Origin of the sequence: Nocardia transvalensis NBRC 15921 (assembly GCF_000308875.1) — a bacterium.
GTDB classification, from domain to species: domain Bacteria; phylum Actinomycetota; class Actinomycetes; order Mycobacteriales; family Mycobacteriaceae; genus Nocardia; species Nocardia transvalensis.
The window spans coordinates 170,420-256,907 of sequence record NZ_BAGL01000052.1; the positions used below are offsets into that span (position 1 = coordinate 170,420).

General features: G+C 70.7%; 78 protein-coding genes and 1 pseudogene. 36 read left to right on the top strand and 43 right to left on the bottom strand.

The window, feature by feature from the left end:
• Positions 1-10: 10 nt before the first annotated feature.
• From ON41_RS16045 to ON41_RS43080, 3 genes are read left to right on the top strand one after another with little or no spacing between them, the layout of a single operon-like run.
• Positions 11-259, top strand: a complete 249-nt coding sequence (locus ON41_RS16045; protein WP_157185489.1) for a hypothetical protein — start codon at positions 11-13, stop codon at positions 257-259.
• 3 nt (positions 260-262) lie between these two features.
• Positions 263-583 (top strand): hypothetical protein, encoded by a 321-nt coding sequence (locus ON41_RS39060; RefSeq protein WP_051161611.1) that lies wholly within the window; start codon positions 263-265, stop codon positions 581-583.
• 36 nt (positions 584-619) lie between these two features.
• Positions 620-1,987 carry a ferredoxin-like domain-containing protein gene (locus tag ON41_RS43080; RefSeq protein WP_040748402.1) on the top strand — a complete coding sequence of 456 codons (1,368 nt, stop codon included), beginning with the start codon at positions 620-622 and terminating at the stop codon, positions 1,985-1,987.
• Positions 1,988-2,170: 183 nt separating this feature from the next.
• On the opposite strand, the gene ddaH is transcribed toward ON41_RS43080, so the two are convergent.
• The gene (ddaH, locus tag ON41_RS16060) at positions 2,171-3,031 is read right to left on the bottom strand and encodes a dimethylargininase (protein ID WP_040748403.1); all 861 of its coding nucleotides are present in this window, start codon (positions 3,029-3,031) and stop codon (positions 2,171-2,173) included.
• A 133-nt stretch (positions 3,032-3,164) separates the two neighbouring features.
• Here ddaH and ON41_RS16065 point away from each other — a divergent pair, with 133 nt between their 5' ends.
• From ON41_RS16065 to ON41_RS16080, 4 genes are all read left to right on the top strand, one after another.
• Positions 3,165-3,629, top strand: a complete 465-nt coding sequence (locus ON41_RS16065; RefSeq protein ID WP_040748404.1) for an Lrp/AsnC family transcriptional regulator — start codon at positions 3,165-3,167, stop codon at positions 3,627-3,629.
• Between the two features lie 84 nt (positions 3,630-3,713).
• Entirely contained in the window at positions 3,714-4,349 is a 636-nt protein-coding gene (locus ON41_RS16070) for a precorrin-8X methylmutase (protein ID WP_040748405.1), read from the top strand.
• The gene (locus ON41_RS16075) at positions 4,346-5,944 is read left to right on the top strand and encodes a precorrin-2 C(20)-methyltransferase (protein ID WP_040748406.1); all 1,599 of its coding nucleotides are present in this window, start codon (positions 4,346-4,348) and stop codon (positions 5,942-5,944) included. Before ON41_RS16070 ends, ON41_RS16075 begins: the two co-directional genes overlap by 4 nt.
• Positions 5,945-6,046: 102 nt before the next feature.
• Positions 6,047-6,592 (top strand): PadR family transcriptional regulator, encoded by a 546-nt coding sequence (locus ON41_RS16080; protein ID WP_040748407.1) that lies wholly within the window; start codon positions 6,047-6,049, stop codon positions 6,590-6,592.
• Here the strand turns inward: ON41_RS16080 and ON41_RS16085 are convergent.
• The 3 genes from ON41_RS16085 to dprE2 are packed head-to-tail and all read right to left on the bottom strand — an operon-like array spanning position 6,583 to position 9,322.
• On the bottom strand, positions 6,583-7,380 hold the full coding sequence (locus ON41_RS16085; RefSeq protein ID WP_083905387.1) for a cobalt-precorrin-6A reductase: 798 nt from the start codon (positions 7,378-7,380) through the stop codon (positions 6,583-6,585). The genes ON41_RS16080 and ON41_RS16085 overlap by 10 nt on opposite strands.
• Positions 7,323-8,564, bottom strand: coding sequence for a bifunctional cobalt-precorrin-7 (C(5))-methyltransferase/cobalt-precorrin-6B (C(15))-methyltransferase (locus tag ON41_RS16090; protein ID WP_040748409.1), 1,242 nt, complete (start codon positions 8,562-8,564; stop codon positions 7,323-7,325). Before ON41_RS16090 ends, ON41_RS16085 begins: the two co-directional genes overlap by 58 nt.
• Positions 8,561-9,322, bottom strand: a complete 762-nt coding sequence (gene dprE2 / locus ON41_RS16095; RefSeq protein WP_040748410.1) for a decaprenylphospho-beta-D-erythro-pentofuranosid-2-ulose 2-reductase — start codon at positions 9,320-9,322, stop codon at positions 8,561-8,563. Before dprE2 ends, ON41_RS16090 begins: the two co-directional genes overlap by 4 nt.
• A gap of 70 nt (positions 9,323-9,392) precedes the next feature.
• On the opposite strand from dprE2, the gene ON41_RS16100 reads away from it, so the two are divergent.
• On the top strand, positions 9,393-9,800 hold the full coding sequence (locus ON41_RS16100) for a PPOX class F420-dependent oxidoreductase (protein ID WP_040748411.1): 408 nt from the start codon (positions 9,393-9,395) through the stop codon (positions 9,798-9,800).
• Positions 9,801-9,861: 61 nt separating this feature from the next.
• Here ON41_RS16100 and ON41_RS16105 read toward each other — a convergent pair whose 3' ends face one another.
• Entirely contained in the window at positions 9,862-10,989 is a 1,128-nt protein-coding gene (locus ON41_RS16105; RefSeq protein WP_040748412.1) for a M24 family metallopeptidase, read from the bottom strand.
• A gap of 131 nt (positions 10,990-11,120) precedes the next feature.
• Here ON41_RS16105 and ON41_RS16110 point away from each other — a divergent pair, with 131 nt between their 5' ends.
• From ON41_RS16110 to ON41_RS16120, 3 genes are all read left to right on the top strand, one after another.
• Entirely contained in the window at positions 11,121-12,086 is a 966-nt protein-coding gene (locus ON41_RS16110) for a 5'-3' exonuclease (RefSeq protein ID WP_040748413.1), read from the top strand.
• Between the two features lie 259 nt (positions 12,087-12,345).
• On the top strand, positions 12,346-13,161 hold the full coding sequence (locus tag ON41_RS16115; RefSeq protein ID WP_157185490.1) for a hypothetical protein: 816 nt from the start codon (positions 12,346-12,348) through the stop codon (positions 13,159-13,161).
• Positions 13,158-13,793 carry a hypothetical protein gene (locus ON41_RS16120; protein ID WP_157185491.1) on the top strand — a complete coding sequence of 212 codons (636 nt, stop codon included), beginning with the start codon at positions 13,158-13,160 and terminating at the stop codon, positions 13,791-13,793. Before ON41_RS16115 ends, ON41_RS16120 begins: the two co-directional genes overlap by 4 nt.
• On the opposite strand, the gene ON41_RS16125 is transcribed toward ON41_RS16120, so the two are convergent.
• From ON41_RS16125 to dop, 12 genes and pseudogenes are all read right to left on the bottom strand, one after another.
• A complete protein-coding gene (locus ON41_RS16125) occupies positions 13,769-14,533 on the bottom strand; it encodes a DUF4333 domain-containing protein (RefSeq protein ID WP_040748416.1) in 765 nt (254 codons plus the stop codon). The two genes, ON41_RS16120 and ON41_RS16125, sit on opposite strands and share 25 nt — an antisense overlap.
• Before the next feature lie 140 nt (positions 14,534-14,673).
• A complete protein-coding gene (locus ON41_RS16130) occupies positions 14,674-17,367 on the bottom strand; it encodes a DEAD/DEAH box helicase (protein ID WP_085995689.1) in 2,694 nt (897 codons plus the stop codon).
• Positions 17,368-17,369: 2 nt separating this feature from the next.
• On the bottom strand, positions 17,370-18,356 hold the full coding sequence (gene tatC, locus ON41_RS16135) for a twin-arginine translocase subunit TatC (RefSeq protein ID WP_040748417.1): 987 nt from the start codon (positions 18,354-18,356) through the stop codon (positions 17,370-17,372).
• A gap of 89 nt (positions 18,357-18,445) precedes the next feature.
• Positions 18,446-18,700, bottom strand: coding sequence for a Sec-independent protein translocase subunit TatA (gene tatA, locus ON41_RS16140; RefSeq protein ID WP_040748418.1), 255 nt, complete (start codon positions 18,698-18,700; stop codon positions 18,446-18,448).
• Between the two features lie 72 nt (positions 18,701-18,772).
• On the bottom strand, positions 18,773-19,819 hold the full coding sequence (locus ON41_RS16145; protein WP_040748419.1) for a 2-dehydropantoate 2-reductase: 1,047 nt from the start codon (positions 19,817-19,819) through the stop codon (positions 18,773-18,775).
• Positions 19,816-20,786, bottom strand: a pseudogene (locus tag ON41_RS16150) (helix-turn-helix transcriptional regulator). The gene ON41_RS16145 and the pseudogene ON41_RS16150 overlap by 4 nt, the downstream one beginning before the upstream one ends.
• A 38-nt stretch (positions 20,787-20,824) precedes the next feature.
• Positions 20,825-21,823 carry a helix-turn-helix transcriptional regulator gene (locus ON41_RS16155; protein WP_040748420.1) on the bottom strand — a complete coding sequence of 333 codons (999 nt, stop codon included), beginning with the start codon at positions 21,821-21,823 and terminating at the stop codon, positions 20,825-20,827.
• Between the two features lie 144 nt (positions 21,824-21,967).
• The gene (gene pafA, locus ON41_RS16160) at positions 21,968-23,326 is read right to left on the bottom strand and encodes a Pup--protein ligase (protein WP_184782294.1); all 1,359 of its coding nucleotides are present in this window, start codon (positions 23,324-23,326) and stop codon (positions 21,968-21,970) included.
• A 192-nt stretch (positions 23,327-23,518) separates the two neighbouring features.
• A complete protein-coding gene (prcA, locus tag ON41_RS16165) occupies positions 23,519-24,319 on the bottom strand; it encodes a proteasome subunit alpha (protein WP_040748422.1) in 801 nt (266 codons plus the stop codon).
• A complete protein-coding gene (gene prcB, locus ON41_RS16170) occupies positions 24,316-25,146 on the bottom strand; it encodes a proteasome subunit beta (RefSeq protein ID WP_051161613.1) in 831 nt (276 codons plus the stop codon). Before prcB ends, prcA begins: the two co-directional genes overlap by 4 nt.
• Before the next feature lie 26 nt (positions 25,147-25,172).
• Positions 25,173-25,367: a ubiquitin-like protein Pup gene (locus ON41_RS16175; RefSeq protein ID WP_040748424.1), complete on the bottom strand. Its 195-nt coding sequence runs from the start codon at positions 25,365-25,367 to the stop codon at positions 25,173-25,175.
• A gap of 285 nt (positions 25,368-25,652) precedes the next feature.
• The gene (gene dop, locus ON41_RS16180; RefSeq protein ID WP_040748425.1) at positions 25,653-27,152 is read right to left on the bottom strand and encodes a depupylase/deamidase Dop; all 1,500 of its coding nucleotides are present in this window, start codon (positions 27,150-27,152) and stop codon (positions 25,653-25,655) included.
• 139 nt (positions 27,153-27,291) lie between these two features.
• Between dop and ON41_RS16185 the strand changes: the two genes are divergently transcribed.
• The 3 genes from ON41_RS16185 to ON41_RS16195 all read left to right on the top strand — a co-directional run bounded on the left by ON41_RS16185 (position 27,292) and on the right by ON41_RS16195 (position 30,392).
• Entirely contained in the window at positions 27,292-28,509 is a 1,218-nt protein-coding gene (locus ON41_RS16185; protein ID WP_051161615.1) for a DUF418 domain-containing protein, read from the top strand.
• Positions 28,510-28,632: 123 nt separating this feature from the next.
• On the top strand, positions 28,633-29,646 hold the full coding sequence (locus ON41_RS16190) for a permease (RefSeq protein ID WP_246829540.1): 1,014 nt from the start codon (positions 28,633-28,635) through the stop codon (positions 29,644-29,646).
• A complete protein-coding gene (locus ON41_RS16195) occupies positions 29,643-30,392 on the top strand; it encodes a TIGR03943 family putative permease subunit (protein WP_040748426.1) in 750 nt (249 codons plus the stop codon). Before ON41_RS16190 ends, ON41_RS16195 begins: the two co-directional genes overlap by 4 nt.
• Positions 30,393-30,513: 121 nt before the next feature.
• Here ON41_RS16195 and ON41_RS16200 read toward each other — a convergent pair whose 3' ends face one another.
• Together ON41_RS16200 and ON41_RS16205 are read right to left on the bottom strand one after the other, a co-directional pair.
• Positions 30,514-31,224: a DUF6882 domain-containing protein gene (locus ON41_RS16200; RefSeq protein WP_040748427.1), complete on the bottom strand. Its 711-nt coding sequence runs from the start codon at positions 31,222-31,224 to the stop codon at positions 30,514-30,516.
• Between the two features lie 46 nt (positions 31,225-31,270).
• Positions 31,271-32,005: a TetR/AcrR family transcriptional regulator gene (locus ON41_RS16205; protein WP_040748428.1), complete on the bottom strand. Its 735-nt coding sequence runs from the start codon at positions 32,003-32,005 to the stop codon at positions 31,271-31,273.
• A gap of 98 nt (positions 32,006-32,103) precedes the next feature.
• On the opposite strand from ON41_RS16205, the gene ON41_RS16210 reads away from it, so the two are divergent.
• Entirely contained in the window at positions 32,104-33,003 is a 900-nt protein-coding gene (locus ON41_RS16210; RefSeq protein ID WP_040748429.1) for an AurF N-oxygenase family protein, read from the top strand.
• On the top strand, positions 33,000-33,971 hold the full coding sequence (locus ON41_RS40290) for a DUF4873 domain-containing protein (protein WP_083905400.1): 972 nt from the start codon (positions 33,000-33,002) through the stop codon (positions 33,969-33,971). The genes ON41_RS16210 and ON41_RS40290 overlap by 4 nt, the downstream gene beginning before the upstream one ends.
• A 78-nt stretch (positions 33,972-34,049) precedes the next feature.
• Here ON41_RS40290 and ON41_RS16220 read toward each other — a convergent pair whose 3' ends face one another.
• The 4 genes from ON41_RS16220 to glnA all read right to left on the bottom strand — a co-directional run bounded on the left by ON41_RS16220 (position 34,050) and on the right by glnA (position 38,290).
• A complete protein-coding gene (locus tag ON41_RS16220) occupies positions 34,050-34,409 on the bottom strand; it encodes a nuclear transport factor 2 family protein (protein ID WP_040748430.1) in 360 nt (119 codons plus the stop codon).
• 94 nt (positions 34,410-34,503) lie between these two features.
• Positions 34,504-34,872, bottom strand: a complete 369-nt coding sequence (locus tag ON41_RS16225) for an arsenate reductase family protein (RefSeq protein WP_083905388.1) — start codon at positions 34,870-34,872, stop codon at positions 34,504-34,506.
• A gap of 29 nt (positions 34,873-34,901) precedes the next feature.
• Positions 34,902-36,623 (bottom strand): DEAD/DEAH box helicase, encoded by a 1,722-nt coding sequence (locus ON41_RS16230; protein WP_169336488.1) that lies wholly within the window; start codon positions 36,621-36,623, stop codon positions 34,902-34,904.
• A 257-nt stretch (positions 36,624-36,880) separates the two neighbouring features.
• Positions 36,881-38,290, bottom strand: coding sequence for a type I glutamate--ammonia ligase (gene glnA, locus ON41_RS16235; RefSeq protein WP_040748516.1), 1,410 nt, complete (start codon positions 38,288-38,290; stop codon positions 36,881-36,883).
• A 483-nt stretch (positions 38,291-38,773) separates the two neighbouring features.
• On the opposite strand from glnA, the gene ON41_RS16240 reads away from it, so the two are divergent.
• The 7 genes from ON41_RS16240 to ON41_RS16270 all read left to right on the top strand — a co-directional run bounded on the left by ON41_RS16240 (position 38,774) and on the right by ON41_RS16270 (position 48,783).
• Positions 38,774-40,555 (top strand): AMP-dependent synthetase/ligase, encoded by a 1,782-nt coding sequence (locus tag ON41_RS16240; protein ID WP_040748517.1) that lies wholly within the window; start codon positions 38,774-38,776, stop codon positions 40,553-40,555.
• A 19-nt stretch (positions 40,556-40,574) separates the two neighbouring features.
• On the top strand, positions 40,575-41,756 hold the full coding sequence (locus ON41_RS39065; protein WP_157185492.1) for a PucR family transcriptional regulator: 1,182 nt from the start codon (positions 40,575-40,577) through the stop codon (positions 41,754-41,756).
• Between the two features lie 379 nt (positions 41,757-42,135).
• Positions 42,136-43,647, top strand: coding sequence for a condensation domain-containing protein (locus ON41_RS16250; RefSeq protein ID WP_157185493.1), 1,512 nt, complete (start codon positions 42,136-42,138; stop codon positions 43,645-43,647).
• Entirely contained in the window at positions 43,638-45,092 is a 1,455-nt protein-coding gene (locus ON41_RS16255) for a condensation domain-containing protein (RefSeq protein ID WP_040748431.1), read from the top strand. Before ON41_RS16250 ends, ON41_RS16255 begins: the two co-directional genes overlap by 10 nt.
• Positions 45,092-46,459, top strand: a complete 1,368-nt coding sequence (locus ON41_RS16260; RefSeq protein ID WP_040748432.1) for a condensation domain-containing protein — start codon at positions 45,092-45,094, stop codon at positions 46,457-46,459. The genes ON41_RS16255 and ON41_RS16260 overlap by 1 nt, the downstream gene beginning before the upstream one ends.
• Before the next feature lie 103 nt (positions 46,460-46,562).
• Positions 46,563-47,171, top strand: coding sequence for a TetR/AcrR family transcriptional regulator (locus tag ON41_RS16265; RefSeq protein WP_040748433.1), 609 nt, complete (start codon positions 46,563-46,565; stop codon positions 47,169-47,171).
• A 49-nt stretch (positions 47,172-47,220) separates the two neighbouring features.
• Entirely contained in the window at positions 47,221-48,783 is a 1,563-nt protein-coding gene (locus tag ON41_RS16270) for an FAD-dependent monooxygenase (RefSeq protein ID WP_040748434.1), read from the top strand.
• 66 nt (positions 48,784-48,849) lie between these two features.
• Here the strand turns inward: ON41_RS16270 and ON41_RS16275 are convergent, their stop codons facing one another.
• Positions 48,850-50,361, bottom strand: a complete 1,512-nt coding sequence (locus tag ON41_RS16275; protein WP_040748435.1) for an ArnT family glycosyltransferase — start codon at positions 50,359-50,361, stop codon at positions 48,850-48,852.
• A 186-nt stretch (positions 50,362-50,547) separates the two neighbouring features.
• On the opposite strand from ON41_RS16275, the gene ON41_RS16280 reads away from it, so the two are divergent.
• Positions 50,548-52,044, top strand: a complete 1,497-nt coding sequence (locus tag ON41_RS16280; protein WP_218003471.1) for an alpha/beta hydrolase — start codon at positions 50,548-50,550, stop codon at positions 52,042-52,044.
• A 12-nt stretch (positions 52,045-52,056) separates the two neighbouring features.
• Here the strand turns inward: ON41_RS16280 and ON41_RS16285 are convergent, their stop codons facing one another.
• The 5 genes from ON41_RS16285 to ON41_RS16305 form a co-directional block, all read right to left on the bottom strand.
• Complete coding sequence (locus ON41_RS16285) at positions 52,057-52,434, bottom strand: nitroreductase family deazaflavin-dependent oxidoreductase (protein ID WP_040748436.1); 378 nt, start codon at positions 52,432-52,434, stop codon at positions 52,057-52,059.
• A 446-nt stretch (positions 52,435-52,880) separates the two neighbouring features.
• Positions 52,881-53,798: a 5-oxoprolinase subunit C family protein gene (locus ON41_RS16290; RefSeq protein ID WP_083905390.1), complete on the bottom strand. Its 918-nt coding sequence runs from the start codon at positions 53,796-53,798 to the stop codon at positions 52,881-52,883.
• Positions 53,795-54,430: a 5-oxoprolinase subunit B family protein gene (locus ON41_RS16295; protein WP_040748438.1), complete on the bottom strand. Its 636-nt coding sequence runs from the start codon at positions 54,428-54,430 to the stop codon at positions 53,795-53,797. The genes ON41_RS16290 and ON41_RS16295 overlap by 4 nt, the downstream gene beginning before the upstream one ends.
• Positions 54,427-55,173 (bottom strand): LamB/YcsF family protein, encoded by a 747-nt coding sequence (locus ON41_RS16300; RefSeq protein WP_040748439.1) that lies wholly within the window; start codon positions 55,171-55,173, stop codon positions 54,427-54,429. The genes ON41_RS16295 and ON41_RS16300 overlap by 4 nt, the downstream gene beginning before the upstream one ends.
• A 30-nt stretch (positions 55,174-55,203) precedes the next feature.
• Positions 55,204-56,529: an MFS transporter gene (locus tag ON41_RS16305; protein WP_169336489.1), complete on the bottom strand. Its 1,326-nt coding sequence runs from the start codon at positions 56,527-56,529 to the stop codon at positions 55,204-55,206.
• Positions 56,530-56,694: 165 nt separating this feature from the next.
• On the opposite strand from ON41_RS16305, the gene ON41_RS16310 reads away from it, so the two are divergent.
• Positions 56,695-57,399 (top strand): GntR family transcriptional regulator, encoded by a 705-nt coding sequence (locus ON41_RS16310; protein ID WP_040748441.1) that lies wholly within the window; start codon positions 56,695-56,697, stop codon positions 57,397-57,399.
• A 6-nt stretch (positions 57,400-57,405) separates the two neighbouring features.
• Positions 57,406-57,924, top strand: coding sequence for an NUDIX hydrolase (locus ON41_RS16315; RefSeq protein WP_040748442.1), 519 nt, complete (start codon positions 57,406-57,408; stop codon positions 57,922-57,924).
• Between the two features lie 12 nt (positions 57,925-57,936).
• On the opposite strand, the gene ON41_RS16320 is transcribed toward ON41_RS16315, so the two are convergent.
• Positions 57,937-58,212 carry a hypothetical protein gene (locus ON41_RS16320; RefSeq protein WP_040748443.1) on the bottom strand — a complete coding sequence of 92 codons (276 nt, stop codon included), beginning with the start codon at positions 58,210-58,212 and terminating at the stop codon, positions 57,937-57,939.
• A 214-nt stretch (positions 58,213-58,426) separates the two neighbouring features.
• Between ON41_RS16320 and ON41_RS16325 the strand changes: the two genes are divergently transcribed.
• Positions 58,427-59,155 (top strand): peptidylprolyl isomerase, encoded by a 729-nt coding sequence (locus tag ON41_RS16325; protein ID WP_040748444.1) that lies wholly within the window; start codon positions 58,427-58,429, stop codon positions 59,153-59,155.
• A gap of 58 nt (positions 59,156-59,213) precedes the next feature.
• Here the strand turns inward: ON41_RS16325 and ON41_RS16330 are convergent, their stop codons facing one another.
• Together ON41_RS16330 and arc are read right to left on the bottom strand one after the other, a co-directional pair.
• Positions 59,214-60,740 (bottom strand): glycosyltransferase family 39 protein, encoded by a 1,527-nt coding sequence (locus ON41_RS16330; protein ID WP_051161621.1) that lies wholly within the window; start codon positions 60,738-60,740, stop codon positions 59,214-59,216.
• 81 nt (positions 60,741-60,821) lie between these two features.
• Positions 60,822-62,582: a proteasome ATPase gene (gene arc / locus ON41_RS16335; RefSeq protein ID WP_040748445.1), complete on the bottom strand. Its 1,761-nt coding sequence runs from the start codon at positions 62,580-62,582 to the stop codon at positions 60,822-60,824.
• 260 nt (positions 62,583-62,842) lie between these two features.
• Here arc and ON41_RS16340 point away from each other — a divergent pair, with 260 nt between their 5' ends.
• Positions 62,843-63,325, top strand: a complete 483-nt coding sequence (locus ON41_RS16340) for a WKL family lipoprotein (protein ID WP_221333404.1) — start codon at positions 62,843-62,845, stop codon at positions 63,323-63,325.
• Between the two features lie 57 nt (positions 63,326-63,382).
• On the opposite strand, the gene ON41_RS16345 is transcribed toward ON41_RS16340, so the two are convergent.
• Positions 63,383-64,216: a tRNA (adenine-N1)-methyltransferase gene (locus tag ON41_RS16345; RefSeq protein ID WP_040748446.1), complete on the bottom strand. Its 834-nt coding sequence runs from the start codon at positions 64,214-64,216 to the stop codon at positions 63,383-63,385.
• A 72-nt stretch (positions 64,217-64,288) separates the two neighbouring features.
• Here ON41_RS16345 and ON41_RS16350 point away from each other — a divergent pair, with 72 nt between their 5' ends.
• Entirely contained in the window at positions 64,289-65,143 is an 855-nt protein-coding gene (locus ON41_RS16350) for a RecB family exonuclease (RefSeq protein WP_083905392.1), read from the top strand.
• Positions 65,144-65,174: 31 nt separating this feature from the next.
• On the opposite strand, the gene hisG is transcribed toward ON41_RS16350, so the two are convergent.
• Positions 65,175-66,026 (bottom strand): ATP phosphoribosyltransferase, encoded by an 852-nt coding sequence (gene hisG / locus ON41_RS16355; RefSeq protein WP_040748523.1) that lies wholly within the window; start codon positions 66,024-66,026, stop codon positions 65,175-65,177.
• A gap of 66 nt (positions 66,027-66,092) precedes the next feature.
• On the bottom strand, positions 66,093-66,374 hold the full coding sequence (locus tag ON41_RS16360) for a phosphoribosyl-ATP diphosphatase (protein WP_174411330.1): 282 nt from the start codon (positions 66,372-66,374) through the stop codon (positions 66,093-66,095).
• Between the two features lie 186 nt (positions 66,375-66,560).
• On the opposite strand from ON41_RS16360, the gene ON41_RS39070 reads away from it, so the two are divergent.
• Positions 66,561-67,172 (top strand): hypothetical protein, encoded by a 612-nt coding sequence (locus ON41_RS39070; RefSeq protein ID WP_051161623.1) that lies wholly within the window; start codon positions 66,561-66,563, stop codon positions 67,170-67,172.
• 56 nt (positions 67,173-67,228) lie between these two features.
• Here the strand turns inward: ON41_RS39070 and ON41_RS16370 are convergent, their stop codons facing one another.
• From ON41_RS16370 to metH, 7 genes are all read right to left on the bottom strand, one after another.
• Positions 67,229-69,046, bottom strand: coding sequence for a choline/carnitine O-acyltransferase (locus tag ON41_RS16370; protein WP_040748448.1), 1,818 nt, complete (start codon positions 69,044-69,046; stop codon positions 67,229-67,231).
• Complete coding sequence (locus ON41_RS16375; protein ID WP_040748449.1) at positions 69,043-69,867, bottom strand: class I SAM-dependent methyltransferase; 825 nt, start codon at positions 69,865-69,867, stop codon at positions 69,043-69,045. The genes ON41_RS16370 and ON41_RS16375 overlap by 4 nt, the downstream gene beginning before the upstream one ends.
• A gap of 12 nt (positions 69,868-69,879) precedes the next feature.
• The gene (locus ON41_RS16380) at positions 69,880-70,812 is read right to left on the bottom strand and encodes a HalD/BesD family halogenase (RefSeq protein ID WP_246461661.1); all 933 of its coding nucleotides are present in this window, start codon (positions 70,810-70,812) and stop codon (positions 69,880-69,882) included.
• A 322-nt stretch (positions 70,813-71,134) separates the two neighbouring features.
• Complete coding sequence (locus ON41_RS16385) at positions 71,135-71,806, bottom strand: HAD family hydrolase (RefSeq protein WP_276325736.1); 672 nt, start codon at positions 71,804-71,806, stop codon at positions 71,135-71,137.
• A 170-nt stretch (positions 71,807-71,976) separates the two neighbouring features.
• Complete coding sequence (locus tag ON41_RS40295) at positions 71,977-72,273, bottom strand: hypothetical protein (RefSeq protein WP_157185494.1); 297 nt, start codon at positions 72,271-72,273, stop codon at positions 71,977-71,979.
• Positions 72,270-73,637 carry a serine/threonine-protein kinase gene (locus ON41_RS16395; protein ID WP_083905393.1) on the bottom strand — a complete coding sequence of 456 codons (1,368 nt, stop codon included), beginning with the start codon at positions 73,635-73,637 and terminating at the stop codon, positions 72,270-72,272. The genes ON41_RS40295 and ON41_RS16395 overlap by 4 nt, the downstream gene beginning before the upstream one ends.
• A 111-nt stretch (positions 73,638-73,748) precedes the next feature.
• Positions 73,749-77,327: a methionine synthase gene (gene metH, locus ON41_RS16400; protein WP_040748451.1), complete on the bottom strand. Its 3,579-nt coding sequence runs from the start codon at positions 77,325-77,327 to the stop codon at positions 73,749-73,751.
• Positions 77,328-77,550: 223 nt separating this feature from the next.
• Here metH and ON41_RS16405 point away from each other — a divergent pair, with 223 nt between their 5' ends.
• Entirely contained in the window at positions 77,551-78,435 is an 885-nt protein-coding gene (locus ON41_RS16405) for a PAC2 family protein (protein WP_040748452.1), read from the top strand.
• 18 nt (positions 78,436-78,453) lie between these two features.
• Here the strand turns inward: ON41_RS16405 and ON41_RS16410 are convergent, their stop codons facing one another.
• Positions 78,454-78,759 (bottom strand): hypothetical protein, encoded by a 306-nt coding sequence (locus tag ON41_RS16410; protein ID WP_040748453.1) that lies wholly within the window; start codon positions 78,757-78,759, stop codon positions 78,454-78,456.
• 258 nt (positions 78,760-79,017) lie between these two features.
• Here ON41_RS16410 and ON41_RS16415 point away from each other — a divergent pair, with 258 nt between their 5' ends.
• The 5 genes from ON41_RS16415 to ON41_RS16435 form a co-directional block, all read left to right on the top strand.
• The gene (locus tag ON41_RS16415) at positions 79,018-80,208 is read left to right on the top strand and encodes an XRE family transcriptional regulator (RefSeq protein ID WP_218003473.1); all 1,191 of its coding nucleotides are present in this window, start codon (positions 79,018-79,020) and stop codon (positions 80,206-80,208) included.
• Between the two features lie 28 nt (positions 80,209-80,236).
• Entirely contained in the window at positions 80,237-81,007 is a 771-nt protein-coding gene (locus ON41_RS16420) for a DUF2127 domain-containing protein (protein ID WP_040748455.1), read from the top strand.
• 218 nt (positions 81,008-81,225) lie between these two features.
• On the top strand, positions 81,226-82,755 hold the full coding sequence (locus ON41_RS16425; protein ID WP_040748529.1) for a TIGR02677 family protein: 1,530 nt from the start codon (positions 81,226-81,228) through the stop codon (positions 82,753-82,755).
• Positions 82,755-84,161, top strand: coding sequence for a DUF2398 family protein (locus tag ON41_RS16430; RefSeq protein ID WP_040748456.1), 1,407 nt, complete (start codon positions 82,755-82,757; stop codon positions 84,159-84,161). Before ON41_RS16425 ends, ON41_RS16430 begins: the two co-directional genes overlap by 1 nt.
• Before the next feature lie 61 nt (positions 84,162-84,222).
• Positions 84,223-86,488: TIGR02680 family protein (locus ON41_RS16435; RefSeq protein ID WP_506339397.1), on the top strand; the 2,266-nt coding region annotated here is incomplete at its 3' end.

Consider the following 86,488-nt stretch of genomic DNA (forward strand, 5'->3'; position numbering starts at 1 on the left):
AATTGTTTGCATGTTGATTGCCGTTGGATTGCTGGCGATGGCACTCGCGGCAGCGGCCGGGAATCGGGGCGACCTGTTGCTGATCGCCGCGGGCGTGTGCGCGGCGGTGGCGATCTTCGGGCTACTGGCCTTCCAGACCACCTCGCGCCGGGACCGCCTCGAGCATCACGAGCGGCCACATCTGCTGGACGACAGTTACGTTCCCACCCCGCCGTGGCGGAGCGGTACCCGCGGGGAGGCCGATCCGAGAGGACGCTGAACGATGCCGGCGACTCCGAACTGGGTGCGGCGCAATCGTGCCGTCGCCTGGTCCACCTACTTCTGCGTGCTGATTGCCTTCGCGACGCTGGCCATGGCGCTGACCGCCGCCGGCTCCGGACACACCGATCTCGCGGTGCTGGCGGGCGGTGTCTGTGCCGCCACGGTGATCGTGGGCCTCACCCTCGTCGCGACCACGGTGCACCGCGATCACGAGGACCATCACGCGGTGCCGAATCTGCTCAACGATCACTGGCGGCCGATGCCGTCGGAGCGGCGCGAGGGCCGTCCCGCACCGATCGCGGCCCGGCGGATGCGGTCGTAGATCCGCTCCGGCCACGAGTCGTAGGCTGAGGGGACCATGACTCGTTCCGTCCCCGACTCCTGCCCCGGCGTACTGCGGCTGCACGAGGCCGCCGACGGCCCACTGGCCAGGATCCGGATCCCCGCCGGGATGCTGCGGCCCGACCAGTTGCAAGTCCTGGCAGCGGCGGCGCACGACCTCGGCGACGACCACATCGAACTCACCTCCCGCGGCAATGTGCAGCTGCGGCGGATGCACGACGCCGCCGCCCTCGCCGAACGCTTGGACGCGGTCGGCCTCCTGCCCAGCGCCACCCACGAACGCGTCCGCAATATCGTCGCCTCCCCGCTGTCGGGCCGGGTGGGCGGTCCGGCCGACGTGCGCGCCTTGGTCCCCGCGCTCGACGACGGCCTGCGATCGAGCCCAGATCTCGCCGAACTGCCCGGGCGGGTGCTGTTCACCCTGGACGACGGACGGGGCGACGTCAGCGGCCTCGGCGGCGATATCGGGGTGCACGCGGTCGGCGAGAACGAGTACGCGCTATTGCTGGGCGGCACCGACACCGGCATCCGGCTCCCGGGTGACGCGGCCGTCGGCACGCTGCTCGCGGCAGCACATGCGTTCCAGGACCTGCGGGGCGAGCATTGGCGACTGCACGAGATTCCCGGCGGCCCCGCCCTCGTCGCCGAACAGCTCGGCCTGAACGGTTCCACAGCCCGGCTCGGACTCGGCGACAGCGCCGCACAACCCGGACCGAACGACAGCGCCACACGGCCCGGACCGGACGGCAGCGCGGCGCAACCCGGGATTAAGGGCAGCGCCGCGCGGCCTCGGACAGGCTCCGGCGCGCCGCTCGAAATCGGTGCGCGGCACGCTATTCCGATCGGCTGGTTTACCCAGGCCGACGGGAGGGTTGCCCTCGGTGCGGGGGTTCCGCTGGGCAGCTTGCCCGCGCGCACGGCCGAATTCGTTGCCGCCGTGGACCGCCCGGTGATCGTGACACCGTGGCGCAGCCTGGTGCTCGCCGACCTCGACGAGTGGGCCGCCGAGCAGGTGGTCCGTGTCCTCGCGCCGATGGGCCTGCTCTTCGACGCGGACTCGCCGTGGCTACAGGTGACCGCCTGCGCCGGAAAACCCGGATGCGCCAAGTCCCGCACCGACGTTCGCGCCGACCTGGCCGAGGCGATCGCCCAGGGCCGTATCCGCCCCGGCGCCCCGCCACCCTCCGTCGCCGACGGCTCCAGTCTCCCGGCCAACCAACCGCCGCCCGCCACCGGCCTAGCCGCCGCAGACGTCTCTGTCGCGGGCCGTCAGCACTGGTCCGGCTGCGACCGCCGCTGCGGCCGCCCCAAAGGGCCGGTCACCGATGTCGTCGCCGAGCCCGGCGGCTACCGGATCGCCCCTCCCGCCGAGTCGGCCCGCTGATCGGCAACGAACCCTCTGGTCGACCAACCACGCCCATCTCGTTTCCGGCACGCTTTTGGCCGGAATCCTCTTGGCCACGGCGGTTTCCGGCCAAAAGCACGCCGGAAACAAGGGCGGGTCGGCGACGTGGGCCTGGCGCGCCTATCCATCGCAGGGCCCTTGCATGTCCGCGCCGCCTGGCGGTTACCCGGCCGTGCGGGCCGAATGTAGTTCCAGCGTGCAGCATTTCACGCTGCCGCCGGACTTCAGGAGTTCGGAGAGGTCGATGCCGATCGGGGCGTAGCCGTGTGCGGCGAGGCGGTCGGCGAGGGCGGTGGCGCGGTCGCTGAGGAAGACGTGGTAGCCGTCGCAGACGCCGTTGAGGCCCAGGACGTTCGCGTCGGCGGCGGTGGCTCGGATCGCGTCGGGGTAGAGGCGTTCCAGCAGGTCGGCGCTCGCGGGGTCGAAGGCGTCCGGGTAGTAGGCGATGGTGCCGTCGAGGACCATCAGGGCGGTGTCGAGGTGGTAGAAGCGGGGATCGACCAGCCGCAGCGAGAGCACCGGCAGGCCGAAGAACGCCTCCACCTCGCGATGGGCCGCCGCGGAGCTGCGGAATCCGGTCCCGGCCAGGATCCGGTCCCCGGCGACCGCGAAATCACCCTCGCCCTCGTTGATCTCGGCCGCGGCCGACACCGCGGCGAATCCCTGCGCCCCCAGCCACCGATGGAACGCCGGGCCCTCCGCGACCCGCTCGGGATGGGCGAACCGGGCGGACAGCGCGCGCTCCCCGATCACCAGTCCCCCGTTGGCGGCGAACACCATATCCGGCAGATCCGGTTCCCCGGCGATCACATCGACGCGATGGCCGCACCCCTCGAACGCGGCCCGCAGCGTCTCCCACTGCGCGAGCGCGCGGGCGCGGTCCACCGGGGCCGCGAGATTCATCCACGGATTGATCGCGTAGCGGACGTCGAAATGGTCCGGCCGGCACATCAGGAACCGGCGGGGCGTCGGGCGGCGAGCGCCGGCCGGTTCGGGGGCACGCACGGTGGCGACGGAGGTCAACGGATCTCCTCGGGCTCGACGGATACGCGACGTATTTCGACGATAAGGGGCGTACCGTTGCGCTCGGAATATCGATTCGTTGCGCCATTTCGGACAATGGCGGCGATTCATTGCGCAGGGCGGAGGGAACGGCATGGACGAGCTGGACCGCACCATCCTCGCCCACCTGCTGCGGCAGGCGCGGGCGTCGTTCCAGGAGATCGGCGCGGCGGTCGGCCTGTCGGCCCCGGCGGTCAAGCGCCGCGTCGACCGGATGGTGAGCGGCGGGCAGATCACCGGATTCACCGCCCTGGTCAACCCGGCCGCGCTGGGCTGGCGCACCGAGGCCTACGTCGAGGTCTACTACCGCGACAACATCTCCCCCGCCGAACTGCGCCGCAGCCTGGAACCCATCCCGCAGGTCGTCGGCGTCTGGACCATCGCGGGCGAGGCCGACGCCCTGGTCCACGTCATGGCCACCGATATGGCCGATATCGAGTCGACCGTCGAACGCATCCGCGAGAACGCCCGAGTCGGCCGCACCCGCAGCAGCATCGTCATGTCGCGACTCCTGGAACGCCCCCGCACCGACCGCCCTCTGGACCACCCCGGCGCCTGACCGCCCTGCCCTGCACCGCACACGCCCCCGCTCCGGCTCAGGGTGGCGAGGGGCGGTCGGGGCGCGCGGCTTAGGGTGGACGCCATGTCCGATGTACGTACCGGCTATATCACCGACGGGGCCGAGATCTACCGGCGCTCGTTCGCGACCATCCGGGCCGAGGCCGAGCTGGATCGTTTCCCGGCCGATGTCGCGCAGGTGGTGGTGCGGATGATCCACGCGTGCGGGCAGGTCGATCTCGCCGCCGCCGTGGCGTACAGCCCGGATGTGGTCGCGCGGGCGCGCGCCGCGCTGCGGGCCGGTGCGCCGATCCTGTGCGATGCCACCATGGTGGCGTCAGGGGTGACCCGCACGCGGCTGCCCGCGGACAACGACGTGCTGTGCCTGCTCGGCGATCCCCGGGTGCCGGAGCTGGCGCGCACCATGGACAACACGAGATCGGCTGCGGCACTGGAGCTGTGGCGCGACCGGCTGGCGGGCGCGGTGGTGGCGGTGGGCAATGCGCCGACCGCCCTGTTCCATCTGCTCGACATGCTGGACGCGGGCGCGCCCCGCCCGGCGGCGATCCTCGGCATCCCCGTCGGATTCGTCGGCGCCGTCGAATCCAAACAGGCTCTCACCGCCTATGACGGCGTCGAATACCTCACCGTCCACGGCCGGCGCGGCGGCAGCGCCATCACCGCGGCGGCGCTGAATGCGATTGCGAGCGAACAGGAATGAGCGGGAAGCTGTGGGGTATCGGGCTGGGGCCCGGTGATCCGGAGTTGGTGACGGTCAAGGCCGCGCGCGTGATCGGCGCGGCCGATGTCATCGCCTTCCACAGCGCCCGGCACGGACGCAGCATCTCGCGAGGCATCGCCGCGCCGTATATGCGAGAGGGGCAGCTCGAGGAGCATCTCGTCTATCCGGTGACCACGGAGACCACCGATCATCCCGGGGGCTATCAGGGCGCGATCGACGAGTTCTACGAGCACGCCGCCGCCACCCTCGCCGCACATCTCGAGGCGGGCCGCACGGTGGCGCTGCTGGCCGCCGGGGACCCGCTGTTCTACAGCTCCTACATGCATATGCACCGCCGGTTGGCGGACCGGTTCGAGGCCGAGATCGTGCCGGGCATCACCTCGGTGAGCGCCGCCTCGGCCGCCCTGGGCACGCCGCTGGTGGAGGGCGAGCAGGTGCTGACCGTCCTGCCCGGCACCCTGCCCGCCGACGAGCTGACCCGCCGCCTCGCCGGTGCCGACGCCGCCGTCGTCATGAAACTCGGCCGCACGTATCCCGGTGTCCGCCAGGCACTCTCGGACTCCGGTCGCCTCGACGACGCCTACTACGTCGAACGCGCCAGCACCGGACGCCAGCGCGTCCTGCGCGCCGCGGACGTGAACGACGCCGACGTCCCGTACTTCGCGATCACCGTCGTCCCGGGACCGGAACCGACCACCGAGATTCCCCTCGACCCTGCGGCGGGCGGCCGGACCACCACCGAGATTCCCCTCGACCCCGCGGCGGGCGGCCGGACCACGACCGCGTCTTCTCGTCTCCCGGCCGGCGGGCTCGCCGCCGCGGGAGTTCCGGGCGAGGTGACCGTCGTCGGCCTCGGCCCCGGCGCCGCCGAGTGGACGACTCCCGAGGTCACCCGGGCGCTCGCGGAGGCCACCGATCTGGTGGGATACACGACATACGTCGACCGGGTCCCCGTCCGCCCCGGCCTGCGGCGGCACGCCAGCGACAACAAGGTCGAATCCGAACGCGCCGCCATGGCACTGGATCTCGCCGCGCGCGGCGGGCGGGTGGTCGTCGTCTCCTCCGGCGATCCGGGCGTCTTCGCCATGGCCGCGGCGGTGATCGAGGAATCGGCGGATCCGCAGTGGCGCGACGTCCCGGTCCGGGTGCTGCCCGGTATGACCGCGGCCAGCGCCGTCGCCTCCCGCGCGGGCGCGCCCCTGGGCCACGACTTCGCCATGCTCTCGCTGTCGGATCGGCTGAAGCCGTGGGAGGTGGTGGCGCGGCGCATCGCGGCCGTCGCCGCGGCCGATATGGCCCTCGCCGTCTACAACCCGGCCTCCTCGCAGCGCACCTGGCAGGTGGCCGCCATGCGCGACCTCCTGCTCGAGCACCGCAAGCCGGACACCCCGGTCGTCCTGGGCCGCGACGTCGGCGGACCGTCCGAATCGGTGCGCGTGACCACCCTCGCCGACCTCGACCCCGCCGATGTCGACATGCGCACCCTCCTCATCATCGGCGCCTCCACCACGACCGCGTTCGACACGCCCACCGGGACCCGGGTGTACACCTCGCGGCGCTACACCGCACACTGAATCCTCGAGTTCCGGCACCGCGGCCGGAGGCATCGGGCGCGCGGTGTCGCCGACAGCGCGCTAATATTCCACTGTAGAGGGTTGTCGTGGGAAGGGGCTGGTGTGGCCGAGAGTTCGTCGAAACGGGGGCTGAACTCGACCGCGGCGTCACTGCTGGGGTTTCTGCACGAGGGGCCGATGTCGGGCTGGGATCTGGTGAACATGGCCCAGGACCGGATCGGGGACTTCTGGACGATCACCCAGAGCCAGGTCTATCGGGAGCTGGGAACGATGGACAAGTCCGGGCTGGTCGAGAAGGGCGCGACCGGCGCGCGGGAGCGCACGCCCTATCACCTCACCGAGGCCGGACGGGACGCGTTCGCCGAGTGGATCGCCCGCGATCCCGGCGCCGAGACCATCCGGGTGCCGCTGCTGCTGACGCTGTCGTTCGGCGAGTTCGTCGATCCCGACCGGCTGGACCGGATCATCGCCGCCAATCGCGAGATCCACGAGGAGCGCCTGGCCGAGTATCTGGAGAGCCGTGACGAGCCGATGTCACGGTGCGAGCGGGCCACCCTGGATTTCGGCATCGGATACGAGCGATCGGTGCTGGACTGGTTCGACCGGCTGCCGGAACTGCTGGAGCGGCCGGTCCACGGTCACGCCTGAGCGCGCAGCCACTCCCTGACCGCCGAGGCGGTCTCCACGGCCGCCGCGCCCGCGGGCAGGGGCGGGCGGTCGACCATGACCACGGGCACCCCGCGGGTGCGGGCGGCGGTCAGTTTGGCGGCGGTGAGGTCACCCCCGCTGTCCTTGGTGACCAGTACGTCTATTCGGCGGTCGGTGAGCAGCCGTTGCTCGTCCGCGACGGTGAACGGTCCACGCGCCAGCAACACTTCGTGCGACTCGGGCACCTCGCCGGTCGGCGGATCGATGGCGCGGATCAGGAACCACTGCCCGGTCAGGTGCGCGAACGCGGCGACGCCTTGGCGTCCGATCGTGAGGAACACTCGATCGCCCCGTGTCGCAACGGTTTCCGCCGCACCGCGCAGGTCGGGAACTCGGATCCAGCGATCGCCGGGGACTTCCCGCCAGCCCGGCCGGCGCAGATGCAGTACCGGGATGCCCAGGCTCGCCCCGGCGGCGGCCGCGTGGTCCGACATGGTGCCCGCGAAGGGATGCGTCGCGTCCACGAGCGCGTCGATGTCGTTGTCCGCCAGCCAGGTTCGCAGCCCCTCCACTCCCCCGAAGCCGCCCACCCGCACCGGCCCGGCGGGCAGGACGGGCGCGCGCACGCGACCCGCCAGCGACGACACGATCTCCACACCCCGCTCACCGGTAGCGATCTCGGCCAGTTCCCGGGCCTCCCGGGTACCGCCGAGCAGCAGGACGCGCACCGCTACCGCTCCGCGCTCTTGGTGACCGACCACTGCGTAACCGGCAGATGAGGTCGCCATGCCGTGAATCCCCCGAGCGGTTCGGCGCGGGAGATCTGGATCCTGCGCAGCGCGCCGCCGTGCGCCGCCGCCCAGCCGACCACCGCGGACTCCGATTCCATGGTGACCGCGTCGGCAACGAGACGACCGCCGGGACGTAAACGCGCCCAGCAGGTTTCGAAGACGCCGGGCTGGGTCAGACCGCCACCGAGGAAGATCGCGTCGGGCGCTGGGAGCGCGGCGTCGGCGTCGGCGAGCAGTTCGCCGCGGATGTCGATGCCGGGGACGCCCAGGGCCACGGCGTTGTCGGCGATCTGCTGTCGCCGCGGCGCGGACCGCTCGAAGGTGACCGCGCGGCAGGCCGGATGGGTGCGGCACCATTCGATGGCGATGGTTCCGGAGCCGCCGCCGACGTCCCACAGCAGCTCCCCGGGCGCGGGGGCCAGGGCGGACAGGGCCAGGGCCCGCACCTCCGCCTTGGTGAGCTGGCCGTCGCCGCCGAAGACGGTGTCGGGCAGTCCGGGCAGCCGGGTCAGCCGCGGCGCGGCCGGGTCGGCGGCGCAGTCGACGGCGACGACGGCGAGCGGATCACCCGGCGGTTCCGACCATTCCGCGGCGGTTCCGGTCACGATCCGTTCGGCCGGTCCGCCCAGCTGTTCCAGTACTGTGAGCGAGGAACCGCCGAACCCGTTGCGCGCCAGCAGGTCCGCGAGCAGCGCCGGGGACGAGTCGTCGGGGACGAGGACCAGGATCCGCCGCCCGTCCGCGAGTTCGGGCAGGACCGTCTCCGGCGGGCGTCCCACGATGCTGACCACCGCGACGTCCGCGAGACCCCAGCCCAGGCGCGCACAGGCCAGCGCGGCCGACGACGGCTGCGGCAGCACCCGCAGCGCCTGCGCGCCAACGAGTTTCGCGAGGGTGACCCCGATCCCGTAGAACATCGGGTCACCGCTGGCCAGTACGCAGATCTTCGAATCACGGTGCGCCGCCAGCAGATCCGGCAGGGCGGGCAGCAGCGGCGACGGCCAGGTCACCGGCCGCGCCGTCACCTCCTCGGGCAGCAGGGCCAGCTGCCGCGCCGACCCGAAGACCGTCTCCGCGCCGAGGATCGCGGCACGGCCGGTCTCGCCCAGACCGCACCATCCGTCGGCCCCGATTCCCACCACGGCGATCGGCCTCTCCGGGGGCCAGGTCGAGGACGTCATCGGGGCAGGCGACGCCACACGGCCTGCGGGACGAAGCGCGATACGAAGTAGAGCAGCCGCATGACCCCCGGGGCCCAGGTCACCCGTGCGCGGCGGCGCAGTCCGGTGACCACGGCGTCGGCGACCTGGCCCGGGGTCGCGGGGAACGGGGCCGGGCTCATGCCCTCGGTCATCTTCCCGATGACGAAACCGGAGCGCACCAGCAGCAGGTGAACTCCGCTGCCGTGCAGGGCGTCCGCGAGCCCGCTCGCGAAGCCGTCGAGCCCGGCCTTCGCCGAGCCGTACACGTAGTTGGCGCGCCGCACCCGGAACCCGGCGACCGAGCTGAACACCACGAGCTGTCCGCCGCCCTGGCCGCGCAGCGTATTCGCCAGCACGGTGAGGACGTTGACCTGGGCGACGAAGTCGGTCCGCAGCACCGCGACGGCCGCCTCCGGATCCCGCTCCGCGACGGCCTGGTCGCCGAGGACACCGAAGGCCAGCACCGCCACGCCGATGCGGCCGTACTCGGCCGTGACCTTCTCCAGGAGCGGCTGGTGGCTCGCGAGGTCGTCGGCGTCGAATTCGATCGCGTGGACCGCGGTCGCGCCCGCGGCCTCCACACGGCGCCGAGGTTCGGCCAGGTCGCCGCTGCGGCGCGCGGCCAGGATCACCGCGCGGCCGGGCGCCAAGCGCTCGGCGATCTCGAGCCCTATCTCACTGCGCCCGCCCAGCAGCAGGATCACACCCTCGTCGACGTCGCGTCCGCGCACACCCATGGCGCCCAGTCTGCCAAACCGCCGGGTACGGCCGGACGCGCCCGGTCCCCGGCTTGCTAGCGTCGCGGTCATGACGACCGCCGAGACCCGCATCGAACTGTCCCCCGCCGCACTCGAGTTCGTGACCGAGCGGCACCTGGCCACGATCTCCACGCTGCGCGCCAAAGGCACCCCGCACGTGGTCGCGGTCGGGTTCACGTGGGATCCGGAGGCGGGCATCGCGCGGGTCATCTGCGACGGCGGGTCGGCGAAGGTGCGCAATGTGCGCCGGAGCGGGTGCGCCGCCGTCAGCCAGGTCGACGGCGCGCGCTGGCTGACCCTCGAGGGCCCGGCCGAGGTCCTCACCGAGCCCGCGGAGGTCGCCGACGCCGAGCAGCGCTACACCCGGCGGTACCGCGTCCCGCGCGAGAATCCGCGCCGCGTCGTCATCGCCATCCACGCCGACCGCGTCATGAGCAGCAGCTCCCTGCGCGGCTGACCGAGGGTAGGCACCCGCCGCCGGGAACTGCGGGCGGGGGCCTCGACCACGATCCGGCGGGTCAGACGACGGTCAGGCCGTGCGGCCGGTGGTTCACGGATTCGCAGCCGTCGTCGGTGACCACCACGATGTCCTCGATGCGCGCGCCCCATTCGCCGCGGAAGTAGATGCCGGGCTCGACGCTGAAGGCCATCCCGGATTCCAAGGTGATGCCGTTGCCCGCCACGATGTAGGGCTCCTCGTGCACCGACAGGCCGATGCCGTGCCCGGTGCGGTGGATGAAGTTCTCCCCGAAGCCCGCCTCGGACAGCGGGTTTCGCGCGGCGGCGTCGATCGACTCGGCGGTCGCGCCCGGGCGCACGGCGGCCACGGCGGCGGCCTGGGCCTGTTCGAGGACGGCGTACCGGGCAGCGATCTCGAGGTCCGGCTCGCCCACGGCGTAGGTGCGGGTGGAGTCGGAGTAGTAGCCGGGTTCCACGGGCCCGCCGATATCGACGACCACGATATCGCCGGATTCGATGCGCCGGTCCGAGACCTCGTGGTGCGGGTCGGCGCCGTTCGGGCCGCTGCCGACGATCACGAAGGCGGCCTCGGTATGGCCCTCCTCGACGATGGCGGCGGTGATATCGTCGGCCACCTCGGCCTCGGTGCGGCCGGCGCGCAGCCACTCGCCCACCCGGGCGTGCACGCGGTCGATGGCCGCGCCGGCCCGGCGCAACGCCTCGATCTCGCTGGCGTCCTTGCTCATTCGCAGTTCCCGCAGCACCGGCGTCGCCGAGACCGGCAGCGCGGTGAGCGTATCGGCGATCGGCAGCAGGTGCAGGGCGGGCATGGTGTCGTCCACCGCCACCCGCGCGCCCGCGTTGAGCGCCGACTTCACGATCCGGTAGGGATCGATACCGTCGGTCCAGTCGAGCAGTCGCAGGCCCAGTTCGCCCGCGGCCGATCCGGACAGTGACGCCAGCTCCAGCTTCGGGATCACCACCGACGGCGTCTCGCCGCTGGCGGGCACGACCAGGCAGGTCAGCCGCTCGAACGACTGCGCCCGCGAGCCGATCAGATACCGCAGATCCGGGCCCGGCGTGATGAGCAGGGCATCGAGTTTCGCCGCGCGAGTCAGCTCCGCCGCCCGCTCCAGCCGCTTCCCGTAGACGTCCGCCGAAAACCGTGCCTCCGTGTGCGCGCTCATAGCTCCGACGTTACCCGGCCCGCGCCCGCTGTTCCCGCGATACATCCGATCACCACACGCGGCAGGGATACCCACCCGCTCCGGTGCGGGTATGCGGTTGATTGTCGGCGGGATCGGCTAGCGTCTGGGGAATGAGCTCACCTGCCGCCGGTCCGCTGCTGTTGCTCGACGGGGCCAGCCTGTGGTTCCGGGCCTTCCACGCGATCCCGGAGAAGATCACCGCGCCCGGCGGTCAGCCGGTGAACGCGCTGCGCGGGTTCACCGACATGGTGGCGGCGCTGATCAAACAGCATGCGCCGGGGCGGCTGGTGGTCTGCCTGGACCTGGACTGGCGGCCGGCGTTCCGGGTGGAGCTGATTCCCTCGTACAAGGCACACCGTCTCGACGATGCGGCGGACGCCGAACCGGGCGCGGAACAGGTACCCGACACGCTGACCCCGCAGGTCGACATGATTCTCGCGGTCCTGGCCGCGGCGGGTATCGCGACCGCGGGAGCCGAGGGGCTGGAGGCCGACGACGTGATCGGCACCCTCGCCACCCGCGAGGCCACCGACGAGACCATCGTCGTGAGCGGCGACCGCGACCTGCTGCAACTGGTCCGCGACGACCCGGCCCCGCCGGTGCGGGTGTTCTACGTCGGGCGTGGGCTGGCCAAGGCCGAGCTGTGGGGGCCCGCCGAGGTCTCCGCGAAATACGGTGTGCCGCAACGCAATGCCGGGCCCGCCTACGCCGATATGGCCACCCTGCGCGGCGACGCCTCCGACGGCCTGCCGGGCGTCGCGGGCATCGGCGACAAATCCGCCGCCACCCTCATCTCCCGCTTCGGCGACCTCGACGCCCTGGTCGCCGCGGTGCACGACCCGTCCGCCGACCTGGCCCAGGGCGTCCGCGCCAAACTCCGCGCCGCCGACGACTACCTGAAGGCCGCCGCCCCGGTGGTCCGCGTCGTCCGCGACGCCGAGGTGCACCTGTCCCGCCCCGACCTCCTGCCCACCACGCCCGCCGACCGCACCGCCCTCCAGGACCTCGCGGCCGCCTACAACGCCGAGAGCCCGGTGAAACGTCTGATCGCGGCGATGGAATCCCGCTCGGCCTGATCCGTACCTCCTCCTTCCGGCAAGCTCACGACCGGCCGCCGCCGGAGCCGTGGCGGCAATGGCCGACCGACTCCGAGAAAACGCGGGAATCTGTGCGCACCACAGTTTTCCGGGCTGCCCACCATGAATAAGGTAGTGGGATACTCGTGTTCGAGGGGTCGGAGGGGAGCACTCTGATTCCAAGGCGCGGACCGGTTCTCGGCGGTCGCGCTTCGGAGAGGCAGCCATGTGGTGCGGGGTACGGGCATTCCTTGTCGCGGTGACGACGACGGCACTGCTCGGCGCGGCTCCGCTCCCCCTCGCCGTGCCCGCGCCCACCACGACCACGACGCCTCCTCCGACTACGACATCCTCTCCGACCGGAGGGACGAGGTCGTGCCCGACGACTCCCACCGTCATCGGCGAATTCTGCCCGGGGCCGGACCCGACTCTGAACGTCCCGTCCACCGCCGAACGCGGCACGCGAATCACCGTGTCCGGCAACTATTGGCGCTGCGCCACGGTCCGGGTCACGCCGAGCTGGACCGGCACGGCGGAGCCCGCGACGGTCTACGGAGAAGGTTCGTTCGAAATATCGTTCACTGCCACCGAACGGGTAGCCCCCGGGCAGTATTCGATTCGCGCCACCTGCGGTGAGGCGTCGAAAACCGAGCCGATCACGATCACCGTGCGCTCGGTTCCGTCTTCTTCCACGACCACCCGGCCGAAACCCCCGCCGGCCGAGACCACCACGCAGCCGGTCCCGGAAACGTCCGAGACGGAAGTGCCGATCACCACGCGATCGGACGATGATCCGCAGCGGGACAACACCTTCGGCACCGTACTCGCTGTCGTCGCTTTCCTCCTGGCCGCCGGCGTGGCCGCACTGGTTCTGCGGCGGCGGCGCGGGCGCACGCCCACAACCGTGCGGGCGCACCACCAGAGCTCGCATCCGCCCCAGGTGCACGTCCAGGTGGTCGCCGATACGAACCCGTCCATCCGGGTCCGCGAGTTCATCCGGCCCACCGGCCCGGTCGTCCGGGTCCGGATGACCGGCGGTGAGCCCCACATCCGCGTGCGGGAGGTTCCGCGATGACGAATCCACCCTCGATCACGGCCCGGGCCGTGCTGTTCGGGCACGCCGCACGCGAGGTCGTCGAGAACGAGCTGGCCGAACGCCTCGCCGAGAGCGGCATCGAGGATCTGGCATTACGGCACGCGCGGGCCGTCACCCCGATCGTCCGATCGGCGGCCCTGCGCGAGATCGCCGGGGCGGTCGACGGTCTGCTCGCGGTCGATATCGGCGGCGTCGCGGTCGCGGGGTGGCGGCGCTACGAGCGGCTGCGTGCCTCGGCCGCGCGCACCGGAGCGGGCGGAACCGAGCGGGTCGAGCTGATCGAACACGAGATCACCCAGACCTGCCGCCCCCGCCTCGAGATCACCCTCGACGGCGATCGCGTCGGCGAGTTCGAACTCGAACTCGGTGGGGCCGTGATGATTCGGCCGCTCACCGCGACGGTCCGCGACGGCATGCTGGTGGCGCTGGGCCCCGGCGACTGCACGGTGACGATCTCGATCCGCGTACCGGAACTCGGGCCGATCCTGGAGCGCGAGCGCGTATTTCCCGTGGGGCTCATGGTCGATCTGCGGCGGCCGATCCCGATTCTCGGGCACCGGCCACCGCCCGCCGCCTCACCTCCGGATCAGTTCGGGCGGCCGACCTCGTAGGTGCCGTCGTCCTTGGTGATCTTGACGGTGACCTTCTTCTGCTCGCCACCGACCTTCAGGGTGCAGTCGAAGGTCTTGCCGACGTCGACCTTCTGGCCGGACGGGCAGGTGACCTCCTGGACATCATCGATGCCGTAGGAGTCCTTGAGGACCTTCTGGATACCGTCCTGGACGGCCTTGTTGTCGAGCTTGTCACTGGAGAGGAAGACGAAACCCAGCACGACCGCGACCACGACGATGACCAGGACCGCGCCACCGACGAGCAGCGGGCCCTTCTTCGACTTCTTCGCCTTGGTGACCTGGAGGTCGGGCTGCTGCGGCCACTGCTGACCCGGCGGCTGCTGGGCGCCCCACTGCTGGGGCGGCTGGCCCCACTGCTGCTGTGTGGGCTCCCAGGCCTGTTGCTGCGGGGGCTGCTGCTGCGGCCACGACGGCGAACTCTGCTGACCCCACTGCGGCTGCGGCGGCTGATTCCACTGTTGACCGGCCTGCGGCTGGCCGGGCTGAGGCTGGCCGGGCTGAGGCTGGCCGGGCTGAGACTGCGCCCACGGCTGACCGCCGCCCTGCTGGCCTCCCCACTGCTGGGTGGGCTGGGCGGCGCCTTGCTGCTGACCGCCCCACTGCTGCGTGGGTCCCGCCGGCCCGGAGGGCTGCTGCTGTCCGCCCCACTGCTGGGTCGGATCGTTCGGGCGTCCCTCCCCTGGACCAGGGGTGTCGCTCGGTCCGTACGGGCCGCTCATCTGCCTGCCTCCACTCGCACTCGTCGTACTCACACTTGCCCCCCGCGTGAGGTCACCATTCACTCACCACGGCCGGTACACGCAAGCATCCAATCACAATCGAATCCACCGTGTCCGCATTGGCGGCACCGCGCCCGCAATCAGGCCGCGTCCACCGCCACCACGCCCCGGCGGATCGCCCGGACGGCCTTGGCCGCCGTCCCGGCCACCTCGGTGTCGTCGGCGGTCTGGTGGATCTGGTCCAGCAGGTCGATCACCTGGCGGCACCAGCGCACGAAATCGCCTGCCGACAGGGGAGTTCCGCCCTCTCCGCTGGCGAGCAGCGAATCCGCGAGGCTCTCACCGCGCGCCCACTTGTACACGCCGCCGACGAAGCCGAGATCCGGCTCGCGGGTGGGCAGCAACTTGTGCCGTGCCTCGTCGGTGCGCAGGGTGCTCCAGACCCCGATGGTCGCCCCGACCGCCCGGCGGATCGGCGCGGTGGGCCCGGCCGGGCCGAGGAAACCGCCGGTCTCCTGCCGGGATTCGTACACCAGGATCGATACCACCGCCGCCAGCTCCGCGGGGCCGAGCCCGCGCCACAGTCCCTCCCGAAGGCATTCGGCGACAACGAGATCCGCCTCGGTGTAGATGCGCGCGAGACGCCGCCCGTCGGCCGTCACCTCGCCCTCGTCGACGTAGCCGCGCTCCTCGAGCAGCCCGACGATGCGGTCGAACGTGCGCGCCAGCGAATTGGTCGTGGCGGCCACCTTCTGCCGCATCGACTCGGTCTCGCGCTGTAGCCGGTTGTAGCGTTCACCGATGCGCGCCAGCTGTTCTCGGTCCGGGCGGGTGTGCGCCGGATGCGAGCGCAGCGCCCGCCGCAGGGTCTGCAGGTCGTGGTCGTCGGCGGCCTTGGCCCGCGCGCCGCGCCGCTGCCGGCCCGGTGCGCTGATCCCGGTGCTGCGCAGCGCCGAGGCCAGGTCGCGGCGGGTGCGCGCGGTGCGATGGTCGATGTGGCGCGGCAGCCGCATGCGGCCCAGCGGCTGCGCCGGGGTCGGGAAGTCGGCCGCCGAGACGCGACCGGCCCACTTGTCCTCCGTGAGCACCAGCGGACGCGGATCCCCCGGCGACGCATCGGGTTCCAGGATCACCGCCAGGCCCTGGCGACGCCCGGAAGGGATGGCGACCACATCGCCGCGGCGCAGCGAGGTCAGCGACGCGACCGCCGCGCCCCGGCGGTCGGCCCGGCCCTGACGCTCCAGATCCTTCTCCCGCTGCTTCACCCGCTCGCGCAGCGTCAGGTATTCGAGAAAGCTCTCGTCGCCGATCTGCGAGCGCAGCTTGCGCAACTGGCCCTCGTTGCGTTCGATGCCCCGCACCAGCCCCACCACCGACCGGTCGGCCTGGAACTGCGCGAACGACCGCTCCAGCAGCGACCGGGACTCGGCCGAGCCCATCCGGTCGATCAGGTTGATCGACATGTTGTAGCCGGGCCGGAACGAGCTGCGCAGCGGGTAGGTGCGGGTGGAGGCCAGGCCCGCCACCGCGCTGGTGTCGACGTCCGGATGCCACACCACCACCGCGTGACCCTCGATATCGATACCGCGCCGCCCCGCCCGGCCGGTGAGCTGCGTGTACTCGCCCGGGGTGAGTTCGGCGTGCGTCTCGCCGTTGAATTTGACCAGCCGCTCCAGCACCACCGTGCGGGCGGGCATGTTGATGCCCAGAGCCAGTGTCTCCGTGGCGAAGACGGCCCGCACCAGGCCGCGCACGAACAACTCCTCCACGGTGTGGCGGAAGGCGGGCAGCATGCCGGCGTGGTGGGCCGCCAGGCCGCGGTGCAGCGCCTCGCGCCACTCCCAGTAGCCGAGCACCTCGAGATCGGCGCGCGGCAGATCGCCGGTGTGCTTCTCGACGATCTCGTCGATCACCTCGTGGTCGTCCTCGCGGCTCAGGTCCAGCCGCGACCGCACGCATTGGGCCAGCGCGCCGTCGCAGCCCGCCCGGCTGAAGATGAAGGTGATCGCCGGGAGCAGGCCCTCGTGATCGAGGACCGCGAGCATCTCCGGGCGCGGCAGCGGCCGGTAGAACCGCCTGCCCCCGCCGCGGCCGCGCGGGCCGCCCCAGCTCTCCATCCGGTCGGCCTGCTCGCGGTGCTTGATGTAGCGCACCAGATCCTCGTCCACGAGGACCTTCTGATCGCTGGACTCCTGGTCGAACAGGTCGAACATCCGCCGCCCGACCAGGACGTGCTGCCACAGCGGCACCGGCCGGGTCTCGTCGACGACGACGGCCGTATCGCCGCGCACGGTCTCCATCCAGGCGCCGAACTCCTCGGCGTTGCTCACCGTCGCCGACAGGCTGACCAGCCGCACGTCCGGCGGGAGGTGCAGGATGACCTCCTCCCACACCGCGCCGCGGAACCGGTCGGCCAGGTAGTGCACCTCGTCCATGACGACGTACGAAAGACCTTGCAGCGCATCCGAACTCGCGTACAGCATATTGCGCAGCACCTCGGTCGTCATGACCACGACCGGGGCGGTCGGATTCAGCGACTGGTCGCCGGTGAGCAACCCCACCGCATCGCGGCCGTAGCGCTCGACGAGGTCGGCGTACTTCTGGTTGGACAGCGCCTTGATCGGCGTGGTGTAGAAGCATTTGCCGCCCGCGGCGCGCGCGAGATGCACCGCGAACTCGCCGACCACGGTCTTACCCGCACCGGTCGGCGCGCAGACGAGCACGCTGTGCCCGCCCTGGAGCGCGGCACAGGACTCCTGCTGGAAGGGATCGAGGGAGAACTCGAGCTCCGCGGCGAATGCCGCGAGTTCGCCAGTCAGCGACCGAAGTGTCACCGTCAGAGGGTATCGGAGTAGTCCGACACCGGGCGCGGTGATTTCTCCGGCGGTGTCCCGACCGGATCGGCCGACGCCACCGGATCGGGCCGGTCCACGGGAGTCGCGGCCTCGACGTCGTCCGGCCGGTCGTCCAGCGGGGACGCCTGGTCGTCGGAGAGCTTGCTCCAGTCCTCGCGCCGGGCGCGCCGCCGGTCGTTCACCCGCGCGACCTGCACCGCGATCTCGAACAGCAGCGTCAGCGCGCAGGCCAGCGCCAGCATCGAGAAGGGGTCCTGCGGGGTGACGATCGCGGCGAAGACGAACAGGCCGAAGATCAGGCCGCGCCGCCACTTCTTCAGCTTCTCGTAGCTGAGCACGCCGATCATATTGAGGCCGATGATCAGCAGCGGCGTCTCGAAACTGACGCCGAAGATGATCAGCAGCTTGATGATGAAGCTGAAGTACTGCGAACCGCTCAGCGCGGTGATCTGCACATTGCTGCCGATGCCCATGAGGAAGCTCAGCGCGTGGGCCACCACCCAGTAGGCCAGCACCGCGCCCGCCACGAACAGCGTCGCGCCCGCGCCCACGAAGGCCAGCGCGTACTTGCGCTCCTTCGCGTACAGGCCGGGCGTGATGAACGCCCACAGCTGATACAGCCACACCGGGCAGGCCATGACCACGCCGGCGGTCAAGCCGACCTGGAACCGCAGCATGAACTGCTCGAACGGCGCGGTCGCCAGCAGGCGGCAGGCCCCGTCGGGGCTCAGCGCCGCGCGATGCGAGGCGGGCAGCTCACAGTACGGGCCACGCAGGATGTCACCCAGGCTCTCGACGCCCAGGAACCCGTACTGGTACCACAGGAATCCCAGCACCGTGGTGACGGCGACGGCCGCCAGCGACTTCAGCAGCCGCGAGCGCAGCTCGTGCAGGTGCTCGACCAACGACATGGTGCCGTCGGGATTCGTCCTGCGCCGACTCTGCCTGGGGTCGAACGGTATGCGCATGGATGTGGCTGCCTCGCTGGTCGCCTGTCACCGGATCCGGACACAACGCGACCCGGGATGATCGTCTCATCCCGGGATTCGCGAATCGGTTACGCCTTGTGCGTCTCCGGATTCGACTGGGGGGCCGGAGCCGACGGCTGGGCCGGGGGCAGCTCCTGCGTGGGCGCCTTGGCGGGCTGCTCCGTCTTCTGCGAGCTGTCGGATTGCATCTCGCTCATCTCGCTCTTGAAGATGCGCAGCGAACGCCCCACGCCCCGGGCCGCATCCGGCAGCCGCTTGGCGCCGAACAGGACCAGCACCAGCAATGCGATGATCAGCCAGTGCGTCGGGCTGAGTGAACCCATCGAAAACCTCCAAAGACTGTGGTATGTCGGTATGTCCGATGCTACCGGACCCCGCCGACGCGAACTCGCGCGTCAGCCGTCGTTCGCCGGATGCCGGGCGGTGTGCTCCCGCGCCGCCTGCAACTGTGCCAGCAGCTCGGGGCCCGACCAGGTCCGGGGGTCGCCCTCCTCGGCGGCCTCGACGAGTTCGGCCAGCCGGGCGTTCACCGGCGTGGGCGCCGACACCATCGCCCCGAGGTTCACGATCTCGCCGCACAGCCACCGGATCTCGGTCCGGCGGCCGCGGGCCAGGTCGTCGGCCATCGAGGAGCGGGCCATCGGATCGACCGCCAGCACGCTGCCCGCGGCCCGGGTGAACAGGGCGTCCGGCACGGTCAGCAACCGGGCCATCAGCGCGGGCGGCAGCACGGTCAGCCGGGCGGGGCGGATGCGGGCGCGCCGCATGACCGCCAGGGCCTCGGTCTGGGCCAGCGCGAGGCAGCGGCGGTAGTCGCGGTCGGCCAGTTCCTCGCGCAGCGGGCGGCCGGACAGGGCGTTGACCGCGTTGTTCAGGTTCAGCAGCAGTTTGGCCCACTGCACCGGCCGCAGGTCGGCGTGGCGGCCCAGTTCGAGGCCGCCGCGGCGGAACAGCGGCGCGAACCGCTCGAGCGCCGGATCGTCGGAGACGGCCAGCCCGCCCTCGGTGCCGCGGTGGAAGCGGCCGCCGTCGTGGTGCACGACATTGAACATCACCATTCCGGCCAGGACCGCGCACGACGGCAGCACCTCGCGGATCACGCTGTCGTTGCCGATCCCGTTCTGCAGGCTCAGCACCAGCGTGCCGGGGCGGATCCGGTCGGCGAGTTGCGCCGCCGCCTCGGCGGTCTGCGCGGACTTCACCGTCACCAGCACCAGATCGGCGGCGTCGACGTCGTCGGGCGCGGTGGCAGTGCGGAACGCCGACGGCGCGACCCGGTCGTCACCGCCGTCGAGGTCGGTCAGGCGCAGCCCGGACGCGCGGATCTCCTCGAGCAGGCGCGGGCGGCCGACGAAGGTGACATCCGCGCCGGCGGCGGCCAGTTTCCCGCCGACGAAGATCCCGATGCTGCCGGCGCCCAGCACCGTCACGCGAAACGTCAAGCGGGACCGACCTCCTCGATCACGGTCTGTTCGTAACCCGCGCCGCCGGCCTCGGCGAGCGCGGCATAGGCGGACAGCGCGGCGCTCGACCGGTCCCGCACGGCCGTCACCAGATCGGCGGGGCCCAGCACCGTCACGCCCGAGCCGAAGCCCAGCAGCAGCCGCGCCATCCAGTCCAGGGTCGCGAAGCGCATGGTCGCCTCCACGCTACCGTCGGGATGCACCGCGACCCGGTGCATCGGGTACTGGTCCAGCACCCAGCCGTAGTCGGAGTGCACCAGCAGGCGCGCCAGCGGGATGGCGGGATCGTCGGAGAACAGGTCCAGCGCAGCGGACTCGTCGGTGGCGTGGCTGGGCGGGCGGGCCGGTTCGTCGAGCTGGGTGGCCTCCTCGATGCGGTCGAACCGGAACAGGCGCACCCCCTCGGCCTGCCGGCACCACGCCTGCAGGTAGGAGTTGTTGTCCACCAGCACGATTCGGATCGGGTCGACCACCCGCTCCGACACCACGTCGCGGCTGGCCGAGTAGTACACCAGCCGCAGCGCGCGGTTGCGGGCCAGGGCGGAGCGCACCGTCGTCACCGCCGGGGCCTCCACGGGGCCGCCGGTTCGGGCCCGGCCGCGCGGCCGGGATCACCCGCGATGGCAGATTCGATCTTGGCCATGGCGGCGCGCGCGGCGGTCGGGTCGACCATGCCGGGCAGATCCGCGATCGAGCGCAGCGCCACCAGGACCGCGGTCGCCTCGGTGGAGGTCAGCCGCAGCGGGCGATCGATGCCCGCGGAGAAGGTGACCTCGATGCTCTCCTCGGAGAACGACAGGTCGATCAGATCGCCCGGGCCGTAGCCGGGCAGGCCGCACATCCACAGCTGGTTCAGGTCGTTCATCAGCTGTTTGGTGGTGACGCCGAGTTCGGACGCCGCCTCCGCCGCGCTGATGCCGGGATTGGCGAGGAAGTACGGCACCATGTTGAGCAATCTCGACAGCCGCGTCGAGAGCCGACCACTCACGAAGCCCCCACTTCCGTCCGCTCCAGCACCGACCGCAGCCGGGCGATCACGTCCTCCCGCAGCTCGGCCGGGGCCAGCACCAGCGCGTCCGGGCCCAGCCCGGCGATCAGGCGCGCCAGCCAGTCCCGCGACCGCACCGGCACCTCGATGATCTCGCCCGGACGGCCGCCGACCTCGCGTTCCTCCACCGCCGCGCCGAGCCGGCGCACGTCCTGGCCGCGGCCCTCGGCCACCCATACCGTCGCCGTGCCGGTCACCGCCGCGGCGCCCGTCACCCGCGCGACGATCGCGCGCAGATCGATGCCGTCCGGTTTGTGCACGGCGTTCTCGGGGCCGTAGGCGGTGACGTCGTCGCCGATGCGGGACAGGCGGAAGGTGCGAGTCGCGTCGCGGTCGCGATCGTGCCCGACCAGGTACCAGCGCCCGTGGTGGGTCACCACGCCCCACGGCTCCACATTCCGCATCAGATACGGGGCGTTGTGCGACATGCGGTGCTCGAACCGGACGGCCCGGCCCGCGTCGACCGCCGCGAGCAGCCGGCCCAGGGCTGCCTCCGATCCGCGGGTGCGGGCGGGGATCGCGGGGACCGTGGACAGCGCGGCATCGGATTCGACGTGAATGCCCGCCGCGCGCAGCTTGAGCAGCGCGCCCTCCGCGGCGGTCGCGAGTTCGGGTGACTCCCACAGCTGCACGGCCACCGCCACCGCGGCGGCCTCCTCGCTGGTCAGGTCGATATCGGGGAGTTCGTAGGCGTCGCGATTGATCCGGTAGCCCTCCTGCGAGGAATAGCGGCCGACCGGTCCGACCTCCAGCGGGATGCCGAGATCGCGCAACTCGTTCTTGTCGCGCTCGAACATGCGGCTGAACGCCTCGTCACTGGCGGAGTCCTCGTATCCGGCCACACTGTCGCGGATCCGCTCCGCGGTCAGGAACTGCCGGGTCGACAACAGCGCGATGACCAGATTCATCAGCCGCTCGACCTTGGATATCGCCACGCGGTAAAGAGTAATGCGGAACCCCGCATCCGTCCGCAGGGGTGCCGAGTTTCGCCTACATCGACGCGATCAGCCGATCCACTCGCTCGTCGACCGAGCGGCATCGAACACCGCTTGCAGAGGGCCGTGCGCTGGGCAGACCACTCACATGGAGGCGATCAGCCGGTCCACTCGCTCGTCGACGGAGCGGAACGGATCCTTGCAGAGGACCGTGCGCTGGGCCTGGTCGTTGAGCTTGAGGTGGACCCAGTCGACGGTGAAGTCGCGGCCGGCCTCCTGGGCGGCGGTGATGAAATCGCCGCGCAGTTTGGCGCGGGTGGTCTGCGGGGGCGTGGTGACCGCGGCGTCGACCAGCTCGTCCTCGGTGATCCGCTTGGCCAGGCCCTTGCGCTGCAGCAGGTCGAAGACGCCGCGGCCGCGCTTGATGTCGTGATAGGCCAGGTCCAGCTGGGCGATCTTGGGATCGGACAGGTCCATGCCGTAACGGTCCTGGTAGCGCTGGAACAGCTTGCGCTTGATCACCCAGTCGATCTCGGTGTCGACCTTGGCGAAGTCCTGCGCCTCGACCGCGTCGAGTGTGCGGCCCCACAGGTCGACCACGGCGTCCACCTGCGGATCGCGGTCGCGGTTGCGCAGGTGCTCGACCGCGCGGGCGTAGTACTCGCGCTGGATGTCCAGGGCGCTGGCCTGCCGGCCGCCCGCCAGCCGGACCGGACGGCGGCCGGTCAGGTCGTGGCTCACCTCGCGGATCGCGCGGATCGGGTTGTCCAGGGCGAAGTCGCGGAACGAGACGCCGGCCTCGATCATCTCCAGCACCAGGGCGGCCGTGCCGACCTTCAGCATGGTGGTGGTCTCGGCCATATTCGAATCGCCGACGATGACGTGCAGGCGCCGGTACTTCTCGGCGTCGGCGTGCGGCTCGTCGCGAGTGTTGATTATCGGGCGCGAGCGGGTGGTCGCCGAGGAGACGCCCTCCCAGATGTGCTCGGCGCGCTGCGACAGGCAGAACGTGGCCGCCTTCGGGGTCTGCAGTACCTTGCCCGCGCCGCAGATCAGCTGCCTGGTCACCAGGAACGGCAGCAGCACGTCGGAGATGCGGGAGAATTCGCCGGCGCGCACGACCAGGAAGTTCTCGTGGCAGCCGTAGGAGTTGCCGGCCGAGTCGGTGTTGTTCTTGAACAGGTAGATGTCGCCGCCGATGCCCTCCTCCGCCAGGCGCTGCTCGGCGTCGATCAGCAGCTCCTCGAGCACGCGCTCCCCCGCGCGGTCGTGGGTCACCAGCTGCACCAGGCTGTCGCACTCGGCCGTGGCGTACTCCGGGTGGGAGCCGACATCGAGGTAGAGCCGGGCACCGTTGCGGAGAAATACGTTCGAGCTCCGCCCCCAGGAAACCACCCGGCGGAACAGGTACCGGGCCACCTCGTCAGGGCTCAACCGGCGGTGGCCGTGGAACGTGCACGTCACCCCGAACTCGGTCTCGATCCCCATGATTCGTCGCTGCACACCATCGACATTACAGCCATGCCCTGTCCGAAATGGGCTGTGCGAACAAGCCGATGCATACGGGTTCACAACGATTTCACGGTCGACGCAACCCGCACAGCCTGCGAACTCGGCAAACGGCAAGGCCCCTTGCACTCGGTGGCATCGAGTGCAAGGGGCCCATTCGTCGATCGGAAGCCCGCCGGAACGCGGTCAGGGGCCGGAAGGATCGCCCGCAGAAGGCGTTTCGGGCTTCGAGTCCTCCCCGTCCTTCTTCGCCGCGGCCTTGGTGCCCGCGGCGCCCTTGTCGTCGGCGAGCAGGGTCTGTAGCTGCGGGCCGGCGATGCGGCGGAACGACCGCCGCGGCCGCGCCTGCTCCAGGGTCGCCACCTCGAGCGTGCCGACGCCGAGGACCCGCTTGTCCTTGTCACCCTCGGGGGTGCCCTTCTGCAGCACCTCCAGCGCGAGCTTGACCGCCGCGCCGAGTTCCAGGCCGGGCTCGTAGGTCTCCTTGAGCGCGGCGACGATCGGCTCGGTATTGCCGCCCATCACCACGTAGTCGCGCTCGTCCACTATCGAGCCGTCGAAGTTGATCCGGTACAGGACGCTGTTGGCGGCCTGCTCCGGGTAGCCCACCTCGCCGATGCAGATCTCCACCTCGTAGGGCTTGAGCTGATCGGTGAAGATGCTGCCCAGCGCCGAGGCGTACATATTCGCCAGCGCCCGGCCCGTCACATCGCGCCGGTCGTACTGGTAGCCGCGGAGGTCGGCCTGCAAGATGCCGCCGCGGCGCAGGCTCTCGAACTCGTTGTACTTGCCGACCGCGGCGAACCCCGCGCGGTCGTAGAGCTCACTCACCTTGTGCAGCGTCGCCGAGGGGTTCTCGGCGACGAACAGCACACCCTTGTCGTACACCATCACCACGACACTGCGGCCCCGTGCGATGCCCTTGCGCGCAAGTTCGGTCTTGTCGCGCATGATCTGTTCGGCCGACGCGTAGTACGGCAGTGTCATGCTGTCGCGCTCCCTTCTTCCGCCGCCGCACGAGCATCGACGATCGCCCGGCCGATCTCCGCCAGCCGGTCGTCCGAAACCTCTTCGGACCCTTCGGCGCCGATCGTGACGGCCGTCGGGAAGATGCCGCGCATCAGGTCCGGGCCGCCGGTGGCGGTGTCGTCGTCGGAGGCGTCCAGCAGGGACTCCACCGCGATGCGCAGCGCGCGGTCCTCATCGATGTCGCGGTGGTAGGTCTTCTTGAGCGACGACTTGGCGAAGACCGAACCCGAGCCGACGGCGGTGTAGCCGAAGCGCTCCTCGCTGCGGCCGCCCACCACGTCGTAGGACACGATGCGACCGGCCCGCTCGGGATCGGTGGCCTCCAGGTCGTACCCGACCAGCAGCGGCACGACCGCGAGGCCCTGCAGGGCGGCGGGGAGGTTGTCGCGCACCATCTTCGACAGCTTGTTGGCCTTACCGTCGAAGGTCAGCGGGACGCCCTCGATCTTCTCGTAGTGCTCCAATTCCACGGCGAACAGCCGGATCATCTCCACCGCCACGCCCGCGGTGCCGGCGATGCCGGCCGCGGAGAACGTATCGGTGATGTACACCTTCTCCATATCGCGGCTGGCCAGCAGGTTGCCCTGGGTGGCACGCCGGTCGCCCGCGATCAGCACGCCGCCGCGGTAGCTCACCGCGACGATCGTGGTGCCGTGCGGGGCGATGTCCTGCGACGGCGTCCCGTGCGGGGCGCCGCCGGAGATACGGCCGAAACCGTTGCCCGGCAACAGTTCCGGCGCGTGATCCCGCAGATATTCGGAGAAGGACGACAGGGCGTACCCCATGTGGAGCCGCGTGGGGTCACCTGATGTCACTGGCCGCCTTTCTGAACGTATGCGCGCACGAAGTCCTCCGCGTTCTCCTCGAGCACATCGTCGATCTCGTCGAGCAGGTCGTCGGTGTCCTCCGCCAGCTTCTCGCGACGCTCCTGCCCCGCGGCCTCGGGACCAGCCGCGTCATCATCCTCGTCGCCGCCACCGGCGCGCTTGGTCTGCTCTTGTGCCATAGCAGCCGACCTCCTCTGTACTGATATCGGCGAGCATCGGAGAAGATCCGATGCTCGTACGTCAACACTACCCAGCGTCAGGGACAACTTGCCGGATTACCTCGCAATGTGCCCCGGCCGCGACCTCGCGCACCACCCTATTTCCCGCGCTCCCCCACCCAATTTCCCGCGCTCCCCCACCTAATTTCCCGCACTCCCCCACCCAATTTCCCGGGATGCTTTTGGCCGGGACCTCGCGAGGTCCCGGCCAAAAGCATGCCGGGAAACGAGGGGATGGGGCGGACGCTATGTCGTCAGCTGCTCCACCAGCTCAGCGGCCGTGTCCACGCCGTCGAGGAGCTTGCCCACGTGGGACTTGGTCCCGCGGCGCGGCTCCAGGGTCGGGATGCGGACCAGCGAGTCGCCGCCGAGGTCGAAGATCACCGAATCCCAGCTCGCGGCCGCGATATCGGCGCCGAAGCGGCGCAGGCACTCGCCGCGGAAGTAGGCGCGGGTATCGGTCGGCGGCGCGGTCATCGCGTCCATGACCTGCTGCTCGGTGACCAGCCGCTCCATGGATCCGCGGGCGACGAGGCGGTTGTAGAGGCCCTTGTCCAGCCGCACGTCGGAGTACTGGAGATCCATCAGGTGCAGTTTCGGCGCGGCCCAGCCCAGGCCCTCCCGGCTGCGCATCCCCTCGAGCAGCCGCAGCTTCGCCGTCCAGTCCAGCAGGTGGGAGGTCTCCAGCGGATCGCGTTCGAGCAGGTCCAGCACGTGCGCCCACTTCTCCAGGACGTCGGTGACGCGCGCGTCGTCCGTGCCCTCGCGGCCGTGGAACTTCTCCACCCGGTCGAGGTAGATCCGTTGCAGCGCAAGGCCGGTCAGCTCGCGGCCGTCGGCCAGCGCCACCGCCGCGCGCAGCGTCGGGTCGTGGCTGATGGAGTGCACGGCGGTGACCGGGCGCGCCAGCTGCAGATCCGACAGGTCCTCCCCCGCCTCGATCAGGTCCAGCACCAGCGCGGTGGTGCCGACCTTGAGGTAGGTGGACCATTCGGCGAGATTCGCGTCGCCGATGATGACGTGCAGGCGGCGGTACTTGTCGGCGTCGGCGTGCGGCTCGTCGCGGGTGTTGATGATGCCGCGCTTGAGCGTGGTCTCCAGGCCGACCTCGACCTCGATGTAGTCCGAGCGCTGCGAGAGCTGGAAGCCGGTCTGGTCACCGGACTGCCCCAGCCCGACCCGCCCCGATCCGCACACCACCTGGCGCGAGACGAAGAACGGGGTCAGGCCGACGATGATCTGATTGAACGGCGTGTCCCGGTTCATCAGGTAGTTCTCGTGGGTGCCGTAGGAGGCGCCCTTGCCGTCGACGTTGTTCTTGTACAGCTGCATGCGCGGGGCGCCGGGCACGCTCGAGGCGTAGCGCGCGGCGGCCTCCATCACGCGCTCGCCGGCCTTGTCCCAGATCACCGCGTCGAGCGGGTCGGTGACCTCCGGTGCGGAGTACTCCGGGTGGGCGTGGTCGACGTAGAGGCGGGCGCCGTTGGTGAGGATCATGTTCGCCGCGCCGACCTCGTCCGCGTCGATCACGGGGGCGGGCCCGTTGAGCCGTCCCAGATCGAAGCCGCGGGCGTCGCGCAGCGGCGACTCCACCTCGTAGTCCCAGCGGGTGCGCTTGGCGCGGGGCACGCCCTCCGCCGCCGCGTACGCCAGCACCGCCTGGGTGGACGTGAGAATCGGGTTGGCCGACGGCTCGGTAGGCGTGGAGATGCCGTACTCGACCTCGATTCCGATGATGCGCTGCATTACTCGAGCCTATGCGACGACGCGCCGCGCGGGGCCATCCCGGGTCGGGCGTGGCCCGGCGAATCGCCCGCAGGAAGGACCCGAATGTCCTCCTGATGACGGACGACCATACCTATACGATCGTATGAGAATTATTCGCATGTCCAAATCGCTCGCACCGGCTCCCGCGGTCGCCTCGCCACCGTCCGATCGCCGTCCCGCCCGGCTACCCGCCCTGGATGTGCTGCGCGGTATCGCGATTCTCGGCACCCTGGGCACCAATATCTGGATCCTCACCGATCCGCAGGGCCTGATCGGCTACCTCGAGGACTTCGGCGCCCCGGCCGACGCCTGGCAGTGGACCGAGCGCGTCCTGCAACAGCTGGCCCAGGGTAAATTCCTGGGGCTGCTCACCCTCATGTTCGGCATCGGGCTCGCCATCCAGCAGCGGTCGGCCGTGCGCGGCGGGCGTCCCTGGCCGGGCACGTACCCGTGGCGGGCCGGGCTGCTGTTCCTCGACGGTCTGCTGAACTTCCTGTTCGTCGCCGAATTCGACGTGCTGATGGGCTATGCCGTCACCGGGGCCGTCGTCGCGTACATCCTCGCGACGAGCGAGCGGGCGCAACGGCGCTGGCTGCTGATCGCCGCCGGGGTACACACGGCGATGCTGACACTGATCGCCGTGGGGATGACTCTCGCGGCGGCACAGGGCGATTCGAGCGCGTCGACCGGTTCGCCGACCCTCGACCCCAATCCCTACGCCGACGGGTCGTTCTGGGATCTGGTGGTCTTCCGCGCGACACACGCCGGAATCTTCCGGCTGGAGCCGATATTCGTCTTCCCGATGTCGATCGCGCTGTTCCTGCTGGGCGTCCGGCTGTTCCGGGCCGGGCTGTTCGAACCGGCGGGACGCCGCCTGCGCCGGCGGCTGATGGCGCTCGGTTTCGCGGTGGGCGCGCCCCTGGATCTCGCGCTCGGCCTCGCGAACGGGAATCTCGTCCTGATCACCCGGTACGGCACCGCGCCGCTGGTCGCGCTCGGCATCCTCGCGCTGGTCGCCGAGTTCTACGTGGGGCGGACCCGGGCCGGGTTCGTCGGCCGCCGCTTCGCCGAGATCGGCCGGATGGCGCTGAGCTGCTACATCCTCCAGAACCTGGTCGCGTCCGCGCTCTGTTACGGCTGGGGGCTCGGACTGGCCGCGCAGGTCGAGCCGGACGCCCGGGTGCCGTTCACCGCGGCCGTCTACCTCGTGGTGTGCGTGACCATGCTGATCTTCGCCCACCTCTGGCTGCGGATCTTCGACCGGGGACCGGTGGAGTGGTTGTGGCACACCAGCTATCGCGCGATCACCCGGGAGCGGACGGCGTCACCCGCGTGATCCCCGCATCGCCGCCGCAATGTGCAATGATTTCCATGTTCGTTCCCGGCGCGGGTCACAGGTCGCCGGGCTGTACAGGTCCAGCGAGCGAAGCGTCGGAACGTAGCAACGGGGGTATACGCGGTGTCCACACCGATCGTGGAGTCGACTCGTTCAACCCCGCGTGGCCCTCGCCTGTCGTCGACCTACGTCCTCGCCGGACTGCTGGCGCTGGGACTGGTGTTCGCCGGGCCGCTCGCGCACTGGTTCGAGTCGGACGCGCGACTGCAAACGGCCGCAACGGTTTTCACCGGCGTCTTCATGCAGGCCGTGCCGTTTCTGGTCCTCGGCGTGGTGATCAGCGGGGGCATCGCGGCATTCGTCTCGCCCGATCTGCTGCGAAAACTGCTGCCGCGCAACGAATCCGCCGCCATCGGGGTGGCCGGTCTGGCGGGCATCGCGCTGCCCGGCTGTGAATGCGGTGCGGTGCCGGTGTCGCGCCGGCTCATGGATCAGGGCGCGCCCGGCGCGGCGGCCTTCGCCTTCCTGCTGTCGGCCCCCGCGGTAAATCCGGTCGTGCTGATCGCGACCGCGGTGGCGTTTCCCGGGGAGCCCGGCATGGTGGCGGCGCGGTTCGCCGGATCCCTGGCCACCGCCCTGCTGATGGGCGCCCTGTGGTCGCGGTTCGGGCGGCCGGAATGGTTCACCGCGCGGCCCCACGGGCACGAGCACTGGGCGCCGGGGCGCTCGCGGTGGCAGGTGTTCACCGAGGCCGCCCGGCACGACTTCCTGCAGGCCGCGGCGTTTCTCGTGGTCGGCGCCGCCGCCGCGGCCGCGCTGCACGTGCTGGTCCCGGCCGGCTGGTATCGCGGCCTCGCCGGGCAGATGCTGGTGTCGATCGTGGTGCTGGCGCTGCTGGCGGTCGTCCTCGCCCTGTGCTCGGAGGCGGACGCGTTCGTCGCGGCGAGCATGTCGAGCCTGCCGCTGCTGCCGCGGCTGGTCTTCCTCGTGGTCGGCCCGGCGGTGGACGTGAAACTGTTCGCCATGCAGGCCGGGACGTTCGGCCGCCGGTTCGCGCTGCGGTTCGCGCCCGCCACCTTCGCGGTGGCCACCTGCTGCGGCGCGCTGGCCGGGGTGATCTTCGTGGGGGTCCGATGAACCGGGTGACACAGAACTTCGTCCTGCTGCTGATCGGCGGGGCCGTCCTGCGGATCGCGCTGGACGGCACCTATCTGCGCTACGTCAAGCCCGGCCTGCAGCCGTACCTGATCGTCAGCGGTGCGGCCCTCACGCTGCTGGCGCTCCTCGCGATCGCCCGGGACATCCGGACCGGCTGGGCCGCCGCCGATTCCGGGCATCACCACAGCGGGCGCTCGCAGTGGCTGCTGCTCGCCCCGATCGCCGCGCTGCTGATCGTGGTGCCGCCCGCGCTGGGCGCGGGGGCGGTGCAGAACGGCAGCACCGCACAGGCGAGCGTGGGCGCGCCCGCCGCCACCGACGACGGCAAATTCCCCTTCCCGCCGCTCCCCGCCGGCGCGGCGCCGACCATCCGCATGTACGACGTGATCGACCGCGCCTCCTACGATTCGAGCGGCGCGCTGGATCACCGGGAGATCACAGTCCTCGGCTTCGTGGTGCGCACCGATAACGACGGCGCGCCCCGCACCGACGGCACCCGCAGCGGCGTCGATCTCGCCCGCCTCGTCATCACCTGCTGTGTCGCCGACGCCCAGCTCCTGCGCATCCACCTGTCGGGCCCCTTCGATCCCCCGCCGGACGACACCTGGGTCTCCGTGCGCGGCACCGTCGAACCGAACAGCTCCCGCCCGGAGACACAGATGACCCCCACCCTGCACGTGACGGAATTGCACCCGATACGTACTCCCGCCAGGGTCTACGGGTAGCTCGGCGTTCGTCCGACGGAACGAGATCCCGGCCAAAAGCGTGCCGGGAAACGAATATCGCGTTCGGGCAGGGAAACGGATACCGCGTTCGGGCGGGAAACGAATACCGTGCCGGCGAGAGTCAGGAGGCGGCGGCCGCCACGTCCGAGATCCGGCCGTCCTCGTCGAAGTCGACCGTGCCGTGGATGTCCGGGCCGGAGAAGCTCACCCGGTCCGGCGTGGGGGTCACCGCGAAGCCGCGGCGTTGGAGGTAGCTCCGCACGGCGCGGCGCTGATCGGACAGGCCGAGGTGGCTGACGGCCCGCTCGAGTACCGCGACGACGCCGTCCGGATCCGGGTCGGGCAGCCGGAATTCGGGATGTTCCACCAGGAATGCCGCGCGGGCGCCGTCCTCGCCGAGCACCGCGTCGTAGCCGGTCCAGCGGCCCGTGATGATCTTCGCGACCTCCGTCAGGAACCCCACCACGTGCGGCGGCTCCGGCGGGATGCCGGTCAGTGTCGCGAAAGGGAGTTCCGCGGTGGCCAGCGCGGTGATCTCGTGCTGAACCCCGAAGTAGCGCACGGCCTCCGCGACCTCGATGACCGGCGCCGGGAAGCCGCGCGGATTCGCCCAGGACCACAGCCACGACCCCGCCGCCGGCGCCACGGTGCCCAGCAGATGGAATTCGGTGCACACGAATGTGGCGTCGGCGCCGACGAATTCGAGCCGGCCCCCGGCCAGGTCGCAGCGCCACGAGTGCTCCCCGAGCAGGCTGGTCAGACGCATCTGGTGTTCCAGTGACAACAGGGCGGCGTCGTCGAGCAGATCGATCAGGGTCGCGGGTCCGGGCACCGGAGCGAGACTAACGAAACCGACCGCCCAGCACCACACCTGGCGACTAGGAAACCTGCTGCACCCGACCCGTTTCCGACCGCGCCAGCAGATCGGACACCATGGTGTCGCGTTCCAGCGGGACGCCGAGACTGCGCGCGTTGCCCTCGAACAGGGCCAGGACCGACGCCGAGGCGATGCCCTCGATCTGCTCCGAGGTCAGCGTGGTGGCCGGATCCGCGCGCCAGCCGTTGACCACGCCGTCGACGAAGCCGATGATGCCGAACGCCATCGGCCGGGCCCGGTTCGGATCGATCCCGAAGCGCGACAGCGAGGCCGCGAACAGGTCGGCCAGCTGCCCGCCGATGCGGTCGCGGGCCCCGGCGAGGGCCTGCGACGAATCGCCCTGCGGCGCACCGCCGGCCAGGAACCGGTGCAGATGCGGATGCCGGTCCACCCAGCCGACGTAGGTTCCCACCGCGCCGCGCACCGCGTCCTTGAGTGTGCCGTCGGCCCGCAGCGTCGGCATCAGTTCCGCCAGCAGCGATTCCAGGATGCGGCGGCGGATCTGCTCGTCGAGATCGGCGCGGCCGTCGAAATGCCGGTACACCACCGGGCGGGGCAGCCGCAGCCGGTCGGCGATCTGCTGCACCGAGACCTCGACGCCGTTCTCCTCGATCACCTCGACGGCGGCGTCCAGCACCTCGGCCCGGCGCTGCCGCTTGTGGCCGTTCCACCGCGTACTGCGGCCGTCGACCGACGGCTGATGCCGCGATCCGGACGTTCCGCTGGTTTCGGCCACACGCTTACGATACCCGCCCCGCTATTGACCGTTACAGCATGTCTCACTAATCTGACTGTTACAGCCTGTATCGGTAATCAAGCATTGGGAGAGCTGTCATGGGCAACGACGCCACTCTGCTCCCGCGCGAATCCTTCGCGCAGCGCCTGCTGACCGGGTCGGTGCGGAAGTCCTACGACCCGGTGGTGGACCTGGACTGGGACGCGCCGCTGGATCCGGAGAAACTGTTCCTGCCGCCGGAGGTGGTCTCGCTCTACGGCACCGAGCTGTGGGAGTCGATGACGCCGGAGCAGCGCCGCGAGCTGTCACGGCAGGAGCTCGCGAATGTGCTGTCGACCGGCATCTGGTTCGAGAACCTCCTCAACCGGCTGCTGCTGCGCGAGCTGATGAACGACGATCCCACCACCCGCCACTCGCACTACACGCTCACCGAGATGGGCGACGAATGCCGGCACATGATGATGTTCGGCAAGCTCATCGATCGGATCGAGGCCCGCCCGTACTGGCCGACACCCGCTGGGCGCCTGGTGATCTCGTCGCTGCAGCTGTTCCTGCGCGGATCGATGACATGGGTGGGCGCACTGGTCGGCGAGGAGATCTTCGACGCGCTGCAACGGCGCACGCTCGACGATCCGCAGTTGCAGCCGCTGGTGTCGCGGGCGATGCGCATCCACGTCACCGAGGAGGCGCGGCACATCGGATTCGCCCGGGACGCGCTGGCGCGGCAGGTTCCGGCCATGTCGCGGGCCGAGCTGGCCTACACGCGGCTGTGTGTCGCGGTGGCGGCGCCGCTGTTCGTCCATCTGATGACCAACCGGCACATGTACGACCGCGCGGGGCTGGACGGGCGGGCGGCCCGGCGGATCGCGCGGAACAATCCGCACGCGCAGCGCACGCTGGGCACGGGGGCGGCGAATCTGGGTGCGTTCCTGGACAAGCAGGGGCTCATCGGGCCCGTCGGCAAGTGGATCTGGCGGCGGCGAGGGCTGTGGGCATGAGCGGCGATCCCGCGATCGTCGTCGTGGGCGCGGGGACCGGGGGCATTGCCGCCGCGAACGAGCTGCGGAGTGCGGGAATCGAGGACTTCGTCGTGCTGGAGAAGGGCGTGGAGGCCCGCGACGCGGCCGCGCGCAAGTCTCGGCCATGGCCGTTCGGCCGCCGGCCCGGATTCCGAGATCCCTTGCGCCGCACCACTGATCGACACGAATCGACCTCCCACGTCCGGCCGAGGTCGGAAGTGACCGACCTGGACTTCGACGACGAGGCCGACCGATGGGAGGTCCGCACCACCGACGGGCGGCTGCGCCCGCGCGTGGTGGTTCTGACGTCGGGTGCGCTACGCGACGTCCCGCGCATCGCCGGTGTGGGCCGGCGGACGATCCAGGACGTCCGGGGAGAGGCTTTCCTTGGGGTGGCCTTGCACGGATTCCCGAACCTGTTTCTGATCACCGGTGGCGGACAAGGCATCTCGGTGGTCTCGGCGCAAGCTCGCTACATCCGGCAGTGCGTGGAGCGGATGCGGAGCACCGCGAGCACGAGGATCGAGGTCCGCGCCGCCACCCAGCACGAGTTCACCCGGCGCGTGCGGGCGGGCGCGGCGCCCTCCCGGCGCGCCCTGCGCCGGCCCGGCCCACACCACTTCGATCTGACGGTGCCCGCGGAACGTGAACCGGCGCACGAGTATTCGGGCCCCGCACTCTTGGACGCCCCCGGCGCCGAGATGCCGGTGACGGTCGCGCTGACCGGCCACCCGGACCCGATCGACGGCCGCTACCACTGGTACGGCCGGGTCAGCGCGGCGAACGGCGACGATCTCCCCGATCCGCGCCGCGGGCAGGTCCACCTCACGCTCCCGGGCGGCACACCCGCCGCCGGGACCTTGCAGGAACGCGACCCGTGGGGCAACCTCCGGATCGTGGGCCTCGGCACTCCCCCGTTCCCGACGGCGGCCGCCGAGACATACTGACCGCGCATGTCGGCGCGCACGAAGAGCGGCGAACCGCTGAGGGATCCCCGTGCGCGCCGGGCTTCCACCTCCCTCCGGTCAGCCGGGGACCTTGTCCAGGAAGCCGTGCACGGTCGCGATGCGGCCGTCCTCGAGGGCGATCACGTCGAAGCCGACGACCAGGGGCTCGGCGCCGGGCGCGCCGAGATTCCAGGTGAACCGCGCGATGTCGTGGTGACCGTCGACCCGGTCGCCGAGGGTGAAGCGCAGGCCCGCGAACTGCTCCTGCGCCCCGGCGATCACCTGGTCGATCGCCGCCGGCCCCACGACGGAGGCCAAGGGGTCGGTGTAGGTGGCGCCGGGCGTGTAGACCTCGGCGAGGAGGGCCTGGCGCTTCCCCGGATCCTGCTCGTTCCAGGAGTCGATGTACCGCTGTGCAATGGTGTCGTATTCGCTCATGACACCAGCATCTGCGACGCGCGGACCGGAGTCGATTACGCGTCAGGTAATGATCCGGCCCGCGAATCCCACTGGGGCGCAGCCGTGATCGCGATTACAGGACCGACTTCAGCGACTGCTCGTCGCGCGCGACGACCGCCTGCCCGTCGCCGGTGGCGATGATCGGGCGCTGGATCAGCTTCGGATGCAGAGCCAGCGCCTCGATCCAGTGCTCGCGGTCGGCGGGCGTGCGCGCCCAGCCGGAGATGCCGAGTTCCTTCGCCTCGTCCTCCGCCGTGCGGGTGATATCCCACGGCTCCAGGCCGAGTTTGGCCAGCACCGCGCGGATCTCCTCCACGCCCGGCGGATCCTCCAGGTAGCGCCGCTCGGTGTAGGCGACGCCGGCCTCGTCCAGCGCCGCCTTCGCCGCCCGGCTCTTGGAGCACCGCGGGTTGTGCCAGATCTCCATCTGATCGGAAGTCATGAGCGAACGATACCGACCGGCCTATCGGGCTAGCCGCGCCGACGGCCACCGCCCGCCCGCGAGAACCCCGCCACGCCGCCGGTGCTGCCCGCGGGGGCCGCGCCACGGCCCGTGCCGCGATTCCCGCCCCGGTGACCGCCGCCGTCCTGGGTACCCGCTCCGGCGGACGCGTTGCGCCTGCCGCCCGCGGGGCTGCCGCCACCGGCCTTCTCACCGCGACCGCGCCCGGCGGGCGCGTTGCCGCCACGACCCCGCACCGGAGCATCGGCGGCGCGGCGACCACGGCCACCCTTCGCCCCCGATCCGGCGAAATCACCCGCGTGGTCCGAGCGACCGGAACCACCCTGCGAGGCCGCACCGCGACCACTCTTGACCGCCGAACCGCCGCGACCGTTCTCGCCGGGCGCACGCCCACGACCGCTGTCGGCTACGGCGTGTCCGCGACCGTTTCCGGCGGCCGCACGGCCGCGGCCGTTCCGCGGCGTGCCCGAGGCGCGTCCGCGGCCGGAGGCGTTGTCCCCGGCCCGCTGCCTGCCGGACGGCTGCTGCGGGGCCGGCGGGGCGGCGGTAACCAGCGGGGCGATCTCGCCCACCAGGTCGCTGACGGCCGCCGAATCCGCGGTGACCCGTTGCGGCCGCACCGAGATCGCGGCCCGGCGCATCAGGGCGGCCATATCCTTGCGCTGGTCGGGCAGGACGAGGGTGACCACGTCACCGGTGCTGCCCGCCCGCGCGGTGCGGCCCGAGCGGTGCAGGTACGCCTTGTGCTCGGCCGGCGGGTCCACGTGGACGACGAGTTCCACATCGTCCACGTGCACTCCGCGCGCGGCGACGTCGGTGGCGACCAGGACCCGCGCCGCGCCGGACGCGAAGGCCGCCAGATTGCGGTCCCGGGCGGGCTGGGCGAGGTTCCCGTGCAGGTCGACGGCCGGAATGCCGGCGGTGGTCAGGGTCTTCGCGAGCCGCCGGGCCTGATGCTTGGTGCGCATGAACAGGATGCGCCGGCCCGTGCCGGCGGCGAGCTTGTGCACGAGGTCGTTCTTGACCGACGGGCTGCCGACCTCGAAGACGTGGTGGGTCATGGCGGCGACCGGCGAGGTGGCCTCGTCGACCGAGTGCAGCACAGCGTCCGGCAGAAAGCGGCGGACCAGTTTGTCGACCCCGTTGTCGAGGGTCGCCGAGAACAGCAGGCGCTGGCCGTCCGCGGGCGTCGCCGCGAGGATACGGGTGACGCCGGGGAGGAAGCCGAGGTCGGCCATGTGGTCGGCCTCGTCGATCACGGTGATCTCCACGGCGTCGAGGCTCACCAGCCCCTGCCCCATGAGATCCTCGAGCCGTCCCGGGCAGGCGACGACGATATCGACGCCCTCCCGCAGCGCCCGCACCTGGCGATGCTGGGTGACGCCGCCGAAGATCGTGGTGACCTTCATCGAGTACGCCGCGGTCAGCGGTTCCAGCGCGGTGGCGATCTGCGTGGCCAGTTCCCTGGTCGGGGCCAGGATCAGGCCGAGCGGCCGGTTGGGGCGGCGGCGGCCCGCGAGTTCGCCGGACAGCCGCGCCACGGTGGGAATCGAGAAGGCCAGCGTCTTGCCGCTGCCGGTCCGGCCGCGGCCGAGCACGTCGCGCCCGGCGAGCGTATCGGGCAGGGTGTCGGCCTGGATCGGGAACGGCGCGGTGATACCGGCCCGATCGAGAGCCCGCACCAGCGGTTCACGGACGCCGAGGGCGGCGAAGGTCGTGGTCGTATTCACAGAGATGTCAATGTCTTTCGGGCATGGGTGCCCAAGTCGCACGTCGGATATCGGATCCGAGCCGAGGGCACACGGTGGCGAGATTGCCGATGGGCAATTTCGATCGCCGCAAGAAGAGCCGGTGCCGCCCAGCTGGACGCTGGTGCGTAGCAATCTACGACGCTGGGTGCGCGTCGCACCCGGACACCAGCGTAGCTCGAGTGGTGCCGGAACACGACTCGGTGTAGTAGCCGTCACCCTCCGGGCGCGAGCGACGGTCACACGTCGTAGTACAGCTCGAACTCGAAAGGATGTGGGCGAACGTTGATCTCGGCGATCTCGGCCTCACGCTTCAGCCGGATCCAGGTCTCGATGAGGTCGTCGGTGAACACGCCACCCTGGGTGAGGTAGTCGTTGTCGGCCTCCAGCCGGTCGATCACGGCGGCCAGGCTGGGCGGCGTCTGGATCACCTCGGCGGATTCCTCGGGGGTCAGCTCGTAGAGGTCCTTGTCGATCGGGACCGCCGGTTCCATCTTGTTCATGATGCCGTCCAGCCCGGCCATCATCATCGCCGCGAAGGACAGGTACGGATTGCCGGACGAATCGGGACACCGGAATTCCAGGCGCTTGGCGGCGGCGCTCGCGCCCGTGACCGGAATGCGCACGGCGGCCGAGCGGTTGCGCTGGCTGTAGACCAGATTCACCGGCGCCTCGAACCCGGGGACGAGCCGCTTGTAGGAATTGACCGTCGGATTGGTGAACGCCAGCAGGGACGGCGCGTGGTGCAGCAGCCCGCCGATATAGTGCCGCGCCAGATCCGACAGCCCGGCGTATCCGGCCTCGTCGTAGAACAGCGGCGAGCCGTCCTTCCACAGCGATTGGTGCACATGCATTCCGGACCCGTTGTCGCCGAACAGCGGTTTGGGCATGAACGTGACGGACTTGCCGTGCTCCCACGCCGTATTCTTCACGATGTACTTGTAGAGCTGGAGGTCGTCGGCGGCGGCCAGCAGCGTACTGAACCGGTAGTTGATCTCGGCCTGCCCGGCGGTGCCGACCTCGTGGTGCCCCTTCTCCAGCTCCAGCCCCGCACGCTGCAGGTTCGTGCACATGGCGTCGCGCAGGTCGACGTCGTGGTCGTAGGGGGCGACCGGGAAGTACCCGCCCTTGGCACGGATCTTGTAGCCGCGGTTGATACTGCCGTCGGGATTGTATTTCTCGCCGGTGTTCCAGTCCGCCGACGCCGAATCGACCTCGTAGAAGGCGCCGTTCATGGTGGTGTCGTAGCGCACCGCGTCGAAGATGTAGAACTCCGCCTCCGGGCCGAAATAGGCGGTGTCGGCGATGCCGGTGCTGCGCAGGTATTCCTCGGCCTTGCGGGCCACATTGCGCGGGTCGCGGCTGTAGGCCTCGCGAGTGTGCGGATCGTGCACGAAACAGTTGATATTCAGCGTGGTGGCGGCCCGGAAGGAATCCGGTCGGCAGGTCCGCGGATCCGGCAGCAGTAGCATGTCGGATTCGTGGATCTGCTGGAATCCGCGCACCGACGACCCGTCGAACGCGATACCGCCGTCGACCAGATCGGGCCCGAACATGGTGGCGGGGATGGAGAAATGCTGCTGTACGCCCGGCACATCACAGAAACGCACATCGACGTATTCGACGTCGTGGGCGTCGATGTAATCCATGATGCCGGCGGTGGTGGGGGTGATCACCGGTGACTCCTCGGGACTCGCTCGTCGTCGCCGTCAACCATACGACTTCCGATCGCTCGCGGAGCGCGAATCACGCTGTGCGCCAGTATCATTCAAGATCACGACAGCTCCCGGGCAGCGCGCCGACCGGTCGGGACGCGCTCGGCGTCGACGGGCGTCGGGGAGGCGGCCGAATCGGACCCGATAAGATAACCGACCCTTTGCGTCGAACCGACAGATCCGGGGTCGCAGCGAACCACATAACCCCAGCTCGGTTGGCGCGACGGTAGCCGACCGCCGTGCACACTGCACAAATCTGCCCCGGGCACTCTGCCCGATTGCCGGTAGCGTCCGGCCGCCCGCCACGGTCTGCTGGATACCGACACCGAGATCATCGCCGTGACCTCGGGCCCGCGAAGCAGAGGTCAGGTTGTGAGTTCATCGACGGTGGCGACCGGCAGCGCGGTACAGCGCCGGATCCGGCCCCGCACCCTGTGCGAGGCGTTCCAGCACAACGTCGTCCACCATCCGGACGCCGTCGCCGTCCGCACCCGCGGCGACGCGGTGCGAATCACCTGGCGCGAGTACGGATCCCGCGTGCGAGCCATCGCCGCGGGCCTGGCGGCGCTCGGGATCGGCCGGGGCGACACGGTGGCGCTGATGCTGACGAACCGCCCCGAGTTCCACCTCTGCGATACCGCCGTCCTGCATACGGGCGCCACACCGTTCTCGGTGTACAACACCAACCCCCCGGATCTGCTCGCCTACCAGTTCGGCAATGCCGGCAACGCGGTGGTGATCTGCGAGGAGCGGTTCGTACCGCAGGTCCTGGCGGCCGTGGAACGCGCCGCCGCGCAGGGGTTCCGGGTCGAGCACGTGATCTGCGTGGACGGCGCGCCGTCCGGCACCGTCAGCCTGGCACAGGTCGAGGCGACCGGCGATCCGGACTTCGACTTCGAATCCGCGTGGCGCGCAGTGGGTCCGGAGGACCTGCTCACGATCGTCTACACCTCCGGGACGACCGGGCGGCCCAAGGGGGTCGAACTCACCCACACCAATTTCATCGAGAACGCCCGCATCGTCGACGAATTCGGCGGCGGCGGCATCGAGGACCGCGTGGTGTCCTATCTGCCCGACGCGCACGCCGCCAATCGCTGGTTCGCCCATTACCTCAATCTCCTCGAGGGCGCGCAGATCACCACGGTGCCCGACCTGAAACAGGTCGCCGACGCCCTGACCGAGGTGCGCCCGACCGTCTTCCTGGGCGTGCCGCGCATCTGGGTGAAAGTCAAAGCGGCGCTGGAGGATCGGCTGGCCGCCGAACCCAGCGCGGTGCGCGGTGCGCTGGCCGCGTGGGCGATCGGCGTCGGCCGCGCCCGCGCCCGCGCGATCTCCGACGGCCGACCGCACACGCCGCTCGACACCGCGCGCTACCGGATCGCCGACCGGCTGGTGCTGTCGGCCATCCGGACGCGCCTGGGCATGGACCGCATCCGCATCGCGGTCACCGGCGCCGCGCAGATCCCGCGGGACACCCACGAATTCTTTCTCGGTCTCGGTCTGCCGTTGTGCGAGGGGTACGGCATGACCGAATGCACCGCGGGCGCCACGGTCACGCGGCCGGAACGCATCCGGATCGGCACGGTCGGCACCCCGCTGCCCGGCGCCGAGGTCCGGCTCGCCGACGACGGCGAGGTCCTCGTCCGGGGCCCGATGGTGATGCGCGGCTATCGCGGGGAGCCCGGGAAGACCGCCGAGACGGTCGATTCCGAGGGCTGGCTGCACACCGGCGACATCGGGGAGCTGGACGCCGAGGGCTGCCTGCGGATCATCGACCGCAAGAAGGAACTCATCATCAACGCGGCCGGTAAGAACATGTCGCCCACCAATATCGAGAACACCGTCACCGCGCACACCCCGCTGGCGGGCATCGTGGCGGTCGTCGGCGAGGGCCGCCCCTACAACACCGCGCTGATCTGTCTCGACCCCGACCTGGCCGCCGCCTTCGCCGAACGCCACGGCCTGCCCGCCGCCGAGATCGCGGCGCTCGCGCGGGACGCGCGCGTGCGCGCCGCGGTGCAGGCCGGCGTGGATGCCGCCAACGCGGAACTTTCCCGGGTGGAACAAATCAAGAAGTTCGCGATACTTCCGGAGGTCTGGCAGCCCGGCGGAGACTGCCTGACGGCGACCGGCAAGCTGCGCCGGAAGCCGATCGCCGCCGCGCATGCCGATACGATCGAGTCTCTGTATGCCCCGTAACTTCCGGACGGAGGAAGCCGTGGAATCGCCGACCCGGGACCGCGCCCTGGAAGCCCTGTATCTGCGCGCCGGCGCGCTGATGCAGGAGTTCTCCGACTCGGTGCCGCCGTATCGCAGCATTCCGCAATCGCTGTTCCTGCCCGGCTGGGAACGCGGCGCGAAGCTGAATATCGAGCTGTTCTTCGACTACCTGCGCCGCGGTGAGCCGCCCGGTCCGGACGACACCCGGGAACTGGTCGACCTCGCCCTCGACCGGGTACGCGACGGCGAACCCCTCGAGGAGGTGCTGCGCCGCTACCGCGCGGGCGCGGAGTACATCTTCGACCGGCTGCGCGCCGCCGCCGCGGAGACCGAGCGCGAACTGCTCGCCGACGCGGCCCTGCCGCTGCTGCAGTACGTGACCACGGTGGTCGAGCGCATCGCCGTCGCCTGCGTGCACCGCGCCCACGATCCGCGGTGGGAACTGCTCGAGCGCCGCCGCACCCTGGCCGACGCGCTGCTCACCGGCCGCGACCCGGTCGAGTGGGCGGACGAACCGGCGATCGCGGTGCCGGAGGCGTTCGTGGTCGCGGTGTTCCGGCTGGGGGCCGGCGGCCGCCCCGGCTCCGGCACCAGCGATCTGCGCCACTGCATCGAGGCCATCCCGGGCGTCTTCCTGCGCCTGGACAGCGGCGGCTGGACGGCGCTCGTCCCGCTGCAACCCGGCGACGACGGCACCGCGACCATCGCGAGCCTGGCCGGGCGGCTGCCGGACCGGGCCCCGGAGGTGGCGCCGCCGTTCTGGGTGGGCGTCGGCGCGGCCCACGCGCGCACCGAGGTCCCCGCCGTGTTCGCCGAGGCCCGCACGCTCGCCGAACTGGGCCGCTGCCTGGACCGCACGGAACTCGTATGCCGCAGGGAGAACCTGCAATTCGAGTACACGGTCGCCGCCAGCGGCGCGGCCCGCCCCGGCCTGGCGACGGTGCTCGCGCCCCTCGACGCGCAGCCGCTGCTGGCGGAGACCCTCGAGATGTTCGTCGACAGTGGCTTCAATCAGCTCGCCACGGCCCGCCAGCTGAACATCCACCGCAATACGGTCACCTACCGGCTGGCGCGCGTGCACGAGCTGACCGGTCTCGATCCGCACCGGCCCACCGACGCCATGACGCTGTCGGCCGCCCGGATCGCCCGGCGGCTGGAATCCGCGTCGTTCGCGCCGTAGGGCTCCGGCTCGCCCCGGCGGTCGTGACGTTCCGGCTAATCCGAAGTGAATTCCGGCTCGCGAGGTTTACGCCGAAACTATCTCGGGCGTCCTCCTGAGTGGTACTTGACGTGTCATCTCAAGAGGCAGGCAGTGCGAAGTCCGAAATTTGCCAAAAGGTAGCCGACTCAATTTGACGACCCTTTTACGGCCGGTGATCGAACTCACCGTCACATCCTCTGGTCATATGACTTAGAGTCATCCGCATTCCGGCGAACGACGAGGTCACCGGTAACTTCAGACAATCCGAGCGTGCCCTGCCGAGCACGCCGACATTTCCCGCGTCGAACCGGAAAACCACTTCCGTTCGAAATTTTCTGACATCGGATGAGGGATGTTCATGGAATTCATCGAACTGGCCGATTACCCCCTGCGCGCCGGACGGGTGACGGAATGGCTGCCCACCGCGGACGCCCACTGGGCCGAGTGGCCGCGCGACTGGCGGGCGGTCTCCTACAACCACGAACGGCACCTGCGGGACGCCCTCGATCATCACCGGGTGCGCGTCGGCCGCCAGTGCTGGCTCGGTCACGTGCTGCGCGTCGAAGGGCCGCTCGACGCCGCCGCCTGGCGGACGGCTTTGGAGGCGTGGGTCGACCGGCACGAGGTGCTGCGCAGCCATGTCGCGATCGAGGGCGGGCGGCCCGCGCGCTACACCCTGCCGCCGGGCGCGGCCCAGGTCCGTCCCGTCGACGCGGGCCGGCCGGCGTCGGCGATGTCCGCCTATCGCCTCGTGCACCGGCTCCTCGACGAGCGCACCTCGCCGCTGGACTGGCCCGCCCACCTGTGCGTGACGATCGACCACCGCGAGTCGTTCACCGCGGTCGTCGCGGCCGACCACTCGGTCATGGACGGCTATTCGACCACCTCGATCGGCGGCGAACTCCGCGCGCTCTACGACGCGGCCCGCGCGGGCAACCACCCCGCCCTGCCGCCCGCCGCAAGCTATCTGGACTTCTGCCATCTCGAGCGCCGCCGCGCCGACAGTGCCACCGCAGACCACCCCGCGGTAGCGCTCTGGCGCGAATTCCTCACCGCCGCTGCGAATTACGAACCGACCCCCGGTGACTTCGCCGGGGCGGCCACATACCCGGTGGCCCCGACCCCGGCCGACAGCACGGCCCACGCCACACCCCAGCGGGCTCGCGCGGCAGAGACCGCCGTCCGGCACGCGGCTCCGCAGCACACCCTCGCGGTCGAGGTGCTGGACGCGGCGGCCGCCGATCGGGCGGCCGCGGCAGCACGCGAGCACGGGCAGGGCCTGGTGGCGGTGCTGCTGGCCGCGTTCGCCGCCGCGCATACCGAACCGGGGAACGCGGGCGAATTCCGCACGGTGGTCCCGATGCACACCCGCGACGAACCGCGGTGGGCGGACAGTCTCGGCTGGTACGTCGGCCTCGCCCCGTACCGGATCGACTGTGACGCACGGGGACTCGCGGATCTCGTGGCGCCGTCGGGCACGGAGCTGCGGCGGTCGCGGACGGCGGCGACGGTGCCCTTCCCCCGGGTCTGCGAACTGCTCGACGTCCGGCCACGGATCTCGTCGATGGTGTCCTACATGGATATTCGCGGTGCGCTCGGCGCGGATCGCTGGCTCGCGTCCGATACGCGCTGGCTGCGCAGTCGCACCCGATCGGCCGACGAGTTCTTCTGCTGGTTCCTGCGTACGCCCGCGGGCGTCACGCTCAATATGCGCTGCCCGGGCACCGCCCGCGCCACCCGCGACGTGCACCGGCAGGTGCTGCGGGTGCGCCACCTACTCGACGGCTACGCCCGCCACGGCGACGCACCGCTGCGCGCCGGGGCACCCACCTCCCGCACCCTCGGACAAGGAGCGCCGACATGGAGATGATCCACCTCACCGAATGGCTGCCCAAACCCGGCGAGCTGCTCGAATTCACGCCCACCCCAACGGCTTCCGCGGCCGCGGCGGCGGCCCCGGCCTCCCCGGCGCCGCCCTCGTTCATCCAGGAGTTCCACATCCGCTACTGGCAGCGACGCCGGCGCGAGTCGGAGCCCGGGGACGTCGCGCGCAGCGTGCGGACCGAGCTGTCGATGTGCTTCGGCATCGCCGCGCCGCTGGACCGCGACGCGCTGCGGCAGGCGTTCACCGACCTGCTGCGCCGCCACGACAGCCTGCGCTGCCGGTTCGACTCGACCGATTCCGGCTTGACCCGTTACGAGGTCGATCCCGAGGCGGTCACGCTCGAGACCCGGACGCTCGGCGCGCACGACTCGAGCGAGGCTCTGCGCGACCGCCTCGCCACCCGCTTCCAGGCGCCCGATCCGAGCGTCTGGCCCGCGTTCGCCTGCGGCGCGATCGACCACGGCGACGACGGTTTCACGGTGTATTTCAGCCTGGACCACGCCTTTTCCGACGGCACGTCCCTGGTCGCGGCGATCGTCGAACTGCATCAGCTCTACACCGCCCGCGCCGCGGGCGCCGAACCCGCGCTGCCCCAGGCGGCCGGGTACGCCGACTACGCGCGGGAGGAGCGGGATCGGATCGACGCCCGGCCACCGGAGCTGGAGCGCCTGGCCCGCCTGCTCGCCGACAATGCCGATCACATCCGCCCCACGCCGTGGGATCTGGGCCTCGAAGCCGGGGAATTCGGCGACAGCACCGGCGCGCGGGTCGATCTGCTGACCGGCGCGCAGTGCGAGTCCTTCGCCGCCGCCTGCACCGAGGCCGGGGGGTCGTTCGTCTCCGGGCTCTATGCCGCGATCGCACTCGCCGAACTCGAATTCGCCGGGCGTACACGATATCTCGGCCTCAACGTCCTCGGTACCCGCACCGATCCGCGCTTCCGGACCACCCAGGGCTGGTTCGTCAACCTGCTCCCGGTCACCTTCGAGGTCGGCCGGTCCGCGCGGTTCACCGACCTCGCCGCCCGCGCCCGCGACGCCCTGGCCGAGATCAAGGCGCTGACCGGCATTCCGCTGCTCGCCGCCCTGCCGCGCGCGGCGGAACTGGCCGGGCGCGAGCTGCCGCAGGTCCGGGACTGGCCGTGGGTGTCCTATATGGATATGCGGCCGATCTCCGGCGACGTGCTGGAGCGCTCCCTGCCCGGGCTGCACGGCATTCGCGGGCTCGGCTCGTCCTCGCGCATCGGCCAGCCCTCCCCGCTGTGGTTCAACCGCGAGGCCGACCGCGTGCACGTGGCGGTCATGTTCCCCGACACCGCCCGCGCGCACGCCTCGGTCGGCGCGTACCTCGACCGGCTGCGCGCGGTCGTGCGGCAGATCGCGGAGACCGGCGAATCCCGTACCGCGGCACCGGGTTCCGAGGTGACCTGATGCGCCTGGCATTTCTCGACGGGCTCGCCGTGCCGCCGGGCGCCCTGCTCGAATGGGCGGTGTCGGCCGAGCCGGTACCGGATCCGACACCGCCCACCGCCAACCAGGTCCTGCACCTCACCGCGGACGGGCCGACCACCTGGCTCGCGGCCGTCTTCGACGTGCCGGGGCCGATCGACGAGGCGGCGCTGGAGGCCGCCTTCGCCGCCTGGCTGCCGCGCCACGACGGGCTGCACTGCTGCTTCACGCCACCGGCCGGCGCAGACGGCCCCGGGCTGCGGCTGGTGTCCGACAACGACATTCGCCTCATCGCCCGGCCACCGGCGTCCGCGACCTCCGCCGGCGAGATGCGGAACCTGCTGGGAGCGCGCCTGGACGCGGCGTGCGCGCCGTTCACCTTTCCGCCGTACTTCCTCGGCGCGATCACCCGGCCCGACGTGTCGACCGTCGTCTGCGGTTTCGACCACGCGGTGTGCGACGCGTGGTCGACCACGGTGGCGGTCACCGAACTCGACGCGCTCTACCGGGCCGCGTGCGAGGACGGACCAGCGGCGGTGGACGCGGCGGCCGAATCCCTGCCCGAGCCGGGCAGTTTCCTGTGCTACTGCACCCGCGAGGCCGCCGCGCCGACGACGGAGACCGGGACGCTGCTGCGCGGCTGGCAGGAGTTCCTGCGCGCCGCCGGTGACGACCTGCCGCATTTCCCCCTGGACCTCGGCGTGCCGGCGGGTGCGCGGGCGGCCGCGGACAGCGACGTCCGCACGATGCTCACCCCCGCCGATATCGCCGGGCTGGACCGGCGATCGCGGGCCGGCGGTCATTCGGTCTTCGCCGTGCTGCTGGCGGCGATCGCGCATTCGGTCGCCAAACTCGGCGGAGGCGCGCACACCGATCTGGTGTTCCCGGTGCACACCCGCCGGGAACCGCGCAATCACCACACCTTCGGGTGGCTGGTGGCCAACGCGCCCGCGCGCATCCGGGCGGAGGACGATCTCGCCGCGGCGATACCCGGTGCGGCGGCGGCCGTCCGCGACGGGCAGCGGCTGGCGCGGATACCCGCCACCACCGTCTTCGCCGCGGACGGCACCGTACTTCGCCGCGCCCGGCACGGCCTGTTCAGCGTGTCCTACACCGACTATCGCCACCTGCCGGGCGGCTCGCGCGGCGAGTCCGGGCACGCCCTGCCCCGCGGGGCCACCCAGATCAGCCGGTCCGCGCCGGTCGACGACGTGCAATTGTGGTTCGCCCGCACCGACGAGGGCCTGACGCTGCGCACCCGATTCCCCGGCACGGCGACCGCGCGCGGCGTCGTCTCCGAATTCCTGTGCGTCCTCACCGATCTCGTGCGCACGGCCGCGCGCGACTGATCGCCCTGCCGTAACCCCAGGTAGCGGCGTAACTATGCCCACTGGGCACATTTTCCCGAAAGGAAATCTTGCCCAGTGGGCAATTTAGTGCCAGAATCGGTGCATGGCCGACGAACTGGGACTGCGGGAACGCAAGAAGCTCGACACCCGCCGGGCGCTGAGCGATGCCACCCTGGAACTCGCCTTCGAGCGAGGGCTGGACAATGTCGTGCGCGAGGACATCGCCGCGCGGGCCGGCGTCTCGGTACGCACCTTCAGCAATTACTTCGCCAACAAGTACGAGGCGATGGGCTACCGCCAGGTCGAGCGCATCCAGCGCAGTATCGACCTGCTCCGCGCCCGCCCCGCCTCCGAGCCGATGTGGACCGCGGTCACGGCGGCCGTGCTGGAGCCCTTCGAGAGCGAGGGCCTGCCCGGCTACCGCCCCACCCGGGAGCAGCTGGCCGAGATCCGCAAGCTGGTCCAGGCGCCCGAGGTCCAGGGCGCCCTGAACCGGTGGACCTACAACGACATCACCTCGGCCATCGCGGAGCGCAGCGGCACCGATCCGCGCCGCGATCTGTATCCCCGGCTGGTGGCGGGCGCGGTCGTCGCCGCGTTCCAGGCCACCACCGAGATCTACATCCACGCCGATCCCCCGATCGGCATCACCGAACTGCTGCGGCAGGCGCTGGCGGCATTCGCCGACGGCCTGCCCGAACCCACCCGCTGATTCTTCCGACAACCGCATAGACCGCCACAGAAATGGGGGCTGATCAGCCATGCCCGAAACACGTACCGACATCGTCATTTCCGGCGCGGGCCCGAACGGGCTCATGCTCGCCTGCGAACTCGCGCTCGCCGGGGTGACACCCGTTGTCCTGGAGCATCTTCCGGGCCCGTCCGAGGAACCGAAGGCCAACGGCATCATCGGCCAGGCCGTCCGGCTGCTCGAGATGCGCGGCCTGGCCGGCGACGGCGACTTCACCGGCCGCACCGGTGCGCTCGAGCCGCTGCCCGGCTACCTGTTCAGCGGCATGCGGCTGGACCTGTCCGAGGTGCCGCGAAATCCGTTGTACGGCGCGGGGATTCCCCAGCCGCGCCTCACCCGGCTGCTGGCTCGCCGGGCCGGGGAGCTGGGTGTGGACGTCCGCTGGGGTCACGCGCTGGAGGGTTTCGAGACCCTCGATTCCGGGGAGATCGCATTGACGATCACGGGACCGGACGGCCCCTATACGCTGACCACCCGATACCTCGTCGGCGCGGACGGCGGCACCAGCCGGGTCCGCAAGCGCGCCGGCATCGCCTTCCCCGGGACGACCGCCGACGATCACGTGACGCGCTTCGGCCACGCCACCGTTCCGGCGGAATGGCAGCTCCCGGACGGCGGTATCGAGATTCCCGGCGCGGGCCGATTCTCGTTCGGGCACAACAGGATCGAAGGCGGCATGCTCGTCTACGCGGAACTGGTTCCCGGGCGGCCGATGATCGGGGCGACGGAATACGGCGGGGCCCCGGTCGACCCCGAGACGCCCATGACCTTCCAGGAGTTGCGGGACACCCTCGAGCGCGTGCTCGGTGTCCCGGTGCCGATCACTCCCCCGGCCGGCCCCGGGCCGCATGCGCTGCGGCGCACGGTCGATCAGAACACCCGGCTCGCCGAGCGCTACCGGGAGGGGAATGTCCTGCTGGTCGGCGACGCGGCGCACGTTCATTCGGCCATGGGCGGCCCCGGGCTGAACCTGGGCCTGCAGGACGCGGTCAATCTGGGCTGGAAACTGGCCGCCGAGATCCGGGGCCGCGCCCCGGCCGGACTGCTCGACACGTACCAGAGCGAGCGGTATCCGGTCGCCGAGCGGGTCATGATGCACAGCCTGTCGCAGACCGCGCTCATGGCGCCGGGGCCGCAGGTGACCGCGCTGCGGCAGCTGTTCGGCGAACTGCTGGACATTCCCGAGGTCGCCACCCACATCGCGAACCTGCTCGCGGGATCGGACGTCCGCTACGACATCGGCGACGACCACCCGCTCTCGGGCCGCCTCGTCCCCGACCTCACCGTCGACATCGACGGCCGCCCACGCCGGATCGCGGAACTCCTGCGCCCCGCCCGCCCGATCCTCCTGGACGGCACGGGAACCCGCACCGAGGCCGCCCGCGCCTGGTCCGACCGCATCGACACCCACCACACGCCGAACCTCCTCGACGTCTCCGGCGTCACGGCCGTGCTCATCCGCCCGGACGGCTACGTAGCCTGGGCCACCGCCGATTCCACCGGCCCCGGCCTCCCCGAGGCCCTCGACCGCTGGTTCGGCCCGGCCCACACCCCCGCGGCCGTCCACTCGTAACAACCACCCACGGGCCCTTTCCCCGGGAGGAAGGGGCCCGTCGCAGTATTGTTGTCTGCCAACGGTTTACAGGTGCATCCACCGTGGCCAGATCTCGGACCAGGGGTGGCGGAGGCCGGTGCACCGCCAGATCGTGACGCCCTGGGTGTTGCCGGGAAAGCCCAGCCGCGTGTCCACCTTGCCGACCGGGTCCACGTGGTCGAATTGGGCGCGCAGGATCGCCTCGTAGCCGCCGACGGCGAGGACGGTGGCAGCGTCATCGGGCGGCGTGCCGAAGTAGCCGAAGCCGCGGCTGAGGCTGTAGATCGGGGGCAGGTGGTCGCGGCCGAGCTGGTCCAGGGCGGAGGCCTGCCAATAGGTGTCGGCGAGGATCACGGCGCGGGAGCGCTCGGGCGGCGGGAGCGCGTCGTAGGCCGCGGTGACGGCGGCGTCGAGTTCGGGCCAGCCGAATCGGCCGTACACCCCGATCGCCACCGCGGCCTCGGCGTCGTCGTGCGGCGGCGCGACCTTGTCGGCCGGGCGCCAGGGAACAGAGGACGCCGTGAAGGCCACCGCCACCGTTGTCAGGACGATGAGCGCGGCGGTCGCCGCGTACCGCCGTCCTCGCGGCAGCACGCCGAGAGCGGCCACGACACCCACCGCACCTGCCGCGATCACCACCCCGTACATCCCCGCCGCGTAGTAGATACGGCCTCCGGTCACCATGAACACGACGTACAGCAGAATCAGGGTCACGCCGAGAAACCGATAGGGCCGCAACGGTTTCCAGAACAGCAGCGCCCACAGCCCGGCCAGTAGCAGCGGCGCGCCCAGGAATCCGGCCGTGGTCAGCGACATCGGCACGAACAGCAACCGGCCGCCCAGAATGCCCTGCTCCCCGGCGATCTGGCTACCCATCGCCAGCTGCGGCCAGTCGTGGCGCGCCTGCCAGAGCAGTTCCGGCACCGCCGACATCACCGCGATCGCGCCGCCCGCCCACAGCGCGGGCCGGCGCGCCAGCTCCCGCGGCCCGAACACCTGGCTGCCGAGCACCACCGCGATCCAGAAGAACGGAATCAGCCACTTCACCTGCAGATCCACCGCCGTCACCAGGGCGGCCGCCAGCAGCAGCGCGTCGCGGCGGGTCCGCACCCACCGCACCACCAGCCACGTCACGATCACCCACAGCGCGGTGTCCACGGCATTGGTGGTCAGCATCGCGCCCTGTAGCAGCAGGAACGGCGACGACGCGTATCCCACCGCCGCCAGCGCCTGTGCCCGGCGGCCGCCCCCGAATTCGCGGGCGAGCATGGCGCACACCAGGATCGCCGCCACCGTCAGCACGACGGCGGGCACCCGCAGCACGAGATAGGACCCCGGCGCGAGGCTGTCCATCAGCCGCGCCAGCAGCGGCAGGACCGGCCCTTGATCCGCGTACCCCCACGACGGCCGCCGCCCCGCCGCGAGGAAGTACAGCTCGTCCCCGAAGTACCCGTACCGCGACGCCGAGAACAGCAGGACCGCCGCCGACACCACCGCGACGACGATCACGGCCGGTGGTGGCTCGGCGCGCACGCGCTCGGCGGAACGATCCACCACTTGTGTCACCGGCACCCTCCGCGCGCATCGATCGTCGGACCAGTCCGAATCTATCCGCCTGCCCGTACCGCGCCGTCCAACCCGGGGGCGAGTCGCGCCGCGGACCGGTGCCCCCGTAACCGGTGGCACCGCCTCCGACCGGCTACGGTGGCTGCGAGTTCGGACGGTGAGAGGCGAAGTCGGTTGGTGGCGAACCTGGTTCGGTATGTGGTGGGCGTGGTGGCGGCAGCGCTGCTCCTGGCGGTCCCGGGCGCCGGATTCGGGCCCGATCTCGCCCGAGCCGACTGGTTCTCGCACCAGCGGCTCGCCTGGCACGACTGCGAGGGCGGAAGTCCCGCCGGCGGCGAATGCGCGACGGTGCGCGTGCCGCTGGACTACGCGGATCCGTTCGGGCGCACGATCTCGGTCGCGATCTCCCGGGTCCCGGCCGCCGATCCCGGCCGCCGCCGAGGCGTGCTGCTGGCGAATCCCGGCGGGCCGGGCGCGTCCGGTCTCGACACCGTGGACCTGCTCGGTGACGTGCTGAGCCCGGACGTGCGGGCGCAATACGACCTCATCGGCATGGACCCCCGCGGCGTGGGCCGCTCCGACGGCGGGCGGAACTGCGGCTGGCCGGTCGGCGAGATGGTGCACTCGGCGGGCGTCGGCCTGTCCGGATTCCTGCACGACACCGGCGAGGCCGCCGCCATGGCCAGCGGATGCGTACTCGGCGACCCGGTTCTCGCGCGACAGCTCACCACCCGCAATACCGCGCGCGATATGGATGTCGTCCGCACCGCGCTCGGCGAATCCGCCCTCAGCTACTTCGGCGTCTCGTACGGCACCTATCTCGGCGCGGTCTACACGCAGATGTTCCCGGAGCACAGCGATCGCATGGTCTTCGACAGCTCGATCGATCCGCGGCGGTATTGGGAAGGGCTGGTACAGGATTGGGGTCCGGCCGACGAGACGGCCCTCGACGACTGGGCGGGCTGGGCCGCCACCCGCGACGAGACGTACCACTTCGGGACCACCGCGCCGGACGTGCGCCGCACCGTCGAGGACCTCATCGCGGCGGCCGAACGGGAGCCGATCGTCCTCGACGACTTCCGCATCGACGACCACTGGCTGCCGTTCATCCTGCACAACCTGCTCAACAACTTCCGATCGAACGAAGGGCTGGCCGACGTCGTGCGGGAGATCGCCGACGCGGCCGGTCATCCGCCCGCCACCGCGCACGGGCCGCGGCTGCAGGCCGTGCTGGAATCGCTACGCGACGGGGAGAATTCGGCGCTCGCGTTCATCGCCTGCGGTGACGCCGCGGCGCCGGCCGATCCGCGGTGGTACTGGGACGGCATCGAGGCCGCGCGGCCCACCCAGCCGGTCTTCGGGGCGATGGCCAACAACATCCAGCCCTGCGCCTTCTGGCCCCGCCCGGCCGAACCCGCGACCGAGGTGCGCAATGCGGTCCCGGCGCTGCTGGTCCAGGCGACCGGCGATCCGCGCACGCCCTACGCGCACGGCGTCGGGCTGCACCGGGACCTGACCGCCTCGCGACTCGCCACGCTGCGCGACGTCCGCATCCACATGACCTTCCGGCCCGGGCTGAGCAGCTGCGTCAACGACACCATCAACACCTACTACGGCACCGGCAGCCTCCCCGCCACCGACATCGTGTGCGAGGCGGACCCACCGCCGCAATAGCTTTCGCGGCGCTCAGGCCGGACGCGCCTCCAGGTAGTACTCGGCGCCGACCGCTCCCAGCATCTGCCGGACACCCACCGGGGCCCAGCTCGCCCGCGCGTCGTGACGCACCTGCGGATCGCGCACTGTGACGGCGCGCCCGCCGATCTCCAGCTCGAATTCCCCGGCGGCGAGGATGTTCTTCAGCCAATCCACGTTCCGGCCGTAGGTGAGCCCGATGCGATAGACGCCGTCCTGGGTGAATACGGTCACCGGCGTCCGGTACACCCGCCCCGACTTCCGCCCGGTGTGCACGATCATCGCCAGCCCGGGCGTGCGCCCGGCCACCAGGCCCGCGACCCGGTTGGTGACCCGCCGATTGAACCTCGCCAGCCCCTGCGGCAGCGGCATGAGCGTCCCCTCTCGGATGTGCCTGCGCAGCACAGGCTACGCCCACCACCCCCACTCCGCCCCCATTCCCCCCAACCGATACCTCCCCGTACCCGAACCCTCATCTCCCCCAACCACATTCACCCCACCCACCACATCCCCGGCCCACACCCACAACACCCTGCCCGTCACACACGCCCCACAACCCGACCTCGACCACGCCCGGGACAGCCCCGGTCCCCACAGTCGCCGCCGTAAGCGCTCTGTGGCACCATTCGCAAACCCGCCCTCACAGCGGCTGCCGCCGTGAACGTTCAAGCCCACCATCCGCAGAGCCGCCCCACAGCAGTTGCCGCCGCAACCGTGCAAGCGCACCCTTCGCAGCCCCACCCCACAGCGGCTGCCGCCGTGAACGTACAAGGGCACCGTTCACAGACCCGGCCCCACAGTGGTTGCCGCCGTGCGGTTCAGGGGTGCCATTCGCGGAGGCGGATCTGTTGGCCAGGGCGGACCTGGGCGAGGAGGTCTACGTCAGGGTCGATCACCGTGCCTACGACCGGGTAGCCGCCGGTGATCGGGTGGTCGGCGAGGAAGACGACGGGCTGGCCGGACGGGGGGACCTGGACCGCGCCGAGCGGCATGCCCTCGGTGGGGAGTTCCGCGTCGTCGACCCGGGTCAGGCGGGGGCCGTTGCCGACGCGGTCGAGGCGTACGCCGACGCGGTCGGTCTCGGTGGATGCCTGCCAGTATCCGGCGAACAGGTCCGCGGGGCGGCGGAACCAGTCGTCCCGGGGGCCGAGCCGGACCCGCACCGTCACGGGATCGGTTGTCAGCGTGGCGATCGGGGCGACGTCGACCGACGGCCAGGCCCGCGGTGCGGGGCCGATCGGCAGTACGTCCCCTGCCGAGAGTGGTTCGGGGCCGAGGCCGGCGAGGGTGTCGCGGCTGCGTGACCCGAGCACCGGCGGCACATCGATTCCGCCCCGCACGGCCACGTAGCACCGCAGCCCGGCCTCGGCGAACCCCAGTTCCAGCCGCTGCCCCTCGTCCAGGTACACCACCGACGCCCGCGCCTCGGGCCGCCCGTCCACGCTCAGGGGCGCGGGCGCTCCCGTCACCGCGACGACCGCCGGCTCGGCGAACTCCAGCCGCAGCCCGCCCAGCGCGCATTCGAGGGCCGCCGCCGACTCCGGATTGCCGACGAGCCGGTTGGCCAGCGCGAACGAACGCCGGTCCGCCGCACCGGACACCCCGACGCCCGCGTGGAACCAGCCCGGCCGCCCGAAATCCTGGATCGTGCTGAACAGGCCGGGCGCCAGCACGCGCACCGATGCGCCGCCTTCCCGCCGCCTACGCCGGATATCGTGTGCCGTCAGGGATTTCATGACTCCTCCTGGACGAACCGGACGCGCGCCCCCGGCCGCAACAACGCCGGTTCGGACCGCGCGAGATCCCACATCCGCACGGTCGTGGTGCCGATGAGACGCCAGCCGCCGGGCGTGCTGCGCGGGTACACCGCGCTGTACCCGCCCGCGAGCGCGACCGACCCGGCCGGCACCGCCGTGCGCGACCGGTCGTGCCGCGGGACCGGCAGCTTCGCCTCGGGCGATTCGAGATATCCGAATCCGGGCGCGAATCCGATGAAGGCGCAGCGCCATTCGGACGCGGTATGCCGCGCGATCAGCTCCTGTTCCGAAATACCCAGCAGCGCCGCGGTTCCCGCGAGATCCGCACCGTCGTAGCGCACCGGGACGAGCAGCGGCTCCGACTCGTCACCGGATGCCTCCCGCCGCGTCACCACGGCCTCTGCCAGCCGCCGCAGCCGCGCCTCCACCTTCTCCACCCGCGCCCGCGCGTCCAGCGTGACGAGTACCGTGCGCGCCGCGGGCAGATGGTCGAGGACGTCCTCCACCGGCTGACGGCGCAGCTCGTCCACCATCCCGGCCAACAGGTCCGCGTCGTCGGGCACGAGCAGCAGCGCCCGGTCACCCGCGGGCAGGATGCGTAGCCCGCTCACGCGAACGCCTCGATCTCGATACCCTTGCCCGCCAGCGCATCCCGGATCGATCGGGCCATCGCGACCGCGCCGGGCGAATCGCCGTGCACGCAGAGGCTACGGGCGGGAACCGGCACCCGGCCGCCGTCGATATCCTCGGTCGCCCCGTCGACCGCGATCGATATCGCCTGCGCCAGTGCCGATTCCTCGTCCAGCACGCTTCCCGGCGTACCGCGCGACACCAGGGCGCCGGCCGGGGTGTAGGCGCGATCGGCGAAACCCTCGGCGTGGAAATCGATTCCGGCCGCCGCCGCGGCCGCCGCCAGCTCCGATCCGGGCAGGCCCAGCAGGGCGAGCCCGCCGTGCACTGCCGCCGCGCCCGCCACCGCGTCGGCGATCGCTCGGTCGGCCGATGCCGCGTGGTACAGCGCCCCATGGGGTTTCACGTACCGGACCCGGTCCCCCGCCGCCCGCGCGAACGCGTCCAGCGCCCCGATCTGATACAGGCATTCGTCGGCCAGTTCGCGCGGCGGCACCGCCATCGCGCGCCGCCCGAATCCGGCGAGGTCGCGGTAGGAGATGTGGGCGCCGATGCACACCCCGCGCGCCACCGCCAGCTCGCAGGTCCGGCGCATGATGGCCGGATCGCCCGCATGGAAGCCGCACGCGATGTTGGCGCTGGTGACGACCTCCAGCAGGGCGGCGTCGTCGCCCATCGACCAGGCTCCGAAACCCTCGCCGAGATCACTGTTCAGATCGATCATCGCATTCACCGCCTCGCGAAAGAGTGTGTCTCACACCAGTTCCCGGCCGCGCGTCTCCGGCAGCCCGAACAGGGCCAGGACCGCCAGCGCGTAGCCCAGCGCCCCGAACAGCATGGCGCCCGCCAGCCCCAGCGTCGTCGAGGCCAGGTAGCCGACCACGGTCGGGAACACCGCGCCCACCCCGCGGCCGAGGTTGTAGGTGAACCCCTGCCCCGTGCCGCGGGACTCGGTCGGATACAGCTCCGCCAAGTATGACCCGAAGCCGGAGAAGATGGCCGAGGTGGAGAAACCCAGCGGAAATCCGAGCACCAGCACCAACGCGTTCGCGCCCTCGGGAACACCCGTGTAGGCGACCATGAACACCACCGACAGCACCGCGAACAGCTGGATGGTGCGCTTGCGGCCGAGCCGGTCGGTGAGCACGCCACCGGTGACGTACCCCAGGAACGCCCCGCCGATCAGGAAGAACAGGTACCCGCCGGTGCCGACCACATCCAGATCGCGGCTCTTCTTCAGATACGTCGGCAGCCAGGTCGCCAGCGTGTAGTACCCACCCTGCACACCCGTGGCCATCAGTCCCGCGAACACCGTGGTCCGCAGCAACTCCGGACCGAAGATCGCCCCGAACCCGCCGCGCCTCGACGCGCCCTCCATTTTTCCGGCACGCTTTTGGCCGGAATCCACGGGAGACTCCGCCGCATGCTGGAGCTTCTCGGTGACCGCCTCGGCGTCGGTGACACTGCGGCGGACCCAGACGATCAGCAGGGCCGGGAGTGCGCCGGTGAAGAAGAGCACTCGCCAGGCCACCGATTCGTCGAACACCTGGAAGACCACCGTGTAGGCGCATACCGCCAGCCCCCAGCCGACCGCCCACGCGCTCTGCACGTAGGCCACGGCCCGGCCGCGATACTCCGGCTGGGCGTACTCGGCGACCAGGATCGCGCCGGCCGCCCACTCGCCGCCGAATCCGAGGCCCTGCAGCGCGCGGAACACCAGCAGCGATTCGAAATTCCAGGCCAGCCCGCACAGGACCGTGAACACGGCGTACACCGCGATGGTCAGCTGCAGCGTGCGCACCCGCCCGATCCGGTCGGCCAGCACGCCGGCCAGCGCGCCACCCGCCGCCGACACCACCAGGGTGACGGTGGTGAGCAACCCCGACTGGCCGGTGCCGATGGCGAAGTACGACGCGATCGCGCCCAGCGACAGCGGCAGCACCTGGAAGTCGTAGGAATCCAGGCCGTAACCGCCGAACGCGCCGAAGAAGGCGCGCTTGCCGGTACCGCCCAGGGTGCGGAACCAGTCGAAGGCCCCGGCGCCCGGGCGGGACCGCGCGGAGACAGGGGTGGTGGGCATATCCGTCATGATGACCCCCTAGGAGAGCGTGTGTGGCACAGGTCTCACTATAGAAATCGTTGAACGATCCTGCAATACCACGACTGGATCGTTCTGGGATTCCACGGGCTGCGGGGTAGTCTCGGATTCGCACGTCCGGTCGGCAGGACCAGGAGGAGGACTTCGATGACATCGGCGTCTGCCGGGAGCTACGCCTCGCTGGCCGCCCATCGCGACCGGCTCGATCGCGCCAGCCGCAGCGCGCAGGTCGCCGATATCGTGCGCGAGGGCATCCTGGACGGCGCGTTCCGGCCGGGCACGCGGCTGTCGGAGCCCGATATCTGTGCGGCGCTGAAGGTTTCGCGCAACACCCTGCGCGAGGCGTTCCGCACGCTCATCGAGGAGCGGCTGGTCGTGCACGAACTGAACCGCGGTGTGTTCGTGCGGATCCCGAGCGCCGAGGACGTGTCTGAGGTCTACCGGTGCCGCCGCGTCGTCGAATGCGCCGCCCTGCGCGACCATCCCCGCACCGGGGCCGATCTCGCGCCCGTGCGGGATATCCTCGAACGCGCCGATCGCGCTGCGGCACAGAACGATTGGACGGGGGTGGGCACCGCCGACGTCGATTTCCACCGCGCCGTCACCGCGCTGAACGAGAGCCGCCTGCTGGACGCGCTGATGTCGAACGTCTGGAACGAGCTGCGGCTGATCTTCCACGTGGTGGCCGATCCGAATGCCTTCCACCACCCGTACCTGCGCCGCAATCACGAGGTCTTCGACACCCTGGCGCGCGGCGACGCGGCGGCGGCCGCGGACATGCTGGCCGAGTACCTCGGCGATGCCGAGGCCCAGATCCTCGGTGCGTACGCAACCATCGACCGGGAATACTGAGCGCCGATGGGCGAGACGATCGCGGTGTACGACCGCGCGGGACGCGAGACCGGCAGCGCGCCGCGCTCGACGGTGTACGCCGAGGGCCTGTGGCACGCCAGCGCCGGGGTGCTGGTGCGCTCGCGCGACGGCGAGCGCCTCTACGTGCACCGCCGCACCGACACCAAGGCCGTGTTCGCGGGCATGCACGACTGCCTCGCCGGCGGTGTGCTGGGCCCCGGTGAGGATCCGGCCGAGGCGGCGGTGCGCGAACTGGCCGAGGAACTCGGCATCGTGCTCGACCCCGGCGACGACCGCCCGCTACCGCTGGCCGGCACGTCCTGGGACGGCGAATGGCTCGGCGCGCCCATGCGCTGCCACCTGTTCGCCTACGAACTGCGCTACGACGGTCCCCTCCGCCACCAGCCGGAGGAGATCGCCGACGGCTGGTGGTGGACCGACGTCGAACTCCGTGCCCACCTGGACGATCCGGAGTGGCCGTTCGTCCCGGACACGCGCGTGCTGATCCCCGATCTGCTCGCCTGACCGGGTTTCCGATCAGATCCGGATGCCCTCCGAGTGCTTGCCGTCCGGGCAGCCCGCGTCGAGCGATGCGGCGCTCGTCGGCGGGATGGACCAGGTGACGGGCATATCGATCCACGAGCACACCACCGTGCCGGTGACGTTCTGCGTTTCGGGAGTGCTGTTGTAGCACAACGACTGCAGGCAGTAGACCCCCGCCGGAAGTTCGGCGGCGGCCGGTCCCCCGGCGGCCACGGCCACGGCCGCCAGACCCGTGCACATCCCGGCCACGCCGGCTGCGATGCGGTTCATCCCTACTCCGTTCTCGGCCGGCGTCCGGCGCCGGATCAGTGGGCGACGACGAGCGATGCGCCGCACACTGTAACTCCGATCCGGCGCCCGGAGCGGCAACTCCGCCGCCTGCCCCTATCGCCGATTCCCCGCTTCCCGCACCCGCGACGACCGGCCGTGGAATGATGCCGGGCGACCGTGCTCGATATCTCCGGAACCAAGGAGGCCCATCCCGGTGAACAGCGATCCGCAGCATCCCCGGCCCGATCTAGACCAGCCGCATCCCCCGATTCGCAAGCAGCACAGAGCTTTGCGGCGGTTCGGTCTCCTCGCCGCCGGCGTGGCGATCGCCCTCCTCGTCACCGGGCGCACCTCGGCGGCGCCGGTCCCGCAGCACACCGCCGCCCCGGGATGCATGACCGCCTCGGACGCGCAGCCCAACGGGAAACAGTGGCCCGCCGAGCCCGGGATGACCATCGACGCCGGATTCCCCTACACCGCCACGCTGCAGACCAATTGCGGCGCGGTCACCCTCGATCTCGAGGCCTCGAAGGCGCCGCACACGGTCAACTCCTTCGCCTTCCTGTCCGGCGAGCAGTATTTCGACCACACCCGCTGCCACCGCCTGACCACCGACGGCATCTTCGTCCTGCAGTGCGGCGACCCGACCGGCACGGGCAGCGGCGGCCCCGGCTACAAGTTCGGTGACGAGAACCTGGAGGGCGCCGTCTATCCGGCGGGCACCGTCGCGATGGCCAACGCCGGGCCGAACACCAACGGCAGCCAGTTCTTCCTGGTGTACGCCGACAGTCAGCTGCCGGCCAAGTACACGCCGTTCGGCCGCATCACCGCCGGTATGGACGTGCTCCAGAACATCGCCGCGGGCGGCACCAAGGACGGCTCGTCCGACGGCGCCCCCGCCACCGACATCGTCCTGGAATCCGTGACGGCCCAGCACAGCTGAGCCCCGCGTCCGCGGCCCGGCAGATGTCCAACCTGCCGGGCCGCGGATGTGATTCCGGTCAGTCGAGGCGGAGCATGTCCGGCCACGCCTGCGACCACGGAGTTCGCGGATCGGCGCAGCGCCAGATGGTGACGTCGCGGGTCAGGCCGGGGAAACCTAGGCGGGAGTCGGCGCGGCCGAGGGGGGCGACCGATCCGCAGCGCTCGCGTGGCTCGGTGCCGTCGCCGCCTACCCAGAGCACCGTGGTCGCCGTATCGGGCGGGACGCCGAAATATCCGAACCCGCGGTTGGGGCTGTAGGCCGCGGGCAGTCCGGTCCGCTGCCGGTCGACGTCCAGAGCGCTTGCCTGCCAATAGGAATCGGCCACGATCACGGCCCGCGCCCGCTCCTCCTCCGGGAGCGCGCGATACGCCGCGGCGGTCGAGCCGGCCAGCTCCGGCCAGCCGAATTTGCCCCACACGCCGATCGCCAGACCGGCCGACGCCTCGTCGCCGACGGGCTCGAGATCCTTTTCGGGTTTCAGCGGCAGCGACAACACCATCAGCAGCGCCGACGCCACGACCAGCGGACCCACCACGATCTTCCGCCAGCGCGCGACCGGCGCCCGGGTGCACCACACCGCGCCGGCGGCCGCCACCGCCGCATAGCAACCGACCAGGTAGTACGGGCGACCGTCGGTAATCACGAACGCCACCAGCAGCAGCGGCACCACCCACCCGAGGAACCGATACGGCCGAAAGGCGGGAACCCGCAACAACGCCCAGATCCCGGCCAGCAGCAGCACACCGCCGAGCAGCCCGGCGGACAGCAGAGCCAACGGCACGAAGGTGAACCGCCCGCCGACCGACGCCTGCTCGGCCGCGACCACGGCGCCCATGCCCAGCTGCGGCCAGCCGTGGCGGGACTGCCAGATCAGTCCGGGGATCATCGTGACGACGACCAGCCCCGCCCCCGCCCACAGCGCCGGGCGGCGCAGCAGTTCCCGCGGACCGGAGATCAGGACCCCGATCGCCACCGCGACCCAGAAGAACGGGATCAGCCACTTCACCTGCATATCCAGGGCGGTGGCCACGCCCGCCCACAACAGCAGCGCGTCGCGGCCGGTCCGCACCCAGCGAACGAGCAGCCACGTGATCAGCACCCACAAGGCGGTGTCGATCGTGTTGGTGGCCAGCTGCGTTCCCTGCACCCACAGGAACGGCGAGGTGACATAGGCCAGCGCGGTCAGCACCTGCGCCGCCCGCGATCCGCCGAACTCCCGGGCGATCTGCGCGCTCACGAAGACCGCGCCCACCGTGACGACCACCGCCGGAACACGCAGCGCCACCAGCGATCCCGGAGCGAGCAAATCCATCGCGCGCGCGATCAGCGGCAGCAGCGGCCCTTGATCGGCATAACTCACCGCCAACCGCCGCCCGCCCGAGACGAAGTACAACTCGTCGCCGAAGAACCCGTACTTGCCGATCGACAGCAGCAACGCCACCGTCCCGAGCGCGGCCACGACCGCGACCGGCGCCAGCGCGAAACGCGGGGTGCCGCCCGGCAATCCGGGCCGCGGCACCGCCTTGTGCACCGCCGTCGTCATCGACCGGGCTCCTTCCGGGTGGCGAGACGGCAGGGCCGCAACCCTCGCCGAGGATTGCGGCCCTGGGGATTCCGCCGGTGGTTACAGGTACTGGCCGGTGTTGGACTCGGTGTCGATCGCGCGGCTGGCACTGGCGTTCTTGCCGGTGACCAGGGTGCGGATGTAGACGATGCGCTCGCCCTTCTTGCCCGAGATACGCGCCCAGTCGTCGGGATTCGTGGTGTTGGGCAGGTCCTCGTTCTCGGAGAACTCGTCCACGATCGAATCGTAGAGATGCTGGATGCGCAGGCCCGGGTTCCCGGTCTCGAGCACCGACTTGATGGCGTACTTCTTGGAGCGGTCCACGATGTTCTGGATCATGGCGCCGGAGTTGAAGTCCTTGAAGTACAGGACCTCCTTGTCACCGTTGGCGTAGGTGACCTCCAGGAAGCGGTTGTCCTCGCTCTCCGCGTACATGCGGTCGACGACCCGCTCGATCATCGCCTTGATGCACTTGGACCGGTCGCCCGCGAACTCGGCGATGTCGTCGGAGTGCAGCGGCAGGGTCTCGGTCAGGTACTTGGAGAAGATGTCCTGTGCCGCCTCTGCGTCCGGACGCTCGATCTTGATCTTCACATCGAGGCGGCCGGGCCGCAGGATGGCCGGGTCGATCATGTCTTCGCGGTTGGAGGCGCCGATGACGATCACGTTCTCCAGGCCCTCGACACCGTCGATCTCCGACAGCAGCTGCGGGACCACCGTCGTCTCCACGTCGGAGGAGACGCCCGAGCCGCGGGTCCGGAAGATCGAGTCCATCTCGTCGAAGAACACGATCACCGGGGTGCCCTCGGAGGCCTTCTCCCGCGCCCGCTGGAAGATGATGCGGATGTGGCGCTCGGTCTCGCCCACGAACTTGTTCAGCAGCTCGGGACCCTTGATGTTGAGGAAGAAGGACTTGGCCTCCTTGGCGTCCTCACCGCGCGCCTCGGCGATCTTCTTGGCCAGCGAATTGGCGACCGCCTTGGCGATCAGCGTCTTACCGCAGCCGGGCGGGCCGTAGAGCAGCACGCCCTTGGGCGGCCGCAGCGCGTACTCGCGGAACAGGTCCTTGTGCAGGAAGGGCAGTTCCACCGCGTCGCGGATCTGCTCGATCTGGCGCGACAGGCCGCCGATGTCCTCGTAGTCGACATCCGGCACCTCCTCGAGCACCAGATCCTCGACCTCGGCCTTGGGGATGCGCTCGAACGCGAAACCCGCCTTGGTGTCGACCAGCAGCGAATCGCCGGGACGCAGCCGGCGGATGGGCTGATCCGGGTCGTCGAGGTCGTCGATGTCGACCAGCTTGGTCAGCGGGCCCGACAGCCAGACCACGCGCTCCTCGTCGGCATGGCCGACCACCAGCGCACGGCGGCCGTCGTCGAGGATCTCGCGCAGGGTGCCGATCTCACCGGTCCGGTCGTACTCGGCCGCCTCGACTACGGTGAGCGCCTCGTTGAGGCGGACGGTCTGCCCGTAGTGCAGCGTGGACGTGTCGATATTCGGCGAACACGTCAACCGCATCTTGCGCCCCGAGGTGAACACGTCGACGGTCTGATCGTCGTACACACCGATCAGGACGCCGTAACCACTCGGCGGCTGACCCAGCCTGTCGACCTCCTCGCGGAGTGCGACGAGCTGCTGGCGAGCCTCCTTGAGGGTGTCCATGAGTTTGGTGTTGCGAATTGTCAGCGAATCGATGCGCGCTTCCAATTCCCTTGAGCGATCAGGGGTGTCGGCGAGTTGCCTTCGGAGTGCAGCCGCCTCGGCGCGTACCACCTCGAGTTCCCTCCAGGCCGCCGAATCCGAATTCTCGATGGGGCTCATGATGCTGCTCCTCCCAGTCCCGGTCTATCAACGCTACCGGGCGCGAACCGTTCTCGCTTTCCGACATGGTTTCGTCGTGATCACATCTCAGCTGCGGTCAGCGGCCGGGATGACCATGTTAGCCTGCCCTAACCCGAATCCGGTGACCCTCTGTCGCCGGACCGAGCCGAAAGGTGTGTTACTCGATGCTCCTTCCCACCGGTGGTACCCGTTGTAGTGGCAACGTCGCACACACTGTTCGTGTTTCCCGAATTCGTCTTGTGACAGCTACCGCGTTCGCGGCCCTCGCCGTTACCGGTATCACAGCATGTGGCTCCGACAAGTCCGACGACACGGCCACCGCGACCGCTACCACCAGCGCCGTTTCCGCCTCGACCGCCGCGCACGACCACAGCGGCGCCGCGGCTCCGGCGCCCGAGGCGCTGCAGGCGACCCTCGACGGTTTCGTCGATCCGGCGAAACCGACGGCCGACAAGGAGAAGCTGGTCGTGGACGGCGCGAAGCGCACGGCCAACATCGACACCATGACCCAGGGCCTGGCCAACTACGGCACGATCACCTTCGCGGTGTCGGACGTGAAGACCGAGGGCGAGACCGCCACCGCCCAGGTCGTCATCACCTCGCCACACGGCCCGGCCCCCGCCATGCCGATGACCTGGCAGCACGCCGACGCGGGCTGGCAACTCTCGGACGCCTCGGCCTGCCAGATCCTGGCCATGGGCAAGGCGCCCTGCCAGCCGTAACTCGATGTCTCCCTGCGCGCCCTCGCCGGCCGCCCTCGACTGCTCCGCCGGCCGCCCTCAGCCCTTCGAGGGCCGCCGTTGCGGCTTGGGGGCCACCACACCGTCGGCGAGGCGCCGCGCGCTCACCAGGAAGGCCGTATGGCCCTGCATTCGGTGCTCCGGGCGCACGGCCAGGCCGACCACGTGCCACGGGCGCACCAGCGACTCCCACGACCGCGGCTCGGTCCAGCACTGCTGTTGCCGGAGCGCTTCCACGACCTCCGACAGCTGGGTCACCGTGGCGACGTAGACGATGAGCACGCCGCCCGGAATCAGCGCCTTCGACACCGCGGGCAGCGCGTCCCACGGTTTGAGCATGTCGAGAACGGCCCGATCGACCTGCTCCCCGTCGTACTCCGCGACGTCGCCGATCGTCAGAGACCAGTTAGCCGGTCGTTCGCCGAAGAACCTCTCCACGTTCCGGACGGCGTGCTCGGCGTGGTCGTCGCGGATCTCGTGGGAGATCACGCGGCCCTCCGGCCCGACCGCGCGCAGCAGCGAGCAGGTCAGCGCGCCGGAACCGGCGCCGGCCTCCAGCACCCGCGCGCCCGGGAACATGTCACCCTCGTGCACGATCTGGGCGGCGTCCTTCGGATAGATCACCGCGGCGCCGCGCGGCATCGACAGCACGTAGTCGACGAGCAGCGGCCGCAGGGCCAGATACGGTGTGCCGTTGGCGGATTGGACCACGGTGCCCTCGTCGGCGCCGAGCAGGTCGTCGTGCTTGATCGGTCCCTTGTGGGTGTGGAACTCCTTGCCGGCCTCCAGCACCACCGTGTGCTGACGCCCCTTGGCGTCGGTCAGCTGCACCCGGTCACCGTCGGTGAATGGCCCGGTCCGTCTGGCCGTCATGGATCTCCGTTCAATTCCGTGGTCGATGCGGGCGCTCCCGATTTGTCGGTGCCCCCGGATAGCCTGCCAGGTATGGCAGCGCCACCGACGACGACCCCGGACCGGGCAACCCCCGTATCGCCCGCGCCGGCGCTGTCGCCGTCGCGAGCAATGGATTTCAAACAATGCCCCTTGAAATATCGATTACGTGCCATCGACCGCATTCCGGAGCCGCCGGCGCGCTACGCGGTGCGCGGCACGGTCGTGCACGCGGTGCTGGAATCGCTGTACGGGTTACCGAGCGGTGAACGGGTCCCCGAGCGGGCGGCGGCCCTCGTCACGCCCACGTGGGAGCGTTTGCTGGCCGATCGCCCAGAGGTCGGCGCCCTGGCCGCCGCGGCCGGTCCGGGCGATTTCCTCGAGGAGGTGCGGCAGCTCGTCGCGGCCTACTACGGCCTGGAGGACCCCACGGCATTCGACCCCGAGTCGTGCGAATCGCTGATCGAGGTGTCCCTGCCGGACGGATCACCGCTGCGCGGCTACGTCGACCGCATCGATGTCGCCGCGGGCGGGCAGCTGCGCGTCGTGGACTACAAGACGGGCCGCTCGCCGTCCCCCGCCGGTGAGCAGCGCGCCCTGTTCCAGCTGAAGTTCTACGCCCTGATCGTGCTGCGCACCCGCGGGATCGTCCCGGCTCAGTTACGCCTGCTCTATCTCGCCGACGGCCAGATCCTCACCTACACGCCCGACGAGGCCGAACTGCTGCGTTTCGAGCGCATCCTCTCGGCCCTCTGGGCGGCCATCAGCACCGCCGGGCGCACCGGGGAGTTCCCGCCCAATCGCGGCTGGCAGTGCGATTACTGCGACTACAAGCCGCTCTGCCCGGCCTTCGGGGGCACGCCGCCCCCGTATCCGGGCTGGCCGGTCACGGTCGCCGATCCGCGCTGACCGGATCGCGGTGCGCCGCGGCGAGTTCGCCTCAGAAGGCGCGGCAAGAGCGGATGTCGGTGGCCAGGATGGCCTTCGCGCCCAGTTCGGCGAGCTGGTCCATCAGGTCGTTGCCCTGGCTGCGCGGGACCAGGGCGCGCACGGCGATCCAGCCCTCGTCGGCCAGCGGCGAGACGGTCGGCGATTCCAGGCCCGGCGTGATCCGCGCGGCGGCGTCCAGCAGTTCGCGCGGGCAGTCGTAGTCGAGCATGAGGTACTGCTGGGCGAACACCACGCCCTGCACCCGCGCGACGAGCTGGTTGCGGATCCGGTCGCTGCGGTCGGAGCCGTTGCCCTCGATCAGCACGGCCTCCGAATCGCACAGCGACTCGCCGAACGCGACCAGGTTGTGCTGACGCAGCGTGCGGCCGGAGCCGACCACATCGGCGATGGCGTCGGCGACGCCGAGCTGGATGGAGATCTCCACAGCGCCGTCGAGGCGGATCACCTCGGCCTCGATGCCGTGCTGCTGCAGATCCCGCAGCACCAGGTTGGGGTAGGAGGTGGCGATGCGCTTGTCGTAGAGGTCCTGGACCTTCCACTCGCGGCCGGCGGGCGCGGCGTAGCGGAAGGTGGAGCGGCCGAACCCGAGGCTCAGCCGCTCCTGCACCGGCGCACCCGAATCGAGCGCCAGGTCACGTCCGGTGATACCCAGATCCAGCTCGCCCGAACCCACGTAGATGGCGATGTCCTTGGGGCGCAGGAAGAAGAACTCGACCTGGTTGGCGTTGTCGAGCACCGACAGGTCGCGGGAGTCGGTGCGTTTGCGGTAGCCCGCTTCGGTGAGAATCTCGACGGCGGATTCGGAGAGGGCGCCCTTGTTGGGAACTGCGACGCGAAGCATGAGGGTGTCCTTTCGGGACTCGTGACGGAGGAAGGAGCGGTCGCCGGGCATCCGGCGGGTTATCCGTCACAGATGTCGGTACACGTCCTCGAGCCGCAACCCGCGGCCCACCATCAGCACCTGAACCCAGTAGAGCAGCTGCGAGATCTCCTCGGACAGGGCCTCGTCGCTCTCGTGCTCGGCGGCCAGCCACACCTCGCCGGCCTCCTCCAGAACCTTCTTGCCCTGCGCATGCACACCGGCGTCCAATGCCGCCACGGTCCCGGACCCCTCGGGGCGGTTGACCGCACGATCCTGCAGCTCGGCGAACAGGGCTTCGAAAGTCTTCACGGGGAGCCATTGTTTCAGATGCCCGCGCATGTTCCGCAACCGAGTATCGGGGTCGCGCGGACCTCGGCTCACGCGACACGGCCGCCGGGGGTGCGGGAACGCGATCGCCCTTGGCGAGTCGCGGGCCCGTGGTTACGGTTGGGCACACCCGGGGCGGGAGGCGCCACATCCGGGCAGGTAGGACCAACGAACAAGGGGGATCACATGAACGACGCCACCGTCGAGAATCGCCTGCGCGGCCTGGAAACATTCGCCCAGAACACCGCCGTCGACCTCGCGGACATCAAAGCCACGCAACGGGGCCACACCGCAACCCTCGCCGACCACACGACCACCCTCGCCGAACACACCGAAACCCTGGCCGACCACACAACGATCCTCACCGGACACACTGAAACCCTGGCCGAGCACACGACCATCCTCACCGGGCACACTGAAACACTCGCCGAGCACACGACCATCCTCACCGGACACACCGAAACACTCGCCGAGCACACGACCATCCTCACCGGACACACCGAAACACTCGCCGAGCACACGACCATCCTCACCGGACACACCGAAACCCTCGCCGAACATACGGCCACCCTTGCCGACCACACCGAAACGCTCGCAGAGCACACGGCCACCCTTGCGGGGCATACCGAAACGCTCGCGGGGCACACCGTCGAACTCGCGGAGATCAAAGCGACGCAGGCTCAGCACACGGATGCGATCGGCGGGCTGCAGCGGTCCGTGGACACGCTCGCACGCGAGGCCGATGCGCGGCATACGGCGACCACCGCCATGTTGCGGGCGCTGCTCGACAGGCACTAGCGCCACGGGCGCACGGTACGGATCGCCCGCCTCCGGGCGATCCGTACCGAGACTTGCTATTCCGCGGGGGTGAGCAGTTCCTCGATCTCCCGGACCGCCCGGCGCAGCTGCTCGGCGAAGTCGTGCATCTGCGACGCGGCGGAGGTCGGGGTGGCGAGGTAGATGTTCCAGCGGTCCGGCAGCAGCACGTAGGCGACGCCGATGCACTTCTGGCTGGTGCAGCCGAAACCGAAGTATTCGATATTGGCCGACGGCGCGGAGCTGGTGCTCAGGTAGTCGTCGCGGGTGACGGTCCAGCCGGGGCTGTCGTAGAACGGCATCGGCTCGGTGGCGCCGAGCTGTTCGCCGCGCCGCCGCTGGATCAGCTGCAACTCCCACAGGTGCTGTTCGGGGGCGTCGCCGCGCTGGCAGTCCTTGGCGCGGGCCACGTGCGCGTCGGCGGCCGCGCGCAGCCGCGCCCGCCGGGTCTCGGCATCGGCGGCCGGATCGTCCATCGCCGTGACGAATTCGATCATCTGCGGGGTGATCACGCGCATCGCCTCGGTGCGGCCGTTGCGGAACTGCCGGGTGGCGATGGACTCGTAGGTGGCGCCGATCAGACCCTTGCTGCGCTGGTGCGCGAGCTGGTAGCTGAGCTGCGCGAACGCGTCCGGCGACATACCCAGCGACTTCGCCCGCTTGGCGCCGAACTCCGGGAACGACACGTTCAGGGTGGCGTTGTCGGCCGCGAACTGCGCGAAATCGGCCGCCGCCGAGGCGATCCCGGCCCGCAGCCCGTCGTCCAGCGCGAAGTCGATCGGCTCGACCGCGGGCAGGCCCTGCGCCTGCGCGCCCGACCGCTCGGCATGCTCGCCGACCGGCTTCTCCAGCAGGGCGTCGACGAACGACAGGATGGTGGTGCCGTCCAGGCCGCAGTGCTCGACATTGATTCCGGCGCTGCCGTCGGCGAAGACGACGAACGACACCGCCTTGTCGAACCACCGGTTACCGCTGTCGCCGTGCAGCAGCTGATCGCAGGCCTGCTGGGTGTCGCGGGGCGCGAAATCCTCCAGGCAGACACAGAACAGCGCGGTCTCGATGGTCTCGAGCGCCGCGGCGTTCGTCGGATCGGCCAGCAGCGTCGCCCGGACGCCCGCCCAGTCGGCGCGGGCCAGGGTGGTCAGATGTCCCGCGGCACTGTCGGTGGCGGCCCGGCGGGTGCCGGCCTTCATGACCGCGCGCAGGCCGTCGACCAGGTCGTTCTGGCTGTGCGGGACACCGCCCGGACCGGCCACGTCCATCCGGAACATGTTGCCGCGGAAGAAGACCACGATGTGGCGGGCCTGCGACGGTCCCGGCCACTCCTCGCTGTAGGGCACGCGCACCGAGTCCTGCGGGTCGCCGGGAATCCGGGTCTCGGAGAACAGGAACTTGTTCTGCGCCATCGACAGATGCTGCCCGCGCTGGGTGACCGGCGGCACCTCCTCCGCGTCCAGCTGCCGCTTGTAGTCCACCGCGGCCGTGATGATCGCGGCGGCCCGCTCGGCCTGCTGGTCCGACGTCGACCGGGCCAGCGGGGTGTCGTCGCGGAACAGGAAGAAGAAGTTGGCGTTCAACGCGATTCGGTCGCGACGGCCCAGGTAGCGCGCCGGCCAAAACTCGTCGAGCCAGCTGGCGGTGCCCGGGGCCTGGTCGAAGCGCTCCAGGTCGGCGTGCAGGATGCGGGCGGGGCCGTCCGGTCGCAGCAGATCGGCGACCCCGCGCTCGGTCGCGGCGCGCTCCTCCTCGGTGAGCAGCGGCGCACTCCATTCCAGGAATCGCGCGCAGCTGTCCTCGAGGGTGGGCAGCGGCACGCGCGGCAGCTGGTCGTCGAAGGCGAAGGTACGGTCGGTCACGGGCGGTCCTCGTCTGTGGTCGAGTGGTCTTCGGGCAGGCAGAGATACAGCTGGGCGTGCAGCCACCCGTCGGCTTCCAGACCGGTCGCGTCGATTCCGTTGGCGGACAGGGTGTTCAGCACTTGGGTCCGTTCGGCCTCGGAGGCGAAGCGTCGCTGCCGGAAGGTGCCGGGCACCCGATCGATCCGGTACCCGAGCTCCGCCAGCTGCTTGGCGATCGGCTCGAAGTCGAACATCCGCAGCACGAAGTGTGCCATCCACGGCAGCCGGCCACCATGGGCCCGTACCACCCGCAGCAGGGTGCGCTCGGTGACGTAGCCGACGCAGCCCGTCGAGATGACCAGATCCGCCGAGGCCAGCAGGCGGCGATGGGATTCGGTGGGGTCGGCCGCCTCCAGGTCGGCGTGCACCGTGTCGTGTACGAGGCCCGCCGCCGCGGCGTACGACAGCGCCGGCGCGGCGGCGTCCATGCCGATGAAGCGGACGTCGGGCAGCGCGTCGGAGTCGGCCAGGCGCGCGCGGTCGCGGGCGATCAGCGTCTCGGTATCCCCCGAGCGGTAGTGCTCGGCGAGGTCGGGCACGGTGGTGTCGAAGCGCATCAGCGCGGCGTTCACACCGTAGGAGCAGCCGATGTCCAGCACCGTCGGCGCTACGCCGGTCGCGGCGCGGCGGTCCGCGATGATCCGTTCGAAATGTGGTTTCGCCAGTTCCGGGATGCAATAGCCCAGATCTGCCATCCGGCGGTAGTACGCGGATGGATCGGGGCGGTCGTAGATGTCGTCGAACGAGGCTTTTCCGGTACTGTCCAGCGAAACCGTCACGGGCGCTTCCTCTCAGTCGAGTAGTCGGTCACCGCGGACCGCATTGCCGGCCGCGGCGAGATGATCAGGAAGTACGCGTCCGAACAGCTGCCGGGTGCGCTCGACATTGCCGATGACGCCGGCCTGCTCGCTGTAGGCGAAGATGGCGGAGTGCCGCTGGGTCGTGCCCTGCACCGGGGAGACCCGGTGCAGGGAGAACCGTCCCTGGAACAGTTGCAGGTCGCCCGGACGTAGTTCCAGCCGCCGGATGAGGTGCTCGCCGCCGCCGGTGAGGACCGAGCGCACGGCGGCGAGGTTCTCCTCCTCCGGCGTGCGGATGGCGGGGCAGTATTCGAAGACGCCGCCGGCCTCCGGGGCCGCGGTGAGCATGGAGACGGTGAAGGCGTTGGTGTCGAAGTGCCACGGATGCGACATGCCGGGCGCCACCACATTCAGGCACAGACCGGCCAGCGGATCGGCGAATTCGTGCAGGCCGGGAAGCCCGAAACAGTCGGCGATGAAGCGCTGGAAGTCCGGGTTGGTGTAGAGCGTCTGGATCAGCGCCTCGGCCGGGATGAGATCGCGGGCGACGAAAGCGTTTCCGCGCTCGAGCACGATATTGCCCGGGTGGTCGGGCGGCAGGTCGGCGTCCAGCGGGATGTTGTAGGCGTTGACCTTCTCGACCGTGTAGTAGGCGTGCGGGGCCAGCGCCTCGCCCTCGGCGCGGAGCGTATCGAGCAGTTCGGGGCGGATGAAACCGCTGAGTACGCAGCAGCCGTCGGCCGCCAGCTCCGACCGGGCCCGCGCGACCACGCGCTGCCAGTCCGCGCTACCGGGCTCGTCCAGAGGATACCGACCGGTATCTATTGTTCGATGCAGCGCCGGCCAATCGCCGTGCCCCCCAGCGTTTTCGGCGCGCGCCGCGGCCGTGTCGTGTCCATCGGCCCGCTCCCCGGTCGAAGTCATGCAGCCCATTCTGTACCGCCGATCAAGAACACGCCCGGGATTCACCAAGATCACTGTCGAACATCACAAACCGGCGAGTAACGGTGTGCGACAGAGCTATTCCCGCGCACAATGTCGCACCCCGCCGCGGTTCGCGCGATGACCACACCAAAGCCGCCCCGCCCGAGCCGAACTCGCGGCGGCACGGCCGAGCGGGCTATTACCACCCAGAACCTTCACTCCCACGAACCCGTATGCCTCGGTGACATCGTCCTGTCCGGTGGCGGACGGGAGGCGCGACTCAACGGACGAGGTCGCTGCCCGATGGAGCGCGACGGTGTGGTTACGGGCGGGCGGTGTGCTGGACCGTGTTCAGGTCGTCGACGGTCAGGCCGGTGAGGGAGTCGCGGAAGATCAGGCCCGGGCGGGCGGGGACGGGGATCTCGCAGGGGACGACGAGGACGGCGCAGCCTGCGGTAGCGGCGGCGAGGGAGCCGGTGGGCGAATCCTCCACGGCCACACAGACGTCCGGGGATACGCCGAGCAGGTCGGTGCCGCGCAGGTACGGGTCCGGGGCGGGTTTGCCGCGGGGGACCTCGTCGCCGCAGACGGTGATGTCGAAGTAGTCGCGGCCCAGGGTGTCCAGGCACAGTTCGGTGAGCGCGCGCGTGGTGTTGGTGACCAGGCCGGATTTCAGGCCCGCGGCACGCACGGCGGCGAGGGCGTCCTTGGCGCCGGGCCGCCACGGGATGGGCCCGGCCATCAGCTCGGTCACCCGGTCGTGCAGCCACTCCCCCGCGTCGGCCATGGCGGCGGGATCGGGATCGAGGCCGAGCCCGGCGAAGATGGTCCGCAGCGCGTCGTCGGCGGCGGAGCCGATGAGCGCGTGGCGGGTCTCCTCGGACATCGCCCCGCCCAGCTCGAGCGACAGCTCCCGGACGCCGACATCCCAGAGCTTCTCCGAATCCAGCAGGGTCCCGTCCATATCCCACAGGACGGCGGCGAGTGCTGGCACGTAGCCGATCCTAGTCGGCGCAGTCGGCGTAGCCGTCCTCAGTCCGCGCACGGCCGGAGCGAATGCGGAGGTACGCCTAGTCGGCGCAGTCGGCGTAGCCGTCCTCGGTCCGCGCACGGCCGGAGCGAATGCGGAGGTACGCCTAGGCGATCATGCCGCCGGCTCGCCGATCAGCCCCGCTGGGAGTCGACGATCAGCGGGCGGCCGCCGTCGTTGGAGACGCGGAACCACCGCTGCTCCGATTCCTGCCGCCCGTTCTTGTAGTAGTAGGTGATCGTGGCGCTCGCGGTGTCGCCGTTCTGCACGATATTCGACGCCCGCACCGAGCTGAACTCGCTCCAGAACCGCGCGTACGAGTCGTATCCGCCGGTCTGCGCCTGATACGACGGCGACAGCTGCGACCAGGCGCCGCCGAGGTTGCCCGGCAGCATGCCGTAGTAGCTCGACACGAACGACGCGGCGCTCACCGGTTGCGGCGGCACGGTAGTGGTCGGGGCCGGCGTGGTACCGCGCGGCGGCGAGGTGGTCGGGCCCGGGGTGCTCGACGGGGCCGCACTCGACGGGGCGGCGCTCGGCGACGGCGCGGTCGTGGGAGCCGCGCCGCGACCCGCCCCGTCCTCGATCCGCGGCCGGGGGCGACCGCCGCCGCGGAGGGCGGGGGTGCGGCCTGGGACGATTCGCCCTGGGCCGCGGTCCCGCCGCCCGAATCGCCGCCGCCCCCGCTCAGCGCGGCCGCCAGCCCGATGACGACGGCCAGCAGCACCGCGCCCGCCCCGGCGATGATCAGCACCCGCCGGTTCTGCATCGCCGCGAGCGGCTTGCGCTGCGGCGCGGGTGTTCCCGCGGGCATCGTGCCGCCGGCGGGCGGCGGCGCGCCGGCCGGCACGTGCACGGTCGGGTCGTCGGCGCCCGCCGGAGCCGCGCCGGGCAGGACCGTGGTGGCTGCCACGGAGTCCAGGGGCGCGCCGGGTTTCGGCAGGATCTTGGTCGCGGCCTTGGGCGGGGGCGCGGCCCGGCCCTCGGCCACCGCCGCCAGCGCGGTCTGCGCCTCCCGCATGGTGGGCCGGTTTCCGGGATCGGCCGCCAGCAGTTCCATGAGAACCGGGCCCAGCGCCTCGGCGCGCTGCGGCGGCGGCACCTGTGCCCGGACCACGGAGTGCAGCAGGGCCAGCGGGTTGTCGCCCTCGCCGAACGGCGGCGTGCCCTCGACGGCGGCGTACAGCGTGGAACCGAGCGCGAAGACGTCCGAGACCGGTTCCGGATTCTCGCCGCGCGCCACCTCCGGCGACAGGTAGGCCGGAGTGCCGGCGAGGAATCCGGTGGAGGTCACGGTCACGTCGCCGACGGCGCGGGAGATGCCGAAGTCGGTGATCTTCACCGTGCCGTTCTCGGCCACCAGGATGTTCGCGGGTTTGACGTCCCGGTGCACGATGCCCGCGTCGTGCGCGACGGCCAGCGCCGCGGCCACCTTCGCCCCGATCCGGGCCACCTGCTGCGGGTCCAGCGGGCCCTTGTCGCGCATCAGCGCCGCCAGGCTCTGGGCGTCGACGAACTCCATGACCAGCCAGGGCTGGCCGTCCTCCTCCGCGACGTCGAAGACGGTGACCGCGTTCTGATGGTGCAACCGGGCGGCGATCCGCCCCTCGCGCATGGCCCGTAGTTTCGCCTCGAGCGCCTGCGACCGTGTCAGACCGGGGGCCAGCAGCAGCTGCTTGACCGCGACCGTGCGCCGCAGCCGAACGTCCGTCGCCCGCCACACCACTCCCATCGCCCCCGTGCCGATGGGATCCCCTAGCCGGTACCGTCCCGCGATCAACCGGTCTGACGTCATGTTGTTGTACCCCTCTTGCGCTCACGCAGTGTCGATTCGCGCATGAGCAACGCTCGCTCATGTCGGGCCACCCTGCAACGCTGCGCGTGAAACCCGGAAATCTCGAAAAGTCTACGCGTTGAAATACTTTGCTTCCGGATGCAACAGGACGAAGGCATCCGTCGACTGTTCGGGATGCAACTGCAGCTCCTCCGACAATGTGACACCGATGCGCTCGGATTCCAACAGCGACACCAGCTTCGCGCGATCCTCCAGGTCGGGGCAGGCGCCGTAGCCGAACGAGTACCGCGCGCCACGATATCCGAGTTTGAAGAACTCCTCCACATTCGCCGGGTCCTCGTCGGCGACCGAATGTCCTTCCAGCACAAGCTCTTCGCGGACGCGCCGGTGCCAGTACTCGGCCAGCGCCTCGGTGAGCTGCACGCCGATACCGTGCACCTCGAGATAGTCGCGATAATTGTCCTGCGCGAACAACTCGTTGGCGAAATCGGCGATCGGCTGGCCCATGGTCACCAGCTGGAACGGCAGCACGTCCACCTGCCCCGTCTCGGCGGCGAGTTCCCGCGAGCGGAGGAAATCGGCGACGCACAGGAAACGGTCGCGCTGCTGGCGCGGGAAGGTGAACCGATACCGTTCCGGCGCACCGGCTTCCGGCTCGGTGAGCACGATCACGTCGTCGCCCTCCGACACCGCCGGGAAATACCCGTAGACGACCGCGGCGTGCTGCAGCACGCCCTCGGCGGTCAGCCGGTCCAGCCAGTACCGCAGCCGCGGGCGGCCGTCGGTCTCGACCAGCTCCTCGTAGCTGGGCCCCTCGCCGCCGCGCTGGCCGCGCAGCCCCCACTGGCCGAGGAACAGCGCCCGCTCGTCCAGCAGGCCCGAGTACTCGCCGATCGCGAGGCCCTTCACCACCCGGGTGCCCCAGAACGGCGGCACCGGGACCGGCAGGTCGGCGGCTACGTCGGAGCGTTCCGGCACCTCGACCGGAACCTCCTTGGCCCGGCGTTCGGCGGCGATCCGCTGGGAGCGCTCGTGGCGCGCCTTGCGTTCGGCGGCCTTCTCCCGCTCCGCGACCGCCTCCGGGCTGTCGTCGACGACGGCGCCGCCGCGCTTGCGGGTCATGATGTCGTCCATCAGGCGCAGGCCTTCGAACGCGTCGCGGGCGTAGTGGACATCGCCCTCGTAGACGTCGGTGAGGTCGTTCTCGACGTAGGACCTGGTCAGCGCGGCGCCGCCGAGCAGCACCGGGAACTGCCCGGACATCCCCCGGGTGTTCAGCTCCTGGAGGTTCTCCTTCATCACGACCGTCGACTTCACCAGCAGCCCGGACATGCCGATCACATCGGCCTTCTTGTCGACCGCGGCGTCCAGGATCGTCGAAATCGGCTGTTTGATACCGAGATTCACGACCTCGTAGCCGTTGTTGGACAGGATGATGTCGACCAGGTTCTTGCCGATGTCGTGCACATCGCCCTTCACGGTGGCCAGCACGATCCGGCCCTTGCCCGAGTCGTCGGTGGCCTCCATGTGCGGCTCCAGATGCGCCACGGCCGATTTCATCACCTCGGCCGACTGCAGCACGAAGGGCAGCTGCATCTGGCCGGAGCCGAACAGCTCGCCGACCGTCTTCATGCCCGCCAGCAGGGTCTCGTTGATGATCTTCAGCGGCGGCACCTCGGTCATCGCCTCGTCCAGATCGGCGGCCATCCCGGCCTTCTCGCCGTCGACGATGCGCCGCTCCAGCCGCTCGAACAGCGGCAGGGCCGCCAGCTCCTCGGCGCGCGAGGCCTTCGACGAGGCGGTGGAGACGCCCTCGAACATGGTCATCAGCTTCTGCAGCGGATCGTAGTCCTCGGTGCGGCGGTCGTAGACCAGGTCCAGGGCGGTCTGGCGCTGCTCCTCCGGGATCCGGCTCATCGGCAGGATCTTCGACGCGTGCACGATCGCCGAATCCAGTCCGGCCTCGGTGCATTCGTTCATGAACACCGAGTTCAGCACCTGCCGCGCGGCCGGATTCAGGCCGAAGGAGATGTTCGACAGGCCGAGGGTGGTCTGCACGTCCGGGTGGCGGCTCTTCAACAACCGGATGGCCTCGATGGTCTCGATGCCGTCGCGCCGCGACTCCTCCTGGCCGGTGCCCAGGGTGAAGGTCAGGGTGTCGATGATGATGTCGCTCTCGGCGAGACCCCAGTTGCCGGTGATGTCGGCGATCAGGCGCTCGGCGATCTCGACCTTCTTCTCGGCGGTGCGGGCCTGGCCCTCCTCGTCGATGGTCAGCGCCACCACGGCCGCGCCGTGCTCGGCCACCAGGGCCATGGTCTGCTGGAACCGCGACTCCGGGCCGGCGCCGTCCTCGTAGTTCACCGAGTTGACCGCGCAGCGGCCGCCCAGGTGCTCCAGACCCGCTCGCAGTACGGGGGTTTCGGTGGAGTCGAGCATGATGGGCAGGGTGGAGGCCGTGGCCAGCCGCGATGCCAGCTCGGACATGTCGGCGGTGCCGTCGCGGCCCACGTAGTCGACGCACAGGTCCAGCATGTGGGCGCCGTCGCGGGTCTGGTCCTTGGCGATGTCGAGGCACTTCTGCCAGTCGCCCGCCAGCATGGCCTCGCGGAACGCCTTGGAGCCGTTGGCATTCGTGCGCTCGCCGATCATCAGCACCGACGCGTCCTGTTCGAACGGCACCGACGTGTACATCGAGGAGACGCTCGGCTCGTGCTCCGGCTCGCGGCGCGCCGGGGTCACCTCGCGGACCGCCTCGGCGACCTGCCGGATGTGCTCGGGCGTCGTCCCGCAGCAGCCGCCCACCAGCGCCAGTCCGAATTCGGTGACGAAGCCGTGCAGCGCGGACGCCAGATCCTCGGGGCTGAGCGGATATTCGGCGCCGTTGGCGCCGAGCACGGGTAGCCCGGCGTTCGGCATCACCGACACCGGCAGCCGTGCGTGCTTGGACAGGTGGCGCAGGTGCTCGCTCATCTCATCCGGGCCGGTGGCGCAGTTGAGACCGATCATGTCCACGCCCAGCGGCTCGATCGCCGTCAGCGCCGCGCCGATCTCGCTGCCCACCAGCATGGTGCCGGTCGTCTCCACCGTGACGTGCGTGATGATCGGAATGCGCCTGCCCGACAACGCCATCGCCCGCCGGCTGCCGGTGATCGCCGCCTTGACCTGCAGCAGGTCCTGGCAGGTCTCGATCAGGACCGCGTCGGCGCCGCCGTCGAGCATGCCCAGCGCGGCCTCGGTGTAGGCGTCGCGCAGGGCCGCGTACGGCGCGTGCCCGAGGGTCGGGAGTTTGGTGCCGGGCCCCATCGAGCCCAGGACGTAGCGGGCGGTGCCGTCGGCCGAGGGCCCCATCTCGTCGGCGACCTCGCGCGCCAGGCGGGTGCCGCGCTCGGACAGGTCGCGGATGCGGTCGGCGATGTCGTAGTCGGCGAGGTTGGGCAGGTTGCAGCCGAAGGTATTGGTCTCGACGGCGTCCGCACCGGCCGCGAAATAGGCGCGGTGGATCTCCCGCAGCACATCCGGCCTGGTCTCGTTCAGTATCTCGTTGCAGCCCTCGAGCCCGCGGAAGTCGTCCAGGGATAAGTTCGCGGCCTGCAACATCGTGCCCATCGCCCCGTCGCCGACCACTACACGCCGCGACAGCGTGTCGAGCAGGGTGGTATCGAACTCGGCGCGAGGGGTGGCAGACATGTACCCAAGAGTAATTGCCACCTCGGACAGTTCCGTTCGGAGGATCGGCGGGGCCGGGTCCGTCGCGGTGATCCCCGCCACAGTAGCGTGATCGGCGCCGTGGTCACGCGGTCGCGGGTATCGCGGGAACGCCGGAGCGATTGCTAGGGTGCGGGCGTCGGCCGACACGCGCGTTGGCGCATATGCCATGAACGGCAGGGCCTCCACGCCGTAGGCTGACCGGGTGAACCCCAGTGCATCACCCGATCCGGAACTGCCGACGCTGCGCGATCCGGTGCTCGTCGCCGCGTTCGAGGGTTGGAACGACGCGGCCGACGCCGCCAGTGGCGCGGTCGAACATCTGGAACTGATCTGGGACGCCGAACCGCTCGCCGAACTGGACTCCGAGGACTACTACGACTATCAGGTGAACCGGCCGAACGTCCGCCAGGTCGACGGCGTCACGCGCGAGATCCAGTGGCCGTCGACCACCCTGTCGGTGTGCTCGCCGCCCGGCAGCGCCCGCGACATCGTGCTGCTGCACGGTATCGAGCCGAATATGCGCTGGCGGAGCTTCTGTACCGACATCCTCGAGCTGATCGAGCAGTTGAAGGTCTCGACGGTGGTGATCCTGGGCGCGCTGCTCGCCGATACGCCGCACACCCGCCCGGTCCCGGTCACCGGCACCGCCTACAGCAAGGAGGCGGCGGAGCGGTTCAACCTCGAGCAGACCCGGTACGAGGGCCCGACCGGCATCACCGGCGTGCTGCAGGACGAGTGCGTGCGCGCGGGCGTCCCGGCCGTCTCGTTCTGGGCGGCCGTACCGCACTACGTCTCGCAGCCGCCGAACCCGAAGGCCACCATCGCGCTGCTGCACCGGGTCGAGGACGTGCTCGACATCGAGGTCCCGCTCGGCGAACTGCCCGCGCAGGCCGAGGACTGGGAGACCACGGTCGACGAGATGACCGCCGGTGACGAGGAGGTCACCGAGTACGTGCGGTCGCTGGAGGAGCGTGGCGACGCCGCCATCGATCTCAACGAGGCAATGGCCAAGATCGACGGCGACGCCATCGCCGCGGAATTCGAGAAGTACCTGCGCCGGCGCGGCCCCGGCGGATTCAGCCTCTGAGACGGGGGGTCGGGGGCGTCAGCACTCCATGGTCCACACCTGCGCCTCCGCGTCCTGGGCCAGCTTCGCGATCAGGATCTCGCGCGGGATCGTCTGGCCGGCAAAGTGTTCCAGTGACGGCACCACCACGTGGTGCGCGTCGGCCCGTTTGAGTTCGGCCGTCAGCTCCGCGAACGCGGTGCCGTCACCGTAAGTCGATTCATGGAACGTGGCGGCGAAGCAGAGCCCTTCGCTTGCGGCCAGGACGCACATGGCGTCCTCCAGCTCGTCGCTGTGGCCGTCGGCCAGATCGTCACGCACGTATCCATAGATCAACGCTTCCACCCGAACCTCCGTTTGGATGTGAACTGGGACTCGCTGTTCTCTTGTAGGTACTGCGTTGAGCGGTAGTGCGAGATGCCATACCGAGCGGTCTGGCACCGGGCCGGCAAACTGCCCACTTCGAGGATGCGACACTCGCAAATGCAATTGCAGATGTCAATCCGCTGACATCTGGATGCCCTATCCGGGCCATCTTGCGTTAACTGGTGGGATACTACATACGTGGCCGCTGGTGACGATCGACCCGTCTGGGCTGTCAGGATGCGTTCCGAACGAGATGCCAGGGGGTGGTCACAGGCCGAAGCCGTTCGCGCCATGCGCGCCAAGTCGAGCCACAATCTACCTACGGACAACACGTTGCTGCGCAACTGGCGGCGCTGGGAATCGGGCGAGTCGCGGCCCGACGACTTCTACGCCCCCATCATCGCCGCCGCGTTCGACACCGTGACCGCGGCATTCTTCCCGAAGGCCCGCCCCAACCGGGACGACGAACTGCTGTCGTCAACGGGTATGGACACCCTGGAGTTCATCGGGCGCCTGCGCATGTCCGACGTCTCGTCCGCCACCCTGGACGCCATCCGCATCACCGCCGAGCGCCTGTGCAGCGAGTATCCGGTGACCGACCCGCATGAACTGCACGCCGAGGGCACCTCGTGGCTGCGCCGCATCACCTCCCTGCTGGACGGCCGGTTGACGCTGGCCCAGCATCGCGAGGTGCTGGTCCTCGCGGGCTGGGTCGCGCTGCTGGTCGGGTGCGTCGACTACGACCTGGGCTGGCGGACCTCCGCCGAGGCCACCCGCCGGGCCGCGCTGTCGCTGGGACACGAGGCCGAGCACGCCGAGATCCTCGGGTGGGGCGCGGAGATGGCGGCGTGGTTCGCCCTCACGCAGGGCAATTACCGCGGCGCGATCGAGGCCGCCGATGCCGCTCTGGCTACCAGCCAGCGCCTCGGCGTCGGCGTCCAGCTCGCCGCGCAGCAGGCGAAGGCGTATGCCCGGCTCGGCGACCGGGCGCGGATGGAATCGGCGCTGAAACAGGGCCGAGCGATCTTGGAGCAACTCGATCATCCGGCCGATCTGGACAACCACTTCGTCGTCGATCCGCAGAAGTTCGACTTCTACGCCATGGATTGCTGCCGGGTCGCCGGCGACGACCGGCTGGCCGCGACCTTCGCCGAACAGGTGATCAGGTCGTCCACGGGGGCCGACGGAACGCTGCGCAAACCGATGCGAGTGTCGGAGGCACAGCTGACCCTCGCGGTGGTGGCGGTTCGCGCGCGCGACCTGGAACTGGCCGTCGACGAGGGTATGCGCGCCTTCGCCGGTCGGCGGCGCTCGCTGCCGTCGCTGCTGTGGATCGCCGGCGAGGCGGCCCGCGAGATGATCGAGCGCTATCCCGGCGACCCGCGCACGCACCTGTACCTGGAGCAGTTGCGTTCGCTGGCGAACTGAGCGAGCCGGGGTGGGTACGCTTCCGCGAATGGACTTCAGCCTGCGCGCGTGCTCGTGGCGCGGTCACGCCACCTACGCCCCCGACGAGCCGGAACTGGCTGCGCGCCTGCACGTCTCGACGCCGGCCGGGGCGGCATGGCGCTGCCTGCGCTGCGGCGACTTCGTCGTCGGGGAGCCGCGGCAGCGCGGCCCGGCCGACGCCGCGCCCGAGGTGCCGCGCGGGCGGCTGCTGCGCGACCGTTACATCATGCGGCTGCTGGCGATCGAGCGGGTGCTGCGCGGGCTGGTGTTCATCGCGCTGGCGGCGGGCGTGTTCCAGGTGCGTCATTCGCAGGATCGGCTGAAGGCGGCGTTCGATCGCGAACTGCCGCTGATCCAGCCGCTCGCCGACCAGATCGGCTGGAATCCGGGCAATTCCAAGATCGTGCACTTCATCGAGAAGGGCTGGACGCTCTCGCCGGCCACCCTCGCATGGATCGCGGCGGGGTTGCTGGCGTACGCGGCGATCGAGATCGTGGAGGCGGTGGGGCTCTGGTACGTGCAGCGCTGGGGCGAGTACTTCGCGGTGGTGGCGACCAGCATCTTCCTCCCGTTCGAGATCTACGAGCTGACCGAGCGGATCACGGTGCTGCGGGCGGGCGCGCTGCTGGTCAACATCGTCGCCGTGGTCTGGCTGCTGTGGTCCAAACGACTGTTCGGTATCAACGGCGGCGGACGGGCGTATCACGCCGAACACAGTGAGGAGAGCCTGCTCACGGTGGAGCGCGCGGCCGCCGCGGCGGCGACCGCGCACGCGTGAGCGAGGTTGCGCGGCACGCCGGGGCCGGGCACCGCATCGCGGTGTCGGTCCTCGGTACTACTCTCATCCCGGTGACCGAGTCCGCTGAACGATTGCTGCCCGACGCCGACGCGGCGTCCGAGGGCTCGTCGGCGGCCCTGTTCGACGGCGCCACCGTCGATCGCGCGCGCGTCGTGTTCGCACCCCTCGGTCTCGACGGGTCGGCCGAACCGGTCCCCATCGACGGGTCCTCGATCGGCGACCGGCTGCGGCTGTTCTCCTTCGCCACCGCCGAGAAGCGCGGCGAATACCTGTGGGTGCTGCGCGCATTCGACCACGCCCGCGCCGCGTACGTGGTGCTGCTGCACGCCAGCGACGTCACCGAGACGCTGACCCGGTTCCCGGAGGCGCCCCGGCTCACCGCGACCGAGGTGGGCCCGCTGCTCGAACAGCTGCACCAGTGGGGCGTGCTGGAACGCAGCTACGACGGCAGCCGCGCCGCCACGCTGGCCGAATATCGCAACCGGCACTTCGTGTATCAGTTCTCCCGCTCCGGCTATCAGGCGTACCGGGCGGTCGCGGAGGTGCTGGGTGCACGGCTGGACGAGGCCTCGCTGTCGCGGCTGGTGCTGCCCGAACTACTGTCCGATCTCGAGGCCCTGGCGCGCGCCAACCGCACCGGCGACGCCGAGCGCGTCTACCGCGTGCTCAAGCGTCTCGACACCGCCCTCTCGGAGCTGGCCGACCGGGCCGCACACTTCTACCTCACCCTGGGCGACCTGGTCCGCACCACCGAGGCGACCCCGGAATCGTTTCTGGCGCACAAGGACGCGCTGCTGGCGCACATGCGCGAATTCAGCATGGACCTGGCCCGCTTCGCGCCCCGGCTGGCCGCCGCCATCGCCGAGGTGGAGGACACCGGCGTCGACGAGCTGATCGCGCGCGCCGGCGCCTGCGACGAGCGGGTGCTGCTGAGCGTGCCCGAGCGCGAGGCCGACTGGCGGGCGCGCTGGCAGGGGCTGCGCGGCTGGTTCGTCGCCACGGCCGCCGACGTCGGGTCGAGCGAGAGCGTCGCGGGTACCGAGGCGGAGCGCCTGCGCGAGGCCACCATGAGCGCGATCGCGGCCGTGCTGTCGTTGCTGCGCCGGGTCACCGAGACTCGCAAGGGCGGCGTGAGCCGCGAGTCGGCGCTGCGGCATCTGGCAGGGTGGTTCACCGCCGCTCCCACCGCGGAGACCGCGCACGCGCTGTTCGACGCGGTGTTCGGACTCGGCCGCCCTCGCCACCTGGCGATGGAACATCCCGACGCCGACGTGATCCCGCCGAACCGATCCTGGTGGGACGCACCGCCGTTGGAGATCGCCCGCACCCTGGCCGAGACCGGCCGCCCGCCCTCGCCCGGCGCGCCCTCGCGTATCCAGCGCAACGACGCCGGTGTGCGCCGCCTGCGTCAGGAGCAGTTGGAGGCGCAGCGCGCGCGGGCGGCGGCGGCGCGGTCGCTGGCCGCGGCCGATGTGCACGAGCGCGCGCTCGACGAGGGCGAGACCGAGGTGCTGCTGCGGCTGCTGGACGCGGCGTCGACGGCGTGGGTTCCGGTGAGCGGCCGCGTGAACGGCACCAGCGGCTCCGACAGCGGCGTGACCCTGACCGTCCGCGAGCACACCGGGTCCACCGTCGTGCGCACCTCGCGCGGCCTGCTGTACCTCGACAACCGGCGGCTGGAGGTGCGCGAGAACGGCCGCGCCCGCACCGCGCCCGGGCGGTCGTGATGCACGCGCGCACGATCGACTCGCTCGCGCTGGACAGTTATCAGCGTGCGGCCCGGGTCATTCTGGCCAACCATCTGGTCACACGCACGTTCCCGGATCGCATCGCGCTGCCGCTGATCCGGCGCTGGGCGACCGAATTGCGCGAGGATCTGGCCGAGCTGTTCGGCTACCGGCTGGAGGTCACCGAGACCACGGCCCGGCTGTTCCCGGTGCAGGATCGGCTCGACGCCGGACGTCCCGCGCGCACGCCGGCCGAGCGGGTGTTCGACCGCCGCCGCTACGCCTACCTGTCACTGGCGCTGGCGGCGCTCGGGCGGGCCGGGGACCAGATCACGCTGTCGGAGCTGGCCGATCAGGTCGCGTCGTACGCGACCCGCGTCGACGGCCTGGAACTGGCCACCGATCGCGCGGCCGACCGGGACGCGTTCGTCGACGCCGTGGCTTGGCTGGCCGCGCGCGGGGCGCTGACGCTCGCCGACGGCGACGCCGGGGGCTGGGCCGCCGATCCGGAAGCGGGCGAGGCGCTCTACGACATCGACCGGTCGGTGGTGTTCGCGATCTTCCGGCCGCCGCGGGTCCTGCAGCACCTGCACAGCGTGCGCGGGCTGCTGACCGACGAATCCGACGGCGGCCCAGGGGGTTCCGCTCCGCAGACCCGGGCGGCGGCCGCGCGGCGGGTGCGGCGCGCGCTGGTCGAGCTGCCCGTGGTGTACGCCGAACGGCTGCCCGGCGACGAGCGCACTCTGCTCGGCACCGAGAAACTGGTGACCGAGGTCGAGCTGCTGACGGGCCTGCGGGCCGAGCGGCGCGCCGAGGGGGTCGCGCTGATCGATGTCTCCGGCCGGTTCTCCGATCTGCGGTTCCCCGGCACCGGCACGCTCGCGCAGGTCGCGCTGCTGCTCATCGGCGAGATCGCGGATCTGGTGCTCGATATCGACAATCCCGTGCGGCGGCGGCCGATTCCGCCCGCCGGCACCACCCTCGCCGAGCGGCTGGACGCGGCCATTCCGGAGTCGACGGTCTTCGCGCCGCTGATGGTCGAGACGGAACCCGAAGAGGCAGAAGACGATTCGGAGCCGGGCGAGGGCGAGGTCCCCGAGCATCCGTTCGTCACCACCGAATGGGTCGGGTCGACGGTGCAGGCCCTCACCGACCGCTACGGCTCCACGTTCGCCGCCCAGTGGCAGGCCGACGCGCCGGGCCTCACCCGCGAGGTCGTCGCGCTGCTGGCACGCCTGCACCTGATCGAGGTCTTCGACGACGGCCTGCTCATCCTCCCCGCACTGGCCCGCTACCGCGGCGCCGTCGTCACGGTCCGCACCCGCGCCGAATCCGAATTATTCGCCTCCGCAACAAAACTCGGTGACCACGCGCAGGCCACGGACGGCGCGGAGAAACCGTCATGAGAGTTCTCGCAGGGTCGGCAGGGCTGGTGGGAATCGAGAACGGAAGGGGTCGGCGTAGCTGATGGAGGCCATTCACGGTGGCGTGCGGTTCGTTCCCACCCGGGCGGGGATCGTCAATCTCTGGGACTACCGGGATCAGGAGTTCTGTTTCGCCGACGGGCGGCTGGTGTTGCGCGGGCCCAACGGGTCCGGCAAGACGAAGGCGCTCGAGGTGCTGTTCCCGTTCGTATTCGACGGCCGGATCGAGCCGCGCCGGCTGAATCCGTTCGCCGGCGAGGAGCGGACGATGAAGTCGAACCTGCTGTACCGCAAGCAGGAATCGGCCTACTCGTACGTGTGGATGGAGTTCGCGCGCGGCCGCTGGGAGGATCCGGAGGTCGTCACCGTCGGCATCGGCATGCGCGCCACCCGGTCCAACGACAAGGTCACGCGCTGGTACTTCGTCGCCGACGGCCGGGTGGGCGTGGACTTCTCGCTGATCGGCCCCGACGACCGCCCGCTGACCCGCAAGCAGCTCGCCGACCAGATCGGCACCGACGCCATCACCGACCGCCCCGTCGACTACCGCGCCGCGATCGATGCCCGCATGTTCGGGCTCGGGCTGCAGCGCTACGACCAGCTCATCAACCTGATCCTGACGCTGCGGCGGCCGCAGCTGGCCAAGAACCTCGATCCGCGCGGCCTGTCGCAGGCGCTCACCGACGGCCTGCGCCCGCTGGACGACCAGCTGATTCTCGACGCCGCGCGGTCCTTCAGCGATATGGAGGAGGTCGGCCGCACCCTGGAGGGGCTGGTCCAGGCCGACACCGCCACTCGCGCGTTCGTCGACGTCTACCGCAAATACCTGGGCGTGCAGGCGAAGTCGGATGTCGAGCAGGTGCGCGGCCGGCTGGAAACCGTCACCCACACCAGTACCGCCCTGTTCGCAGCGACCGCGCTGCGCGAGCGCCGGGAGACCGAGCGCACGGCCGCGGAACTCCGCGCCGAGGAGGCCGACCGCGCCTACGAGCAGGCCCTCTCCGATCGCGAGACCCTGCAGCGTTCCAGCGCCTACGAGGGCAAACAGCAGCTCGACGATCTGGCCGACGCCGTGCGCCGGCTGGAGACGTCGGCGGCCGTGCACCGCGACAAGTCGACCAAGGCCCAGCAGGCGGTCGATCAGCGGGCCGGCGAGGCCGAACGCGGCCGCGCCGCCGTCGAATCCGCCGCCGCGGCCCTCTCGCGCGGGGAGGACGAACTGCGCGCCGCGGCCGAGGAAGCCGGAATCGCGTGGGCGGCCCTGCCCGAGCAGGCGCGCGCGGAGCAGCTCACCGCTACGGTGCGCGGCCACGCCGAGGAACGCGACGCCGACGTCCGCGCCGTCCGCCAGGCCCTCACGCTCGTCGATACGGCCGCCGCCGACCGGGCCCGCACCGAACGCGCGGCCGAACGCGCCGGGGAACAGCGCGACGCCGCCGCGGCCGCGCTCGCCGAGGCAGAGGCGGCCGTCACCCTGGCCCGCTCGGAAACCGCGGCGGCCCTGCGGGAGTGGTGGGAGCAGCGGCGCGAGGTCCTCGCCCCCGTCCGCACCGGCCTGTTCGAGGCCCTCGACGCGGCGCTGGGCGAGGCGGGCGCCGACGACGCCCCCGCCCTGGCCGAGGTGCTCGCCGACCGCACCGAATCCCTGACCGAGGAGATCCGCGCCCGCCGCCAGCAGGCCCGCGCCGCCGTCGTGCAGGCCGCCGACCGCGCCACCGAGCTGCGGGCCGAACAGCAACAGGTCGCGGCCGAAAAGGACGACGCCCCACCGGCTTTCCCCGCCCGCACCGACACCCGCGACGGCCGTCCGGGCGCGCCCCTGTGGCGTCTGGTACGCTTCGCCGACGACGTCGATCCCGAACAAGCGGCGGGCATCGAGGCCGCCCTCCAGGCCGCCGACCTCCTCGACGGCTGGGTGTGCGCGGAACCCGAACTCCCACCCCACGATTCGGACCAGTTCCTCGTCCCCCTTCCCCCACAGGCGCGGCCGTCCGGGAAGACCCTCGCCGATGTCCTTGTCGTAGAAGACGATTCGGACGCCCTCACCGTCCCCACACAGACGGTCACCGACCTCCTCGCCTCGATCGCCCTCGCCGACACCGCCACTGGCAACGGCAGCCGCAACGACCCGAACAGGGGCAGCACCGAATCCGCAGGCGAAGCAGCTGTCCGCAGCGGCAGCGGCAGCGCCAACGGCGGCAACGGCAGCGGCAGCGCCAACGCCAACAGCGGCAGCGGCAGCGGCAGCGCCAACGCCAACAGCGGCAGCGGCAGCGGCAGCGCCAACGCCAACAGCGGCAGCGGCAGCG

Excerpts from the sequence above, each read along its gene's own strand:
- ON41_RS16315 (WP_040748442.1), top strand. The coding sequence starts at position 57,406 with ATGGGCGAGACGATCGCGGTGTACGACCGCGCGGGACGCGAGACCGGC.
- ON41_RS16305 (WP_169336489.1), bottom strand. The coding sequence starts at position 56,529 with ATGCCCACCACCCCTGTCTCCGCGCGGTCCCGCCCGGGCGCCGGGGCC.
- prcB (WP_051161613.1), bottom strand. The coding sequence starts at position 25,146 with ATGGGGTACGCCCTGTCGTCCTTCTCCGAATATCTGCGGGATCACGCG.
- tatC (WP_040748417.1), bottom strand. The coding sequence starts at position 18,356 with ATGCGCATACCGTTCGACCCCAGGCAGAGTCGGCGCAGGACGAATCCC.
- metH (WP_040748451.1), bottom strand. The coding sequence starts at position 77,327 with ATGTCTGCCACCCCTCGCGCCGAGTTCGATACCACCCTGCTCGACACG.
- ON41_RS16195 (WP_040748426.1), top strand. The coding sequence starts at position 29,643 with ATGAACCGGGTGACACAGAACTTCGTCCTGCTGCTGATCGGCGGGGCC.
- ON41_RS39060 (WP_051161611.1), top strand. The coding sequence starts at position 263 with ATGCCGGCGACTCCGAACTGGGTGCGGCGCAATCGTGCCGTCGCCTGG.
- ON41_RS16085 (WP_083905387.1), bottom strand. The coding sequence starts at position 7,380 with ATGGCGACCTCATCTGCCGGTTACGCAGTGGTCGGTCACCAAGAGCGC.
- ON41_RS16345 (WP_040748446.1), bottom strand. The coding sequence starts at position 64,216 with ATGACGGCCAGACGGACCGGGCCATTCACCGACGGTGACCGGGTGCAG.
- ON41_RS16185 (WP_051161615.1), top strand. The coding sequence starts at position 27,292 with ATGTCCAAATCGCTCGCACCGGCTCCCGCGGTCGCCTCGCCACCGTCC.
- ON41_RS16270 (WP_040748434.1), top strand. The coding sequence starts at position 47,221 with ATGCCCGAAACACGTACCGACATCGTCATTTCCGGCGCGGGCCCGAAC.
- ON41_RS16290 (WP_083905390.1), bottom strand. The coding sequence starts at position 53,798 with ATGAAATCCCTGACGGCACACGATATCCGGCGTAGGCGGCGGGAAGGC.
- ON41_RS16250 (WP_157185493.1), top strand. The coding sequence starts at position 42,136 with ATGGAATTCATCGAACTGGCCGATTACCCCCTGCGCGCCGGACGGGTG.
- ON41_RS16260 (WP_040748432.1), top strand. The coding sequence starts at position 45,092 with ATGCGCCTGGCATTTCTCGACGGGCTCGCCGTGCCGCCGGGCGCCCTG.
- ON41_RS16265 (WP_040748433.1), top strand. The coding sequence starts at position 46,563 with ATGGCCGACGAACTGGGACTGCGGGAACGCAAGAAGCTCGACACCCGC.
- dop (WP_040748425.1), bottom strand. The coding sequence starts at position 27,152 with ATGCAGCGCATCATCGGAATCGAGGTCGAGTACGGCATCTCCACGCCT.
- arc (WP_040748445.1), bottom strand. The coding sequence starts at position 62,582 with ATGAGCCCCATCGAGAATTCGGATTCGGCGGCCTGGAGGGAACTCGAG.
- ON41_RS16125 (WP_040748416.1), bottom strand. The coding sequence starts at position 14,533 with ATGAGCGGCCCGTACGGACCGAGCGACACCCCTGGTCCAGGGGAGGGA.
- ON41_RS16350 (WP_083905392.1), top strand. The coding sequence starts at position 64,289 with ATGGCAGCGCCACCGACGACGACCCCGGACCGGGCAACCCCCGTATCG.
- ON41_RS16420 (WP_040748455.1), top strand. The coding sequence starts at position 80,237 with ATGGACTTCAGCCTGCGCGCGTGCTCGTGGCGCGGTCACGCCACCTAC.
- ON41_RS16175 (WP_040748424.1), bottom strand. The coding sequence starts at position 25,367 with ATGGCACAAGAGCAGACCAAGCGCGCCGGTGGCGGCGACGAGGATGAT.
- ON41_RS16380 (WP_246461661.1), bottom strand. The coding sequence starts at position 70,812 with ATGACTTCGACCGGGGAGCGGGCCGATGGACACGACACGGCCGCGGCG.
- ON41_RS16100 (WP_040748411.1), top strand. The coding sequence starts at position 9,393 with ATGACGACCGCCGAGACCCGCATCGAACTGTCCCCCGCCGCACTCGAG.
- glnA (WP_040748516.1), bottom strand. The coding sequence starts at position 38,290 with ATGGATTACATCGACGCCCACGACGTCGAATACGTCGATGTGCGTTTC.
- ON41_RS16210 (WP_040748429.1), top strand. The coding sequence starts at position 32,104 with ATGGGCAACGACGCCACTCTGCTCCCGCGCGAATCCTTCGCGCAGCGC.
- ON41_RS16065 (WP_040748404.1), top strand. The coding sequence starts at position 3,165 with ATGGACGAGCTGGACCGCACCATCCTCGCCCACCTGCTGCGGCAGGCG.
- ON41_RS16310 (WP_040748441.1), top strand. The coding sequence starts at position 56,695 with ATGACATCGGCGTCTGCCGGGAGCTACGCCTCGCTGGCCGCCCATCGC.
- ON41_RS16090 (WP_040748409.1), bottom strand. The coding sequence starts at position 8,564 with ATGACGTCCTCGACCTGGCCCCCGGAGAGGCCGATCGCCGTGGTGGGA.
- ON41_RS16105 (WP_040748412.1), bottom strand. The coding sequence starts at position 10,989 with ATGAGCGCGCACACGGAGGCACGGTTTTCGGCGGACGTCTACGGGAAG.
- ON41_RS16430 (WP_040748456.1), top strand. The coding sequence starts at position 82,755 with ATGCACGCGCGCACGATCGACTCGCTCGCGCTGGACAGTTATCAGCGT.
- ON41_RS16285 (WP_040748436.1), bottom strand. The coding sequence starts at position 52,434 with ATGCCGCTGCCGCAGGGGCTGGCGAGGTTCAATCGGCGGGTCACCAAC.
- ON41_RS39070 (WP_051161623.1), top strand. The coding sequence starts at position 66,561 with ATGAACGACGCCACCGTCGAGAATCGCCTGCGCGGCCTGGAAACATTC.
- ON41_RS16120 (WP_157185491.1), top strand. The coding sequence starts at position 13,158 with ATGACGAATCCACCCTCGATCACGGCCCGGGCCGTGCTGTTCGGGCAC.
- ON41_RS43080 (WP_040748402.1), top strand. The coding sequence starts at position 620 with ATGACTCGTTCCGTCCCCGACTCCTGCCCCGGCGTACTGCGGCTGCAC.
- ON41_RS16070 (WP_040748405.1), top strand. The coding sequence starts at position 3,714 with ATGTCCGATGTACGTACCGGCTATATCACCGACGGGGCCGAGATCTAC.
- ON41_RS16110 (WP_040748413.1), top strand. The coding sequence starts at position 11,121 with ATGAGCTCACCTGCCGCCGGTCCGCTGCTGTTGCTCGACGGGGCCAGC.
- prcA (WP_040748422.1), bottom strand. The coding sequence starts at position 24,319 with ATGACACTGCCGTACTACGCGTCGGCCGAACAGATCATGCGCGACAAG.
- tatA (WP_040748418.1), bottom strand. The coding sequence starts at position 18,700 with ATGGGTTCACTCAGCCCGACGCACTGGCTGATCATCGCATTGCTGGTG.
- ON41_RS16045 (WP_157185489.1), top strand. The coding sequence starts at position 11 with ATGTTGATTGCCGTTGGATTGCTGGCGATGGCACTCGCGGCAGCGGCC.
- ON41_RS16300 (WP_040748439.1), bottom strand. The coding sequence starts at position 55,173 with ATGATCGATCTGAACAGTGATCTCGGCGAGGGTTTCGGAGCCTGGTCG.
- ON41_RS16225 (WP_083905388.1), bottom strand. The coding sequence starts at position 34,872 with ATGACTTCCGATCAGATGGAGATCTGGCACAACCCGCGGTGCTCCAAG.
- ON41_RS16255 (WP_040748431.1), top strand. The coding sequence starts at position 43,638 with ATGGAGATGATCCACCTCACCGAATGGCTGCCCAAACCCGGCGAGCTG.
- ON41_RS40290 (WP_083905400.1), top strand. The coding sequence starts at position 33,000 with ATGAGCGGCGATCCCGCGATCGTCGTCGTGGGCGCGGGGACCGGGGGC.
- ON41_RS16220 (WP_040748430.1), bottom strand. The coding sequence starts at position 34,409 with ATGAGCGAATACGACACCATTGCACAGCGGTACATCGACTCCTGGAAC.
- ON41_RS16320 (WP_040748443.1), bottom strand. The coding sequence starts at position 58,212 with ATGAACCGCATCGCAGCCGGCGTGGCCGGGATGTGCACGGGTCTGGCG.
- dprE2 (WP_040748410.1), bottom strand. The coding sequence starts at position 9,322 with ATGGGTGTGCGCGGACGCGACGTCGACGAGGGTGTGATCCTGCTGCTG.
- ON41_RS16075 (WP_040748406.1), top strand. The coding sequence starts at position 4,346 with ATGAGCGGGAAGCTGTGGGGTATCGGGCTGGGGCCCGGTGATCCGGAG.
- ON41_RS16330 (WP_051161621.1), bottom strand. The coding sequence starts at position 60,740 with ATGACGACGGCGGTGCACAAGGCGGTGCCGCGGCCCGGATTGCCGGGC.
- ON41_RS16415 (WP_218003473.1), top strand. The coding sequence starts at position 79,018 with ATGCGTTCCGAACGAGATGCCAGGGGGTGGTCACAGGCCGAAGCCGTT.
- ON41_RS16395 (WP_083905393.1), bottom strand. The coding sequence starts at position 73,637 with ATGACGTCAGACCGGTTGATCGCGGGACGGTACCGGCTAGGGGATCCC.
- hisG (WP_040748523.1), bottom strand. The coding sequence starts at position 66,026 with ATGCTTCGCGTCGCAGTTCCCAACAAGGGCGCCCTCTCCGAATCCGCC.